Source organism: Nodosilinea sp. FACHB-131 (assembly GCF_014695395.1).
GTDB lineage: Bacteria > Cyanobacteriota > Cyanobacteriia > Phormidesmidales > Phormidesmidaceae > Nodosilinea.
In genome coordinates this window covers 1-112,240 of the sequence record NZ_JACJOF010000012.1, presented here as the reverse complement: position 1 = coordinate 112,240, position 112,240 = coordinate 1, and the positions used below count along the sequence as shown (strand labels likewise).

Genomic DNA, 112,240 nt, shown 5'->3' with positions numbered 1-112,240 from the left:
GCTGAATTTTTGGTTGTTGCCGCCAAAGTTGTCTTGGCGGAAGCTGACTGTGCCGAAGAGATCGCCGGTAAAGTTAAAGCCTAGACCAGCAGCTACAGAACCTGTGTTGCGCTCAGACACGTTAACGATCAGCTTAACTTTGCGCGGGTCGTCTTCTGCGGGTTCTAGCCCCGGCACCACATCCTCAAAAATTCCTAGACCAAACACCCGCTGAAAGTCTTGTTCAATGCGGGATTGGTTAAAAACTTCGCCGGGCTCGGTTTCAAACTCGCGGGTGATAATGAAAGGCCGAGTTCGTCCCCGGATTGGGTTGCCCTCATCGTCGACGGCCTGACCCAGGTCGTTGATATAACGCACCTCAATGCTTTCAATTACCCCTTCTGCTACCTCTAAGGTGACGACCCCGTCGGGTGAAACCTGGGGAGCTGCTACTACCTGAGCCAGTACGTAGCCCTGATCTTGGTACCACTGGTTGAGCTCTAAGATTCCTTCCTGAAAGTCAATCAGGTTGATGATCTCACCCTTTTGTTCGTCAAAGATGTCGTCGACGATGGTTTGGGGCAGTACCTCATTACCCTCAAGCCGCACGTCGGTGAGCACCGGGTTGGGCTGCACTAGAAAGGTGACCCGCACTCCCAAATCGGTGTCTTCGGGTTGGGCATCGACGTCGGCGAAGTACCCGGTAGCAAAAATGCTGTTGATATCTTGCTGAAGCTGGGTGCGGGTAGTTGTACGCCCGGCTTGGGTTTCAATTACGCTGTAGATCAGGTTCTCAAGGGTCGGATCGAGTTCGCCCTGATTGGGCTGAACCTGAACCTCGGCAACTAGAACTCGAGGCTCTTCAACCTCGGCAGCCGGTTCTTCAGGGGTTTCTTCAGCAGGCTCATCGGCTGCCTCATCGGCGGGCGCGGCTTCAGGTGTCTCAGTCTGCTCTTGCGCAGGGTCTGGCTGAGGCTGACTACGGCGCTGTACGGCCCCGTCTAGGATGCGCTGAGCCTCTTCGGGGGTGATTTCGCGCTGGGTGCTGGGAGTTTGAGCCAACTGAGCACTCTCTAGCTGAGTACTCTGTTCAACACTAGATTCCGAGTTAGTGGTGGGCGAGAGGGCAGTAGCAGCGTCGGCAGCGGTCTCACTCTCAACCGAGCGGTAGCCGTCGATCGCACCCTGAAGGTTCTCGGCCACAGGGCTAGGACCTAGGTCGGGCTGAATCTGGTCAAAGTCGATGGTGTTGGCGGGATCGGAGGTGCCTATAACAGGCTCAGCTAGGGCAGCAGCACTTTGGCTATAGCCTGGTTCAAGGGTCTCCGAGGGTTCAGCTTCGGAGGAAGCTGCCTGCACGACCGATTCTGGGACGGTTGGATCGGCCTGGGCGGGGGTTGCAATCAGCCCTACCAGCCCAGAGGTGGCCAACACGGCCAATAAATAATTAGGAGAAACCCGCATCTAAACACACCTGCTAAACACGTCCACACACCAACCAAAGGACCCTCTCCCGGGCTGAGAGCCAGGGAAAACTGCCCTGGGCGGGCCACTGCCCCCACAATCGGACAAATTCTACCGCATTGATGGTGCTAATTCTTGGCCGATTGTGCCGCCACCTTTTCTAGCACACGCTGGTAAGCCGCTTCGACCTGGCCTAGATCTTGCCGAAAGCGATCTTTGTCGAGCACCCGTTGAGTTTCGTCATCAGTGGTTTGATCCCATAGACGGCAGGTGTCAGGGCTAATTTCGTCGCCCAGCAAAATCTGCTGTTGAGGATCGAGGCCAAATTCCAGCTTGAAGTCGACCAGGGTAATGGCGCAGCCCATGAAGAAATCCGTCAGGATTTGATTGATGCTGAGGGCAAGACGGCGCAGAGTGGCGATCTGTTCCTCACTGGCGATCGCCATGGCGCGAATGCGATCGCTAGTCAGCAGCGGGTCCCCCATGTCGTCGTTCTTATAATAGAACTCCACCAGCGGCGGCTCGAGGCGCTGACCCAGGGGCAGACCGGTCTGCTTACACAGGCTGCCCGCTGCCAGATTGCGCACCACCACCTCAATGGGGATGATTTGGAGAGCCTTGACCCGCATGGTGCGATCGCCCGTTGTTTCTAACCAGTGGGTAACAATGCCCGCTGCCTCAAGCTGCTGAAACAGGTAGGTGGAGATAGCGCAGTTGATCTGTCCCTTGCCAACAATCTGACCCTTCTTTTGGGCATTAAAGGCGGTGGCGTCGTCTTTAAAGTAGGTCAGTAGCACCGCCGGGTCGTCGGTGGCGTAGATAATTTTGGCCTTGCCTTCGTAGAGTTTTTCGCCGAAGGGGTTTTCGCCAGAGGGGTTTTCGCCAGAAGTATCACCAGAGGCCATGGTCGTAGGGCGGTATCAGGGACATCCCATAGTAGCGCCCCAAGAGGTTTGTGAATGAGTGTGAGGGTGGAGGTTAGTGAGAGTGACTATGTATGTTAGTTCCACCCCCTACCCATCCACCCTCCTACTCCCTTACCCATCCACCCCCCACCCATCCACTCCCCTACTCCTCCCGTCGCGCTGTACCCTTAGTTAAGTAACTGTCACCATCGCGCAACGCTCCATGGCCACCATCAACGACAACTATCTCAAGCTTAAAGCGGGCTATCTGTTCCCCGAAATTGCCCGCCGAGTCAGCGCCTTTGCCAAGGCCAACCCCGACGCGCCGATTATTAAGCTGGGCATTGGCGATGTGACTGAGCCCCTACCCGAAGCCTGCCGCACCGCCATGGTCAAAGCGGTGGAAGATATGGGCGATCGCACCTCCTTCCACGGCTACGGCCCCGAGCAGGGCTACCTCTGGCTGCGCGAAAAAATTGCCCAGCACGACTTTCAAAGCCGGGGCTGCGACATCGATGCCAGCGAAATTTTTATCTCCGACGGCTCCAAGTGCGACTGCGGCAACATCTTAGATATCTTCGGCAGCAACAACTCCATTGCCGTCACTGACCCGGTCTACCCCGTCTATGTCGACACCAACGTAATGGCAGGCCATACCGACCCCGCCAACGAAAACGGCGAGTACGGCGGCCTCACCTACCTACCGATCAGCGCCGCCAATGCCTTCACCGCTAGCATTCCCCACGAAAAAGTAGACCTGATCTACCTCTGCTTCCCCAACAACCCCACCGGGGCGGTAGCCACCAAAGAACACCTACAAGCCTGGGTCAACTACGCCCGCGCCCACGGCTCGATTATTCTCTTCGACGCTGCATATGAAGCGTTTATCACCGACCCCACCATTCCCCACTCCATTTATGAAATTGAGGGAGCGAGGGAGTGCGCCATTGAATTCCGCTCCTTTTCCAAGAATGCCGGCTTTACCGGTACCCGCTGCGCCCTGACGGTAGTCCCTAAAACCCTGATGGGCAAAGCTGCTGACGGCACCGAAGTGGCCCTCCACGGTCTGTGGAATCGCCGCCAGGCCACCAAGTTCAACGGCGTTTCCTACATCGTGCAGCGTGGGGCCGAGGCAGTCTATTCACCAGAAGGGCAAGCCCAGACCAAAGCCCTAATCGACTTTTATATGGAGAACGCCCGCATCATTCGCGAGCAGCTCACCGCCGCAGGCATTGCCGTCTACGGTGGCGTCAACGCCCCCTACGTGTGGGTCAAAACCCCCAACGAGCTGACCAGCTGGGACTTTTTCGATAAACTGCTGCACACCTGCCATGTGGTAGGCACCCCCGGTTCAGGCTTCGGGGCCGCAGGCGAAGGCTACTTCCGTATTTCGGCCTTCAACAGCCGCGACAACGTGAACGAAGCCATGCGCCGCGTCACCGAAAAATTCCGAGTCTAGGACAAATCAATGAGGCTTCCGTAGGGTGGGCAATGCCCACCAGATAGCCTTTTTTTACCCGATCAAACCTCCTTTAGAGCACCGCTGAGGAAAACTTCCATGCTCACCATCGCGCTACCCAAGGGCGGCATGCTCAAAGACAGCATTCGCCTACTACAAGCCGTTGGCCTCGACTTTAGTCTGTTTCTCGACGGCGCCAACCGGCAGCTGCAAATTACCGATGCCTCAGGCCAAGCTACGGGGCTACTGGTGCGCGCCCAAGATGTGCCGGTGTATGTGGAGTATGGCCAAGCCCAGCTCGGCATGGTTGGTTACGATGTGCTGCGCGAGAAAAAACCCGCCGTGGCTCACTTGGCCGACCTGAGCTTTGGCGGCTGCCGCCTGTCGGTGGCCGTCAAAACCACCAGTCCCTATCGCTCGGCTCTCGATCTGCCCGCCCACAGTCGGGTAGCCTCTAAGTACGTCAACTGCGCCCGCGACTACTTTCAGAGCCTCGATTTGCCGGTGGAAATTGTGCCTCTCTACGGCTCGGTGGAGCTGGGACCGATTACGGGGATGTCGGAAGCGATTGTCGATCTAGTTTCGACCGGCAAAACCCTCAAGGAAAACAACCTGATGGAGCTAGAGGTGCTGTACCACAGCACGGCCCGACTGATTGCTCACCCGCTGAGCTATCGGGTCAACCCCTACGGCCTGAAGGATTTAATCGATCGCGTGCGTACCCAAGCAGAGGCGGTGGCCGCGTAGGAGTCTTGCCGGATAGGTTAGTTTCAAGCACAGCAAAGCCCTCTGTCTTTATCGACAGAGGGCTTTTGTAATGACACAGGGAATGGTCAAAGACGAGGGTTGATAGGCGATCGCACACAATCCTATAGCGATCGCACCTCCTCCAATACCTTATTCCGCTGGCGCTCCGCAGTGAGCGGCTTGTGGGTCAGCCGTGACACCGCCACAAAGGCCACCAGACCCAACAGCGGGCTAATCATCGTAGGGAAGCCGTCAAAATCGGCGGCAAACAGGCCATTGGGGAAGTACAGCAGCGTGTTGTCAACCCCAAACATCGTCGGCATTAGCGAAAACATCAGCAGTCGCGACAGTGAACCCACCGCGATGCAGGCCAGCGCCCCCTGGCGGGTCGCCTTAGCCCAAAACAGCCCCCCAATCAGCGGCACCACCAGCCCGGCAAAGCTCATATCAAAGGCCAGCAGCAGCAGCACCCCGGTCTGAGGCACCTTAAGACCGAGCACCACCCCCAACACCGTGATCACCACCGCCATCAGTCGGGTAATTAGCAGCAGCTTGTCGCCCCCAGCCCCGTGAGCCGTGGCGTGGCGAATGCCCAAAACGTTGTGGGCCAACACCGACGAGGTTCCTAAGATAGCGCCGTCTGCTGTCGATAGTGAGGCCGACAAAATTGCCGCCAACACCAGCAGCCCCAGCAACGGCGGCGCGACACCCTTAAGCATGGCGTACAGTACCGGGCCATCGGGCGTAATCCCTGCCTGACTAAGAATGCTGTTGGCCCCCAGGGCAATAATCGAAAAGGGAATACCGATCGCCAGGGTGCCCACTGAGGCAACGAAGCAGGCTTTTTGAGCCGTTTCGGGGCTATCGGCAGCAAAGATGCGGGCCATAAAGTCGATCGCCACCATATTGCCAAACCCCAGAGCAATAATGCTGGCCCAGTTAACGGCTGCTCCGGCAGCGGGCGATGTCAGTTGCTCAAGCGCCCCTGGCCCCATGCCAGGATCAACGGTCAGGCCGAAATTGACTAGCACAAAAGCCAGCATGGCCCAGGCCCCAACCGCCGCAATGATAATTTGAATAAAGTCGGTGTAGGCTACCGCAAACAGCCCGCCGGAGACCGTATAGGCAAACACCAGTGCCGCTAGTAGAGTGATGCCGCCAACGTAACTGGTGCCGAGAAAATTCTCAAACATGTAGCCGCCCGCCACCAGGTTGCCTGCCAGCAAAAACGAAAAGCTCACCGACATAATGCAGGCAGCAGTTACCTCCACAGTGCGGCCATATTTAACCCGGTAGAAGTCGGGAATAGTAATCAGCCCCATGCGGTTCATGGGTTTGGCCAAAAACAAACCCGTCAGCAACAGACACAGGGCCAACCCTAAGGGCAGCGCCGCCCCCGCCCAAAAGCCAAAGGACGACGATAAATCGGTGTTGCCTAGGGTGGCATTAGAGTCAACCGATTGCGCCATCAGCGTTGCGGCGGCCAAGGGCAGGGCTAACCCTCGACCGGCTACCAAGAAGTTAACGCTATCGCCCTTAATTTGCTGCGAAGCCCACACCCCAATGCCGAGGGTACCCAGCAAAAAGGTAATGATGCCGTAGGAAAAAACGCTCTGTTCCATACCGTTTAAGCTCCTGGCCTACTGTTGATAATCGTTGAGCGGCAGATACTAAAAAGCCCGGGAGCAAACGCAAACCACCGGCGGCCTACATTTTTCTTCCCAGGCTTTTATTCCTCCGTTAACCAGGTCGTACCCGGCTGCACTTCTTAGATCAGTCACCTAGCGCTTCGGGGGAAACCTTTCCTCAGCTCAGTCAGAACCCTCAAAGAAAACAAATACCTTGCGGACTGCACGCCGCGCTTGGTACATCGACAGTCAATCTGCCGAGGGGCAAATCGGATTCCTCTATACGTATCAATTGGCTCAGGGTGGGGCCGTATCAGCTAATACGATTGGCGGACGGTAATATTAGGTCTTCCTAACTTTTGAGTGGTCTCATCCCAACGGCTATTAGCCAAGCCAACGTCAGCTCAACCCACTACTCTCGGTAGGCTGATGCCCGGTAGGATGTAAAGCGTTGCATTCTAAGTCTGCGCCATGTTTATCGACTACATCACCCTCATGCTGATCAACATGGTTGCGGGGCTGGTGTTGCTGGCCGACTTTGTCTATCGCGGGCTAGATGGAGCCAACCTCAAACGCTGGATACCGGGTTTTGGGCTAGTGGGGGCGATCGCCCTAGTTACCGGCCTGCACATGGTCTTGACCTGGCCCGTACCGGGCAGCTTCAACATTTCCTTTGGCGAAACCACAGTGCTGTTTGGGGGGCTTTATTTAGCTACTGCGATCGCGATCGCCCAGGGCTGGGACTTACTCTCGCTGGCGGTCTACGCCTTCTTCGCGGGCCTCACCTCGGTGGTGGTCGGAGCACGCATCATTAATCTGGGGCAAACTCAACAGCCATTGGTAGCCGGGCTGGGCTTTATTTTGACGGGCTTGGGTGGGGTGCTGGCCGCGCCTACTCTGGTATATCTGCGCGGCAACAAAAGCTGGCGCATTCTGGGGGCTATAGTCCTGCTGGTGGCGGCGCTGGTGTGGGCGATCGTGGGCTTCCGTGGCTACTGGGGTCATCTAGAGGGCTTTAGCGACTGGCAGCCGCCGGTGATGCGGGGCGAGCCCTAACGGACTTGCGATCGCCAGTCCCAAGCTAATCAGACCATTCTCCCGACGGGGAACGGGGCGAAACACTCGCTGAAATTCAACAAAAATCCTTCAGCCCAGAGCCACAACAACCGCAGGACAAACCGGTGTGGCCCTGAGCTTAATCTTTGTTTACACTCAAAGAAAGCCTTTAACCCCCGATTGCCATGCTGCTTCAGCCCGACCAGCGCACTAAGCTCGACGAGTCTAGCGACACCGCTTTTTACGATGCGCCCCGCTTCGTCACCCACGTAGACGATGGCTTTATTCGGCAACTCACCAACCTCTACCGTGAGCGGTTGACTCCTAACAGCCGCATTTTCGACATGATGAGCAGCTGGGTCTCACACCTGCCCGCCGATGTAGACTTTGAGTGGGTTGAGGGCCACGGCATGAATGCCGAAGAGCTGGCCAAAAACCGCCGCCTCAACCACTATTTTGTGCAAAACCTCAACGAGAATCCAAAGCTTCCCCTGGAAGACCAATCCTTTGATGCAGTGCTGAATACGGTGTCGGTGCAGTATCTACAGCAGCCTGAAGTGGTGTTTGGTGAGATGTACCGCATTCTCAAGCCGGGCGGCATCGCCATTGTCAGCTTCTCAAATCGCATGTTTTACCAGAAAGCGATCGCCGCCTGGCGCGACGGCAGCGAAACCCGTCGGGTCAATTTGGTCAAAGGCTATTTTGGCTCAGTGCCCGGCTTTAGCACCCCAGAGGTGGTGACCCACACCCCCAGCGTGCCTGCCTTTCTGCAAATGCTCGGCATGCCCGGTGGTGACCCCTTCTATGCCGTTGTCGCCGAACGGATGGAACCGCTGGTATCTAACTAGCCTTAGTCGGCACTGCAAGCTTGTGGACTAGGTACCAAACAGCACGAGGGTGCGATCGCTAATTGCTTGCAAGTTGCGGCTCAAATCATTGCGAATGTGCCGTTCGATCAGCGCTACAGGCATGGCACGGGGAGGCCGAATCACTAGGTCATAGCCTAGGCAAACCACTTCGTTAGCGGCATCCTTCACGGGTTCTAAGGTCCACTTCCCCTCGAACTGGCGAAAATCGCCCTCCACCATCGTGAAGCGCAGTTCCTTGGGGAAGGTCTCAACCATATCTAGCACGACACGGGCGCAAAACTTGATGTTGAGAAAGCACTGGGAACCAATTTGCTCCAGTCGAATGCCGCCATTGGGATGGCTCAAGCGCTGACTGTGGGAGAGGTTTGGGATAAAGCTCGACAGGTTGTTGTAGTCTGTCAGCACCTGCCAAACCTGATCGGCCGTGGCTGGAATCTGGGTAGAGGCCAAAATGCGGCGCTGTTGCCCCGGTAGCTTTTCGGTATGGATGGTGACACCGGCTACCTGAGCAGAAACCTCAGCGTCTAGAAGCGCCGCTTCAAAGTTAGTGTCGGGGGTTGTTGCAGTCATGGGTTAAAACCAGCCCTTAACGGTGCAGTTTGGCCAAGCCACCACGCCTGTGCCCAGAATACCAGCAAATTTTGCTGGAACGGTGTTGCTCCTATGAATTGTGGATAGATTTGCCATAGTGTTCAAACTCAAGGGTAAAACAGGTTTGCCAGTGTTGGGCGTCGATTGGCTGGCTTGACACCCTTATAGTGCCCCCCAGCTGCTCCACCAGCCCACGGGCCAGGGCCAGGCCGGTGCCGGTGCCAGCAATGCCATCCTTGGTGGCATTAGAGCCTCGCCGGAACTTGTCAAAAATGTGGGGTAAGTCGTCGGTCTCAATGGCCGCCCCCAGATTACTGACTTGCAGGATGACCCGGCCGTTTTCAGCCCGATTGTCGACTAGGGCCAAGTTCACAACCGTGTTGGGGGTTGAGTACTTGCGGGCGTTGCCGATCAGCTCTTCTAGTACTTTGGTTAGCCGTCCTGGATCGGTGGCTAGCAATACTGGCCTAGACGGTAGCTGGAGTGCCAGCGTTAGCTGAGTCTGGTGAAACTGTTCCTGGTACTGATTGGCCAAATCGGCGAGCAGTTGCCCTAAATCTGTGGATTGGCGCACTTCTGCGGGGGGCTTAGACTCCAGAGTTTGCAACATCAGCAGGTCGTTTACCAGGTTAATTTCGCGGGTGCACTGCTGTTCCAAAATATCCAAATACATAGCAGAGCGCTCAGGGGTGAGATCGGGGCGGCGCAGCATGCGAATGGCCAGCATCATGCTGGTGAGGGGGGTGCGTAGCTCGTGGTTGAGGGTGCTAAGAAAATCTTCTTTGAGGTAGTTGAGGTAGCGCAGCTGCTCGGTATGGCGCTGGGCCTGCCCCTGAAGATAGTGCTGGTGGAAGGCGATCGCACCTATGCTCGCCAAGTTAGCCTGGGCGGTGGGCTCCACGCTCAGCCCCCCGGCCCCTAGCAGTAGCATCGCTCCCTGAAACCCCGCTCCATCCACAGCAATAGCGGTGCAGTGCGCAATGGTGCGTAGCCAGGCAGGTGTCCCGCCTTCGTTCCGTAACAGCCCTGCTAGCCCCTTCTGCCAAGACAGCCGAGCCTTGCCTGCCGCTTGATCAACGGTTTGCTGAATAAGTTCTACGGCCACGCGGCGCTGCCGATCTAAAGCCGAGCCGCTTGCCGCGTCACCAAGCTGGTAGCTAGCCGGGGCTACCCCCTGGCGCCAGCAGGTGTAGGTCAATCCCTGGTCAGGATAGTGGCAGAGCAGCAGGCAAGCCCCTGCTCCTAAGTGGGTGCCCAGCACCTCCGCTAAAGACGGCAAGATGTCGGGCTCGTTGAGCGTAGCAGCCAGGGCGTGAACCAGAGGCCAGGTTTCACGCCCTTCACAAAGACTAGGGGAGATAGGCGCTAACCCCTCGGAAGGGCGAGCCTGGAACAAAACCGTCGGATTTTCCGAAGCCATGGGCAACCATTCAACGAAGTATTCCTGACCTCCTGAGCCGGGGGCGGGGCCTAGGCTAACCCGACCTCACCCTCGACTACCCCTAGCCTATCTACTGGCCTGCATGGCGGTATCCGTGAATACGCCAGTGTTTGGGTCGCCTTCGCTCCGTGAGATCCGCAATCTCCACCGCGATCGCCGCAGGCTGGTCCCCGACCATCGCAGAGGTCAGCTTTACATCTTCTTCACAGGCCGATGACGTTGCCTCTACCCTAATCGTCAGCAGGACATTAGTATTAATGAAGTCAGCGCTGGGGATGGCTCAGACTTGCGCTACCCTGGCAAAAATTCCTTTCCTAGCGGGTTCCTATGGCACGGTCAAAGCAACCTTCGGCTTCTCCAGTAATTGGCACTGTCAAGGGGCCCGGCGAAAACGGCAACCAGTACGTGTTCATTACCGCCGACAACCGTCAGGTCAAAATCGGCGAGTTTGTCTACTACACCGTCGATCTAGCGGATATTCCCGGCGCCCAAATCCTGGGCAAAATCTCCGATCGCCGTCTGATTGACCACCTGCCCGATCGCATCTTTGCTGACCCAGATATTAACCCTGAGGCGATCGCAGCTCTGGTCGGCTTCGCCCATCCCAATCCTGAAATCTACGAAGTCACCGTTGATGTGGTGGGTCACTTTCACCCCGCCCTAGGGTTTATGAACCCTCGCATCGCTCCCGATCCCGGCGCCAAGGTCACCCTAGCCGACGACGAAAGCCTGCGCCAGATCATCAACAAAAAGCAGCCCCAAGAAGTGGGCTCGGCTCAGATTGGCTCTCTGTTACTGCGTCCTGGCGGGCGGGTACCAGTAACGCTGGATGTGAAAGAGCTGGTGAGCACCCACATGGCCATCTTGGCGGGCACTGGCTCCGGCAAAAGCTACACGGCAGGCGTACTGATCGAAGAATTGCTCAGCCCATACAACCGGGCGGCGGTGCTGATCTTTGACCCCCACGGTGAGTATGGCACCCTGGCTGACATGCGCGGCCATCCCAGCTTTGCCAGCGACGATGGCTACAGCCCCGAGGTCAAGCTACTTACTCCCGACGACATTCGCATTCGCATGTCGTCGCTGGACTACTACGACATTCTCACCCTGCTGCCCGATATGAGCGATCGCCAGCAGGCCATTCTCAACAAAGCCTTTAGCCTGCTCGGCAAACACAAATTTGGCGAACACCGCTGGGATGTGCAAGATCTAATCTCGGCCTGCTACGAGTCAGACCGCACTACCGATGACGAAGGCAATGAGAAAACCGGCTCGTCAGCCCCGGCCCTTGAGTGGAAGCTGGGTAAATTAGAGCGATCGGACTACTTTCACCGTATGGAGCACTTGGCCCCAAAAGATCTGTTCGCCCCCGGCCAAGTCACCGTGCTGCAAATGAACGAGATCAGCCAGGAAGAGCAGCAGGTGATCTGCGCTGCCGTACTGCGCCAAAGCTACCAGGCTCGCATCAACACCGCCAAGGATAAAATTTCTGCCGATGACGAAAACTACCTGCCCTACCCGGTATTCATTTTGATCGAAGAGGCCCACCGCTTTGCCCCAGCCAATGAGCCGGCCCGCTGCAAGCAGGTGCTGCGCACCATCCTTAGCGAGGGTCGCAAGTTTGGCATGGGGGTAGGCTTAATTACTCAACGCCCCGGCAAGCTCGACTCTGATGTGCTGAGCCAGTGCATGAGTCAGTTTCTCATGCGCATCGTCAACCCAGTGGATCAGGACAGCCTCAAGTACGGGGTCGAAGCCGCTGGACGCGATTTGCTCAAAGAGTTGCCCTCTCTCACCAAGGGTCAAGTAATTGTCTCGGGTGCCTGCGTCAACACTCCAGTGCTTTGCCAAGTGCGCAAGCGGTTGACTAAGCACGGCGGCGAAACTATGAATGCCCCGGAAGCTTGGCTCAGCCACTTTCAAAGTCACCGTCAGCAGGCCCGCCAGCTAGAAAAAGCCGCGCCTGCTAACCTCGGCAGAAAGGCCGAAACCTTCAGCGGTGTGAGTATTGAGTAGCCATTAGCTAGCAACCTAAACGTTCGTTTAACGCTGAGGTGGCGAACTGAATTAGTCTCGTCCGCTGAGGGCACGGGCGGTTTCGCGGGATTCCTGCTTGCGCTTGAGGCTTTCGCGTTTATCGTGGAGTTTTTTGCCCTTGGCTAGGGCAATGGTGGCTTTCACCCAGCCCCGCTGCAGATAGAGCTTAAGCGGCACCAGGGTAAGCCCCTTTTGCTCGACCTTGCCAATCAGCTTGCGAATTTCATCGCGGTGCAGCAGCAGTTTGCGGGTGCGCTTGGCCTCGTGGTTGTAGGCCTTATTGGTCATGGTATAGGGTGAAACGTGTACGTTGTGCAGCCACAGTTCCCCATCTTTGATAAGGGCATAGCCATCGCGTATGTTGACCTTACCCTGGCGAATCGACTTTACCTCTGAACCCATCAGCTCTAGCCCAGCTTCGTAGGTTTCGAGAATTTCGTACTCATGACGGGCTTGGCGATTGTCGCTGACAATTTTGTATCCATCACTTGAATCGGCCACAGTGTGTCCTCCTATTCCACCACCACCCGCCATTCGTGCAGTTCATACTCGACACAGTGATGCTGAATCAGCGGGTCGGCAGCCACAACGGCGCGGGCTTCATCGATAGAATTGGCCCGAAATAACAGCATACCACCGCCATATTCGGCCCAGTATCCGCTTTTAGCAGCATAGCCTTGGTCAATGAGATCTTTGACATAGGCCACATGGGCCGGCACATGTTGGTCAAAGACGGCTTTGTTAACAACGCCTCTTTCGATTTTAACGAACCAGGGCATAGCAGGGCTGTGCAGAGAGTTTGTATTACAACTGGCCTAAGGTAGATCGACTTGAAGTTCGTCTTCGCTACCCAGGTGGACAGTTTTTACCCAGCGCAATCGCTTAGGCCGCACCGACAGGCGCATCGTCATAGTGGCGATCACCAGCAGCCAATGCAGCATGTACAGGTTACCCCACAGAGTTTGTAAACTACTCACCCAGATGGGCTGTTGCTGAATACGCCGCAAACCGCAAAACATACCGACCATAGACAGCGTTAGCGCCAGACTGGATACGGGCAAAAACAGCGGCAGCCGATGGCGTAGCATGGCCATAGCAAAGTCGGGCAGAGCCACTGCGGGCAAGCCGTACTGAATCATCCAAAAGGCAGCCATGTCGAAGGTTTTGGCTGGAGGCAAGCGGTGCTGGGCAATCAGCCGCCAGTAGTCAAGGTAGCGCTGGTAGCCCCCTTCAGCCCAGCGATTGCGCTGATGCCACAGGGCCAAAGGCCGCTCAACGCCCTCCTCGCCCACGGCGGGATGCAGCAAAAACTGAATTCCCCAACCACTAAAGTGCAGGCGTAGGGTGAGATCGAGGTCATCGGTAATAGTTTCTTCGTTCCACCCGCCGCACTGGGTTAGGGCGACCCGCCGCACAAACTGGCCGTTGCCTCGTAGTTCACCAACACCGCCGAGGCTGATGCGCTGCTGCTGAAAGTAGCTGTCGAGGGCCATTTCGGCCTGCTGACCACGGGTCCAAAGATTTTTAGCTCGGTTGACGACAGCTTTTTGCAGCTGCACAGCACCAACCTCAGCTTGGTCAAACAAGGGCACAATATGGCGCAGTAGATCCTTAGGCACACGGGCATCGGCATCAAATACACCAATGATCTCCCCTTTGGTATTGGGCCATACCTGGTTAAGCGCCCCTGACTTACCCCCGCTGGACCCAGCGGCACGGCGCAGGATCCGCAGTTGTGGGTAACGGGTGGTGAGTTTTTGCAAACGCTGATGGGTGCCATCAGTGCTGTTATCGTCGATGATCCAGACCTCATAGCGGCAGGCAGGATAATCCAGCTGACAGAGGGCTGCAACCAAGGGTTCTATTACGGTTTCTTCGTTCTTAGCGGCCACCAAAAGGGAAACGTAGGGCCAATCCTCCCAGGGGGAACCTACGATGGTTAAAGACCGGCCTTCAGCGATCGCACCATTAATTTGAGGCGCCTCTTGGATTAAAGAGGGCAGCGGCGGTGGCGGTAGCAAAGGCCGACCCCACAAAATTCGCAGAGCGTGGGTGGTGAGAATGGCCGTTAGCCCCAGCACCACCCAACTGCCCCAAGAAACTAGGTGCAGCACAGCGGTCAGGCCCCACAGCACACCTAAGGTTAGAGCTGCCTTGGAACGACGACCGGCAAATCCCGGAAAATCTTCAATTTCCAACTCTTTGATTGGGGTGTGGAAACGCCTAGGGGAAAAGCGTCCAGGAAAATCAACCATGAACTCAGGTAGGGAGCACAACAAAAAACGACGGCGGCCAGACTACGACACAGATCAGCACCTTATGCTAAGGATGGCTTCGGCCTAGGTCTATCATCCTCGATTTTGCGGAAAATTTTAGTGATACCCCCAATACCATCCTGGGGAATGCTAGTTCTAGGTCGCGTCCATCGTCGGCAACCTGGCGAGGTGAGTATCCAGTATCCTAAGCATCTGACCCCGATGACCGTCCGAATATTCGTTTGTTGAAATTTGACCTAAGGCCAGACCCATGAGTTTGACGTTTGAGGCAATTCAGCCCGCAGGCAAGCAGGATATCAGCGTTTACATGCCCTACTACCAGGGCAATAAGCGTAACGCGCTGCCTTACGCCATTTCTCTATACAAGCAGGGCAATCTGGAGGGGGAGCGGCAAATTGAGGGGAGTGATAGTATCGCCTTTGTAGCCACCTGGAATGTGTCTGTACTACCGGCAGACTTGACCCGCTGTCGTATGCAGTTTGAGGGTGATAGCGATCTCAGCTACGAGATTACAATGGCGACCTTTGAGTTTGTGGATTTTTTGTTTGACGTGATTGTGGCACTGCGCCAGAAGCGCCCGGCAGATTTTTCCCAAGGGTTTTATCGCAAGCTGTTGCGATTGGATGAGTAGGGCAACCGTAGGACCAGCGAGGCTCTGAGGACAGGCTGAGTGGCAGGGTAGTGAGATGCCTAACGCTGACATCCCTATAAGGTGGCAGAATGAGGGTGGTGCTGTGCCCACTGACCTATTTGACCAAAGTGCTTTGTAGCGTCGGGGTCAGGGAGCAGTGCATTACCCCATGGAGGACTTGTGGCGTGCCCAGTTCAGCGAAGCGTTTGGTGATTGGTTCAACCGAGTCCTATAGCGGCAAATCGGCAATTTTACTGGGTGTTGGGCTCCAGCTTCAGGGGTTGGGCATGGATGTTGGGTTTGGTAAACCCATAGGCAACTCGACCAACGGGGATGGGAAAGATCCGGATCTAGACTTTATTGTCGATACGTTACGGCTACCAGCGGCGCGATATTATCCGCCGGTCATCTCGTTGAGCGAAGCTACCGTGGCCGATCGCCTAGTGCTTAGCGGTCAGCCTTCAGCCAGTTACAGCTTGCTGGACTATACCGAGCAGCGGGGCGAAGACCTACTGCTGCTCGAAGGGCCTGGTAATCTAACTGAGGGGACGCTGGTGAACCTGTCGGTCGCCCACATTGCTGCCGACATTGACGCGGCGGTGCTGCTGGTAACCCGCTACGATTCGCTGCTGCTGGTCGATCGCCTGCTGGCAGCCAAGGCTCAGTTGGGGTCGCGCCTAATTGGAGTAATTATTAACGATGTGCCCACGGATGCAGCACAGGCTTGTGCTGAGCTGGCCCGGCCCTTCTTAGAAAACCAGGGCATTCCGGTGCTGGCGGTGCTGCCGCGATCGCCCATCATGCGCAGTATTACCGTGCGCGAAATTGTGGCTCGGCTCGATGCTGAGGTGCTGTGCTGCTCCAACCGCCTTGACCTGATGGTGGAAACCCTGACTATTGGGGCTATGAACGTGAATTCAGCCCTGCGGTACTTCCGCAAAGCCACCAACATGGCCGTGGTGACGGGGGGCGATCGCACTGACATTCAGTTTGCGGCGTTGGAAACCTCTACTCAATGTTTGGTGCTAACCGGCCAAATTCCTCCTTCCTCGAATATTTTAGAGCGTGCTTCGGATCTGGAGGTGCCGATTGTCTCCGTTGACTCTGATACCCTATCTACCGTAGAGCGCATTGACGAGCTATTTGGCCAGGTGCGGCTGCATGAGCCCGTCAAGGTACAGTGCATTCAAGAGTTGGTAGCTATTCACTTTGACCTAGACCGTCTGCTGCACTTGCTCGATCTCAAGCTGCCGGTTTCGGCCACTTAAAGGCTGCTGACCTAGGGACAGAGTGTAGCCGGACCCGTTTGGTCTGATACAATGAAGCGCGTTATTCTCGCATTCGGTGCAGCCTTTGAGTCAGTCCATGGAAGCGTCGCTCGAATCCGCTAAAGTCGACACGTTTTTACAGGAACTTGCGGCTATTCAACAGTCGGGTTCTAAGCGGGTGGCTATTTTGGGGTCGCGCCATGTGCCGATTACCCACCAGCAACTCATCGAGCTGATGACCTATGCGCTGGCCCTAGGGGGTAATCGCATCATCACCTCGGGGGCGACTGGCACCAACTCCGCCGCCATTAAAGGGGCGATGCAGGCCGATCCCAACCTGCTCACCGTAATTTTGCCCCAGAGCCTGGAACGCCAGCCTCGCGAGTCACGCGATCAGCTAGAGCAGGTCATGCACCTGGTCGAGAACCCGGCCAACGACGCCATGTCTTTGGCAGAGGCGAGCTCACTGTGCAACCAAGAAATTATTTCTCGCTGCCAGCAGCTGGTTTGCTTTGCCTTTCATGACAGCCATACCCTGCTGAAAACCTGCCAGGATGCAGAGGACCAGCGTAAGATTGTGACGCTGTTCTACTTCGACTAGCAGTTCTTGGGAAGTTGGAGTGGGCAGGTTTAGAGCATTCCAGCGTTCTAACTTGCCAGCCCGCTACTGTCTCATCTATATCCCCCACAGCAAAAAATTAGCGAGGATAGTAATTCATGGCATCTTTGATGGCTATGCCAGGTTTTTTGCTGGTTAGCGTTGGGCTGGCAGCGCTGCTGGTTTATCTGCCTTTTCTGGCCGTGGGCTATGGGCGGTTCGCGGTGGGCTATGACCAGGCTGCTCCTCGGTCCATGCTGGCCAAACTGCCCCCCTACGCTCAGCGGGCTACCTGGGCCCACGAGAATGCCTTTGAATCGATGATTTTATTCGCTCCGGCGGCGCTAATGGCCTATGTCACCCAACAGCAGTCGGGGCTAGCGCTGGGGGCTGCGATCGCCTATCTAATCGCGCGCACCCTGTACCCGGTGGCGTACATTTTGAATGTGCCGATTGGGCGATCGCTGATGTTTGGGGTCGCCAACCTGAGCACCTTCACCCTCTATGTCTTGAGCTGTCGGTCAGCCTTGATGTAGTCTGTTGGTGCGCAGATACTCAACGGTACCCATGGCTTCTAGCTTTTCCTTTGATATCGTCAGCGATTTCGACCGCCAAGAACTGGTCAACGCCCTTGACCAGACCCGGCGGGATGTAATTAGCCGTTACGACCTGAAAGATACCAAGACCACCATTGACCTGGCGGATAGCACCATCACCATCGAAACCGCCAGCGACATGACCCTGGATGCGGTCAAAGATTTGTTGTACCAGAAAGCAGCCAAGCGCAATCTTTCCCTCAAGATCTTTGAGTTCGGTGATGTGGAAGCGGCCAGCGGCACCCGCGTACGCCAGACCATCACCCTCAAAAAGGGCATCGAGCAGGAGATGGGTAAGCAGATTACCAAGCTGATCCGCGACAACCTCAAAAAGGTGACCGCTGCGATTCAAGGGGATGCGGTGCGGGTTACCGGCAAGTCTAAGGATGACCTGCAACAGGCTATGCAGCTAGTGAAGCAGGAAGACTGGCCCGTGGCGGTGCAGTTTACCAACTATCGGTAGAAACCATGGGTAGGGCGATCGCCCCTCACCCCCTGGGCACGATAAAGCATGCTGCCCCGATAGCGTCTCGCCATGACCGCCGAACTCAGCAATACCGAACTGGGCACCCTGGGCGAAACCCTGGTGGCCAACTGGCTATCGACCCAGGGCTGGCGACAGTGCGATCGCCAGTGGCACTGCCGCTGGGGTGAGCTGGATCTGGTGGTGGCTCAGGGAGCCGCTAACGCTAGCGGTCAGCTTACCTTTGTTGAAGTCAAAACTCGCAGCCAGGGTAACTGGGATGCCTACGGCCTGATGGCGATTACCCGTAGCAAGCAGGCCAAACTGTGGAAAGCCGCCCAACTCTATCTGCTCAAGCATCCCCAGTGGGGCGAGGCCACCTGCCGCTTTGACGTGGCCCTGGTGGCCTGCCGTAGTGGTCAGCAACCGCCAACCAACCCAGCCAAGCACCTGTTTGTGGATGATGCCCGCTATCTAACGCTGCAGGACTACATCGAAAATGCCTTCGACGTGCCCAGTTGCTAAAGACTTAAAATGGAGACCAACTGGAATTCTTAATTAAATAATAACGCCCCGTTAGCAGCATTCGGGCATTCATAGCCTAAGCTGCTATGTAGAGGTATAGTCGTTGTCCTGCCTCTATCCCTAGCGTCTGCATCCAGCCAGTGGGCTAGAGCAGGCTGTCTACCGTACTTCCCAGTTCGCTGTTTCTCTGGGAATGCCCTATGACCAAGTTTGCAATTTATGCCTGCCCGACCGGAAGCCTAGCCGAGCAGATCAAGCGGTTCTTAGCCGAGCACAGAGAGACAGCTGCACCCCTCCAGCAAGGTCCAGATGCCTGCTGCCTGCTAATTGAGGGCTTTGAGGAACAGTCTGGTGCGGCCCCGATTTACACCCGTAGCCTCGATCGCGCCTACAACCGCGGCCTAAAAGCGCGCCCGACTCCGGTCGTGACCCTAGAGGGTCTGGTGGCTAAACCCGACTGGAGTGGTCTGGCGATTACTTCTCCCTGGCTGAAGCAGGTGATGGTAAATTTTGCCTGCACCGTGAAGTCGCCCACCCGCAAAATGCCGCTCCGCATTCAGGATGAGCTGGGTCTACCCCTGGCCTATGGTCCTAACCGCAAAGACAATAAGGCCATAGTCACCCAGGCGAAAGCAGCCATTGACTGGAAAACTCCCACCCAGTGGGAAATGCGGTTTTATCAGCAGTTGACCAATCAAAGCTGGAAATGCCACAGCAGTTGGGATTTAGGTGAAGGCCAGCCTGCGGTCTTAGAGGCCTCGGTAAACTAGAGGCACGCTTCCTAGCCCTGACCCTTGGCGATCGCCCCCGACCCAACCCTCCCCCGCATCACCCTAGTGCTGGCCATGAGCCTGGACGGCAAAATTGCCGATGCCCAGCGCAGTGCCGCCCGTTTTTCCTCGGCGGCCGACCTAGCTCACCTGGAGGAAAAAGTGGCGGCAGCGGACGGGGTGCTGTTTGGGGGGGGTACCCTGCGGGCCTATGGCACTACCTTGAGCGTGCGCAACCCCGACCTGCTGGCCCAGCGACGGCAGCGGCACCAAGCCGACCAACCCGTGCAGATCGTCTGGTCGCCCTCGGGCAACCTTGACCCTAAGTTTCGGTACTTTCAGCAGCCGGTACCCAGAGGGCTAGTCACAACTGCGGCTGGGGCTCAGCGCTGGGCAGAAACGGAGCTGTTTGAGCACATTTGGACAGTGCCCGAGGCCAAAACGCAGCCCTGGGATTGGCCCTGGATTCTGACCCGGTTGAAAGCGGCGGGCATCCACCATCTGGCTCTCCTAGGTGGGGGCGGGCTGGTGGCAGAGCTACTGGGCTACCACTGCGTCCACGAGATTTTCATGACGGTGTGCCCGCTAATTTTGGGGGGCATAACAGCCCCAACCCCGGTCGATGGAGCAGGGTTTTTGGTGGCGATGGCTCCCCGGCTACAGTTGCTCTCCCATCGAGCGGTGGAAGGGGAGGTGTTTTTGCACTATCGAGTCCTGCCCCCACCCCTGCAAGGGGCTGGAAATTCCTTTACCCTGGAGAATAACCAACCCTCTCCTACTGACTAATCTTCCATGGGCTATCCCTCTGTGCCGTCGCTGACTGCCACCTGGCTGCGCTCCATTGATGAGGTGCCCGAGGCCGTGTGGGATGAACTGGCCCAGCCCCTAGTCACACCATTTATGGAGTGGAGCTGGCTGCACAACATGGAGCGATCGGGCAGCGTAGGGGCCAATGCGGGCTGGTTGCCCTGTCATCTGGCTCTTTGGCAGGGCACAACTCTGGTCGGGGCAGCCCCTATGTACCTCAAGGGTCACAGCCGGGGCGAATTTGTATTCGACCACCAGTGGGCCGATTTGGCTGAGCGTCTGGGAGTAGAGTATTATCCCAAACTGCTGGGCATGTCGCCTTTTACCCCGACGGAGGGCTATCGGTTTTTGATTGCCCCTGACGCCGACGAAGCGATTGTCACTCGGGCCATGGTAGAGGTAATTGATGGGTTTTGCGATCGCAACAACATCTCCGGCTGTCACTTTCTCTACGTCGACCCGGAGTGGCGGGCCACCATGACTGAGCTGGGCTTTGCTGAATGGCTGCACCACAGCTACGTGTGGCAAAACCATGGGTTCAAAGACTTTGACGACTACCTGGGCATGTTTAACGCCAACCAGCGGCGCAACATCAAGCGCGAGCGCAAGTCGATGGCGACGGCGGGCTTGCGGCTGGAGGCGATCGCTGGAGACGCCATCAGCAGGACCCTGTGCGACCAGATGTACGACTTTTATGTCGACACCTGCGACAAGTTTGGCTGGTGGGGCAGCAAATACCTGAGCCGTAAATTCTTTCACTTGCTGCACCACGACTACCGCCACCGCATGGTGTTTTTTGCCGCCTACGGTGAAGACGACAGCGACCCAGTGGGCATGTCGTTTTGCCTCACCAAGGGCGATCGCCTCTACGGCCGCTACTGGGGCTCAACCCTAGAGATGAATAACCTGCATTTCAATGCCTGTTACTACGCGCCGATCGAGTGGGCGATCGCCAACGACATTACCCTGTTCGACCCTGGGGCGGGGGGACGCCACAAAAAACGACGGGGCTTTCCGGCCCTAGGCAACTACAGCCTGCATCGGTTCTATTCCCCTCGCATGAAAACGCTCCTGACCCGCTACATCGCTGAGGTCAACGAGTTCGAGCAGCAGGAAATTGACGCCATCAACGCCGAGCTACCCCTCAAACTGCTTCCAGGGGATAGCGTTTGCTCTTAGGCCTAGGTCTGCATGGCTCGGGTATGGCACCAGCACCTCAGGCGGGAACCCTAGAAGAGCAGACTTGTCTGGTTGAGTAAGCAATGGATAGGGTCAGTGGCAGAACTGGAGAGCATTGAGCGTAGCCTGCGAGACTTAGCCCCTGCCGACCTATACGCGGCCCTGTGGGTTGACCCTTCTCCCCAAACTCTGGTCAAGGTGTTTGACCATCTGCGCACCCTGCAGCATATTTTGATCGACTATGTGCCTCGCGATGTAGCCCAGCAGCCACCCCTGAGCCCTCAGATACGCCATTGTTGGCATCGCGGCACCTTATTATTTACTGATTTAGCCGGTTTTACCCCGCTGTTTGCGGCCAGTGCGGCAGCAGGGCAAACTGGGGCCGAGACTCTGCTGACCTTAATCAACAACTACTTTGCCCGAATGGTAGAGCTGGTTAGCAAAGCCGGCGGCAATCTGCTGGAGTTTACCGGCGATGCCATGCTGGTGCAGTTTCGCCATGAGACCTATCAGTCTGGTGGCGACAACGCCGAGGTGATGCAGGCCGTCTATGCCGGGCTGCGGATGCAGCGAGCCATGGAAAATTTTGCTGCGATCGAAACCGCTCAAGGCTCTCTAGCCTTGCGCATGCGACTAGGCGTTCATCCAGGGCAGTTTGTAGCGGCAGACATTGGTACTCCCCTGCGCCGCGCCCACGTGCTGCTAGGACAGCCGGTGCTGGTGGCTAAGCAGACCGAAGGGGCCGGAGCCGTGGGCCGAGTCTGCCTCAGCCAGGCCGGGTACGACTGCATTCAACCCACGGCCCACCCCCTGAGCCTAGAACCTAACCCTGGGGCGAGCTGGTTAGTAGTCGACGACCTCAATGCTAAGACCCTAGGAGAGTACGACCTCACATTAAGCCGTCGCCGCACAGCCAGCTCGATGTTGTTTGATCGCAGCGTGTCCGGCCTAATCGGCGAAATTCAAACCAGCCTTGCCACCATTGAGCCCTTGGCTAGCTATTTGCCTCGCCCGGTGCTCCAGCTGCTTGTCAACACCGCTGCCGCCCGCCGCATTCCCCCGGCTTTTCCTACTGCGGCAGTGGCCTTTGTCAATTTAATGGGTCTGCCAGAGGCAGTAGATCCAGCTTACCCCGACGATACTGACGGCATTGTCACCTGCTTTTCCCAGGCCTTTGCCCTCATCAACGGCGCAGTAGAACGGCGACGCGGCATTTTGCAAAAGGTGACCTACCACTCCGTAGGCTCAGAGCTGCTGATTCATTTTGGCGTGCTAGCCCCCGATCCCGAGGCTCCCCTGCGGGCGGCCGAAACGCTGCTGGCGATTCGTTCTCTGGTTGGCCAGCTACGTCGGCCAATGCGGCAGGGCCAGCCCTTACCCATTAGCTGTCGCATGGGGTTGACCTACGGCCGAGTGTTTGCTGCAGAAATTGGTGAGCCCCGAGGCCGACGCGAGTTTAACGTGCTGGGAGATACGGTCAATACTGCCGCTCGGCTAATGGGTCAGGCCAGCCAAAATCAAATTTTGCTGGATGCTGCTACCAATCAGGTACTTGAGGCCCATCCCGACTACCGCTGTAAGTTTTTAGGGGAACTACCGCTCAAGGGCAAGGCCACTCCTCAGCCGATCTATAGCCTCGAAGGCTAACGTCTAGCCATCGCCATCTGCATACCCTCCGAAGCGATGGCGATACGCCAGTGCGCCGTCCTAGTTTTTGCCATTGGTTTAGTGACCCTGGTCCTAAACGCAGTGGCCAACGCTATATCACTAGAAGATTGAGGCGGCGGCTCGGCACGCTACCATAGAGAGTCCTAACGTTATACTACCAGGCCGCGATCGCGGTGGCCTAACCTGCGATGACTCTACCCTTTAGCACCCAGCCTATCGACAAAGCCCAGCGCCAGACCCTCGATGACCAGCTCTCGAAGCGCTACATTGAGCTAGACCCGGCGGGCTATTTTTTAATTTATTTAGACGTGGAGCAGGGGCTGATTTGCGCCAAGCACTTTGCCAACATCATCAACGACAAAGGGTTGGCCTGTGACCCCGCTACTGGCAAGCCCCTACCCGTGCGCGGCCCTGTGGAGCGTGTACCTACCTGCACCTATAGCGGTCGCACAGCTAAAGAACTCTGTATTGCTATTTTTGAAGATCCAGCTCGTCCTTGCCCTATCACCTATCTCGATCATGCGGCCTACTTAGGGCGTGAATTTATGCGGGCCGAAGCCGCTCTCAGCGCTGGCGAACCCTACGTTCAAGATTGAGCCTGTGGAGCGAAACTATCCGTGTGAAGGGCATCGGTTTCATACCTGAATTGCCCTGGCCATTCGATTGGTTTGACTAATGGACCCGGGAGGCTAATAGCTGCTCTTCTAGCGCTGCAATGCGGTTGTACGCCGCTGTAAGCTGGGCCGTTAGCCGCTGAATTTGTACGTCCTGGGAAAAATTGGTTTCGGTACTCTGGCGGTCTAAATCGAGATAGCTGCTGTCGAGCAAAATATCTTTGTGCTCGCAAACGCTGTCCAACATGCTAGGGCTATGGCGGGGGGCGTTGCCGTAGGCAAAGCGACTGATACCCGGCTCACCAGGGGTAACCGAGCAGGCTTGGGTCGCAATCAGGGCCGCAACCTGATCGTTGACCTGATCAATCATTTGGTGCAGGGCATCAATCTTATTTGTCAAAAGACTGACCTGGGTTTGCATAGAGTCCATGTAACGCCTGGTTTTTAAATTTCCCTTCTCATCCTAGACTCAAGCTAATAGATCACATTAGGTCTCCTGAATCATTTAACCTTTATTAGCAAGGGTCGCTGTGATATTTACAGCCGCTCTAAGACAGCCTTAGTAATCTAAAAAGCAGCTAAGAAAGGTCTGGTTTTGTAAACATATTCGCCAAGATTGTTACACCTTGCCCCTAAATAATCTGGGCAAGTAGACGGCTTTTCTATTTAGGGAAAAAATGGTTTTTTGAGCCGTCTCGCGATGCTTGACGGTGGTTTATTGTCGTCACTCTGTTGAGTTTGTGGCCGTGGGCTAAGCGGCCTGAGCTACCGTTAAGGCACTAGGGGACTGACCAAAATGCCTACGAAGGCGATCGCCCCTAGCCCAGCCAGAATGTAGGCCACCACCAGAGCTGGAGACCGCCGCGATCGGTAGACTAAGTCGTTGCGCTGAATGCGCTGGAGCTGATGGTTGTGGTCGAGGGCTGCGCCCAGCAGCGCCAAGGTACCTAAGGCCACAAAGGATAGGCCTAAAACCCGGGTTAACCGCAGGGGATTCACCGCATCTCCTAACGTTTGGTGAATAGCTGCCACAATGCGCTCGATCCCGAAGCCAAAGCCAATTAAGGCCAGAGCTGTGCGAATCCAGGCCATCAGGGTGCGCTCTTCAGCGGCGCGATTTCGCTCTTTGGCCAGTTCTGTTGCTGGGTTAGGTTCTGAGTTGGAGGAATTCATGGCAGTACCAGCAAGGGTAGACAGGTAAGCGGCTCAGTGAAACTAGCCTACGCTCAGGTTGGCTCAATCTTGAACCCGAATCACGTTCTGGTGCTGCGTAGTTAACCCAACCTAGGGGTAAAATCAGCGGCGAGCATGATTCTGCCACTTGTGTTGACCGTTGCCAACAATTAACCTTCCAACCCGCAAGCGATCGCTTCAATCGGCAATTTTACCCATGAGTGATGCCCCCCTTCCTTCCTTAGTGAACATCACCAACGAGCTAGCTCGGGAACGCAACCGCGCTGCTGCCGAACGTACCCTAAACGCCTGGAGCAGAATTTGCCTGGGCCTGATTGGGTTTGGAGTGGCCTATGAACAAATTACCCACAGCCTGCGGCGGCAGGCGGCACCGGCAGCCATCGTAGCGGACCCAAATTCGACCTTAGTGGGCTTGGGGTTTGTGGGTATGGGTCTATTGCTGCTGGGGTTAGCGCTAGTTCAGCACCGGCTGACGCTCAACGCCCTTGAGCAGCAAGGCGATGTGCTGCTGTCGATTAAGGCGCTGAATCGTTGGGCAGTAGTTGCCATTGTGCTGGCGGGAATCGCAGGGTTAGGGGTAACGCTGGTGCTGCCATAGCCGTTTCTTAAATCACGGCTTACCCCAGCAGATCAGCTCCTAACCAGCCCAAAGCTACGGCACCGGTCGCAAAAATTGCTAGCCCCGTAGCTTCTGCCACCGACCAGCGGGGCTGGTATTGATAGTGGGGCGATCGCAGGCGCGCCCTTTCAGCTTGATAGTCAGCGATCGCCAGCCCCAAGCTCAGCACCCCTAGACCGACATATACCAGGCTAAGACCATAGGCCCAACCATCAATATTATGGTCACCGTAGTGGGCTCCAAGCGCCGCCAAGATTTGCTCAAGCCCTAGGCCCAGACCAATCAGCGTGAGGCTGTTGCGCACAAAGGACAGCAGGGAGCGATCGGCGGCTAGGCGGTTGCGATCGCGGGCTAGCTCGTCCTGGGCCTGGGGTGGATAAAGGCTCGACATGGGTAGGCCAGAGCTGATGATGCTGGGCAAGACTTAGCCTACTGCGGCTCGGTCTCTGACATTTGGGTGGCTTGCTCAACCCAGTCTTGACCTACCCGAATAGTAATGTCGGAGTCGAGGTCACCGGTTGACTCAGACAGGGCCAGCCCTACCCCCAGCAGAGACTCGACCGTACGGGCACTCTCGACATCGCCGCGCTGAGCCACGACCTCGGTGCGGGCCATGGTGGTTGACAAGTCGTCGATAATGTAGACATTGCTGAAGCCGTTCTCACGCAGGTAGTCGGCTACCGAGGCGGCCTGATCGGGCTGGCCAGAGGCATTTTGCACCGCAATAGACAGATCGGCCACATAGTTGCCCTGGGAATTGTCGGCGTAGATGCTCACCCCTTCAGCCTGAAAAAAGTTTTGCATGACGGTCGCCGAGGCTTCCCAGTTGGGGAGCCAGTAGCTGGCGTTAAACTCGGCTGGAGTGCTAAATCGGCCGGGCAGCATCACCATTTGCAGCTGATCAGAGTCCATTTCGAGGCCAAAGTTGGCGATCGCCAGCATCTCCTCCAGGGTGAGGTTGGTGTCGACGTAGCGCTCCACCACCCGCAGCGCCTGGGGCAGCTTGGGCAGCACGGCGGGGTTGGTCAACCGCTCCCGCAATGCCTTGAGCAGCATTTGCTGACGCTGCACTCGGCCAATGTCGCCGCTGTCTTTGCGGTAGCGAGCAAACTGCTCGGCCTGGTCGCCATTGAGGGTTTGCCAGCCGGGATAGAGATCTATATAGAGGCCCTGGGTGCGATCGGTGTACTCCATACGGGTGGGCACGTTGACCTCAATGCCCCCAACCAGGTCAACCATTTCTCGAAAAGCGCTGGTGTTGATGCGCACGTAGCGATCGATCTGAATGTTGCCCAGGTTATAGCCCACGGTTTGAGCAACCAGTTCTGGGCCACCCAGCACGTTGGCCTGATTGATTTTATCCATCCCGAAGCCTGGGATTTGCACGCGGGTATCGCGGGGGATAGACATAACATTGAGGGTGCCAGCTTCGGCGTCGACCCGCACGAGCAACAGGGTGTCAGTACGACCGGCAAAGACGGCGTCTGAGTTGGGCTGGGCATCGGGAACTTCGTCAATGCCCATCACCAGAATGTTGACCGGACGCGTCACCTGGTAGCGAAAGCCCGCCTGCCACAGATCGCCAAAGCTAGCGGCGCGGTTGGTGTTGCCACCCATAAAGTCAGGCAGGGGCACTGTGAGGGAGATCGCCGCCCCAACCACAGCCGAAACCGCCGCTGTACCCACAAACAGGCCACCCCACAGTAGCGATTTAACCAGCCGTCGAGCTATCCCGGTGGGGTTGGATGATTCGTCAGCAGGGAAGGCTGGTGCAGGTGGTTGACCGTCCAAGGCTGCGACCTCACTTTGTTCAGGATCGCTAGAGCGGCTGTCTTTAGGATCAACGTTCTGCAAAGGGGTTGTCATGAATACCTGCTTGACTTGCTGCGACGCCCTAACACCATAGCCTTTGCCATGACTGGCCAATGTAGCCTCAGCATGGTTTTAGACTCAAATTTCAATGCTTAAAGGCAAGATCGGGGACACCCCCCAACACCCTATTAAAACTTCGCAGCAGGTTAATGTGTTAATCAATATTAAGCGAATTTTGCCCTGAAATCCCATCCCAAAGGATAGGATTGAGCCACTTATGCGAGTGGCCATGGGGCCGCCGTTATGACTTAAAAGTCCAGGGGAAATTTTTATGGCGGCGTTAATTCCTATTATTTTGGCGGGGGGTAAGGGCGAGCGATTTTGGCCGGTGAGCCGTTTGGCCCGTCCCAAACAATTTTTGTGTTTAGACGGCAGCGATCGCAGCCTGCTGCAAGCCACTGCCGATCGCCTGCTGCCCCTGGCCGACGGCTGGGAAAATATGTGGGTGATTACCGCTGCTCACCTGGCCGACCGGGTGCGTGAACAGCTGCCTGAACTGCCCGAAGCCAACCTGCTGGTCGAGCCAGTGGGCCGCGATACCGCCCCGGCAGTGGCCTGGGGCACCCTGGAGGTTGCCCAGCGCTACGGTGATGACGCCCTGGTGGGTTTCTTTCCCGCTGACCACTGGATTGCTGACGAAGCGGCGTTTTGTCAGACCCTAACGGCGGCGGCCGAGCTGGCTGTCAGCCAAGGGGCGATCGCCACCCTGGGCATTGCCCCCACCTACCCCGCCACTGGCTACGGCTACATCGAGCAGGGGGAGGCAACCGGCACCTACGGCAGCCTCAGCGCCTATACTGTCAGCCGCTTCACTGAGAAGCCCGATGCCCCCACCGCCCAAACCTTTATTGACAGCGGCCGCTTCAGCTGGAATAGCGGGATGTTTATCTTCCCTGCCGGGGTGATGGTCAACGAGCTAAAAACCCATGCCCCCGCCCTGATGCAGGCCCTGATTGCTGAGGGGGTTGACGCCTACCCCAGCCTAGATAAGCTCAGCATTGACTACGCCGTCATGGAGCACACCGATCGCGCCCAGGTCATGCCCGTCACCTTTGGCTGGGATGACTTAGGCGACTGGAATGCGGTAGAGCGCTTGCTGAAGCAGCCCAGCGAGAAAAACGTCGATTTAGCCACCCACGTCGCCCTTGATACCGAAGGCAGCATTGTTTACTCCGCCGACCCCGATGAGGTCATTGTCACCATTGGCCTAGAAGATATGGTGATTGTGCGTGATGGCAACGCCACGTTAATCGTGCGCAAAGACCGCACTCAAGACATTAAAGCGGCGGTGAAGCAGATCGGTGCAGAGGACCGCTTTCAGCACCTGCTATAACTCTGGGCGCTAACGGCCGCAACTTTCCCTACGCTGGATGCAGCGTAGGGAAAGTTGCCCAGGGATCCTGTGCCTTAAGAGAGAACGTTCCAGGTTGGACAGCGGTTGATATAATTTCGGGATCAGCCGTTTATACCTGCGCTATGCTGCGGAACTCTGTGGCATGCGGCAGCTTGGAACCATGCATCCAACCATTGACGACATCGACTTTCAGGCCCGCCAGGGGAGCGTAGCCGCCATCATTCAAATTTTGAATGATCACTTTGCTGACGAGGGTATTCGCACCCGCGCCATTCAAGACAGCGGCATTTTGCAGCTGCTGGTTGAGGCCCCCAGCGCCGATGCCCTGCCTCGGGAGACGGTGGTTGACCAGGTGCGCAACGTGCTGGAGTCAATCAGCCCACGGGGCATTAACAAGGTCAATATCAACAGCCGCATTGTGCAAGAGCAGCAGCTGCTGTGGCTAGATGAAATTAAGCGTGATCCCAAAAACAGCCTGCTCTGGTCAGAGCCGATTGTGCTCAAACAGCCCAACCCGGTAGCCAGGCTGTGGCGCGACCTGCGCGCTCCTCGCCAGCGCAACCCGTTCTTGGACGATGTGTATAAGAAAAAGCCGGCCTCAAGCCGCAATGCCTTCTGGCGCGGGTTAGTTGGTGGTGCCAGTCTAGCGCTACTGCTGCTGCTGGTGGGATGGGCGACTAAAGACTGGCTGGGCGTTGAGCTGCCGGTGGGGTCGCAGGTTGCCCCTACTACCGAACCGCCTCCCACCCCCGCTCCAGAGACGCCTACGGGGCAGGATCCCTTCGTGCTGGCGGTGCGCATTGCTCAGCAGTCGGTGGAAGACGGTAAGTCGGCTGCTACCGCGGCCGCCTGGCTAGATCTGGCGGTGCGCTGGCAGCGAGCGGCCGATCTAATGTCTGAAGTGCCGCCTGAGGACGAGCGCTACCCCGTTGCTCAAGATCGAGTGCAGACCTACACCGCCAACAAGGCCAAGGCCTTGGCCGAAGCCGAGAAATTTTAGGAAATCAACACAAACCTAGGGAATTTCCAAGCGCTATGCAGGTCTCAGCCAGGCCAATGCAAGGGGCGCATAATGGCACGGCTAGCACCCTAGTAGATTTGCTATATCAGAAATATTAGCAACTCTGTACAGCGCCATGACCACCTTAAAAACATCGCAATCGGCCTCTGCCTCTTCTTCAGCTCGCAACGCTTTAGAAAACCGAGAAGACTTTAGCGTCTGGGCTGAAGCCGTCAAGCAGCAGATGCTAGAGGCCCTGCAAAAGCGCCAGCGCAGCTAGTGCTTCGTAAAACGTCAAGCAAGAAGATTGATGGCGTTGCTGAATTGAACCATGAACTTGGGTAGGGCACAGGTGCAGCCAAGCCAAAGGCTATACGGTAGTTTGCCCTCGCAAGCAGCGTTTAATTTTTGCTTCCTACCTGAGATCAGCAACTCTAGATTAATCGTTCCCAGAGTTATAAGGGCTGCCAACCTTGGCCTCGGTAGCCGTAGGCAGCCTGCTCTGGGTGAAAAATTTCCGCCAAAATCTCCAGGGAGTCAACTAGGCGAGGGCCAGGACGGTTGAAATACTGGTTGCCATCGCTTAGGTAGACTCGACCCGTTTGTACCGCTTTGAGCTGTGACCATTGGGGGTGAGCCGTTAGCGCTGCGCTCTCGCGTCGGGTGATAGCTAGGTCGTAACCGCAGGGCATGATTACTATCACCTCTGGGTCAGCGGCAATTAGGTCGTCCCAGGTGAGCCAGGGGGAGTGCTGGCCGACCTGGCCAAAGAGCGATTTGCCCCCGGCCAGGGCCACCAGCTCGGGCACCCAGTTACCAGCGGCCATCAGCGGTTCGGTCCACTCAATACAGACGACGGTAGGAGCGGGGAGATCGGCGGTGCGATCGCAACAAATCTGCACCCGCTGCTTTAGCTCCGCTAAAACAGTCTCTACCTGCGCCTGCCCCGCTTCTCCGAGCAGCGCAATCCCAGTCCTATAGATGTCGTCCCAAACATCAGCTAGGCGGTTGGGGGAAAGGGAAATAAGCTGCGGCTGACCCTGGGTGAGTTCGGCCACGGCAGCTTCTACATCCCCTAGGCTAACGGCGCAAACTTCGCACTGGGCCTGAGTAATGATGTGGGTAGGCTGTAGAGCTTCTAGCCGGTTGACATCGACCCGGTAAACGCTGAGGGCCGAGGTGAGCAGGTCGCTCACCCGCTGGTGGATTTCGCCGCTGCTGCCCTCGGGGTTGAACTTAGGCGCGGTGCAAACGGGCAGCTCTTTGACGGCGGGCGGAAAGTCGCACTCGTGGCTGCGGCCCACCAGACATTTTTCTAATCCCAGGCTACAGACAATTTCAGTGGCGCTAGGAATGAGGGAGATGATGCGGAGGGGCGGTGGAGTCATGGAAGATGCCGGTTAAGGTTAAGACTCAGCAGAGCTAAGCTGCGAGGTGCGATCGCCATACTGCTGTGCCAGTTTAGCGATCGCAGAGCTGCAATTGGCGATCTGAGCCTTCAGATCGTTAAGCTGCTGTGCCAGTTTGGCGATCGCAGGGTGCAGATCGTTAAACTAAGGCGTTAGATCGCTAACGGGTCTTCTACATTGGCGATCTCAAGGCGCAGATCACGTATGGGGGCGATAAGGTACCGAGTTCCTTTACCAGGTTCCTAGTGTTGGGCAGCAGCACTAGGAAGCCGGTACGGATGGCAATGAGACTTACTCAATGAGAACCGTTCTGGTGAGAATGACCATCCACGGCATCCCCTCCGGGGAGGCTGCGCCAACGACTCCGCTCAACAACCGGGCGGTTGTTGCTCCATCGACGCTGGGCGGTGCGGGGATGGGGTCGCTCCAGTTGTTAGGGTCGGCGTAGCCCAGGGCGTGGAGGATTTTGATGGTGCGGTCTATGCCTGCCAAACTGCCAAAGAGCAGGTGGCGAACCTTTTCGGGGTTGATGCCTTTGTTAACGGCTCCGGACCTGGGCGGCAGCGGCAGGGAATTGGTCTCTTGGTTGTCGTTGGCTTCTGGTTCGAGATATTCAAACATCGGTTCTGTTTCCTTTGTTGTTGGGGAAGAAACAGAACGCGAAAACCCTAGCCACCCGCAGCGCAAGTGCAAACTGAGGGGGCTAGGGTACCATGAGCCTAGCCTCGCAATCTGCGGTGTAGATTTGCGGGGTTAGCTGTCTGTTGGTGTCGCAAGCACCTTCAGGCAGCGCTAAGATTTTCGAGTTCTGCAAGACAACCGCTCTGCTCGAACGGCTTAACGTAAGAGAGTAATGGTACAAAAGCTCCCCGTCAACCGTGGAAGAGCGATTGGGGGCGCAGATGCTCTTGTAGATTGCAAACCCAAAAGCTGCTGGATAAGACCTCTCGCTGGGTGCTTATCCAGCATAATTGATGGATAAGACTCCTAAACTCAGGAGTTAACCCTCAAAAGTGACCGATAATGCTCTAAAACTAGGGGCTTATCCAGCAGTTTTGACGCTTAATACATAGTTCGGCGGCTTTGTGTATCGAGTACACTCTGCTAGCTAAAGTATGAGCGACCGAAGCCTCTCCTCCATGTAATTATCTATTCCCTCTAAATTATTTTTGCCCTTCATGTCGAGCAGTGCAATTATGTCATCATCCGTCAGCACAACAATATAGCCGTTGTTTGAATGAACGACGTCTCTACATCGCGCTAATATGTTAATTGGATCATCCACAGTACGACAAACAAGCACACCGAATCTACCTCTTCTATCATTTAGTCTACCAACCAACTGATCGATCTCTGGGTTTTTGGGATCATTGGAGTAATTTTTGCACTCGAAAAACACATATGGACTCTTGATGCTATGGATAAAGACTAATCGGCGAAAGAAGCCTCTATCAGCTTCATTGGTAAAAGTTATATCAATTTTCTTTCTGCCATCGTTGATAGGCTGCTCTTTTTTCGCATGGTGAAGAGTTGGATGAAATATCTTTTGGAGAGCATGAAAAATAAAGTCGTGAAATCGGCCAGCATTATCATTGCCTGGTGGAATAGACGATAAGGTATTCTGATTAGAAAGATAGGGTTTGTTTACTTTAATCCATTCATCTTTTAAGAGTACAAACTCACTCTCCGTTGCCTCTGCATTAAATAAGGCCGCAAACTCTCTTTTCAAGGCGTATCGAGGTTGTGGCGAATTTAGCGGGAGATCACTTCGTACGACCACCGCATTAATTCTTATGAGTTCTGGCAATAGGAGGCGACGAATTGTCTCGCGCGCGTTTGGCGAGTACCAAGCTTGCTCACCTAAATTGCAACTTTGATACGGTGAATCGTGATACGACCGACGCTGAAGCGGCGTCTGTAAGCTAGCTTGACTATCACTCATTGCAGTAACATGCTGTATGCTTGCCCAAACATTTTCCCCTTCCACGGCACCAACGTAGAGCATGACAAAAATGAAGCGCCCTGCCCTTTCTTGACTGACGAGATGCCGGTTCGCATTTGTATCAGTAAATATCGATAAGAGCCGTTCCTGTAATTTCTGTAAAGGCAAAAGTTTTGGTAACGTCATAATGCTATCTCCTCGTATTTGTAGTGTTGCGAATTGTTGTTGCTAGAATACGGCTAATCCTGCAAGTAGATCAACTCTACTGACAATGACAACATGCCGCCGAACAAGGCGTTGCATCGGACGCTCTCTACGTGGCAAAAATTCGTGTAGGTCCGTTACGATTCGCGCTTGGCGAGGCATATTAATAATTCGTGGAGCGCCGGTGAACTTAGCCGTTAGCTGGCTAGTTATGAGTTTGGTAAACATCTTCATACAATTCACATTATGCTGCTGCACAAAGGCACTCTTAGCAGTTCATTAGAGTAGGATTTAGGATGAACACAACCGCTCTGTTTGTTGAACTCATTGTTATCGGTGTAGGCACAGCAGCTTGGATCACTCTTCTGATATTGAGCATCTTTGGCTACTTCTGGATTCCTGGGCAACAGATTACAGCTTTAATCGCACTCTTACCCTTCCTATCTCTAATTTATGTTTTAGGCATAGTCACAGACTATTTAGTATTCAACATCTACAGAAAAGTTTTTCGTAGATTGGAGGATTTCTTCTGTAGACGATATCTTGGCGAGGATATAGATGTTGAAACAGTTAGAACATATGTGTACACATATGCTGCTGAAAATGTCATTAATCGATTTGAGTACGATCGCAGTAGGTTGCGAATTTGCCGTGCTTGGAGCGTGAACTTTGTGTGCCTAGCAATCAGTACGCTTGTTTTTCTCTGGACTGATCTTGCACAGATAGATTCCAGCATTAAGATAAAGATTTCAATTTTTAGCACGATGGTGTGTGCATTTGGAGTTGTCGCAACTTTTTACACCTGGAGAAACCTAAGTGAAGGTGACTACAAGCGACTGAAACGAACCAGCACTTTTCTGAAGATCGAGAGAGGTGAAAAGCCTGATTAGATAAGATAAAGCCAGCTAACAATTGAGATGGAGCGGACAAGACAAAGCAATGGTTCTAAATTCAAGGCTACTATTGCCGCTCATCTCAGTCGTTAGCTAATACATTGAGAAATCTTCTTAAAACCGTTAATAACGGTGACGTGTCAGTGCACCGGATGTCAGCGAATGACCGCCAGCGCCTTTAGTTTGAGCAAGCTTTATCCCAGCAGCGGGTTCAAAGTAACGCAGGGTGAACCTATCATTGGTGGGCTGCACGGCGCAACGCGTCGCTATTTTTGTGCCCACTGCATGAGCTGGCTATTCACACGGCTCGAGGGTATGGATGACTTCGTCAACGTGCGATCGACAATGCTAGATGACGCCCAAGCTTACAGCCCATTCGTTGAGACCTACACAGACGAAAAGCTGCCGTGGGCAATAACCCCTGCCGTCCACAGCTTTGAAAATTTTCCAAAGTCAGCAGATTTTCCGGCGTTGCTTGCCGAGTTTGCTAAACGCTCTGAGTAGCTAATAGTTAGACCCCAGAGTTTTTTCAAGAACTCTGGGGTCTATTAAGAGAGACGCTATTTAGCGGGTGTGGCTAGCGATCGCCCCCCGTACTCGCTAGAATCCGCTCGGTGAGTTTCTCTGGAACCGGGTCGAGGTGGTCGTAGGTCCACTTGAAGAAGCCTACGCCCATGGTCAGTGACCTCAGCTCCAAAATCATAGTCTGCATTTCGGCCTGGGGCAGGTGCCCGGTGACCACATCCCAGCCGGGCCAGTCGGCTTTGGCCTCGTAGCCGAGGATTTGCCCTCGCCTGCCGGTGATCAGCTTCAGCACGTTGGAGGTATAGCTGCTGGGCACCGAAATTTCTACCAGGTCAATGGGCTCGAGCAGGGTGGGGGTGCAGGCCACCAAGCCCTCTTGCATAGCAATGCGGGCTGCCTGTTTAAAGGCATTGTCGGAACTGTCAACGTTGTGGTAGGAGCCATTCGTTAACGTCACCGCCACATCTACTACCGGAAAGCCTAAGGGGCCATGGTCGAGGTATTCGCGCACGCCGGTTTCGACACTGGGGATGTACTGCTTGGGGACCACGCCGCCCACGATGGTATCGCTAAAGGCAAAGCCGTCGCCGCGCGGCAGCGGCTGAATGGACAGGTACACGTCGCCAAACTGACCGTGACCGCCGCTTTGGTGTTTATAGCGTCCGTGGACGGCCTCCTTGGCCTGGCGGATAGTTTCTTTGTAGGGCACCTGGGGCAGGTGGGTGGCCATGGGCAGGTTGTATTTGCGGCTGAGGCGATCGATCGCCAAATTTAAGTGCACATCCCCCTGGCCCCAGAGAATCACCTCGTGGGTATCGCCATGCTGCTCCCAAAAGAGGGAGGGGTCTTCTTCGAGCAGTTTGGTGAGGGCAGCGCTGAGCTTAACCTCATCGCTGCGCTTGACGGAAGTGATGGCCAGGGCGTAGACCGGCTCAATAACAGGAGCCTTGGGCAGCAGGGCATCGAGATTGCCGCTGTGGGTTAGCGTGTCACCAGTTTGAGCTCCCTCCAGGCGAGCTACGGCAACAATGCGACCGGCCTCCGCTCGGGTGAGGCTGGTTTGTTGGGTGCCCATCAAGTCATAGAGACCGCCCATGCGATCGCCGTTCAAGCTATCCCCATCCTTGAGTTCGCCACACCAGACCCGGACCAGGGAAAGTTTGCCGCCCTGAGGGGTGTAATAGGTCTTGAGCACCTGGGCTAGGGTATCGGTCTCGCAGGTGATGCCCCGCTTCTCGCAGGTGACCTCTGGGGCTGGGGCTTCCTTCACTAGGGCGTCGAGCAGGGGGCGCACGCCGTAGTCATTCAGGGCCACACCGATAAATACCGGCACAATGAGATCGGCCCCCAGCTCCATTTTCAGGTCGTGGACAATTTCCTCTTCGGGAGGTGCGATGTCCTCCAGCAGTTCTTCTAATAGATGATCGTCATAGTCAGCTAGGGCTTCCAGCATTTCAGCGCGGGCGGCCTGTTCCTCGGCCTGCAGCGCGGCGGGCAGCGGCACGGGGTCAGCGGGAGCGCCGGGATGGTAGTGGAAGGCTTGTTCCGTAACGAGATCAATAAAGCCTACTAATTCGTGGTTTTGGCGAATCGGGTACTGCTGAGGAATCACTGGTCGGGAGGAAATCTGACGCAAGGCCGTTAACACCTCAGCGAAAGTGCCGTTGGCGCGATCGAGCTTGTTAATCCAGATCAGATGGGGGATTTCCCAAGCGTCTAAAAATTGCAGTAGGGGCGAGAGGGTGAGCACTTTGTTGGGGTCGGCTTCGCAGACCACGATCGCCGCATCGACCCCCATCAGGGCATGGTTGGTCTCCTGCTGCAACTCCACCGAGCCAGGGCAATCGACAAACGTAAAACAAATGCCGCCGTACTGAGTACTGGCGGCATTGAGTTCTACGGTCATATGGCGGGTGCGGGCCTCCGGGCAGCTATCACCGAGGGTGTTGCCCTCATCGACGCTGCCCTTGCGAGTTGTGACTCCAGTGACAGACAGAATGCTCTCTAAAAGCGTTGTTTTGCCGCTGGAATAGGTGCCGACCAGCGCTACATTACGTCGGTCTGAAAGGACGTTTTGAGCCATAATAAACTCCTTGCCATGGTGCGATGGCATGTAGAGAAAAGCCTATAGCTTGAAGGCGTGACGAGCTTGATATGAAGTGACTCAGCTGTGTCTAACCCCAGATTAACGCGACCTTAACCCCCTGCTTGATCAGGTTCTAGAAAGTTCACCTGTTGAAGTTTTGTGCCTGGTTTTGTCGATCTGTAACAGGAGATTTTGAGGGTTTAAGGCCAAGGGTTTAAGGTCAAGGGTTTAAGGCTGTTCTCTAAACCTTAAACCCTGCACCAGTCTCCCCATCCAACACCTGCCGCACTTTTTGGGCTAGCGCCGATGGGGTAAAGGGCTTTTGTAGAAAGGCTACGTCGGCCTTTGAAACGCCGTGGTGAATCACGGCATCGTCGGTGTAGCCAGAGAGAAACAGCACTTTGCAGTGGGGATGGGTGTGGGTCACCTGGGCAGCCAGTTCGCGTCCCCCTAGGTGGGGCATCACCACATCGGACATCAGCAGGTGAATGGGGCCGGGCGCATGCTCGACCAGGTGTAGAGCCGCTTGGCCATTGGCGGCCTCTAACACCCGGTAGCCACAGCGCTGCAAAACGTGAATTTCTAGAGCACGCACGGCATCTTCGTCTTCGACGACTAAGATAGTCTCGGTGCCCTGGGGCAGGGTGCGCGATCGCGCCTGCGATCGCCCCTCAGGCAGCGGCTCAGCCACCAGCGGCAGGTAGATCTGAAACCTCGTCCCTTGGCCCACCGCACTCTCTACCGCGATGTGGCCGCCCGACTGCTTGACCATGCCATGCACTGTGGCCAAGCCCAGTCCGGTACCCTTGCCCATAGGTTTAGTGGTAAAAAAGGGCTCAAACATTTTGGCCTGGGTCGCAGCATCGATGCCGCAGCCGGTGTCGCTCACCGTTAGCAGCACGTATTTTCCGGGGCTCAAATCAGATACCTGGCGGCAGTAGGCTTCGTCTAGCTGCACGGTCTGGGTAGCCAGGGTAAGGGTGCCGCCCTGGGGCATAGCGTCGCGAGCATTGACCGCCAGGTTCATCAACACCTGCTCGATCTGACCGGGGTCAGCTTTAATCGGGCCGAGGGTAGGGCTCAGGTCAGTAGTTAAAATAATGTCTTCGCCGATCAGGCGGCGCAGCATCGTTTCGGTATTGCTGACCACAGTGTTGAGGTTGAGCGTCTGAGGAGCCAGCACCTGCTGACGGCTAAAGGCCAGCAGCTGGCTGGTTAGCGTACCAGCGCGTTCGCCCGCCTGATAAATTTCGCCCAGCAGCTGGGCGGCGGAGTCACTGGCGGGAATACGGCTCTGCAAAAGCTCGCTATAGCCCTTGATTACGGTAATCAGGTTGTTAAAGTCGTGGGCAATGCCTCCCGCCAGCCGACCGATGGCCTCCATTTTTTGGGCCTGGCGAAACTGTTCTTCGAGTTGCTGCTGTTCGGTGACGTTGCGGGCCTGCACCAGGTAAGCGGAGCGATCGGCGAAGGTTAGGCCGTAGGTGGAGATCTCGACGCTGATAATCTCCCCAGTTTTCTTGTGGTGTCGCCAGACGCCGCGACGTTCGAGGGATGAGCCTGCCTGAGCCAGCCGCTCCATTAAAGCGGGCACATCCTCGCGCGGATAAATATCTTGCAGGGTCATAGTCAAAAACTCGTCGCGGCTGTAGCCATACTCAGCTACAGCGGCATCGTTGACGGCTAGGCAGGCCAGGGTGGTGCGATCGCAGACCAACACTGGGTCAGTGATGGCTTGAAATAGCTGGCGGTAGCGAGCTTCGCTGGCGCGCAGGGCGGCCTCAATGCGTTTGCGTTCGACAATTTCGGCCCCTAGTCGCCGGTTGGTCTGCTGTAGGCTCTCAACCTTTTTCTCCAGCTTGCGAAACAGGGCCTCGCTGTAGTCTTTGAGCAGAGCCTTTTCTTCAAGCTGGGGCTGGCGCACTGAGGACTGGGCCGAGTCGGGGTTGCCCAGTAGAGCCGTGATGCTGGCCATCAACGCCTCGGGTTCAGCCGGCTTGACTAAAAAGGCGTCGGCTCCCAGATCAAAGGCCAGGCGCTCATCCTTAACGTCGGTATAGGTAGCGGTGTAAACCATAAAAGGAATGGCCTTGAGCTGGTCGTCAGCCTTCCACTGGCGCAGCAGGGTGTAGCCATCCATCACCGGCATCAGCAGGTCAGAGATAACCAAGCTGAGGGGCTGCTGGCGAGCTTTAGCTAAAGCTTCGGCCCCGTGGTGGGCTTCTACTACGGTGTAGCCATGCCCCTGAAGCAGCATGCGCAGCAGGTAGAGATTTTCAGCGTTATCGTCAACAACCAGCACCTGACTCATGGGACAACATCTCCTGGAGTGGCGAGGAAGAACCGCTCCACCTCATTGCCGAACGATTCGGGGTCGATGGGTTTTTCAATGTAGCCTTCGGCTCCGGCGGCCAGGCATTTTTCGCGATCGCCCACCATGGCGTAGGAGGTCACCGCCACAATAGGGATTAATTTGAGCTGCGGGTCGCTCTTCAGGGCGTAGGCCACGGCATGACCATCCATGCCGGGCAGCTGAATGTCGAGCAAAATCAGGTCGGGGCGGGCGATCGCCGCTAGCTCCAGCCCTTGAAGGCCGGTTTCTGCCTGAAGAACGTTGTGGCCCCGCTGCTCCAGCAAAAACTGCACCAGGTAGCGATTTTGGGGATTGTCTTCGATCAATAAAATGGTCTTCATGGTGTCTCCGGTGCTTGCAGCGGCAGCGTCACGGTAAAGGTGCTGCCCTTCCCCCAGTCACTCTCGGCCTGAATGGTACCTCCCATCAGGTCAATCAGGCGACGGCAGATCGCCAGACCAAGTCCCGTGCCCTCGTGGTTGCGGGTTAGCCCCGAGTCGATCTGCTGAAAGGGTTGAAACAGGGTAGGCAGATCCTCGGCTTTAACCCCTATGCCCGTATCTGACACCCGCAACCGCAGCGTCGCTGGGGCAGTGCCAGTCCCAGGGGGTTCATGCATCAATTCTGCCGTTAGGGCGACTTCGCCGCGATCGGTGAATTTAATGGCATTGCTCAGCAAATTGAGCAAAATCTGCTCAAACCGACGCTGGTCGGTAACGGCTTTGCCCAGGGCTGGGGCCACCTCAACGCGCAGACTTAACTCTTTAGCCTCGGCCTGGGGCTGCACGATCGCCAGCACCTTGGCAATCGACTGGTGCAGGTCAAAGGGCTCACGGGCCACCTCTAGCTGCCCGGCTTCGATTTTAGAAATATCGAGCACGTCGTTAACCAGAGCCAGCAGGTGGCGGGCGCTAGTGCGCACCATGCCCAGCTGCTTGCTCTGCTCTGCGTTGAGCGGCCCGGCCAGCCCCTGCAAAACAATGCCAGTAAAGCCAATAATCGAGTTCAGCGGGGTGCGCAGCTCGTGGCTCATGGTGGCTAAGAAGGCCGATTTGATGCGATCGGCCGCCTCAGCCCGATGTCGCTTTTCGCGCTCGGCCTCGGCCTGCTTGCGGGCAGTCATGTCGGTGCCAATGCTGAGAATTTCGACCACTCGCCCCTCGGCATCGAACTCAACGCGGTTAGTCCAGGCCACCCAGACGCGCTGGCCATTGCGACGCACATTTTCGTTGATGTTCTGCTCAAAGGCGCTGGGGTTGGCGCAGATGCTGGCGATGAGCTGCTCTAGGTTGCGGCCGCTGCTTTCGGTGGGGGGCACGATGGTTGTCATCACGTGGCAACCGAGAATTTCGGCTTCGCTGTAGCCAAAGAAGCGCTGGCCGTACTCGTTGAGAAAGGTGATGTACCCATCGGAGTTCCAGCGCAGGATAATGCTGTTGGCATGCTCAACCAGTTCACGGTATTTGCGCTCGCTTTCGGCCAAACGAGTTTCTGCTTGCCGCCGCTCCGAAATATCAATGCCGACCCCCACCAAGCACCAGGTGTTGTCAAACTGCACGCCCTGCCCGGTGAAAAAGTAAGGGGTGGCGGTGCCGTCCTTGGCAACGAAGTTGGCCTCAATGGACGATGCGCCATCCCTAAAGACCTGCTCAATGCGCTGTTTTAACTGCTCTTTGTCGTCCTCTGCAAAGAAGTCGAGGGGATGCATCTGGGCAATTTCGGCGGCGGAGTAGCCCGAGACTTGCTCAAAGGTTTGGTTCCAGCGCAAAAAGCGCCCCTCGGTGTCGTAGAAGTAGAGCATGCCGGGCATGCTCTCGAGCATGATGTCGGCAAACCGCTTTTCGTCGCGAAGGGCCTGCTCAGCCTGACGGCGGGCAGCATCACGGGCAAAGGTTTTGAGCGCAAAGGAGAGATCGCTAGCGGCTTCTTTGAGCAGGGCGATCTCTTTGTTGTGAAAGACGTTGGGCTGGGCGGCGTAGACGTTAAGCACCCCCGCTACGGCATCATCCGCCCAAATCGGAAAGTGGGCTGAGGCCCGAAACTTGCCGTGGGCGATCGCGCCGCGCCAGGCGCTGGTGGCCGGGTCACTGAGGGCATCGTTGCAGATGTAGGGCTGGTGCGATCGCAGCGCTATAGCAGCCAGGCCAACCGACCGATCAGAAGCTGGTGCCTGGCCCTGATCGATGGCCAGCAGGCTGGGCACCAGGCTGCCGTCGTCGCCGTAGGCTGCTATCGGCTCTAGCCTGTCTAGGTCTGTGCAGTGCCACCCAATCCAAGCCATGCAGAAGCCGCCATCATCGACCAGCACCTGACACACCTTTTGAAAAAGCTGGTCGCGATCGGTGGCCCAGACAATTGCTTGGTTAATCTGACTCAGGGCCGCGTAGAGTCTCGACATCCGGGCCAGTTCTCGTTCTCGCGCTTTCAGCGCAGTAATATCACGAGCAATTTTTGCAGCACCAATAATCGCCCCGCTGGCGCTGAAAATGGGCCATACAGTCACTGAAACATCAATTAGGCATCCGTCCTTAGCGAGTCGCTGAGTCTCTAGCTGTTCTACCCGTTCACCCCGACGGAGACGTTCCAAAATAAAAACTTCCTCCTGTCGTCGGGACTCGGGAATAATCCGGGTGATTGAGGTGCCGATCATTTCGGCGGCAGCATAGCCGAACAGGTTTTCTGCCCCCCCGTTCCAGCCGGTGACGATACCGTTTAAGTCTTTGCCAACAATTGCGTCGGGAGAGGTCGCAATCATGGTAGTTAAATATTCGCGGTCGGTCTGGGCCTGGTTGCGATCGCTCAAATCACGAATTAGCGCCAGCAGCGTGCCGTCGGGCATCAGGGTAGCAATTACCTCCGCCGCAAACAGGGTGCCATCCTGGCGGCGAAATTGCCATTCTTGCTGATAGTCAACTCCACTGTGGATGGCCTCTAGGGCGGCTGCGATGGTTTGCCCCTCGGTTTGCACTGCCAGATCAGCAGCGTGCAACCTCAAAAATTCCTCGCGGCTGTAGCCAAACATCTTGCAGGCGGCGGGGTTGGCGTCGAGGTAATAGCTCTCGGCGCTGGCCAGCACGATGCCGAGCTGAGCGTAGTCAAATAGGGTGCGGTAACGGGCTTCGCAGGCCTGCAACTGCTGGGCCATAGCCACCATAGACTGCAAAGAAAGGGGGTGCGTCATAGAGAAAACGCCCTTGAAGATAAGTTGTGCAAGACCTTGATCAGCCTGCCAACAACTCCGATCTTAACCGCTGTATTACGGTGAAAACGAGGGTAACTGTGGGTACTCCGTGACCTTATATCCTTAGGGGTATGCTCATAGGGGCACCTCGGCAATATCTGCGATCGCAGGCAGGGTCATCACCCGCTCCTGGCCAAAGCGCTCTGACCACCGCTGGCAGCGCACCGCAAAGGGGCATTGAGCACAGTAGCCCAAAGCCGGGTCGACCTTGGGCAGATCGTTCTCAGCGGCCAGCAATGCAGTTAGGGTATCGGTCAACCGTTGCAGGTCGGCTTCGGTGCGGCGGTGCTGAGCGGCAGTGTAGGCAATGGTGGTACTGCTGGGCGGTTTAGACACCGCCTGAGCCATCGGAGGGGCGACAAACCAGTAGGTCATCGTCACCTGCTCTGGAGCCAGATGACTGGTTTCGACTAACAGATAGAGGTAGAGGCGAGTCTGCCAATCCTGGGTTAGCTGGGCTAGCTGGGGCGGATTTTGGTAGGTCTTCCAGTCAACAATTTGGCCGCTGGTCGGCCCCATCACCAGCAGGTCATAGATGGCGGTTAACCCATAGCCGTTGAAGGCCAGGGTGCGGCGGTGCTCGCTTTGGCGAAAGCCATTGGCCTGGGGCAAAAATAGCTCTGGCGCAGCGGCCAGTAAACTATGTACCGCCGCCTCTAGGGCAGCATCTTCTTTTAACAAGTCATCGACGGGCAGGCCCAGATCTCGCTGCTGCATCACCCGGTGAAACTCAGTACCCCACCGCTGCCGCTCTGCTACAGCAGGATCCATGGGTGCCGTGTGGTGCTCCAGGTAGGTGTATTGGTAGCGCCGGGGGCAAATTTCCAGCAGGCGTAGATGGCCCTGGGTGAGGGAGAGCATAGGGAAAGGGGTGCAGGGTTTAGGGTTCAAGGCTTTTTCAAACCTTGTACCTTAAACCTTAAACCCTGCACCCCTCCTCCGGCAGTCCTCTATAGCGTTGCTCTAAACAGTCGCCAACAGCTTGTCGATGTTTTTGGCGGTTTCAAAGAAGTAGGCGGCGTTCTCTTCGGGAGTGCCGGGCAGAATGCCGTGGCCCAGGTTGAGAATGTGGCCGCGATTGCCTGCTTTTTTGATGGTGTCAAGGATGCGATCGCGAATCAGATCCTGGGAACCAAACAAAATCGCCGGGTCGATATTGCCCTGCACCCCAATGTTGGGGCCTAAGCGGCGGCGGGCCTCAGCCATGTCCATCGTCCAGTCCACGCTGACGATGTCAACGCCAGACTCACCCATCAGGTCAAACACACCGGCGCTACCGCTGATGTAGAGGATTAGAGGGGTATCGGGATGGGTCTGCTTCACCTGCTGCACCACCCGCTGCTGGTAGGGCAGGGCAAAGGTGCGGTAGTCCATGGGGCTGAGCTGCCCAGCCCAGGAGTCAAACAGCTGCACCACCTGAGCGCCACAGTCGATTTGGTAGCGCACGTAGGTGGCGATATTGTCGGCCAGCTTGCCCAGCAGGGTGTGCAGCATGGCGGGCTCGCTAAAGGCCATGCCCTTGATGTTGGTGTAGCTCTTGGAGGTCTTGCCCTCCACCGCGTAGGCCGCCAGCGTCCAGGGAGACCCCACAAAGCCCAGCACGGCAGCGTCGTTGCCGACTTCCTGCCGCAGGGTTTGCAGAATGGTGCGAATGTAGGGCAGCGCCGTTTCGGGATCCAGATCATGCACTGCATCGATCTGAGCCTGGGTACGAATGGGCGGTTCGATGATTGGCCCCTTGCTCTCGATGATGTCGAAGGGAATGCCCATGCCCGGCAGCGGCGTCAAAATGTCGGAGAACATAATCACCCCGTCGGGGCGAAAGGCGCGCCAGGGTTGGAGCGAGATCTCAATGGCCAAGTCGGCGTTTTCAGAGCGATCGCGAAAGGACGGATACTTGTCGCGCAAATCGCGGTACACCTGCATGTAGCGACCCGCCTGACGCATCATCCACACCGGCGGGCGCTCTAGCGCTTCGTGGCGAGCAGCGCGGAGCAACAAAGGTACCTGGTTCACTGCGGTCATGGAAGGCGTCACCAATTTACAAGAACAGCGTTACAAAACAGTTTTCGGCGTAACCGTTAGCTTATCACTCTGTGATGCTTCTAAATTCTTACGGGAAAAGGGGTTCAGCACTTTTTGTATTGCAACATTTGTACACAATTCCAGGGTTCTCGGCAGAGTCAAGCCTAAGGGAGCAGGCCCCTGCGAGGCGAACCCTAAACCCCTACGGATTTGAGAGCATCACCATCTCTGTTGATGGTCTAACAGAGTTATAGGGAAAATGCTTGTCTGACTTTGAACTCGCATGGTTTCGAATGCTGTGGTAGGGGGAAAAGATGCCAAACAATTCTGTGGGCGATCGCATAGCAAATTACTTTGAGCTAAGCGCAAAAATTGCCCAGTTCGACAGCCAAAAGTTGCGCGCCCTGCTGAGCAATAGTGAATCAAAGCTCGGGTGGGGGCTGACCCAGACGATTGCCGTTGGACAGTCTCAGGTTTTTGTCAAACGTATTCCCATCACCCAACTGGAATATGACAATCTATTCTCTACCAAAAATCTCTATGACCTACCCACTTATTTTAATTACGGTCTTGGCTCTGCGGGGCTAGGTGTTGCCGGTTTAGGGGTGTTTCGTGAGCTTATTACTCATATCAAAACTACCCATTGGGTATTGGAGGGGGCGATCGCTGCTTTCCCCCTGATGTACCACTATCGAATCTTGCCCTATGCAGGTTTACCCACAGAGATTGACAAAGATAGCCTCAAGGAATTTGTAGCGTATTGGGGCAACCATGAAAACACCGGTACTTACATGTTAGAACGAGCAAACGCCCGACATGAGCTGATTTTATTTTTAGAACACCTGCCGCAGACGTTAGAGACCTGGCTTCAGCACCATCCCCAGACACTGCCAAAAGTCTTAAACGATCTGCGCGAGATCATCGCTTTTTTGAGCACCAAGAAAATCATTCATTTCGATGCCCACTTTCGCAATATTCTTGCCGATGGCAAACAACTCTATCTAACCGACTTTGGCCTGGTCCTCGATCAGAGCTTTGCATTAACAGAGCATGAACGTGCTTTTTTTGAGACCCACAGGCTCTACGACTATGGTGAAATTTTCCGCAATGTTGGCCATATGGTTCAGTGGCACTACGATTCATGCTCATGGCAGGCCAAACGCAGCATTAGGGCCATGTGCGGCATAACAGACAACACTGAGCGTTATGAGATAGTTACTCTACTGCTCAAAAATCTAGAGCAGATTCATGCCGATGGCATGACGGATTTTGACGCATCTTGGGTGGCTGTGATCATCAAATACCGCAGCGTAGTTTTGCTAACCCGAAATTTCTTTTTTGATATTTGGGGAAACGCCAAAAAAGATACTAAATTTCCCCATAAAGCCCTAGAGCAGCTGCTTACAGAGGCAGAATTCCTACCTTCAATGGCGGGTTCGGCTCGCTAGCCCTTGGCAACAATTCTCCACAAATAGACGAAACTACCCGCCGCCCAGCACCCTCCCCAGCCTGCGCTTTCGGCACCATTAGTCTCTGGATGGCTTTCCCCAAGTTATTACGGCTCCGGCATTGAACCCTTAAACAGAGTCAACACCACAGTTACCCACTGCCTAAACGGGAAATAGGGAGCGCTTCGCTTTAGAATTGAAAACTGTGACTAGTTGGCGAAACGCAGATTATCCCCATGGAAATTGTGAACTTTTTTGAAACCCTGGCCGGCAAGTGGTTTTCTCAGCGCACCATTCACAACCTGGCTGGTCAGAGTTCCCAAGCGGGGCAGTCTAATCTGCTGGTTGAGTTTTTGCCTGCCACCGATACCGATCTGGCCCAGGTCTGCACCACCCTTGGCCACGACCCTAGCCAAATTGCCTGCGGTCTTCGGGTTCACCAGGACAGCCAGCTTGAAGGGGAAAGCCAAAAAATCCAGAGCAGCGCCCTGATGGTGATTATGACTCCCACCGATGGGGGGGATGGGGTGCTGGTACAAGCGCCCACGTCGTCATCGGCGGTTCAGGGTAACTACCGGGTTGAGGATGAAGTGTTAACCATTGTCACCCCCACCGACGCGGGGCAGGTAGAGGAGCGCCTGTGGTTTGTAAACCCTAACCTGCGCATGCGCACTAGCGTGCTCAAAACTGGAGATGATGTGCAAATGGCATCGTTCTGCTCAGAAATTCGGATGGGCGGAGCCAAACCGGCCGACTGAGCACGTTTCCCAAGAAATCAGATATCCCCCGACTACAGCCGAGGGATATAGAGTCACTGATGTTGAACGCTGTGAAACAATCGGGCGCGTCTACTGTGGATAGCGCAGGGTTGGCAAAAAAACTCTGTCCCTTAAAGACCCTCTTCTCGTCGCCCTCTCTAGACAGAGATAGTCACGCTCAATCGCGGTGACTTAACTAAGTTTCCGTCAGGACAAGCGCGCTGGGGATGACTCAAATCAGGGGGTCTGGCAGAGGCGCTTGACCCTCGGAGCCGACGGCAACATTAGGCGGCTGAAGATCGGGTTGCTCCTCGGGCAGCTTTTGCACGATGAGTTCGTTGCCGTCGCGGCCCAGAACAGCCACGGTGTCACCGGGCACCAGTTGCACTCCAGCAGCGGCGCTGATCGCAGTCCAGTAGACCCCTTCAAACTTAACCTGGTACTTGCGGCCCTCTAGAAGGTCTTGAACTAGAGCTGTTTTATCCGTCCAGGCTCCCTCTGGAAATGTAGGTTCATCAGCCGAGTCAGCGGCCCACTGAATATCTTGGGGTGAATCAGCTTCGGGAAAGACATCTTCTATTAGGTCGTCTGACATGGCTCAAACCTTTTGTAGGATAAGGACTAGTTTCGATGGGTTCTAGGGTTTAGAACTCATCCTGGAGATAGATAGCAGCCTGAAAGAGATAGCAGCGTGAGATAGATAGAATGTCACCATTAGAGCATTGGTGAGGCGGGGTGGTTGGCAGGGGCACCGCTAAGTCGCTATGCTGCCCTGGAATGTGAGGACAAGTAACGGCTATGGCAGGGTCTCAGATCGAACAGTGGCACGAGCCAGAACTAAAAACCGACCCAGGGGTGGAGAGCGCAGCGACGGCGGCAGCTATCACCCTAGCGCCGTTACCCGCACCACGGCCTCGCCCTCGGTGGCAGAGAAGGCTGGCGATCGCCGCTGGGGTAGGAGCCTTGGGCGGTCTCGGCGGTCTGCTGTGGTGGGTTTTGCGCACACCGCCCCATCCCTACGTGATAGATATTTCGCCCTCCCAGAGTGAGTATGCGATCGCTCGGGGAGAAAGCCCGAGCCTGAGCTGGCAGGTGAGCAACCCTCGCCAAGTGCAGACCATGCTGCTGCGCGGCTATGCCCCGGACGGCACCCTGGTGTTTGGTCCTGAGACCTACGACCTATCGGAGGGGCTGCCGGTTGGCCTGCTGCCCTACTGTGACCAGACCAGACGGCTGCTCACCTGTCGCGAAGTGCCCCTCGAACTGCGTGAGCCTGGCCAATACCGCTTTGAGCTCACCCTGATGCCCGATATGGATCTGAACTTGGCCCCTATCCAGGCCGAGAGCAGTCTAGTCACCGTGGCCGACCTGCCCCAGCCCACCGTGGTCGAACTTGTCCCCGACCAGGTGATTTACTCCGAAGCTGGTACCCAAGTTTCGGCCAACACGCCAACCTTAGCCCCGCCGGTCACCGATGCTGGCATTCGCGTCAGCTGGATTGTCACTAACCCCGCAAGCCTGCAAGACCTACTGCTGGTGGTCAAGCGGCCCGATGGCACGACCATAGGAGGGCGGCGGTTTGCCCTGCGCAAACCAGATGGCCCGGCCCAGGTGTCTCTGCCCGAAGAGCTTCAGCCCTTTTGCAAACTGGAAGACCGGCTGATTTGCCAAGGAGTACCCAGCGGCATGCTGGAGGTGGGGCAGTACCAGTTTGAGCTCACCCCGGTACCGGCTAACCTGGGCGATCGCGAGCTGCCGGCAGCCAAACAGAGCGAAGTGGTAAATATTCAGCCCCGCCCAGTGCGCATCGCCTCGTTCACCATTAACGGACGTGAGGCTCAGCCCAAATATCTAGTGCCGGTAGAACCGGGCCAGCAAATCCCTGGGTTCCAAGTGGCTTGGCGGGTAGAGGGCGGCTCAACGGCCAAAGTTGAACTGCTGCCTTCGCCAGGGACGGTGGGCCTTCAGGGAGCGCTGTCGATGCCCCTTAGCCCGGCAGGCACTACCACTGTGACCCTGCGCGTCACCGATGGCCAAAACCCGCCCCTAGTGCGCGCGGTTACCTTTGAGACCTTTAACCCTCGCCCCAACCAGCCCGTCATTATCAATCAAGGCGGCGGTACCGCCAGCAGCAGTGGTCAAACAGCCCCAGCACCTCGGCCTACGCCCTCACCAACCGCCCGCCCCCGCGACCCCCTAGGCGAAAGCCTCCGCACCCGAGGGTCAACCCCTGGCAGCAATCTCCCCGACCTGCAAAACCGCCCGCCGGAAGAGTTAGACCTCAACTTTTAGGGCAGCATCAATTGTTAGCGGGGGTAGCGGGGGGCTATGGCGAGTTCTAGTTCTGACCAAGTAGACCACAGCCCAGCGCTGCGATCGCTGATGGCCCAGGCAAATATTGCCAGCTACCGTGCCCTCAGCCAAGTCTGTGGCGTGCCCCGCTCGGCGATCGACAGCCTGCGCCAGGGGCAAGTCGGGCGACTACGGGTGGACGTGCTGCAACGCCTTGGCCAAGCCCTGGGACTGTCGCTAGAGGCTTTGGTGGATAGATTTAGCTCGCTCAACCTGTCCCAGCCGATAGGAGGCTCTGGGGCTGAGGCTCTGGGTCAAATTAAAGCCCTGCGGCAGGAGTGCGATCGCCTCCAAACCCAGCTCGCTACCCAGGCCGTCACCGTGCGCCAGCAGGTGCAGCAGGAGGCGATCGCCCAGCTAGAGCCTTGGCTGGTGCAGTGGCCCACCGCCGCCCACGCTGCCCAGCAAAAGCCTGATCTCTCCGCCCAAAAACTGCTTCCCCTGGTGCGCCCCGTAGAAACCCTCGTACAGAGCTGGGGCGTCACCCCCATAGAAACGGTCGGGGCCGAAGTGTCCTACAATCCGCAGATTCACCAGCCTAAGGCAGGCGCTTTGTCACCAGGACAGCCAGTGAGAGTCAGCCATGTGGGATATCGTCAGGGCGATCGCCTGCTGTATCGGGCCAAAGTTACGCCGATCCAAACTTAGACGCCATTGCCCTTAACTAGGTGCCAGCTCAGAAAAAACTTTTACCCTGGCTATAAATACCCAATAAAGTTTCAGATTTTTTTGCAATTCCCTACGGAATTTGGGCCTCAGTATGGGAATCTTATGCGTGGGTAGGTCATAACCGGGCAAGCCCACTGCACCCTTACTATACAGAACCCCACTTCCTAGCTGAACTCCCTATATTTGAAAAGCTCCCCGCCTAGGCGGGGAGCTTTTCGTTAGACCAAGCAATTTTGAATTGCCCTCCTCACCCCCTCACCGTCCTCATCCCCTCCCCTCACCCATCCACCCATCCACTCTCCTACCCGCCTACCCACCTACTCCTCCCGCTCCGGCTTCAGCAATGGAAAAGCGATCACATCGCGAATGCTGGGGCTATCGGTGAGCAGCATCACCAGGCGATCGATGCCAATGCCCTCGCCACAGGTAGGGGGCATACCGTGCTCTAGGGCCGTGAGAAAGTCTTCGTCTACGCCCGTAGCCTCCAGGTCGCCCGCCGCCTTACGCGCCGCCTGCAATTCAAAGCGCTGCCGCTGATCGATGGGGTCGGTCAACTCCGAAAATCCGTTGGCGGTCTCTCGGCCCACCACAAATAGCTCAAATCGTTCCACCACCCCAGGTCGGCTGCGGTGGGGCTTCGACAGAGGCGAAATCTCGATCGGGTGGTCGATCAGAAACGTCGGCTGAATTAGGGTTTCTTCGATTTTTTGCTCAAAGACTTCGTTCAACAGTTTGCCGATTGAGTCGCAGTCTTCAACACCGTGCAGCTTGAGATCCTTCACCGCCGCCTGGGCTTCTTCAAGAGTGGTGAACTGGCGAAAATCTAGCCCGATGTGCTCCTGCACTAGGTCGTGCATCGTCACCCGCTTCCAGGGCGGAGTCAGATCGATGTCTACGCCTTGATAGGTAATCTTGAGCGTGCCTAGAATGTCTTTAGCTAGAGTAGCGATCAAGTCTTCGGTGAGATTCATCAGATCGTGGTAGTCGGCATAGGCCTGGTAAAACTCCACGCTGGTGAACTCGGGGTTATGGCGGGTCGACACGCCCTCGTTGCGAAAGATGCGGCCAATTTCAAACACTCGCTCAAAGCCGCCCACCACCAGCCGCTTCAGGTGCAGCTCGGTAGCGATACGCAGGTAGAGATCCATCTCCAAAGTGTTGTGGTAGGTGACGAAGGGGCGCGCCTCGGCCCCCCCGGCCTCGCTTTGCAGCACTGGGGTTTCAATCTCTAAAAATCCCCGATCTTCTAAATAACGACGAATACCGGAGGTGATCAGCGCCCGCTTGCGAAAGGTGTCGCGCACGGTGGGGTTGACAATTAAATCGACGTAGCGCTGGCGGTAGCGCTTGGCCACATCCGTCAGGCCGTGCCACTTGTCAGGCAGAGGCAGCAACGATTTGGTGAGCATGGCGTACTCCTGCACCTTGACCGAGAGTTCGCCCTTTTCGGTGCGCTTAATGGTGCCGCACACACCGAGAATATCGCCCACATCGGTGAGCTGCTTCAGGTGCTCAAAGGCCTGGAGGTTAGGCTCCCTCATATAGGCGTCAATGGTAGCCTTTTCCAGGTACAGCTGAATGATGCCGCTCTCATCCTGCAGGGTAAAGAAGGCCAGCTTGCCAAACACTCGCCGCGCCAAAATTCTCCCGGCGAGGGAAACCAGAGCATCCACCTCGGCTCCGGCTTCTATGTCAGCGTATTTGGCCTGCAAGTCGGCGGTGTGGTGAGTGACATCCCACCTATAGGCAAAGGGGTTTTGGCCTAGCTGCTTGAGGTCTTCTACCTTTTGCAGGCGGGCGGCGCGGATTTCGTCAAGGCTAGAGGCGCTTTGGCCTGGGCGGTTAGAGTCAGACGACATAGCTAGGGAGTGAATGGCAAAACGTCACAAGCCCTCATTATAGGGAACCCTGGCCCCCGCACCGCGAAGAGCGGCAATCCTTTAACGCAGATAAGCCCGACCGCCAGCCCCTATCTAAACGGTAGGGAGCCAGCGGTCAGGCTTACGATTAAATCTGGAAATAGAAGCCTAGAAGTAGGCGTAGGAAGATGCCGTAGCGGCGGCGATCGCAACCAGCCCCTGCCGCACGAACGACAGCAGCAAGAAGGCAAGGATGGGCGAGATATCAATGCCGCCCAGGGGAGGAATGATCGAGCGGAATAGGTTCAGGTAGGGGTCGGTCAGCTGGCTCAGCACCGAGAAAGGCGGGCTAAACCAATCCACATTGGGAAACCAGCTCAGAAGAATGCGTACGATCAGCAAGATCGTATAGATCGATAAAAACGTGGTGAGGGTTTGTACCAATATGTCCATTTGAGAACCTCGGCAGTAGTCGTTATCAACAATACACGGAGCGTCTAAGTCTGTCAGTTAGTGTAACGGTTTGCTTCGTCCAGCACGGAGCGAACCCGGTAGATTTGCTTAAGAGTCTATGCGGGAGGGGCTTTCCCAAGGGCGCTCAGAGTGACCGTTGATGCCGCCGAGCTGCTGCCGCACGTCGTCGATCGCATCGTTGAGCTGGGCAATTTTGTCTTCTAGGCCGAGACGGGCGGCTTCAATGCTCGCTTCGTCGGGGTCATCAAATTCGCCAAAGGCCAAGCTGCCGCTGGTTTTGGGTAGCGCAGACTTAACTTTGCCCCCCGACTGCTGAATGCGCGTGGCCGCCAGCGCACCCACCACGCCACCCAGAGCGCCACCCACCAGGGTGCCGAGCAAAAATCCACCGACGAAATTGTCTTGTTGACTCATAGGTCGTTAATCCATCTAACCCAAAGAACCGAAGCCTACAATACTCTAATTGTGGCAAAGCAACGGCCAACTGCACAGTACAAGTCCGGCAATCGCACCCGATCCCGCTTTCATTCTGACGGATTTTAGGCAGCGATCAAGCTAGGTGCCAAAGGTGCGATCGCCCGCATCCCCTAGCCCCGGCACAATAAAGCCGCGATCGTTCACCTCTTCGTCAATCATGGCGGTGTAGATAGTCACTGCAGGGTAGGCCGCCGCCAGCTTTTGCAGGGCCGGAGGTGCCGCCACAATCGAAATAATTCGCACCACCGCTGGGTCAATGCCCCGCTGGGTCAGCTGCTCCATCATTGCCATGATGGTGCCGCCCGTGGCCAGCATTGGTTCGCTGATAATTACCCGCGTGGCGGGGTCGAGCTGTGCCGGCAGCTTGTTGAGGTAGCAGCTTGCCTCCAGGGTTTCTTCGTTGCGCACAAAGCCCACGTGGTACACCGAGGCCAGAGGCAAGAGCGCTTGAATGCCGGGCATCAGCGCCAGCCCCGCCCGCAAAATCGGCACGATCATCGTCGGCACCTCAGGGTTAACAAAGGTGGCTGGAGCCGGGCCAAGGGGCGTATTCACCGTCGTATCCATCGTCGGCACCCACTCGCGAATGGCCTCGTAGGTGAGCCAACGGCCCAGTTCTTCCATCGCCGAGCGAAATAGCGGCCCCGGCGTATCGGCGTCGCGGGCTACCCCCAACCAGTGCTTAATCAAAGGATGCGGCGGAACATAAATACGCAGTTGAAAAGATGACATAGCCCAGTTGCCCGCGAAAAATCTGCCACATCATACCCCGGAGGCCCGCAGAGAAGCGATTTCTCTCTCACCTCCCGCGACTTCCTCACTCTCAATTCAAAATTCAAAGTTCAAAACTCTTCCCCAACTCCCCCACACCCCTACTCCCGCACTCCCTACGGCTCTCCTCCTACGGTCTATTCGGTGTGAAAACCCTGTTTTCACAGGGGTAAGCCACACCTGTGCTCACCCCTTGTTTTTGTCAAGATAGTTATGTCAGCGCAAGGAGATAGCAATGGCAAAGCGATTTTTTAGTAAGCCCTTTATGAACTGGTACCGTCAGTTGTTACGCAACTCTAAATATCGTTGGGTTGTGCTGTTTGGCACCCTGGTTTATCTAGTCAGCCCCATTGATATTGCTCCCGATGTTTTCCCAGTTTTGGGGTGGCTTGATGACGGCCTAATCGCCACGATCGCCGTTACCGAAATCACCCAAATCTTGCTCGATCGCAGACGCAATCTGCGCCAGGTCGATGAGACCATCGCGACGACAAAGTCCGTTGATACCAGTGGAAACGTGATTGATATCGATGCTGTCGCCGTCCGCTAAATCTAATTCAGGTGTGCTGTTAGAGCGCTGCTGGTGAGAGAACACCACTGCCAACCTGACTCAAAAACATCCTTGTTAACCCCATTTCTAATCAGGAGAAACTCCATGGCCAATACTGTACAAGACCGCGTTAAGACCGAGTGGGAAAAGGCTCAAAAAGAAGGTGGCCAGCGCGCCAGCCGCATTCGCGAAATCGTCAAAGCTGCTGCTGTCGAAGCCCTGGCTGAACTTAGAGAAGGTTCCAGCGAAATCGAAACCCAGGGCCGTAAAACCCTGGCAGAAATGATTGAGCAACTGCGGGCCAACGAAGCAGCTGATGCCGCTGCCGCTGAAGCAGTGGCCGATGCAGTGACGGAGGCTGTTCAAGCCGAAGCGAATGCTGAAACCAGTGCCCCTGCCCCTACCTGGTCGCAAATCTTTGCCGACCTGCGCTATCTAGCCGACGATCGCAAAGTTGGCTGGGCCCAGCAGCTTCTGTCTGGCCTCCAGACCCAGATCGATCGCTTCGACACCAAAATGGCCACAGAACAGGGCGATCGCTACGACGTTGTCCGGCCCCTAGTGCGCGGCTTTCGTTCCCTAGTAGCGTTGGCCTACAACAAACTGGGCCAGCCCGCTGCGCCCCCTGCGCCTACTCCCGTCCGCATCGTTGTGCTGGATGATGTCGAAACCTCAACGGATGACTCGACGAACGTCTAGTTTTGGTTGGTTGTGTGTTGATCCTTAGGTAAAGCAAGAGTGCCCCCGCGTGACATCGTGGGGGCTTTTTTATCGAAAGCGCGGTTCTGATACTGAGGGCACCAAAAACGGTAACAAAGTACGGGGTTACGTTGCGCAGTGCAAACCTGTGCAACGTTTCCTGGCGTGGCGCTCCCCAGCGGTCGATCAGCTTGATAGAACAGTGAAACCACGGGTTTGGTGGCTAGATCTGGCCAACCCAATGGCGATACTCCTCTTTGGCGAGTGTTTACCTATGGTTAGCTCTCCTCTCGCCCAGCCTTTTCAACGAGCCCAGTCGGGGAGTAGCCTGTCTGCCGCCGACCCGCAGCTAGCTCTGGCCGTGGCCGATGATGGGTTTTTGCGATCGCTGCTCACCGAGAGTTTGCCGGCGATCGCCCACCCCCACGAAATTGGCGCTGTCACCGTTGAAGTCGGCGTTCCTCTGACCAACAGCCAGGGCCGCATCGATGCTGTGCTCACCTTCGAGCACATCAACTGCGTGCTGGCTGGCTCCTACCCCGATGCGCCGCTGCCGCCCGATGTTCACAACCATCGTGAATACCAGGCCATCACCCCCTGCCACTCTGACCTCGCTACCCTGGCGCAAAACGTTTCCCTGACCGAAGCGGAGGCACTGCTGGCGCGATCGGGCTTTGACCCTGACGAGGTGCAGCACATTCTCAACTTGCCCTCCCAGGGATGGCACAAGTCGTGGTGGTACAGCCTTGCCCCAGATGGGTTTCTCACCGTGCCCTTTCAGCGCCACATTCGCAGCCGCTGCTATGCCGACGGCACCGTCACCCTGCAATTTAAAGACCACTACGCCCAGCAGCGCCCGGAGGGTTTTCGCAGCCAGCCCCAAAAGCTGCCGGTGGTGGTGCACTCGCCCCAGGCCAGCTTTTGCGACAACCTAGCCACCATCAATCTCAGCCGCCAGGCATTCGCAACTCCCCAGGCGATTCTGATTGCCGACGACTTATCAGAGCTCGAAGTTGAGGGCTACATTCGCCAAAACGTCAGCCTCTACCGCCAGCGCAGTTTGGAGTATCTGCTCAACGCCAACTGCCGCTCCTGCGGTCAGACCAAGTGCCCGCTTCAGGGGGTAGATTCGTCGCCCGTGTTGGCCTGTAGGTCGTTTCGACCCATAGATGTAGGAACGTAAACCTGCCCCGGTGGGTTGAGCAGCACCGGCATTTTGCTAGAGGTAGCATGGCGCTGAATTTGACCCCAGCTCAGGGTTACGGCCCCGCCTGCTAGCAGCAGGCCAAACAACGCCAAAGAGACTTTATCTTCTGTCGCCCCCATGAGGCCATCGACAGCGCCTACGGTGAGCGCTGTAGCCAGCCACGGTTGTTTTCTAAAAAGCGCCTTAATGGGTCGGTCTCCTAGATGTAACAGATTTAATGACGGTGAAGTGGCCTCTAAAGATCCCTTTGTCTCCCTTCAAAAGGGAACTGCTGAGTGAAACTTTTGCGACAAAAACTTAGAGAGATCTGGCTTAGTTATGAAGTATCGTTCCCAATACCGCGAAGAGCCTACCTAACGCAACCCCAGCCAGGTGACGATCGCCTGTCCGGTGGCCATCTCAAACAGCACCAGCGCCACAAACCCAAGCATGGCGGCGCGCCCGTTTAGCCGCTCGGCGTAGTCATTAAAGCCCGCCTTAGAACGCTCAATGGTGGGGGTGACGGTAGGTTCGAGGTTGGCCATGGGTTTAGGATGTGTCGTTTGCTTTCCTAGCCTACCCCATGGGCTGATCGTTGTGGTAATGGGCGTGGACAGACGAGGCGATCGCCCCTCAACTCCATCTCCGGCCACCACACCGTGATCTGCCGCAGGGGGAGGTGGGCTTCGTGGGAAGAGAATGTGGCCAAGGAGAGGTCAGCAAATGGCGTTACCAGGTATTGCTACTCTGCATTTTGGGAAACTGGCCGGTCTAGATACAGCGCCACCCGTTCCATCAGTTGTGGAATGTATCCATAGAAGCGTTCGTTGCGTAGCTGCATGGCATCGACCGTACAGCTGCCACAATGTACCTCGGCTGGTGGCACCGCGATCGCCTGCACCACCTCATCCGACACGCCAGCCCAAGGCAAATGTCCCTCCGGAGCCTGCAATGAGTAGGTCAATTCCGACTCGTTTAACCAGTCGCTGCTGATGAAGTCAACCTCAGCGCGAGGAGCCGCCAGTTTCCAGCCGACGCGATCGCGAAAGGCATTCACCGCCGCTTCGCCATTGTTGGGATGAGCGGCCAACGCCTCCTGCCAAAGACGCCACTGCACACTGAGACCAAATCGCCCGTCACTGGCCGTCAGCCAGAGCTGGTCAATGGCATTGATCAGCTCTGGCCGCAACAATACCGGATCAGAGGGTAAAGGATCAGACGGTGGTAGTGAGGTTGACCCTGGGGCCAGCAACCGCCGGGTTATGCGATCGGCAGCAGCCCAGTCCTCAGCTTGCAGTCGTTCTTGCAGCAGCGTCAACTGCTCGTCAATCGCTCCATCGAGGTTGGCATTCGCAGTCTGGCAGGTGCCCGCCATTGAGCGCACGTACTCACTAGAGCTCAAGTAGTGGACGGTCTGTATCTGCTGTGGCAGTTCGCGGGTAGGGCGCAGACTGACGTAGAGGCCATGCACCGAATCTGGTGTTCCATAGAGACGGTCGGCATCGTTGGGCTGACCGCGAAAAGGGTCTTCAAAGGGCAGTTGAGCATAGTCTGCATCGGGAGCCAGTTGCCCATAGTCATTTAAGGCAGCGGCATTGAGCAGGGTTTGCACCCGACCCGTCCGATCTTGCCACTGCACCGTTAGGGTCAAGGCTGTTGCGATCGGGTTTGGCGGATTGTCTGTCGCAGTGGTCTCCGGTAGGCTGCCCGCTAGTCGGTAGGTTAAACTCCCTCCCTGGCTCAGAGAAACCGTCGTTTCGCAGGCGATCTGGTAGGGGTTGCTCTGGGCATCGACGGGGAGTGGTGTAGTGGTTGCCAGAGCGACCGTCAAAACATAGCCTAACGGCTTCAGGACTAGCATCTTAGCCATGGGCGTTAACTTCCAACAGAATAGGGGCTGCGGCCAGTATCAGCCATTTCGGATGAGCCACTGTCCTGGTTGCGCAAATTGATACGCGATCGTGTGGTTTAACATCCGTTTGAAAAGTGGGTTTCTGATACGACTATTCCAAACTACCGGTTTAGCCAGGGGCGGTGCAGACCCCAACCCCTCCCCTTACAATAGAAACTCAAATCCTCGACCCCAAGAAACCGTGGCAGCAACCTCCTCTCAGGCCAAGAAGCCCACCCTGATGCTGGTAGACGGCCACTCCCTGGCCTTTCGCTCCTACTTCGCCTTTGCGAAAAATGCCGACGGTGGTTTGCGCACCTCCACCGGCATTCCCACCAGCGTGTGCTACGGCTTTCTAAAGTCGCTGCTCGACATGATGGAGGTGGAAAAGCCCGAGTACGCCGCCGTCGCCTTTGACCTCGACCAGCCCACCTTTCGCCACACGGCAGACAGCACCTACAAAGACGGTCGCCCCGAAGCCCCCGAAGGCTTTGGCGAAGACGTGCGAAATCTCAAAGAGCTGCTGACTGACTTTGGCCTCAATATTTACGTTGCCCCCGGCTTTGAAGCCGACGACGTGATTGGCACCCTGGCAACGAAGGCCTTAGCGGAGGGATTTTGCGTCAAAATTCTCAGCGGCGATCAGGATCTGTTTCAGCTGATTGACCCTGACGAGTGCATTACTGTGCTGCACCTGGGTAACGCCTTTGCCAAGGGGCCAAAGACGGGGATGGCGCAGGAGTTCAAAATTGAGGATGTCAAAGCCAAGCTCGATATTTTTCCTCACCAGGTGGTGGATTACAAGGCGCTGTGCGGTGACTCGTCAGACAATATCCCTGGCGTGAAGGGGATTGGGGCCAAGACTGCCGCTAAGTTGCTGGCTGAGTATGGCGACTTAGATTCCATCTACGCTGACATTGACAACATCAAGGGCGCGACCCAGAAGAAGCTGATCGAGGGCAAAGAGTCGGCCTACCACTCGCGCTACATGGCCAAAATCATTACCGATATTCCCAATGGAGATTTGTCTATCGATCTGGCTACCTGTAAGCTGGACGGGTTTGACCCCGATGTGGTGATTCCAGCGCTCAAAAAGCTGGAGTTTCAGAATTTTGTCAACCGGCTGGGCAAGCTGCAAATTGCCTTTGGGGGCCAAGCGGCTGAGGAAACAGCGACGAAGGCTAGCCAAGCGCTGAGTGGGGATGCCAGCACCAGCAAAGAACCCAGTCGCTCTAGCCGCTTTCAGGATACGGGCGGCGCGGATGTAGCCTTCTTTACGGCGGAGGAAACCGACAGTGCCCAGGGGGTGGATGAGGTGGCGATCGCCCCTCAGATCATCACCACCGAGGCCCAGCTCTACGAACTGCTGGACATTCTTTCCACCCAAAAAGATCCCCAAACCCCCGTTTCCTGGGACACCGAGACGACATCGCTGGAGCCAAGGGACGCCGCACTGGTGGGGATCGGCTGCTGCTGGGGCACGGGCCGCGACGAGATGGCCTACATTCCTGTGGGCCACAGCGACGGAGAAATGTTGCCGCTAGAGACGGTGCTAGACGCGCTGCGTCACGTTCTCGAAAGCGATGAGTTTCCTAAAGCGCTGCAAAATGCTAAGTACGATCGCCTCGTGCTGCGCCACCAGGGCATTCAGCTGGCGGGGGTGGTGTTTGACACCATGCTGGCCAGCTACGTGCTCAACCCCGAGACCAGCCACAACCTGACCGATCTGAGCCTGCGCTACCTCAACCTCTCTGCCCAAAGCTATGAGGATTTGGTGCCCAAGGGCAAGACTATCGCCGATATGGCGATCGCCGACGTGGCCAACTACTGCGGCGCCGACGTGCACACCACCTACCTGCTGGTGCCCAAACTTCAGGCTGAGCTGGACGAAGTCCCCGACCTCAAAACCCTGTTTGCCCAGGTCGAGCTGCCCCTAGAGCCGGTGCTGGCGGAGATGGAATGTACGGGCATTCGCGTTGACCCCGATTATTTGGCTACCTTCTCAAAGCAGCTCGAAACTGACCTGGCCCGTTTGGAAAAATCCGCCTATGAAGCTGCTGGGGAGACCTTTAACATGGGGTCTCCCAAACAGCTGAGCACGCTGTTTTTTGAAAAGCTAAAGCTCGACAAACGCAAGTCGCGCAAAAACAAGTCGGGTGGCTACTCCACCGATGCGCCAACTCTGGAAAAACTCCAGGGTGACCATGCCGTGGTGGATTTGGTGGTAGAGCACCGTACCCTCTCTAAGCTGAAATCCACCTACGTGGATGCCCTGCCCACCTTGATTCGGCCCGAGACCCACCGAGTGCACACTGACTTTAACCAGGCGGTGACGGCTACCGGGCGGCTGTCGTCGTCGAATCCCAACCTGCAAAACATCCCCATTCGCACCGCCTTTAGCCGCAAGATTCGGGCGGCGTTCATTCCCGAAAACGGCTGGCAGCTCGTGGCGGCAGACTACTCGCAGATTGAGCTGCGCATTCTGGCTCACCTCAGCGGCGAGCCCGTGCTGGTAGAGGCCTACAAAAATAACGACGACGTGCACGGCCTCACGGCCAGGCTGCTATTCGAGAAAGACGACATCACGGCGGAAGAGCGGCGGGCGGGCAAGGTGATCAACTTTGGCGTTATTTATGGCATGGGGGCCTCTCGCTTCGCCCGTGAGGCTGGGGTCCACCGCGCCGATGCCAAGACCTTTATCGATCGCTACTACGAGCGCTACCCCAAGGTATTTGAGTACCTGCTGCAAATGCAGCGCGAGGCGATCGCCCACGGCTATGTGCAGACCATCTGCGGGCGGCGGCGCTACTTCAACTTTACCGATGGGAAATTGCGATCGCTGCGCGGCACTGACCCCGCCTCCATCGATCTAGATTCTCTGCGCTCCAATGGCTTCGATGCCGGTTCGCTGCGGGCAGCGGCCAACGCCCCCATTCAGGGCAGCAGCGCCGACATCATCAAAATTGCCATGATCCATTTGCACGAGCTGCTGAGGGATTATCAGGCCAACCTGCTCCTCCAGGTTCACGACGAACTAGTGTTTGAGGTGCCCCCCGACGAGTGGGAAGAGCTCCAGCCAAAAATTACCGCTGTGATGGAATCTGCTGTGGAGCTGAAGGTGCCCCTGAAGGTTGAAGCCCACACTGGGCCAAACTGGATGGAAGCCAAGTGACAACCCGGCAAAATCACTTTTGAGCAAGGACCCCCGATGGATTCGACTCGGTATACGCGTGGGCAAGAGGCGCTGTCTAGAATTCATGGCCACATTGGCCAGGGCGTAATGGATGCCCTAGGCGATATTGCCCCAGATTTTGCACAGTTTATTATTGAGTTTCCCTACGGCGATATTTATTCCCGCGAGGGTTTGTCGCCTAAAGAACGGCAGATTGCCACGATCGCAGCCCTAGTCACCCTTGGCAATGCGCCCACAGAATTAAAAGCTCATATCCAAGGTGCGTTGAATGTAGGCTGTAGTCAAGCAGAAGTTGTCGAGGTCATCATGCAAATGGCCGTGTATGCAGGCTTTCCTGCTGCGGTCAACGCGCTATTGGTCGCCAAAGATGTATTTACAGAGTTGAACGCTCAAACTTAGAGCTACCCAGTGCAGTAAGCCTCGGTCAATTTAAGTAAGCCTGAATTGACCGAATTCTTCTCTTTGAGGAGAGCTAAGTTTGCCTTTTGGCCCTTTTCAATAGATAGCCAAAAATAGTTTTTTGCGGTCAAAACCTGACACGAAACTTCTGCGGCCAAGTATAAAAATTAAGTTTTTACAACGGCTGCATGGGCGTTCTACGTTTGGCGATATAGTGCGGCCAATTGTGCATTTGGTGCATCGCCCTCTATGGCAAAGTTTTCCTCCACAGCTGCCTTTTGGGGACTGTTGATCGGCTCTAGTTTAATAACCTTTGGAGTAAAGGCCCAAGACGCAACCTTAGCGCAGGCATCGAGCCGTCAGGCGGAAACTGAGGTCGCCAACTGGTTTGAGGCTAACCGCGATCGCCCCACCTTACTACGGGCCTTTGTGCAGCGCATGCCCAAGGGCGGCGACATTCACACCCATCTGAGCGGGGCTGTCTATGCCGAGCACTACATACAGTGGGCGGCGGCAGATGGCTACTGCATTGACCCGGCGATACCGGCCCTGGTTGAGCCTAGCGCCTGCAATCAAGACAGCAGCTACTTTCCAGCAGCTCAGCTCTACGGTCGCCCGGCCACCTACGACGCGTTGATTAACCTATGGTCGACGCGCAACTTACCCTTTGCCGGCCAGTCGGGCCATGACCAGTTTTTTGAGGCATTCGGCGGCTTCGACGCGATCTCCTCTTCCCTAACCCGCCAGGATGACATGGTGGCTGAGGTAGCCAACCGCGCCGCCGCCCAGCATATTTTTTACCTGGAGCTGTTGATGACGGTCAAAGGCAGCGAGGCAAGGCAGCTGGGGCGAACCGTAGGCTGGAGCAGCGACTTTGCCCAAATGCGCCAGCGGCTGCTCGACGCGGGTTTAATGGATCTCGTTGCTCAGGGCAGTCAGGATATGGCCGCCCTCGAACGCGAGGTGGGCAAAACCTTGGGCTGTGAAACACCGCGCCCCCAACCCGGTTGTGCCGTGACAGTGCGATATTTACAGCAGACCACCCGCACCCGCCTACCCGAGGAAGTGTTTGCCCAGTTTGTCTATGCCTTTGAGCTAGCCAAAGCCGACTCCCGCGTAGTTGGCATCAACCTGGTAGCGCCAGAAGATAACCCCGTGGCTCTGCGTGACTACAGCCTGCACATGGAGATGCTTGGGTTCCTCAAAGCCCAGTTCCCTGAGGTCAACGTTTCGCTTCACGCGGGGGAGCTAACCTTGGGATTGGTGCCGCCCGACGATTTGCGCTTTCACATTCGCCAGGCGGTGGAGGTGGCGCAGGCCAGCCGCATTGGTCACGGAGTCGCCATTCTCTACGAGGACGAGCCCTTTCAACTGTTGGAGGAGATGCGCCGCCGAGACGTACTGGTAGAAATCTGTCTCACCAGCAATGAGGTAATTCTCAATGTCGAGGGCGACGAGCACCCCTTTCTCGACTACCGGGCTGTTGGGGTACCGATGACTCTGGCCTCCGACGACGAGGGCATTGCCCGCATCGACTTGAGTAATGAGTATGGGCTGGCGACGCAGCGCTACGACCTGAGCTACCGCGACCTCAAGCAGCTAGCCCGCAATAGCTTGGAATATAGCTTTCTTGAGGGGGACAGCCTCTGGGCATCGCCCGAGTTTGGCCAGCTCTCAGCGTCCTGTGCCGGCGATACCCCTGGGTTGGGAACGACCTCAGAGGGCTGCGCCAGCTTTTTGGAAGGGAGCGATCGCGCCCGCATCCAGTGGCAGCTCGAAGCGGAATTTGCCGAATTTGAGTCGCTATCGTCGTTCCGGTCTCGCTGATGGCACAGGTTTTAGTTGTTACCGGCGGCAGTCGAGGAATTGGCGCTGCGACGGCCCGTTTAGCCGCTGAACGAGGGTATGCGGTCTGCGTCAACTATCTACACAATCCAGCGGCGGCTGGGAAGGTTGTTGACGCAATTGTCCAAGAGGGCGGATGGGCGATCGCCGTCGCCGCCGATATTTCCCTAGAAGACGATGTGCTGCGCCTCTTTCAAACGGTGGATGAGCAGCTGGGCACGCTGACGGCCTTGATCAACAACGCTGGAATTTTGGAACAGCAGCGGCGCGTGGATGAACTCGATGCTGTCCGGCTCAATCGCGTCTTTGCTGCCAACGTCACCGGCAGTTTTCTCTGCGCGCGCGAAGCCGTGAAGCGCATGTCAACGAAGTACGGCGGGGCGGGCGGGGCGATCGTCAATGTGTCGTCAGTGGCGGCGCGGCTGGGGTCACCGGGGGAATATGTGGACTACGCCGCGTCTAAGGGTGCGATCGACAGCCTGACCATTGGCCTCGCTAAGGAAGTGGCTGCCGAGAGCATTCGCGTCAATGCGGTGCGCCCCGGCTTTATCTATACCGATATTCACGCCAGCGGCGGCGAGCCCAATCGCGTTGAACGGGTAAAGTCCGCTGTGCCTATGCAGCGGGGCGGGCAGGCGGTGGAAGTAGCTCAGGCGATTCTGTGGCTACTGTCGGCGGAGGCATCCTATACTACTGGATCATTTATCGATATAGCGGGCGGCAAGTGAACGGAACTCTCCCCGATTTTCCGCCCCAAGATCCTGAGTTCGGAACAGACAATCGGACGCACAGATTTACTGATTGGATGAGCTAGCCCAGATGTTCATACCTGCCAACCTTTCCACCTGCGCCCCAGCCATCCAACTGGCAAACTTGCCCTATCCTCCGTTCAAAAGTTGGATGTATGAGGTAAGTTTAGGCCTGTGGTTTGGCCTTCCTCGGTTATGGGTTTTAAACGTTTTTTCACAGGCCTCTGCCTGGGCGTAGTGCTCAGCGTATGCCTTTCTTGTTCTCAACGGGCGCTACTCTCTGAGAACAATGCTCCAGTTGCCCCGGCCCCTGAGGCTGAGGCAATCTCCCCCACTGAGGCCCGCGAGGGTGCGGTAACAAATGGGACTCCAGCTCCGCCAGAGCTATCTGCCGAAGCCCAGGCGATCGTGGCCAGTGTCGCCGGTGGGCTGGCCAATCCGCCTCGCAAAGATGTGCGACTGGTGGCGATTAGTGACCTCAACAGCGCCTACGGCTCGACCGACTACGACCCCGAGGTGGACAAGGCGATCGCCCTATTACCCTTCTGGCAGCCCGACCTGGTGGTGTGCGGTGGCGATATGGTGGCGGGGCAAAGTCCATCTCTGACGGCACCTCAAATTCAGGCCATGTGGCAGGCGTTTGACGACCACGTAGCGGCCCCCCTGCGCCAACAATCCGTGCCTTTTGGCTTTACCATCGGCAACCACGATGCTTCGGGTGCCAGAGGCCCCAACAACCAATTTCTCTTTCAGCAGGAGCGCGACCTGGCTACGGCCTACTGGACGGCCGCCGAGCATAGCCCTGGGGTTAACTTTATCGATCGCACCGATTTTCCCTTTTACTACACCTTCGAGCAGCAGGGGATTTTCTTTATGGCCTGGGATGGCTCGTCGAGCCGATTGCCTGAGGAAAAGTTGGCCTGGGTGGAGCAAGCCCTGGCCAGCGACGCCGCCCAGCAGGCCAAGGCCCGTATTTTGCTCAGCCACCTGCCCCTCTATGGCATATCGGTGGGGCGCGACAAACCCGGCGAAGTGCTCGACAATGCCGATCAGCTGCGGGCCATGCTAGAGCGCTACAACGTGCACACCTACATCAGCGGTCACCAGCACGCCTACTACCCCGGCCACCGGGGCGATCTTCAGCTGTTGCACACCGGCCTATTGGGGTCTGGGCCCCGCGCCCTGATCGACAGCAGTTTGCCGCCGGGGAAAGTGTTAACGGTGATCGACGTTGACTTTGCCGACCCAGAGCTGACCACCTACACCAGCTACGATATGGCTACCCTGCGCACCATCGAGTACGCAGAACTCCCCCGGTTTTTGGCGGGCCACAACGGCATTGTGCTGCGGCGAGATGTCAGCTACGACGAGCTCACCCCCGACGAAAAATCTTTTTGTGAACAGCGGTTAGGCCCAGCCTTCTGCACGGGGCATTTGCCCTTTCCCGAACCCAAAACCTACAGCGCCTAGCCACCCTTTTCCCCCCCATGGGCAGGGCTGGGCAACAGCGTATTCTGTGCTAGTCTAATAAGGATTCCGGGCAACTATGCCCGAACTTTCTTGTCTGTATTACTTCGTACTGACAGCTAATCATGACGACTCTGCCTGGAGCAATGGGAGGTGGCTCGACCGCTCCGGGGCAATCTAGAACAGTCTGTAAATCTAACAACCTGTTGTTTGATTCGTTATTGCATGCCCAAGGAGTATAGAAGCGATTTCGTATGACTCAAGTCGTTGTAGGTGAAAACGAAGGCATTGAATCGGCCCTGCGCCGCTTTAAGCGGCAGGTCTCCAAGGCCGGGGTTTTTTCAGAAGTTAAGCGTCGTCGCCACTTCGAGACGCCCCAAGAAAAGCAAAAGCGCAAAGCTGTCGCACGCCGCAAAAAGCGCTTCCGTTAAGCCCCAGCTTGTGTAAACCACTTGTAAGGCAACTGCTACAAAAGAGGGATGCTGCTAGCCAGTGTCCCTCTTTTGATGTGGGCTGTTCGGGTCGGGCTAGTCGTCGGTGTTGGAGGTGACCAGGGTGAGCAGGGGGCCAACTTGCTCTTGGCCACTCACCGCCAAGTCGCTGTGGCAGAGCACAACGCGATCGCTGACTCGCCCCAACAGATCGCGCAAAATGCGCTCGGGGCGATCGCGGTGCAGCGTTTCAATATCCTCGGTAGTCCAGGGGCGACCCCGGTACGACCCTAAAAATATTGGGTAGCCAAACAGCAGATTGTCAGTGCCGGCTAGCCAGCGGGGCGACCCGGCATCGATCCAAAAGTGCCAGCGGTGGCGTAGGCGTTGCAGGCGGTACTGGTACACCGTGGCAATGGTGATTACCTGGGCCGACTCCACCGGGTAGGGGTTGGCGGTCACGGTACCCTGGCGCAGCAGCAGAATGAACCGCTCTAGGGAATTGCGGATCGGTTCAGCGGGTTTTTTGACCAGCATGGGTGTGACCTGGCGCAGGCGATCGTCCACCGCCCAGTAGTGCTGGGCGGTTTCCATTAGCTCTCGCAGAGCGGCAAGCTGGTCGGCGGGCAGATGACTACCGCCCCAGTAAAAGGCTTGAATAGCGCGATCGAGCACGCTCAGCACCCCTGGGGTCAAGCGCTGCTGGCGCTGTTGGCGCTGCTGCTCGATCCACTGGCGCAGGCGGCTGTAGGCTTCGGTGGCCTTGTAACCCAGCCGATCCCAGCGTTCAAAGCGCTCTACCGGCAACAGTTCGGGCTGCTCTAGGCTGGGTTCAAAGCAGTGGTCAACCAGCAGCTCGGCCCGCACCGGGTCAATCTGGACGGCCTCAAACCAGGGGCCCACCTCAGGGGCCTGGGGAATCTGGCTCAATACCACCAGCATTTCGGCTACCTCCTCGGCGGTGGCCAGCCGCCCCAAACCGGGATATACAAAGGTCAGCAGGGTGAGCAGCGATCGCACCAGGGGCGAATGAATCACCGGGCGCTGGTCGCTGAGGGAGGCCACGGGCAGCCCGCGATCGCTGAGAATTTCAGCCAGGGTGTAGCGGGCGATCGCATCCAAACCCGGACCAATAATCGCAATGTCCTGGGGAGCTACTCCCCCGTTCACCACCTCGACCACTCGCTCCGCCGTCTGGCGCAGCAGCTCTCCCCGCGGCACCGTTTGCAGGGTTTGGAAGCAGGGCAAAGGTTCCGGTAGAGCCAGAGGATCCATTACCCACTCCACCACCTGATCGCCCCACTCGTAAGCCAAGGAATCGGTTGCTGGGTTGGTCTGATCGATCACCTGGCACTGATCTCGCAGCTGTTCAAGGGCATCAGGATCCGCCCCCAGCCCCATTCGCACCTTGCCGTGACGGTTCCAGGTAACGGCCACGGGCCGCTCAGCGTCGATAAACACCTGTAACCATTGAGCGGCGATCGCCGGATACTCATCCAAGTCATCGGCAAATATGCCGCCATAGCGGGCCAGCAGTTTCTCTTGGTAGAGAGGGTGGGGCAACAAATGCCGCCAGTAAAGCTCGGTCATTACCCCATAGGTAAGCAGACCCCGCGCCAGACACCAATCGCGCCAATCTACCAGTGCATTGCCAATGGCCTGCCACACCGCTTCGGGGGCGAACCCTGGGGGAATACCCTCGGGCAGCAGCACAGGCAGGTCTTCTGCCGGAATGCCGCCAGCGGCCGCCAGCTGCAAAAAATCGAGCGATCGCCGCACGATTTGAGCCTCTAGCCAGCCCTCCACCGCCAAGGTGCCATCTAAGATTTGCTGACGCCAATGCTCGGCGGCCAATTCCTGCTCATTCTCAGGCCGCAGCCGCAGCGGAAACTGAGGCGACAGGTTCAGCTCAGCTACCAGCAGCGGCCAAAACAGGGTCACCTCATCCTGAATGAACCCATTGGGTGTGGTCGTGACCGCCGCCACACCAGGGGCAATATCTCCTAGCCGCGCAGCCAGCCGCAGGCGGTTGTCACCGTTAGCCGCAAAGATTAAGTGGCTCTGGCCTAGATCCAGTTGCGTCGCAGCATTAGGGCGCAACTGCTCTAGCAGCCAGGTGGTCTTGCCGCTGCCCGTCACACCCTCAAGCCATTGGGGCGAGTTTGCCATGCCAACCCGAGGTAAACGCTATGTCTACTCTATCCCGACTCCAGATACAAGACAGCCGAGGCAATAGACTGCCCCGGCTGCCGCTGAGATTCATTTGCTGAACCGCAAAAATTACTTAAGAGACAGAGATCGCCACCACCAGCAGCCCACCCACTAGAGCGAAAGCTAGACCACCCAAAATCAAATAGTTGCGCTTTTGGGTCGCACTTGGCGGCTCAGCCTCATACATCTTAGGCTCTGTGGCGAAGTTGTTGAGACGACCGCCCTCTTCGGTGGTGTAAGGCATAGCTATAATCCTTCTTAAAACTTGACTAACCTTAAAAGAAGGTTACCTGAATACCGCCCTTCTGGATACCCTCCGACTGATGGGGATCGCACTATACCCCTAAGCTTCCGTTGCTAGAGGCTGGCGCGGCACAAGATTTAAAGGCAGCGGTTGACCCACAGTCGGGGCCAGCACTCGGGTCGAAAGCCCTTGAGCCGCGATCGCCGCCTGTAGCGCTTGGGGATCACCCACCGTCTTGAGCCAATTAATCAACACTCCGCTATAGGTGACCTCGCCCGCGTCAGCGGTGGGCAACACTACCTGGGGGCGCAGCCAATCCACCAGTTCTAAAGCCCCTTTCTGCCCGCGGATGATTGGCCCGACCACGGGCAGCGCCAGATCGACCACCGGGGTGATCACCACATCCACGGGTCCTTCCGACTTCAGCTCAGGCCGGTGAAAGCCATGGGGTTCGTAGAACAGAGAGGCCCCTACCTCACCGCGCGAAATATCCCGCAGAACATAGCCATTTTCAACCACCAGTGGCCCTACAGGGGCACCGGGGATCGCTTTAACGGTCACCTGCTGGTTAAGGGTGAAGGTTTCGCCATGGCCGAGGGCAGTGACCTGGCTGTATCCGAGGCTCTCCGCCACCTTCGCCGCACTGGGCGAACCCACAACCGGAATGGCGCGATCGAGGGCATCGAGGGTGGGGGGATGGGCGTGGTCTTCCAGCCCCTGGCTGAGCAAGATCAGGTCAATCGCCTCAGGCAGGGGCTGAGGTTGGGGATGCTCTCCTCTAAACAGCCAGGTTTGCTGACCAAACACCAGCTCTCCCACCAGCCAGGGGTCGACCAAGATGCGCTGTCCGCCCATGCCAATCAACCAAGAGTTGCTGTCGAGCCAGGTGACTTCCATCGCACAATTCTCTGTAGAGCGCTATATCACTCAGTGTAACGGATTCTTTACAAAGTCATAGTTATATAGCGGAGGCGCGGCAAGCGGCAGGAGAAAACGAAGCCAAAACCAGTCTTCAGGTCAAAATTGTGCTTTGGGGTCACTGGGCGCTGGCCTGCAAATTCTCCTCGAAATTGTGCAAATGCGCTGATCCCCGTATAATCCATCTTGGTTTAAGAGTTAACGTTTGCTATCATTGCTCCCCGCCAATTTTGCCATGCCCCGTCTCCAGCTCAAGCCCTACACCGTGCTGATTACGGCAACCGGCAAGTCGCCTATCACCCTCCGGTTGTGCCCAGTGCCGCTACTAGTAGGGCTAGCGGTGTTGATAGGGTTACCCCTCACCTGGATTAGCGTGCTGCTCTACCAAAACGTGCAGTTGGTTCAACGCAACCAGCATTTGTCTGAAACCGCCAGCGAAGTGCTCACCGAGCTAGACGCCATTGGCAACGAGATCGAGGTGCTCAAACATCGAGCTGGCTTACCCGAGCAAAGCCTTGAAAACACCCGCGTCCCTAACTCCAAAGCGGAGATTCCCCCCCGAGGCGGCGTGGCGGGGGAGGCTCCGGCTGAAGTCATGTTCGACGAGGCTCGCCGTCAACTGCCGAGTTTGGAGGTGATGTTGTCTCGGGCCGTGAAGCCAGCCCTGGAGCAAACCCTGGAGTCCGAGGCCGAGCAGGCGGCAGCCTTCCCTAGCGGCAAACCGATCGCGGGCAAGCCCTCAATTTCCTCAGAGTTTGGTCTGCGCCCCAACCCCTTCGGTCGGCGGGGCTACGAAATGCACGAGGGCATCGACTTCGCAGGGCCAGTGGGCAAGCCCATTTTGGCCACCGCCGAGGGTGTGGTGGTACGGGCCGACTACAACGGCGGCTACGGCAACCACGTCAGAATCGACCACGGCTATGACTACGAAACCCTCTATGGCCACCTGTCAAAGCTGGAGGTCGAGATTGGCGATCGCGTCCAGCGGGGCGATGTAGTGGGCTATCTGGGCAGCACCGGGCGTTCCTCTGGTCCTCACCTGCACTACAGCGTCTACCGCAACGGTCAGGCGGTGAATCCTCGCTATTATTTGAAGCTGGCGGAAACGAATCAGGAAACTAAATAGTAGGATCGGTAAAACTACCTGGGCCGACGCCGGCATTACCGATCTATGGGCAACTCCTTTGGGGATTTATTTCGTATCACCACCTTTGGCGAATCCCACGGTGGTGGGGTAGGGGTGGTCATCGATGGCTGCCCGCCCCGTCTAGAGATTTCCGCTGAGGAAATTCAGGCCGAACTCGATCGCCGTCGCCCTGGTCAGAGCAAAATTACCACCCCTCGCAAAGAGAGCGATCGCTGCGAAATTCTCTCCGGCGTCTTTGAGGGCAAAACCTTGGGTACGCCCATCTCTATTCTGGTGCGCAACGAAAATACCCGCCCCCAGGACTACAGCGAAATGGTCACCGCCTATCGCCCCTCCCACGCCGATGCCACCTACGACGCTAAATACGGCCTGCGCAACCATCAGGGGGGTGGGCGATCGTCGGCGCGGGAAACCATTGGCCGGGTGGCAGCTGGGGCGATCGCTAAAAAGATCCTTCACCAGGTCACCGGCACTGAAATCATTGGCTACGTCAAGCGCATCCAAGACCTGGAGGGCAGCGTAGACCCCAGCGCCGTCACCCTAGAGCAGGTCGAGAGCAACATTGTCCGCTGCCCCGACCCGATCGCCGCCGAGCAGATGATCGACCGGATCGAAGCCATCCGCGACCAGGGCGACTCCATTGGCGGCGTGGTGGAGTGCGTGGCTCGCGGGGTCAAGGTTGGGCTGGGTTCTCCCGTATTCGACAAGCTTGAAGCTGACCTAGCTAAGGGCGTGATGTCGCTCCCCGCCAGCAAAGGCTTTGAAATTGGCTCTGGGTTCGCCGGTACCCTGCTCACCGGCAGCGAACACAACGACGAGTTCTACACCGATGCGGCGGGTACCTTGCGCACTCGCACCAATCGCTCCGGCGGCACCCAGGGAGGCATCTCTAACGGCGAAAATATCATCATTCGCGTTGCCTTTAAACCCACCGCCACCATCCGCAAAGCCCAAAACACCGTCACCAACACTGGCGAAGCCACCGTGCTAGCCGCGCGGGGTCGCCACGACCCCTGCGTGCTGCCCCGCGCCGTGCCCATGGTCGAGGCTATGGTGGCCCTAGTGCTGTGTGATCACCTGCTGCGCCACCACGGCCAGTGTGAGCTGTTCTAGTTAATAGCGGTTTCTAAAGGCTGACGCCAGACCATGAAAATTACCGGCCTTAACCAGGTATCTGAGGAGTCGGTCTCCCACAACCCGGCAATCAAAAAGCGGGTGCTGCTGCGTAGGGATGATTTACCCCACCTGACCAACTTTTCCCAAGCCCGCTTTGCTCCGGGCCAGGTTGCTCCGGGCCACAGCCACGCCGACATGGTTGAAGTGTTCTTTGTCGAAGCGGGCACTGGCACCATTACCGTTGACGGTCAGGCCTACCCACTGACTCCCGGCACCTGTATTGCGATCGAGCCCGGCGAACACCACGAAGTCGCCAACACTGGCACCCAGGAACTCGTCCTCACCTACTTCGGCCTCCGCAATTAGCGATTGCTCCATAGCCAGTGAAGTCTGGGGTTAGGACAGCCGAAAATGCGAGGATTCAAGCCTGACAGACGTTCTTCGCTCTTTTATTTCCGTTCTTTTGCTACAGCCACCAATCTCACCCCTTCACCTCTTACCTCTCTGCGGATCCTGCCGCAAATACTCGCCCAATCACCTCCTCTACCGGCGGATCACTGACGGTCAAATCCTGCACGTCCAAATCTCCCAGCAGCTGAGCGACAGTTTGAGTCAGGGTGTCGCGGTGCACAATCAGGCGAGCGGTGCAGCCCTCCAGGCTTTCTAATTCGCCGTAGCGGCTCAGGGTGGCAGCATCGCAGCCAGTGGCCAAATCGACAGTGACTTCTCGGTAGGGGGCGAAGCGATCGAGCAGCCCTTCTAGGCTGCCATCGTAGATTAAGCGTCCCTGGTAGATCAGCAGCACGCGACGACACAGGGCCGTAATATCAGCCATGTAGTGGCTGGTGAGCAAAATGGTGGCTTCGTAGCGCCGGTTGTAGTCACGCAAGAATTCTCGCACTGCCACCTGAGCGTTGACATCCAGTCCCAGAGTAGGCTCATCTAAAAACAAGACGCGGGGACGGTGCAACAGAGCCGCCATCATTTCCGCCTTCATGCGCTCACCGAGGGACAGCTTGCGCACAGGCTGGGTCAGCTTTCCCTGAAGGGCCAGCATCTCGGTGAGTTCGTCAATTCGATAGCGGAATTCCTTGTCAGAAAGACCATATATAGCGCCATTGATGCGCAACGAATCCAGGGCAGGCAAGTCCCATAGCAGCTGCTGTTTCTGGCCCATGACCAGGGTAATATCCTGCAAAAACTCAGTTCGTCGCTGAAAGGGCACCTGGTTGCCCACCCGCACAGTGCCGCTGGAGGGGTGAATCAGCCCGGTGAGCATCTTGAGGGTAGTGGTTTTGCCAGCACCATTGGGGCCCAAAAAACCTACCACCTCGCCAGGCTCAATGTGGAAGGAAATGGACTGCACTGCGTCTACCAGGCGATACTGACGACGCCAGAAATGCCTCAGCGTGCCCCTTAACCCAGACTCTTTAATGGCGATGGGATAGCGCTTGCTGAGCTGATTGACATCAATGGTGGGCATGGCGAAACAGTGAATAGAGCAGCTAGACCCGAGGTGAGGGCCATGGCTTTCACTTTACCGCTAACCACCTGCTGCGGCAGCTGGGCTGGCGATCGCCAGCCCAGCTGCAGGTAGTGAGTCCACGCAGCCTGCCTAATCTCTAGACTAAGTTCGCGTCCACCCGATCGCTACGGCTCACCAAAAAACAGTTGAACCTAGGCTTAGCCCACAACCCGGCGCAAAAAGTGGAGGCGCTCGTTAAGCCCCATGGTGTTGATGCGGGTGAGCAACGCCTTAGTTGTGGCCGAACCATCTTGGCAGGCCGTTATAGGCAAGCGGTTTGCAGGCGTGAGGCTGAACAGGCGGTGCCAGAAGGCCAGCTTCATATTCACGTTGAGGGTTTGGTAAGCCTGGGTGAACCGGGTATCAGCCCCAGCCAGAATATCGCGCAAGATTGCCGCTTGATCGTCACGGTCAACTTGCTGAATTTGGCCCAGCAGTTGCTGTACCGCTTGGGAGAAGAGCGCCACCGGGGCGATCGCCGCAAATGCCTGACCTAGGGTTTCATAAATCTGCCAAAGCACGGCAATCTTGCAGTCTACATCGACTGATTCGAACGATTGAACGGCTTGCTCAAACTGAAGGCGAACATCTATAGCGGTCATGGTAGGTTTCCTGTAAGAGCTTGTTATGGGGTTAGATAACAATGCGGCAGAACAGGTGAAGGCTCTGTCGCACAGTTTGCGATCGCTGGAGGATGGAATTTAGCTTTGGCTAGCCAAAGCTAAAGCAGTAGATTTAAGGGGTCGAAGCAGAAAAAGGAAGAAGAAGTCGTTTCAATTTAAAGGGGTTTATCGTCTATTCATATTGATCCCCGATGTTTTTGAATACGGGATATTTCTTCCAAGTTTCTTTTGATTTAAAGCATAGCCAGGGTTGATGGCTACGCTCACCCTCCGAAAGAGAGGGAAATCGCGTCTATTTAGTAGATTGTTGCCGAGCCGGGGCCATTGTCTTTTAATATTTAGTTACATAGTTAGGATGCCCGCTTCAGCAGCGGTAGCGTCCTTAGGGCTAATCTGGCTCAGGCCATTGCTTGGAGTACTGTTCTCTAGAGGTATGAGGGCAATTTTGATGTTTAAACGCAAAGCGGCTCCGCCATTGACCTATTTGAGTCAAAAAACTGAGTTTGAAGGGGTGCTCCACGCCGAGGGTATGCTGCGGGTCGATGGCGTGATTCACGGCACCGTAGATGTCAACGGTGATCTAGAGATTTCCTCTACAGGGTTAATCGAAGGCCCCGAAGTGAAGGCCCAAAACATTATGGTGCAGGGAGTACTGAAGGCCCGAGTCTTTGCTGAAGGCAAGCTCACCCTCAGCCGCACCGCTCGTTTAGAAGGCGATGTAGTGGCCGGAGCCCTAGAAATAGAACCGGGTGCCTACTACACCGGATATATAGAGACTCGAGACGCCAAGTCACTGCCGCCAGCGCGCGAGGTGCCCGAGCTTTACGGCACCACTGAGCTTTAGCTCAACTAGCGCGCGACTAACCATTGAGGCGCTGCTAGTCGCGCATAATCCAGGTGGTCAATACCAGGGCTATGCCCCCCAGCAGCCAGGGCGAAGGCGCTAAGAGCTGACCTAGGTGGGTGAGGCCATTGACGACATGGGCAATCGCCCACGTCGTCAACACGCAGATTATCAGCATCACAAGTTCCATCGCTGGTGCCTCCTGCGGTCGTCACTAGATACACTACTTATATTGGGCTGGTGTCAATGGAGACAGTTCAACTTCTGTCTATTATGGCTACTAAGCGCGGCGGCTACCGAGCACCATAGAATTGAACCGTAGGAGGCTGGGGCCATGACCATTAAGCATCAACGTCGTGGGGCAATGGTGCTCGCCGCAGGCCTCTCCGTGGGTCTCATATCAGCGCTGCCCACCCTGGCCCAGCAGGCCAACTTTGAGTCGTTCACGCTGTCTGGTGCCACCCCAGCCGCCAGCGTTAGCGGCTTTACCAACGGAATTTCTGCGCTGTCTAATATTGCTGGGCGCGATCGCAACGGCAATATCTGCGCTGGGTTTGCCGACGTCGCCCCCGATCACGTCATGGTATTGCAGCAAGACTTTGCCACCCTCACTCTCCAGGTCAACAGCGGCGGCAACGACACTAGCCTCCTTATTCAAGGGCCCGATGGCACCGTGCGCTGTGGCGACGACACCGATCGCCGCAATCCCGACGCCCTGGTTCAAGACCAAAGCTGGTCAACGGGCACCTATAGCATTTGGGTGGGTTCCCACCAGCAGGGGCAGCGCTACAACTATTCCCTCAGTGCTAATCCCTAGGGCTGTCCTGCTGTCTTCGTTGGCGTCGAGCCGTAGCGCAGACCTAGAGTAATCCACACCAGCGAAGGGTGTTAGTCGAGGACATGGCCACGTTAGGATAGTGAAGCTGCAGTTAACTCCATTGCCTGTGTTCACCACCCTGATTGCCGATTTCCGCATCGTCTTCGAGCGTGACCCAGCGGCTCGCAACTGGTTAGAAGTACTCACCTGCTATCCTGGCCTGCATGCCCTAGGACTGCACCGCTTCAGTCACTGGCTTTGGAACTTAGGCCTACCTGTGGTACCTCGCCTCATCTCTCACCTGGCGCGGTTTCTCACCGGTATTGAAATTCACCCAGGGGCCACCATTGGCAAAGGCGTTTTCATCGACCACGGCATGGGGGTGGTGATTGGGGAAACTGCCATCGTTGGTGACTACGCCCTAATCTACCAAGGCGTCACCTTGGGGGGTACTGGTAAGGAAGTTGGCAAGCGCCATCCTACCCTAGGCAACAACGTGGTCGTTGGCGCTGGTGCCAAGGTACTGGGCAATATCTACCTCGGACACAACGTACGCATTGGGGCAGGTTCAGTGGTACTGCGAGAAGTGCCCTCCGACTGCACAGTAGTCGGTGTACCCGGGCGCATCGTGTATCGGGCTGGGGAGCGTGTAGAACCCCTAGAGCATGGCCGCCTGCCTGACTCCGAAGCCCAGGTAATTCGCGCTCTGCTCGATCGCATTGAAGCGTTAGAAAAAGAAGTTCAAGCGTTGGGGCAAGTGCGCCGCGAACCCGTTTTAGTGGGCGCTGTCCGCTCTCAAGACGGCGTTTACTGCCGCTTGCAAGACCGCGTTATTGAAGAATTTCTAGACGGCAGCGGCATTTAATCGAGAGCTCTTGAGATTTCCACTACAAAGTGTCCCTAAAAGTAAGGAGGCCTAGCGTTGTGACACCAGGCCTCCTTACTTTTTATTTTGGATCCAATTTTATTGTCAAAAAGTGCACCGTAAAAGTGCTTAGAAGACATCCAATTACTAGCGCTGAATGTAAGGAATTGCTTACAAAATCTGGCGAACAAGGCAGTAGATTTGCCTGGGCAGCATCTAGACAAACTGGGACGATCACATTCAGGGAATTCTTGAAGAGTTGCGTCACTACTCTTCACAAAGGAAAAAATGAGAAGAAAATGAAGCAGTTCATTTGTTCTATAAAGTCGTTTTTTGGGCGATCGCTCTTAGTTCTGAGGAGGGTATTTTGGTTGCAGCTTAAGCATTTCAGCCGATTCGATCGTTTCTGCCAAAGTTGGGGTGGTACATCACCTAACATTGCAGTTAAAATTGAAAGGCCATGGCGGCGCTGATGTATTTCTCTAGATAGAGGCGGCGACGACCTGGGCTAACAGCACCAAGCCAGTGTCGTAAACGTCTAGGTGGCTAGACACTTATCACTGGATTCCTAAAAAATAGATCCGCACTTTTTCGGAACTGTAGGCATCTATCCAACGGAGCTGTTAATCTGATCACAGTCTTTGTCTTTCAATTTTAAGGAGCACGAGGATCGCGGCATGACCCAAGCAAATCATCTGCTCGGCACCATCAACCCTGAAACTGAACTCGATCTTCTGATCGACGGTAATGATAGTGACGAGAATTTTGTTGCCCAAGATGACGAGGCCGGCGCCGATGACAAAGCGCCGAAGGGGAAGGTAACCCGCCGCCGAGCTCAAACCAAAAAGCGCCACTACACCGAAGACTCTATTCGTCTCTATCTGCAAGAGATTGGCCGTATTCGCCTGCTACGGGCCGAAGAAGAAATTGAGCTGGCCCGCAAGATCGCTGACCTGCTCAAGCTAGAGCGCATCCACGATGAGCTGTTTGATTCCCTTGAGCGCGATCCCTCTGATATTGAGTGGGCTGCTGCTGTTAGCCAAGACGAAGGCAAAGACTACACCTTAGCCAGCTTCCGCCACCGTTTGCACATTGGTCGCCGCGCCAAAGACAAAATGGTGCAATCAAACCTGCGCTTGGTGGTATCGATCGCCAAGAAGTACATGAACCGTGGCCTCTCCTTCCAAGACTTGATTCAGGAAGGCAGTCTGGGCTTGATTCGCGCCGCTGAGAAGTTTGACCACGAAAAGGGCTACAAGTTCTCGACCTACGCCACCTGGTGGATTCGTCAGGCCATCACCCGGGCGATCGCCGATCAGTCGCGCACTATTCGGCTACCGGTGCACCTTTACGAGACCATCTCTCGCATCAAAAAGACCACCAAACTGCTCTCCCAAGAGCTTGGCCGCAAGCCCACTGAAGAAGAGATCGCCACTCGCATGGAAATGACCATCGAGAAGCTGCGATTTATTGCAAAATCGGCCCAGCTGCCCATCTCCCTTGAGACTCCCATCGGTAAAGAAGAAGATTCTCGTCTGGGCGATTTCATTGAATCAGACGGCGAAACCCCCGAAGATCAAGTCTCTAAAAGCCTCCTTCGGGAAGACCTGGAAAGCGTTTTGGGCACCCTCAGCCCTCGCGAGCGGGATGTCCTGCGCCTACGCTACGGCCTCGACGATGGCCGGATGAAAACTCTGGAAGAAATTGGCCAGATTTTCAACGTTACCCGCGAGCGCATTCGCCAAATTGAAGCTAAGGCCCTGCGTAAACTGCGCCATCCTAACCGCAACAGCATTTTGAAAGAGTACATTCGCTAGGGTTGACCTCGACTTCAGCCCTATGGCTAAAGTATTAGAGTGATGCTTAACGAAACCCACTGAAAAAAGGCTGCCTAAAGGCAGCCTTTTTTATTGGTACGGCGACTGCTGTTCTGAACGTGCCAACTCTAAGTTAAATACTGGCAGGTCGATGAAAACAAATATTCATCCTCTTACGGAGCAGCTGAATTGAGCTGATTAGCGTTGGGGTTATTGTTAGTACTGGTTTACCGGAAGGTTTATTGATAGAGTAGACAGATGGCCACCCAGTTGGTACACTTGTTCCATAACATGATTCGACGCCGTGGCTAAATCCCTATGGAATCCTTAACAACTGCCCAACAGGAGCTCTACGACTGGCTAGTTGAGTATATCCGGGCTAATCAGCACTCCCCCTCCATTCGCCAAATGATGCGGGCTATGAACCTACGTTCCCCTGCACCTATTCAAAGTCGCTTAGAACACCTCAAGAACAAGGGCTACATTGAATGGAGCGAAGGGAAAGCGCGCACCATTCGCGTTCGGGATAATGTCCGTGGTGTGCCAATTCTGGGCACCATTGCCGCTGGTTTTGTCAACGAAGCGTTTACCGATACTGTCGAGCGTCTCGATCTCAACGGGCTGCCTATTCAGTCTGGTGACTATGCCCTCAAAGTTACTGGAGACAGCATGATCGAGGCCATGATTCAGGATGGGGACGTGGTGATCATGCGTCCGGTGAAAGATCCCCAGGGCATTCGTGAGGGGACTATTGTTGCAGCTCGGGTTGAGAGCGGTACTACCCTCAAATCATTTCACCGCGAGGGTAACCAGGTGCAGCTCAAACCCGCCAACCCTAAGTATCCGGTTATGGAGTTTCCAGCAGATCACGTAGACGTACAAGGTCGGCTAGTGGCCGTGTGGCGCGGTATCGATCCCGACTTTACCGTCTGACATTTTTCAAATGACTAATGCTCCTGGCCGCTGTTGTTATCCACAACAGCGGTTTTTTAATGATTAGCCGTAAGTTTATTCGAGCAGCTGTCTGCGGCAAGGCAGCTTCGGAGTCTGGTTCCAGTTCTGCCACGGGCGGGTGGTTGAGGCAGTACAGGCATTGCTCTAACGTCTCTCGTACCGACTCGTGGGTGTATTGATCATCGGGGTGGGGGGGCTGTCCGGGCTGCTGAAAGTGGGGGCGGCTATCGTAAATCTGGCCCCAGGTGACGTCGGTTTGGCGCACCAGTTCGTAGAGGGTTACGGGCGATCGCAGCACCGTTATCAGCAAATCCTTTACCGCCTCGGCCGGGTGCTCCAGGTACTGGCTGAGGCGGCGCTCATCATCCACTAGCCACTGCTCTAGCACCCGGTGCAGGGCGCCGGGGCCATCCACTAGGGATTCTTTCAGCGCTTGCTGGGCACCGTGCCTCGCCTGCACCAGCCGCGGAATGGGCGATTCTCCTTTCATGAAGTTGCCCGCCTCCTGGCCAATGGCGTCAGCTAGGGTAAACGGACGGCTGAAGCGCAGTTCCTGCTGAATGTTGGGGATGTCGTCTTGGGAGGCTGGGGTCATGGGCAGAGTGAGAAGGGGCTAGAGCAGGTGCTTTTGCAGACGCTGAACGATCTTGTACATTTCGGGCAGGCGACGGTACACCGCTGAGGCCTTGAGAGAGACTTTGTGGGGTAGAGCCGGCGAGCCGGTAACAATTTCGCCTGGAGCGACATCGCCGTGGACGCCGGCTTTGGCAGTGGCGATCGCGCCCTCACCAATAACGGCCTGGTTAGCAATGCCTACCTGACCCGCCAAAATCACCCGGTTGCCGATAGTAACGCCACCGGCCATGCCAACTTGACCGGCCATCACTACCCCTTCGCCCACCTGGCAGCCGTGGGCAATATGCACCAGGTTGTCGAGTTTGGTGCCGCGCCCCACGCGAGTCGTGCCTACAGCAGGGCGATCGATGGTGGAGTTGCTGCCCACCCGCACGCCGTCATCGATAACGACAATGCCCGACTGCTCCATTTTCTCCCACCCGTGGGGGGTGGGTACAAAGCCAAAGCCCTCAGCGCCAACTACCGCGCCGCTGTGGATAGCGCAATCTGCCCCAATCTGAGTGCGCTCATGGATGGTGCAGTTGGCGTGAAGCACGGTGCGATCGCCCACCCGCACTTGGGGATAGACCACCACGTTGGGGTGAATGCAGACCCCCGCTCCTAAGTAGACTCCGGCTTGAATCACCGCGTTGGCCCCTATGGAGACGTTGTCGCCATAGGTGGCTGTAGGATCAATCACGGCGGTGGGATGAATGCCAGGCGCAGGCTGGTAGGGCGTATAGAACAGCGCAATGGCCCGCGCAAAGGCCAGGCGCGGGTCAGGGGTGCTAAGCCAAGCGATGCCGCGTTCGGTAGCCTTGGCTTGCAACAGGGGATTCTGAGGCAAAATCAGGGCGCCGGCCTGGGTAGTACCGACAAAGCTGGCGAACTTATCTCCCTCGATGTAGCTCAGCGTGCCGACCGAGGCCTGGTCGACGGCTGCCACCCCAGCAATCTCAGGATCGTGGCCGGGGTTAGCAGTCAGACTAGAGGCGGCGGTAATCTGAATTTTGTCGGCAATGGTGCTGAACTTCATAGGAGCTGAGAGAAACGCAGTAAAACCAATCTGGCTTTTACGCTACCAGAAATGCGACGCATTCTACGTGGGGGGTCTGGGGAAAGAAGTCGGCCGGTTGAGCTTTGGTCAGACTATAGCCGCCCTCATCCCGCAGAATTTTGAGGTCTCGGGCCAGGGTAGCAGGGTCACAGCTCATGTAGACGATGCGGGGTGGACGAAGTTCGATCAAAGCATCAAGCACGGAGCGATCGCAGCCTTTGCGGGGCGGATCAAGCACGACTATATCCAGTGGATCGCTCAGACTAGCGGCCGCCTCAGCCAGCAGTGCCCCAACATCTCCGGCGCGAAATTCGACATTGTCAATGCCGTTGAGCCCTGCGTTGGCTAAGCCCTGAGCCACAGCTTCTGCTTGCACCTCTAAGCCCATCACCCGCTTGGCCTGTTGAGCCAGAGGCAGGGTCAAGGTACCGACACCGCAGTAGGCGTCAATGATGGTTTCGCTGCCGGTGAGCTGTAGCTCGTCCAAAATAACCTGTAACACCTGCTCAGCCTGCTCGGTGTTGACCTGAAAGAACGTAGTGGCATGAATGCGAAACCGCAGCCCGGCAAACATCTCTTCGATGTAGGGCACGCCGTCAATTACTAGGGTTTCGGCCCCAAAAATGGCGTTGGTCTTGTCGGGGTTGAGGTTAACGCACACGCCGACGAGGTCGGGGTAACGCTCTCGCCACTCCTGGGCCTGCAATTCCACATCCTTGAGATTAGGCGCTGTGGATACCAGGGTCAGCAGCATTTGCCCAGTGCGGCGGCCTACCCGCAGCGACAGGTGGCGCAGCCTACCCTGGTGCTTGCTCTCGCTATAGATCGACCAGCCCCGCTCCTGAATGTCGCGCTTGACCTCGGCCAGTAGCGGGTTCAGGCGCTCATCCTGCACGGGGCACTGGTTGAGGTTAACCAGCTTGTGGCTGCCCTGGCGAAAGTAGCCGGCCTTGACCTGGCCTTCGGGCGATCGCCCCAGAGGGTAAGTTGCCTTGTTGCGGTAGCCCAAAGGGGCTTCAGACGCCAAAATCGGCATCACCTTGGGATTTTCAAAGCCACCTAGGCGCGTAAAGGCATCGAGCACCTGCTGCTGTTTAGCCGCCAGCTGGGATGGATAGCTGATGGACTGCCACTGACAACCGCCGCACTTGTCAGCCACGATGCAGGCCGCTCGAATGCGATCGGGCGACGGGGTCAGCAACTGCCGCACCTTGGCCCGACCAAAAGTTGGCTTAGCCTGCACCAACCGCGCCCGCACCAAGTCGCCGGGTACGGTGTCGGGCACAAATACCACCCGCTCCTGCCAGCGGCCGATGCCGTCACCGCTGCTACTCAGGTCAGTAATTTCCAGATCAAGGGTTTCCCCTTGTTGCCACTGGTCCATGGCCGTGCTCCTGCTGTGCTTGTGCTCATCTGCCTATCGACTGTAGCAAGGGAAACGACCGATGGGGCGACCCGTGACCTAACGAAACCCAACTCGTTAGCCAGAAAAGAGAGGGAGAACTCGACGGCGAACGATCTCAGCCTTAGGAAGTAGGGGTTACGGCAGCACCCTGAGCCCAGGACTTTAACTAACCCTGTGGCCACAAGCGAGTTTATACCTAATCTTCGTCGCGCAAAGCCTCTATGGTCTCAGCACTGAGTAGAGGTTTAAGCTGCGCCTGCACGGTTTCTGGTTGATTACCCCAGAGCATTTTGCAAAAGGCACTCTTGCCCTGCTGGCTAGCCTGGTTGAAGACGCTGGCCAATTTTTCACAGTTGGTGGTATCGCCCATGGTGAAACCTGTCAAATGGTGATGTCAGCATACCGGCTCTGGGCCGCTGCCGCATGCCCCTTAACCGTAAACAATAAAATGCCGCCCTCCCAGGAGAACGGCATTTCCAACAACAGATGATTTAGACCAGCGTCTAGCTCTTGCGCCTAGCTCTCGGCAGAGATCAGCTCTCGACGCTGTTCGGCTTGGATGGTGACCTTGCCGGTGTCGTCCACATCGACAGTGGCTGTATCGCCGTCGCCCAAACGACCAGAGAGAATCTCTTCGGCCAGCGTGTCTTCGAGCAGTCGCATAATCGCCCGACGTAGCGGCCGTGCCCCATAGCTGGGGTTGTAGCCTTCTTCTACCAGGCGCTCCTTGAAGCGCTCGGTGACCTGGAGGTGGATGTTCTTCTCGGTAAGTCGACCGAACACCTCCTTGAGCAAGATGTCGGAGATCTCCTTGACCTCGTCCTTGGTGAGCTGACGGAAGACGATGATCTCGTCAAGGCGGTTGAGGAACTCAGGCCGGAAGTACTGCTTGAGTTCTTCGTTCACCAGGGAGCGGATGCGGTTGTACTGCGATTCGGCTTGATCTTGCTCAAACTCGAAGCCAAGGCCACCGCCACCCTTCTCAATGACTTTAGAACCAATGTTGGAAGTCATGATCAGCAGAGTGTTCTTGAAGTCGACCGTGCGGCCTTTAGCATCGGTCAGGCGGCCGTCTTCTAAGATTTGCAGCAGCATGTTGAAGACATCGGGGTGAGCCTTCTCAATTTCGTCAAACAGCACCACGGTGTAGGGCCGGCGACGCACGGCTTCGGTCAGCTGACCGCCCTCGTTGTAGCCCACATAGCCCGGAGGCGAGCCGATCAGTTTGGAAACCGTGTGGCGCTCCATAAACTCCGACATATCCAGACGAATCATGGAGTCTTCGGAGCCGAAGAAGTAGGCGGCTAGAGACTTAGCAAGCTCGGTTTTACCAACCCCAGTGGGGCCAGAGAACACGAAGCTGGCGATCGGTCGGTTGGGGTTTTTAAGGCCAACTCGGGCACGGCGAATGGCCCGGGAAATAGCCCTTACCGCTTCGTCTTGGCCGATCAACCGCTGGTGCAGGGTGTCTTCCATGTGCAGCAGCTTCTCGGACTCGGATTCGGTGAGTTTGCTCACCGGCACCCCAGTCCAGGAGGCAACGATGTGGGCAATGTCTTCTTCGCCCACCACGGGCATGTCTTCACCGCCAGCGTCTTCATTGACCTTATTCTGGGCGATCGCCCGGATCTCGGCCTTGATTTCCATCTCGCGATCGCGCAGTTCCCCAGCTTTGTCAAAATCTTGGGAACGCACAGCGTTGTCCTTGTCCTTGAGCACTTGGCGCAGTTCGCGATCGAGCTCCTTCGCCGCTGGAGGCAGCTGGGAATTGAGTAGACGAACGCGGGAGCCCGCCTCGTCGATTAGGTCGATGGCCTTGTCGGGCAGGAAGCGATCGGCGATATAGCGATCCGACAGCTTGGCGGCCGCCTCTAGGGCATCGTCGGAGATCTTCAGCTTGTGGTGCTGCTCGTAGCGATCGCGCAGGCCGTGCAGGATCTCGATGGTCTCATCCACGCTGGGTTCGCCCACCATCACCGGCTGGAAGCGGCGCTCAAGGGCGGCGTCGCGCTCAATGTGCTTGCGGTATTCATCCAGGGTGGTGGCCCCGATGCACTGCAACTCACCCCGCGCTAGGGCAGGCTTGAGGATGTTGGCGGCGTCGATCGCCCCTTCAGCAGCCCCCGCCCCAATTAGAGTGTGAACCTCGTCAATCACCAAGATGACATTGCCCGCAGTGCGGATCTCATCCATGATTTTTTTCAGACGCTCTTCAAACTCGCCTCGGTACTTGGTACCGGCCACTAGCAGACCGATATCGAGGGTCACCACGCGGCGGTCTTCGAGAATATCGGGCACGTCACCGTTGCCAATGCGCTGGGCCAAACCCTCGGCGATCGCGGTCTTACCCACACCAGGCTCACCAATTAGCACCGGGTTGTTTTTTGTACGACGGCCCAGAATTTGGATGACGCGCTCAATTTCTTTCTGACGACCGACCACGGGATCGAGCTTGCCATCGGCGGCCATTTGGGTCAGATTAGAGCCAAATTCATCCAAAGTGGGAGTCTTAGTGCGCCCACCACTGCTTCCGGCAGACACCTCTGCCGTTTCACCCAGCATGCGAATCACCTGGGTGCGCACCTTAGACAGGTCAACGCCCAGATTCTCGAGAACGCGGGCCGCGACCCCCTCGCCTTCGCGGATCAACCCCAGAAGCAGGTGCTCAGTGCCAATGTAATTGTGGCCGAGCTGACGGGCTTCTTCCAGGGAGAGTTCAAGCACACGCTTGGCTCGGGGGGTAAAAGGAATTTCAACGGCCACAAAGCCGGAGCCACGACCAATGATCTTTTCAACTTCAATGCGCGCATCCTTAAGATTGACGCCCATTGACTTTAAGACCTTGGCGGCTACGCCCGTGCCTTCTCCAATTAACCCCAGGAGAATCTGCTCAGTACCCACAAAGTTGTGGCCGAGCCGACGAGCTTCCTCCTGAGCCAGCATGATGACCTTGATTGCTTTTTCTGTGAAGCGTTCAAACATGATGGTATTAATCACCTGGTGCGTGCCGGATAGGCAAATTCTAGCACAGCGATTTTTGTCAGTTGTGCCCTACTAAACAGGCGGTTTACCGCGCTTCCTTTTGGTACTCCTTTGGACTTAGAAATTAATTGGGATCGCCAACTGTCAATGGATTGAGTTTGTAAAAAATGTAAATTTTCTCAACTTTAAAGGTTCGGTTTTATGTTCGGTTGAGAGGCAATTTTTTATTCGTGATCTGCCATCCTTGCCGCTCGAGACGATGACTCGCCGCACTGCGTTGCTGCTGGAGTTGATCACGAAATTCAGCGGTTTTGAGGGATTTTCGCCACAGAATCAGGGCATCTTCGCCATCGGCGTAGTAGCGACGCCGACGGCCTAAAGTCTCGAACCCAAAGCTCTCGTAGAGAGCTAGGGCGCGGCTGTTAGAGGGGCGCACTTCTAAGGTGGCGCGGGTGAGCGCGCGCTCACTCGCATCTGTCAGCAAATTCACTAGCAGCCATTTCCCCAATCCCCGCCGCTGGTAGCGGGGATCGACCGCCAGCACCGTGATGTGGGCCTCATCCAAAATTGCCCAGTAACAGCCCAGGCCGAGGAGCGCGGATCCATCACTGTGGTCTAGTTCTGATGCAGGGCCGGGTTGGAGTTCTGCATCTTCTGAATCTGAAGCCGTTTTCAGGTCAGCCATCGACGCTGTCGATAGATCGGCCTGATTCTCCTGGATACTATGAGGTTGATGCACCAGCACCAGCAGACAGCTGTTGGGGCTATCCAACTCGCGCCTGTAGCCCTCTGCCGACCACAGCCCTCCCAGGGTGCGCTGGTCAAGGGCCACTAGAGCAGCAATGTCGTCGTGGCATGGAGCTTGGCAAGAAAGGTAGCCCACCAACGTTACGGCTTTTAATTTCTGGGGCAAGAAAACTGGCACAGCCCTTAATTGTACACTGGGGGTTGGGGTCAGGGGCGCAACGGACAAAGAACTGGTTGGCCAGTTCAAGGTCACAGCTGTCTCAAATCAATCCTCGAACAACGTTTTTCTGTGAGCGCAACGTCTATGGTTTCGACTTCTCCCCTGCCGGCCTCGATCGCCGATAGCCGCCAGTACCTCCCCCCGGCCAACCCCGAAGGAACGCTGTCCCCTAACCAGCAGCTATTGCCCCTGACCGCCACCACTACCCTAGACGATCATCTCAGCGTCGGCGGCTGCGATGTGGTGGACTTGGTCGAGCGCTTTGGCACTCCTCTATATATTCTTGACGACTACACCCTGCGTACGGCCTGTCGCCAGTATCGCCAAGGGTTTGAGCGCTACTACCCCGGCGAGGCGCTCGTGATCTATGCGTCAAAAGCCTGGAATTGCCTAGCGGTGTGCGCCATTGTCACCGATGAGGGGCTGGGTATTGACGTGGTGTCAGCGGGCGAACTGGTCACGGCCACTGGCGCTGGAGCCCACCCCGAGCGCATCTATTTTCACGGCAACAACAAGTCGTTTGAAGAGTTGACCCTGGCGATCGAAGTGGGCTGCCGGGTGGTGGTCGACAACTGGCTCGAACTCAAGACCCTAGGCGAGATCGCCACCAGCGAAGGCAAGACCGTGCCAATTTTGCTGCGGGTTACCCCCGGCATTGAGTGCCACACCCACGAATATATCCGCACTGGCCACCTCGACAGCAAGTTTGGGTTCGACCCCGACCAGATCGAAACGGTATTTGAGTTCCTCGCGGGTCAGCCCCAGCTTCAGTGTTTGGGAGTCCATGCCCACATTGGCTCACAGATTTTTGAGCTGAATCCCCACACCGACTTAGGGGGCGTCATGGCCCAGTGGGTGGTGACGGCCCAGCGCTATGGGCTCACCCTGACGGAACTGGATGTGGGCGGTGGGTTAGGCATTCGCTACACCGAGGGCGATGACCCACCGAGCATTGACACCTGGGTGAAGACCGTATGCGAGAGCGTGATCGCAGCCTGTGCAGCTCACGATATTCCTCTGCCCAAGCTGCTGTGCGAACCGGGGCGATCGCTGATTGGCCCCGCCTGTGTCACCGCCTACCGAGTCGGCAGCCAGAAGGTGATCCCAGGCCTGCGCACCTACGCGGCCATTAACGGTGGCATGTCCGACAACCCTCGCCCAATCACCTACCAGTCGGTGTATCGGGCGCTGGTGGCCAACCGCATGGCCGCCCCCCTAGACGAAACCGTGACCCTAGCCGGTAAGCACTGCGAGTCAGGAGATATTCTAATCAAGGATGCGGCCCTGCCTGAGTTGAAGAGCGATGATGTGGTTACTATTGCGGGCACGGGTGCCTACAATTACAGCATGGCTTCGAACTACAACCGGGTGCCTCGGCCTGCGGCGGTGCTGGTGGCCGACGGCGATGCTGCCCTGATTATTCGCCGAGAAACCGTGGCGGATCTGCTTCGGCAAGACTGTCTGCCCGAAACTCTCAGGCCGCAAGCAAAGTCTACCTAGTCAGCTAACCGTTGCTAGTCTTGGGCAGGGTTTTGCCAGGGGCTGTCCGGGCCAACCATTAGACAGCTGCTCAGACACCATCCTTTAACGCTGCATGAACTATCTCTGGGAGCAATGGCTAACAAACCTTGACCAGGTTAGGTTCGTGCTCCAGACGCTCGACATTGCGCTGGTGCTGCTGCTGAGCTACGTGGTGCTTGTCATCATTGGCGAGAAGCGCACCCTGTGGATGGTGCGAGGGCTGATTTTTTTAATGCTGGCAGCGGCCCTGAGCAAGTTTTTGGGCTTAGCCCTGCTCGGCTTTGTGCTAGACAAACTGGTGATTGGCTCGGCGGTGGCCATGGCCTTTATGCTGCAGGGGGAGTTTCGGCGACTGCTGGAGTTGCTAGGCCAGGGGCGGGTATGGGAATTGCTCAGCCCGTCGCGGGAGGCTATGCCTCAGCCCGACAACGTGATCGATGAAATTGTTGACGCCGTCAAGGAGCTGTCCCAAAACCGCACCGGGGCGCTGCTCATTCTCGAAATCGACAAGCTAATTGACGAGCGAGATTTTACGGTGCCGGGGGTGCGCATCAATGCGGAAGTGTCAAAGGAGCTGATTCAAACCATTTTTCAAACCAGCACTCTGCTTCACGATGGGGCCATGCTGGTGCGAGGTTCGCGCATTGCGGCGGCGGGGGTAATCTTGCCAATTTCAGAGCGGGTGGCCTCGCGCCAGCTCGGCACTCGCCACCGGGCGGCGATGGGAATTACCGAACGAGTAGAGCATTGCATCTGTGTTGTGGTATCAGAAGAAACGGGCTCTATTTCGCTGGCGGAAGGCGGTATTCTAGATCGGCCTCTAACCAGCAGCCGCCTGCGCAGTATTCTGCGGTCTAAGTTTTCTAAATCGGTAGATCGCGAGGCGGTAGCACCCCAGCTCAGAAGCCTTGGTCGGCGGCTGGGCAGCCTTGGAGTTAACTTCGTACTGCGCTTGTTTCGTCTCCCCTCATCGTCTCCCCGAGAGAAAAAATGACCACCAAGCCTGTTGTTCGCTACGCCCTGCCCGCCGACCTCAAGCCCGATCGCCTACCCCAGCATGTGGCGGTGATTATGGATGGCAATGGGCGCTGGGCCAAACGCCGGGGGCTGCCACGCATCATGGGCCATCGCCGGGGAGTCGACACCCTCAAAACCCTGCTGCGCTGCTGCCGCGACTGGGGAATTGGGGCGCTGACGGCCTACGCCTTTTCGACTGAAAACTGGGGTCGCCCAATTGAAGAAGTAGATTTTTTGATGGCGCTGTTTGAGCGGGTGCTGCGCCAGGAACTGCTGGAAATGATGGAGGAAAACGTCCGCATTCGCTTTGTGGGCAACCTAGCAGCCCTGCCCCGATCGCTCCAGGGCGAGATTCATCAGGCGGTGACTCAAACCCAGGGCAATCACGGCATTGAGTTTACGGTGGCCACCAACTACGGCGGTCGACAGGAGATTGTGCAGGCCTGCCGCTCGATCGCCGAGCAGGTGCAGCGGGGCGAGCTGAACCCCAGCGATATCAGCGAGGAGTTGTTTAGCCGCCACCTCTACACCGCCGAGATTAACGACCCCGACCTGCTGATTCGCACCAGCGGCGAGATGCGCATTAGTAACTTTCTGCTGTGGCAGCTGGCCTACGCCGAGATCTATGTGACCGACACCCTGTGGCCTGACTTCGACACCTCAGAATTTCACCGGGCGATCTATGCCTACCAGCAGCGCGATCGCCGCTTTGGCAAGGTCAAGGGCTAGTGTTGTCTAGTCCGTCTCAGCGCTCCCTCGGAGTACCTCTCTTTAGGGGGAGAGAAACTGTGACCTAAAAAGCACTTTGATGTAGAGACGCTAGGCGCTGCCCCATTCACCCCAAATCGGAGCATTCAAAAATTTATGAACCTTCCTACCTGGATCACCGTTTCCCGGCTGCTTGGCGTGCCCCTACTGCTGCTCCTCCTGCAGTCGCCAACGGCCGCCCAGCGGTGGTGGGCGGCAGGCATTTTTGTGGTGGCGGCGAGCACCGACTGGCTCGATGGCTACCTGGCTCGTAGGCTCAACCAAGTGACCGATCTGGGCAAATTTTTAGACCCCCTGGTGGATAAGCTGCTTGTGCTGGCTCCCTTGCTCATGCTGGTGGGGCTGAGTCAGGTGCCCGGCTGGGGCGTGTTTTTAATCGTGGCGCGGGAGATTACTATTTCTGGCTGGCGGGTCAACCCGGCCATGCAGGGGGGCGCGGTGCCGGGGGCAAACCTGTGGGGCAAGGCCAAAACCGTGGTGCAGATTGTGGCGATCGCCCTGCTCCTGGCCCCGCTACCGGCGGTGTGGGATGGGCCAGCGCAGATTTGCTTTTGGGCAGCGGTGGCGTTGACCCTGGCATCGGGCTTGGTATATCTGTGGCCCCAAATGCAGCCCAGCCGCAGCGCTTAAGCAGGACGATAGGGCACAATGTCATAAAAAGTCTTGGGGTTACTTCAAGTCTCTGCCGAGTGTCTGCTAAACTAACGAAGAACTACTTCTTGGAAGCGTGGCTGAGTGGTCGAAAGCGCCTCCCTGCTAAGGAGGTAGGGGAGTAAACCTTCCCTCGTGGGTTCAAATCCCACCGCTTCCGTATTTTGAGTCTACAAAAGCAGCTGGTATGAGCACTCATACCAGCTGCTTTTGTCTGTAAACTAGGGGCTTTTCAAGATACGGGTGTACTCAAGGTTCTCCTGTACTGTAGGCTGAGAATGATGGTGCTAATGTACCCATGATTCCCAAGCACATTGCCCTCAAAAATTTTCTCAGCTATCGCAATGCCAGCCTAGACTTCAACGGGCTGCACGTAGTTTGCGTGGCGGGGCCCAACGGCGCGGGCAAGTCGTCGCTGCTAGAGGCGATCGCCTGGGCCCTCTGGGGCCAGAGCCGCGTAGCGGCCGATGACGACATTATTCACCAGGGCGAAATGGAGGCCCAGGTAACGTTTCAGTTTCACCAGGGTGACCACACCTACCGGGTGATGCGCAGCCGCCACCGCAGCCAGGGCACCAGTCTAGAGTTTCAGGTGCACACCGAGGAGGGCTGGCGGGTGCTGACCCAGCGCGGGGTGCGGGCCACTCAACTGCTGATCTGTCGCCACCTGCGGCTCGACTACGACACTTTTATCAACTCGGCCTACCTGCGCCAGGGCGGGGCCGACGACTTTATGCTGAAGCGGCCCGGCGAGCGCAAACAAATTCTGGCCGATCTGCTCAAGTTGCACCAGTACGACCACCTGGCTGAGGGTGCGAAAGAGCAGGCTCGTCAGGCCAAGGCCGAGGCTGCCCTGCGTCAAACTCAGCTCGACGAACTCACCGCTGCCCTAGCCGACTACGAACCGACGCTACAGCGCCAGGCTCAGCTTCAGCAGACGCTGCACGATATCGATCAGGCTCAGGAGCGCGATCGCCAGCAGCAGCAACAGCTTCGCACCCTTGAGCAAGCCCACTACGCCTACGATCAGCAGCTTCAGATGCAGCGGCAGCAGCGGCAGCACCTGACGGCTCTTTTGCACCAAACTGAAACGTCTCTGGCGGCGCTGACCCGCGAGCAGCACCAGCAGGAGCAGCGTTTGGCCCAGGCCGCCGAGATTGAGACCGGTCTAGCTAAACTGGCCGGTTTAGAGGCGGAAGATGCCCAGCTCAACCAGCACTTCCAACGCTACCAGGCGCTAGAGGCGCAGCGTCAGAGCTTAGAAGCCGAGTGGCAAGCCCAGTCGGCCGAGACCCGCACACGTCTGGGGCAAACCCAGCTACAGCTGGCAGCATTGCAGGCCCAGATCGCCGATTTAGACGCGGCTCTACTGCAAAGCGAAGCCGTTGATGCGGCCCGCCAGCAGTTTCTTACCGCCAAAGCCCGCCTGAAACACCTAGATGCGCTTCAGCTTCAGTCCGAACCCTTGCAGCAGCGACGACGACAGCTAGAGAGCGGGCTACAGCAGGCCCAAACCCGGCTTCAAACCCGGCTAGAAGAACTCGCCGCCGCCGCCCAGCAGCTCCAGCAGGATCAGGGGAATCCGCCCCAGCTAGTAGCTACCGCCCAGGAGGTGTCAAAAACCCTGAGCTATTTGGAGCAGCGCCGAGCCTACCAGGAGCAAGTGCGCGAGAAGGGGTTAGAGCGCCGCAGCTTTATGGAGGTGCTTCAGTCTAATCAGCGCGCCTGCGAAACCCAAATTGCTCAAATTGGCCAAAAGCTTGGCATGCTGGCTCAACCGGAGGCCGTCTGCCCGCTGTGCGATCGCGCCCTCAAGCCCCGTCACCGCGCTCTGGTTGAAGGTCGTCATCGCCAGCAGCAGCAAGAACTGCAAGAAGAGATTTGGGTCATTCGCGAGCAGCTAGCTGTTTCAGAGCGCGAAATTCAGGTGCTGCGACAGGAGTATCGAGCGGTCGAAGCCGAACTGGAGGCCTACGCTCCAGTGCTCCAGAAGCAGGGCCAGCTCACAGCGGAGATGGCCTCCCAGGCCACCGTCCACGAGCGGCTTCAGGCCCTAGAGGCCGAGCAGCAGCGCCTAGAGCAGTCCCTCACCGAGAACCAGTACGCCCTCGACCTGCGCACGGAGCTGCACCAGATCAACAACACCCTGGCCCAGCTGGCCTACGACGATCGCGACCATGCCCTAACTCGGGGCCAAGTCAATCGGCTGCGCTGGGCTGAGATTAAGCACCACGAGCTGGCCCAGGCGCGACGCCGACGGCAGCAGCTCGAGCGACGGCAGCAGCAGCTTGAGGCCGACCAAACTGCCCTTGAGACTGAGTTGACCCAGCTCCAGGTTGGCACTCAAGGCCAGGCCTTAGTGGCCGCCCAAGCCGCCCTTGAGCAGCTCAGTTACCGCATTGACCATCACCAGCAGGTGCGCCAGGCCCTGCTAGCAGCCCAAGTCTGGCGCCAGCGCCACCGGGAGCTAGAAGCAGCCCGCCAGCAGCAGCCCCAGCGACAGATTCAGATCGAGGGACTTCAGGCTCAGGAGCGGCAGCAGCGCCAGGAGCTAGAGCAGTTGAGCGCGGCGATTGCCACCCTAGAGGAGCAGCACCAGGCCCTAGCCTACGATGCGGATGCTCTAGAACAGTTAGAGCGGGCGATCGCCGCTCGTCAGCAACAGCGCGATGCTCTCCTAGCCCAGCTAGGTGCCCTCGGTCAGGCCCGCCAGCACCTCGACGATCTGCACCAGGGGCTAGCCCAAAAGCAGCAAGAGCTGGCTGCCGTTCGCCAGCGCCAGCGGGTCTACCAAGAACTGGCCCAGGCCTTTGGCCACAACGGCATCCAGGCGCTGATGATCGAAAACCTGCTGCCCCAGCTAGAGGCCGAAACCAACAACCTGCTGGGTCGCCTCAGTGCTCACCAGCTCCACGTGCAGTTCGCCACCCAGCGGGCCACCAAGCGGGGCCAAGGGGTAATCGACACGCTAGATATTTTAATTGCCGACTCCCGGGGCACCCGCCCGTATGAAACCTACTCGGGTGGGGAGGCCTTTCGGGTTAACTTTGCCCTCCGGCTAGCCCTGGCCCGGCTACTGGCCCAGCGATCGGGGCTGGCGCTACAGCTGCTGATTATCGATGAGGGCTTTGGCACCCAGGATCAGCAGGGGTGCGATCGCCTCATTGCCGCCATCAACGCGATCGCCGCCGACTTTGCCTGCATTCTTACCGTCACCCATATTCCCCATTTTCGAGCGGCCTTTCAAACTCGCATCGATGTAGCGAAAACTCCCCAGGGATCGCAACTTTCCCTCTCAGCCTAGAACAGCCCCAAACCCTGTAAACCTTTGAGTAGCTTCTCAGAGTTTTATTAACATTCTTTTTAGATTTTAAGAATTTCCCTTCTGGCTACCCCAGAAATATGTCTTCTGGAATGCAATACAGCCTAGCCAATCGCTTTAATCTAAAGGGTAAGAGCCTGCGGAATCAAGGCGGGCTGAGTATTAATGACCATTCACGACTGCCTTCATAAATGTTACAGTTGTTTACATATTCCATTAATAACCTTTTACCTATGAGCGTTGTTGGCCCCCTTTTAGAAATTGGTATCGCCGCCGTTGCTGCCGGTCTCATTCTCAAGCGTCAGGCTGAGGAAGCGGCTCTAGAGTCTGAGCCCATCCCGGTGCCAGTGCGCGATCGCCGTTAGGTTACGGGCTTACCGTCATCTCTGCGCCAGACAACTATTGCTTTCCTGGGCTTTGAGCCCTGCCGTTCCCCGTCGCTCTCTCCTCACTGTGCCGCTATGAGAACTGTGCAAAATTCCACCGACCTAGTTCGCACTTACCTAAAAGAAATCGGTAAGGTACCTTTGCTGACCCACGAGGAAGAAATCGTGTTGGGTAAGCAGGTGCAAAAGCTGTCGGCTCTAGAGGCCAAGCGGCATGCTTTAGAAGAGACAGCCGGCCATGGGTTGACCCTGGAACAGTGGGCCAATGCCGTTGACATGCCTCTACCTGATCTCAAGGCGATCGTGCGCGACGGCAACTTGGCCAAGCGCAAGATGGTAGAAGCCAACCTGCGTCTCGTGGTCTCAGTAGCTAAGAAATATATCAAGCGCAATGTTGATCTGCTCGACCTGATTCAGGAAGGCACCATCGGTATGCAGCGCGGGGTAGAAAAATTTGACCCCACCAAGGGCTACCGGTTCTCTACCTACGCCTACTGGTGGATTCGCCAGGCGATTACTCGCGCTATCGCCGAGAAAAGCCGCACCATTCGCCTGCCCATTCACATTACCGAAAAGCTCAACAAGCTGAAGAAAGCCCAGCGCACTCTGTCTCAGCGCTACGGCCGAGCAGCCACGGTGGCTGAGCTGGCCATCGAGTGCGACCTGACCGCCAAGCAGGTGCGTGACTACCTAGAGAAGTCTCGTCAGCCCCTCTCCCTAGATCTCAAGGTGGGCGATAACCAGGACACTGAACTGGGCGAACTGCTCGAAGACGACGGCCCCTCGCCAGAAGATTTCGCCACCCAGGTCTCACTACGCCAGGATTTGGAGCGGCTGATGGGTGATCTCACTCCCCAGCAGCGAGAGGTGCTTTCCCTCCGCTTCGGTTTGTCCGACGGCAAAACCATGACCCTGGCCAAGATCGGTGACCTGCTCTCCATTAGCCGTGAGCGAGTGCGCCAGATTGAGCGGGAGGCTCTGACCAAATTGCGCAAGCGCCAGTCTGACATTCGCGAGTATTTGGCCAGCTAGAGCAACTGCGCCTTCTGCAGGGTCGTAACGCGATCGCACTGAACCCATAGCCCGAGGAAGTTTTCCTTCGGGCTATCTTTTTGACGTTGGGCAGAGCGCTGCTTCAAAAGCGGGGGCTCCTGCGGACCAAGGCTAACAACTGTAGCCCAATTGACCAAACTGGGGAGATCCCGCATTCTAGAGTGGTTCTAGCTAGATTTGCCCCAACTGAGGAGTCCCCATGAGCTATCGCATGGACCGCCGTGCCTACGCCGAAACCTTTGGCCCGACGGTAGGCGATCGCGTTCGCTTAGCGGACACAGAGCTGATCATTGAGGTCGAGCAAGACTTCACCACCTACGGGGACGAGGTGAAATTTGGCGGCGGCAAGGTGATCCGTGACGGCATGGGGCAGTCGCCGATCGGGCGCGACGCGGGCGCGGTGGATATGGTCATCACCAACGCTCTAATTTTGGACTGGTGGGGCATTGTCAAAGCCGACATTGGCATTAGAGACGGCAAAATCGACAAAATTGGTAAGGCAGGCAACCCCTACATTCAAGACAATGTCGACATCATCATTGGCCCCGGCACCGAGGTAGTGGCCGGAGAAGGCATGATTGTCACCGCTGGCGGCATTGACAGCCACATTCATTTCATTTGCCCTCAGCAGATCGACACTGCGATCGCCTCTGGCATCACCACCATGATCGGCGGCGGCACTGGCCCGGCCACCGGTACCAACGCCACCACCTGCACCCCCGGCGCTTGGAACATTTGGCGCATGCTGCAAGCCGCCGATGCTTTCCCCATGAACCTGGGCTTTTTGGGCAAGGGCAACAGCGCTCAGCCAGAGGGGTTGGTGGAGCAGGTGAAAGCGGGTGCCATGGGCCTCAAGCTTCACGAAGACTGGGGCACAACCCCGGCCACCATCGACACCTGTCTGGGAGTAGCTGACGAGTACGATGTCCAGGTGGCGATCCATTCCGACACCCTCAACGAAGCGGGCTTTGTCGAAGACACCATCGCCGCCTTCAAAAACCGGGTGATTCACACCTACCACACCGAAGGGGCTGGCGGCGGCCACGCGCCGGACATCATTAAGGTGTGCGGTGAGGCCAACGTGCTGCCCTCATCGACCAACCCCACCCGGCCCTACACCCGCAACACCCTCGACGAACACCTTGACATGCTGATGGTGTGCCACCACCTCAGCCCCAGCATTCCCGAAGATATCGCCTTTGCCGAGTCGCGCATTCGCCGCGAAACCATCGCCGCCGAAGACATCCTCCATGACCTAGGTGCCTTCAGCATGATCGCCTCCGACTCCCAGGCTATGGGTCGGGTGGGTGAAGTGGTGATTCGCACCTGGCAGACCGCCCACAAAATGAAGGTGCAGCGCGGGCCGCTGGCAGAGGACAGCGATCGCAACGACAACCACCGAGCCAAGCGCTACGTGGCCAAATACACCATCAACCCCGCCATTACCCACGGCATCGCTAACCATGTAGGTTCTATCGAAGCGGGTAAGCTGGCTGATATTTGCCTGTGGCGGCCCGCCTTTTTTGGGGTAAAACCTGAGATTGTGATCAAGGGCGGTTTGATTGCCTGGGCGCAGATGGGCGATGCCAACGCCAGCATCCCGACGCCGCAGCCGGTACACATGCGGCCGATGTTTGGCAGTTTCGGGGGGGCGATCGCCGCTACCTCCCTCAGCTTTATTTCCCAGGCTGCGATGGATCTGGGCATTCCTGAACACATTGGTCTCGCCAAATCTACCGCCGCTGTAGCTAACTGCCGCAGCCTTAGCAAGGCCGATATGAAGCTCAACGCCTACCAGCCTCACATGGAGGTCAACGTCGAAACTTACGAAGTGCGAGCCGATGGCGAGTTGCTGACCTGTGAACCGGCCGATGTCTTGCCCATGGCCCAGCGATACTTTCTGTTTTAACCCTAGGCAAATTAAGCGCATCCCCAACGATGGGGCCAGGGTGGATGTATCAACCTCGTTGGATGATTGGGCAGCTGTCGACCAGCAAGGCCAGTCAATAGCTCAATTGGGAAACACCAGTGATTAACTGAAGACTTGTCGGAAGACGTTTACAATGGCCTAACTAACCCAAGCTAAAATAGCGGCAAAATCGAAGCCCGCACGCTGGTTGTTGAGGCAGAGCAAACGCTAGCTAGCAGTGAGTTACTGAAGCCATCAGTTAGCCGGGCAGGGTGGGCCGAAACATTAAGTGACAAAGTGTTGTCTAAAACCGGTATTGACGGTTGGTGCTAAAGCTAGAACACAGCCCTAAACGATAACGAGATTGTCTGTTGCGCCCCAAAATGCCCTAGCAGTTGGCCTTGAACTAACCACGCAAGTTCCTAAAAGCAGAAATAATTGGCAGTTACCATAATTTTGTTGCGAATGTCATTGACCGGTGGCAGATTTTCAATTGTCCACAGTACAATAAAATGGTACTGAAACCTTTGTTTCAGTTCACTCCTCACACCACACTCCGCCCGGGCCATTGGTCTGGGCGGTTCCTTATTTGAAGGGGCTTCGGCTTGAAAACGCTGAAATACGGCTAGTTTAGCTGAGTTAGCATCCATCCCCTCGATAGATATTGACCACTCGCCTAAGAAGCCGGGGATTGGCTATGATAAGATTGCGTGTGGTTAATAACGGCAAGGAACACAAGGCATGGCAGCCGCTCAGGTAACAGACTCTACGTTTAAGCAAGAAGTTCTTGAAAGCACCGTTCCCGTACTGGTTGACTTCTGGGCTCCCTGGTGTGGCCCTTGCCGTATGGTGGCTCCGGTAGTCGAAGAAATTTCTGAGCAATACGACGGCCAAATCAAGGTCGTTAAGGTCAATACCGACGAGAATCCAAGCGTGGCTAGCCAGTACGGTATTCGCAGTATCCCCACCCTGATGATCTTCAAAGAGGGGCAGCGGGTTGATATGGTAGTGGGCGCTGTACCCAAAACCACCCTGGCAAACACCCTTGAAAAGTATCTCTAGGTCCACCCTTCTCTGATTAGATCTACTCAAGATTAGCCACACGGTGTGACGAAGGCGATCGCTTTAACCTTTGCACCAAGCGTCCGCAAAGACACATCGTCGCAGGTTTAGTCACTAGCTGATTAACATTTACACAGCCCTCTAGCGTTGGATAGTCCCCGCTAGAGGGTTTTTGCACGGCAGGGGGCAAAATTGTCGCTAGAATGGGGTGCTACCTCTATGGACCCAACAGCGTATGGTTGCGCTTCCCTCAAATTTACCCTCTAGCGTTCAGGCCGATTTGGCCGCGGTGTTTGAGCAATTGCCTCACCTAGAGCATGGCAAGATCATTCGCCAGGTGCTAGAGACCATTCTGCGCATGATGGGACGGGAGGCAGACCGACTCGATTGGAAGATTTTGAATTCCGCTCTGCTGGACATGGAGCAGGGATTTCAGGTTTTTTACCCCTACCGGCACACCCGCAAAATTACTATCTTTGGCTCAGCTCGTACGGGGGCGATCAGCCCCGATTATCAGCTAGCCGAGAAGTTTGCCAAGCAGATAACCGAGCTGGGCTTTATGGTTATGACCGGCGCCGGGGGCGGCATCATGGAGGCGGGTAACGCTGGGGCTGGCGCAGAGCAATCTTTTGGGTTAAATATTCAGCTACCTTTTGAGCAGGGCGCCAACCCGGTGATGGAGGGCGACCCTAAGCTGATCAATTTCAAGTATTTCTTTACCCGCAAGCTGTTTTTCCTGCGCGAAAGTGATGCCCTGGTGCTGTTTCCGGGAGGGTTTGGCACCCAAGACGAAGCCTTTGAGTCGCTGACGCTGATTCAGACTGGTAAGGCTGACCCAATGCCTATCGTCATGGTCGATCATCCCGGCGGCAACTACTGGCAAGGGTGGAATAACTACATCTGCGAGCACCTGCTGAGCCGAGGGTTAATCAGTCCTGACGACCCCAGCTTGTACACCATTACTGACAACGTCGATGACGCCTGCCATGCGATCAGCAGTTTTTATCGGGTATATCATTCCTGTCGCTATACCAGCGATCGCCTGATCATTCGCCTCAAGAGCGATTTGCCCAAGGGCGCTATCGACCTGCTCAATCAGGAATTTGGCGACATTTTAGCTAAGGGAACAATTGAAAAGTCTGCCGCCCTGCCCGAGGAGCAGAAAGACGAAACCATCGCGTTGCCTCGGTTGGTGATGCATTTTAACAACCGCGACTTTGGCAGGCTGCACCAGTTGATCTGGCGGCTCAACGATCTGGGCGACCATCGCCCTGAAGCCCAGCACCCCGAGCAGAAGTAGGCGATGTAGGTGGATGGGTGGTGGGTGGACGGGTAGGTGGGTGGTCATCCCTCCCTCAACCCAACGTGTTTTCACGTCTGTAATCTTTTACTCCTGCACCCGCCTACTCACTTACCCACTACCCACCAACTCCCCAATGACCCAGGTTCAAGCGTTTTTAGAGCAGCTTTACCACGAGTTTAAGGGAGTTTCTGAAGGTCGAGTGGCGTCTTATATTCCTGAGCTGGCGCGGGCCAACCCCGACTGGTTCGGCATTAGCATTGTCACCCTCGACGGCCGCGCCTACGAGGTGGGGGATGTAACGCAAAAATTTACCATTCAATCAATTTCAAAGGTGTTTGTCTACGCCATGGCCCTAGAGGACTATGGTCGTGAAAAACTGCTCAAAAAAGTGGGAGTAGAGCCCACTGGGGATCCGTTTAATTCCCTAATCCGGCTAGATGAGGACTCTAAGCGTCCAGATAACCCGATGGTGAATGCGGGGGCGATCGCCACCACCGGCCTGATTCCCGGCAAAGACCCCGCAGAACGACTCAACCGACTGCTGGCCATGTTTCAGCGCTATGTTGGCAACGAGGTATTTGTCGATGTATCTACCTTCATGTCGGAGCGCTCTACTGGGCACCGCAATCGGGCCATGGCTCACCTGATGCTCAACTTTGGCATGATCGACCAGCCGATCGATGAAGCGCTCGACCTGTACTTTCAACAGTGTGCGGTGCTGGTTACAGCCCATGACCTGGCAGTGATGGCCGCAACCCTAGCTAACCAGGGCATCAACCCCGTCACCGGGCAGCGAGCCGTGGGAGCGGAGCATGTGCGCGATATTCTCAGCGTTATGTACACCTGCGGCATGTATAACTTTGCTGGAGAATGGGCCTTTCGAGTCGGTATTCCGGCCAAGAGTGGAGTCTCAGGCGGTATTCTCGCCGTCGTGCCAAATCAGGCCGGCATCGCCGTGTTTTCGCCGCCCCTCGACAGTCGCGGCAACAGCGTGCGCGGGCTCAAAGTATTTGAGGCCCTATCGCAAGAATACGGGTTTCATTTGTTTGATCTATCCCTTGGCCACTGCCGCTTTTCCCAGGCTGTTCAACCCCTAGATATCATGGCCGTAGATGCTTAGCCCCCCGCTTGCTCACACTAGGGACAGCTCTGGCTTTTGGCCAGGCTGAACTAGACTGGGCCGTTCTGCAGCGGGCTTAGTGACAAATTCCACCACTTTGCCTAGATCCTTGAACATCTTGCCTTCGATGTCGCGGCGGTAGGCCTCAACCACTGAGGTGGCGCGGAAGTAGCGCAGGGCATCGGTGAGATAGCGCACGTGACGCTCTTCGTCGTGCAGCACTGACTCAAGCGCGGCCCGAGTGGCGGTGAGATGGTCAGGTAGAGCCTTGAGAATGCAGCGAAAGCCCCTTACCCCCAGCTCTTCGGCTAGCAGCACGCTGGCCAGTAGGTGAGGTAAGGGGGCCGCTGCTAAATCATCGACCTGGTGATAGCGCCGCATGGAGGACTCGCCCACGCTAGAGAGCGACTGCTGAGCAGCCTCGCTGTCTAAGTCGATAAAGTAGCCCTCGCGTTCAACGGCTTTAGTAAAGATCTGAGCGTGACGCACCTCGTCGCTGACGTGGCGCTGCATCTGCTCATCAAGCCAGGAAGGAATCTCGGCTGCTTTAGCAGAGCGAATATGGGCGACGGTGCGACTGCCTTCAGCCTCTTGCAGCGCTAGGGAGGCAAACAGGTGGGGTCGCCGCTGGGGGTTGGCGGTGCTCTGGCTATAGTAAATGGCGCTAAAACCAATGAATAGATAGTGCTGGAGCATGGCTAAGAGAAGTTGAGGGCACGGATCCTGTTGGCTATTGTAGAAATTTCTAACTGTTTGTGCCGCCTGGCCTACCCGTTCAACGTATAAAGCCGCAGTAACCCAGGTCACTGCGGCTTTATACGTTGTTGAGAACAAATTTCAGAGGACAATAACCACGATTGACTTCACCAGGCCAGTGGAGGCTAACGGCCTAACGAATCTATTCTCTAAGCCAAATCATCGTCCTCTTCAAGGCCGGCGCTCACGGTCGCCACTGGAGACAGGGGTTCATCAGGAATTGTGGGCTCAGCTGGGGCCGGCGGACCACTGGGAGTCGGAGGCTCAACGGGGGTGGGAAATGGAGGTGTTACTGGTGGGGCAGGAATCGGCGAAATGGAGGGCTGCGGCTCCGGTTCTGGAATGCCTAGCTGCTGACGGGCCTGAGCTAGCAGATAAGCCGTGCTTGACTGCACGGTGTCGAGCAGCGCCTGACCAGTAGAGGTCATCGATTGGGCATCGGTGGGGTCTTTTTCACTGAGACCGATGTACCAGGCGCGGGTGCTGCGCCCTAGGCCAACCGCAGTGCGGTAAAACCATTCGGCCCCCACAAAGGCTAGGCAAACAACTAGCCACAGCAGCAGGCCCACTTCGCGCAAAATATCCCAGGTGCGGGCAAGGGCTTTCTTGTAGATGTCGCCCGTGTCGGCGGAAAATAATAGCTGGCTAACAGTATTGGCCTGCTCTTTGATCGTATCCATAGGTATAACTCTCCAATAGCTGGGCACGGTTGGGGTAATGACGGCCCTCTGCTGACAGGGTAGGTGTGGAGTCTATGGGGTAGCTATGGCAGGGTTAACCCCAGACCAAGCTTGGCCATCAAGCCCCCTCGCTCCAAATTTTTTTAAGCACCTGGTCGGGGGTAATGTCGGCCAGGGTACCGGTGGAGGAGGTTAAGGCAACCAAGCGATCTTCGCCTGCGGTGATGGCCTGGACTCTGCTATTGCCAGAGAACAGCCCCAGGGTGTAGACGTTGAGGGCGATCGCCAGCGCTAGGGGATATCCCTCTACCGCTACTAACAGGTTAGCGGCCGCAATTAATGCTGCCGTCTGTCCTGGGGTTTCAGGTCGCAAAACCTTAAGATTGGGCAGGGCGCTGGCGATCGCCCCTGTCTGGGGAGCCGCATCGTCGGTTTGTAGTAGGGCCAGGGGCAGGTCGGGCTGGCGCTGCTGAAAATCTTTGAGAATGGCGATCCAGCTTTCGGTGGGGTAGGTGGTGTCGCTGGCGGTGGCACCGGGGTACACCAGCACATAGCCATTCGTCAGCCCGTTGCTCTGACGCAGATTGTCTACGGCAGTCAAATCTTTGCGGGGCACATTCACAGAGAGGGCAGGCGGAGTACCGGTGACGTTGATCAGCTTGAGCAGATCGCCGTAGTGGGCGGCCTCAGCAGAGCGGGGCACCGTTGCCGTCATCAGCAGATCGTTGGCAGACCCGCCGTAACCCAGGCGGGTGGGCACACCACTCAGCCACAACAGCAGGGCAATGGACCAGGAGTCGGTTAGGGTCAGGGCCACATCGAACTCGCGATCGCGCACAATCCCCAACAGGTTGGCCCAGTCGGCAGGGCTGTTGCTGGCCTCAAAGTTGTAGGGCACAACTTCGTCAACCCCCTTAGAGAGCTGATAAATAGCCGTAGCGCTAGGGGCCGCAACTACTGATACCTCAGCATTTTCGAAGCTATCCTTGATCTGATTGATGACCGGAAAGAAGCTCAGCTGCGTCTCCGTTTCTCCTGGAACAAGAGCCAGTACCCGCATATGTTACGTCCATGCCTGTTCGCAAGTATTGTAGTGGAACCTGGCCAAGGTTTAGGGGATATGTGGCCTACAAAATGAATTAAATTTCACCCTAGGGGATAAAAACTCCCCGATTTGCCCAGCCCGTTATGGTTTTGCCCTGTGTCTATATCCCCCGTTCACGTGCTCATCCCCGCCGCCGGCAGCGGTCGTCGCATGGGGGCCGATCGCAACAAAGTGCTCCTTGATCTGCTCGGTCAGCCGATTATCGCCTGGACGCTAAAGGCCGCCGCTCAGGCCAAGGCTGTGGTTTGGATCGGGGTAATTTGCCAGGCGGGCGATCGCCCTACCCTAGAAACCATTGCCAAGTCGCTCCACCTGTCTAAACCCGTGGCCTTCATCGATGGCGGCACGACTCGCCAGGAGTCGGTCTACAACGGGCTGCAATCGCTGCCCGCCCAAGCCACCCACGTGCTAATTCACGACGGAGCCCGCTGCCTAGCTACTCCAGACCTGTTTGATCGCTGCGCTGCCGCCCTAGACACTTGTCCCGGACTCGTGGCGGCGGTGCCCGTCAAAGACACGATCAAAGTTGTAGATGCCAACCAGCGAGTTGAGACCACTCCCGATCGCCAGCAGCTATGGGCCGCTCAAACCCCCCAGGGCTTTGATGTGGCTTTGCTGAAGCAGTGCCATCAGCAGGGCATTGAGCAAGGCTGGAGTGTCACCGACGATGCCGCTCTGTTCGAAAAGTGTAATCTGTCGGTGCAGGTGGTGCCCGGCGAAGAGACCAACCTCAAGGTGACGACGCCAATGGATTTGGCAATCGCAGAATTCATACTAAAACAGCGCCTGAGTTAGCCAAGAGGCCTCCCCAAGCGCTGCTTCTAGATCCCAGGTTTTTGGTTCTAGAGGTCGCCGCCGCGCAAAAACAGCAGAAACACAATCACTGGGCCAGCGATGACAATCATGGCAAGCATGGTCAGCTGGGCAATGAGCTCGAAATTAATATTGCTCAAAAAACCACTCAGAAAGCTCATGAGACCTCCCAACACAAGGCGACTGGACTGATATAAACTTCATTACAATCCCAGAAGTGGAGTTTTGCCCGTAGAAAAGCTACAGACCCCGCTCTGGGCTTGGCGTAAAGCTTGCTTATCGGAGCTTATTTTACCTGCTAACGCCGCCCCTATTTTAGATAACTTAACAAAATTCTAAGGCAGCACCGCTTGCCTCTCTAACGCTAGGCCTGAGACGGCCAAAGGACAGTCAATGGCCACCTGGCAATGTGTAAAATCCTGTGGGGCCTGCTGCTTCTTGGCCCCCGACGAACGCCCCGACCTCGACTCCTATCTCAAACCTGACCAGCTGGCGCTGTACTTGAGCATGGTGGGCGAAGACGGCTGGTGCATTCACTATGATGCGGGCGATCGCCTCTGCACCATCTACTCCGACCGACCGAGCTTCTGCCGCGTTACCTTTAGCACCTTCGAAAACATGTTTGGCATTGAGGCCCACGAGCTCGACGACTTTGCCATTGACTGCTGCCAGGAGCATATTGCCGACATCTACGGCGAAGCTAGCCCAGAAATGGAGCGGTTCACTCAAGCGGTGGGGATAGAGGAGTGATTGGGTAGGGGTTGAGGAAGGTGAGGAAGATAGGGGAGTGAGAAAGATGACGGAGGAGGGCAAGGTAAGGGGGCTGGGGTTGCGGTTTCGCTGACTCTTGCAGATAATGAAAGCATTATGAAATCTCAGGCAGTACTCAACGGTCTCGGCGTTGCTCTGTGCCCAACCTTGTGACCGCTCAGTTAACCTGCCTTTTACCCTATTGTGTCTATTTCTAGCTCTCTCCCCCCCTCTGCTACCGCCGTCGAAGCCAAGCCTTCCACCTTGAGTCGAGCGGCCTTTTGGCGGGTTTTTGGCTCTACATTTATCACTATTTTTTTGGCTGAACTAGGTGACAAAACCCAGGTGACTACGCTGCTCATGAGTGCCCAGTCTCAGGCACCTTGGATCGTTTTTTTAGGTGCTGGCACCGCCTTGATCAGCACTAGCCTCATCGGCGTACTGCTGGGGCAGTGGCTAGCTCGCCGCGTTTCCCCTGCTACCCTCGACACCGCCGCTGGCACCATGCTCATCGGCATCACCGTCTGTCTCCTCTGGGACATCGTCCACCTCTAGCCCACCTCCAACTCAAAGCGGCCCCATAAGCACATCCCATCTCCCCTACCCTCCTCATCTCCCTCACCCCCTTAACCCATCCACCCCTACCCCATCACTCCCCTCCCCATGGATTGGAACCTTCTTGCCGTCAGTTTTACTGCTGTGTTCATCTCAGAGCTGGGGGATAAAAGCCAGCTGGCGGCGATCGCCCTCGGAGGCAGCTCAAAGTCTCCTCGCGCCGTGTTCCTGGGCACCGCCGCCGCCCTGCTGCTGGCCAGCTTGCTGGGGGTAATTGTGGGAGAAGGCACCGCCCAAATTTTGCCAGAGCGATTGGTCAAAGCCGTTGCTGCTGTTGGGTTTGCCCTGCTGGCTGTCAAGCTGCTGTGGCCCGCCGCCAGCGACGATTAAGCGGGTTAAAACTCAATCTGGTCAATCACACCTCGCAGGGTCTGGGCTGAGTGCAGCAGCAGCTCCTCCTCATGGGGACTGAGCAGCATATTCAACCGCCGGCTCACCCCAGTGCGCCCCACCACCGCAGGCATGCTTAGACACAGGTCCTGAACGCCAAAGATTTCATCGACCACGCAGCTTACCGTCAGCACCCGGTTTTGGTCGCGCACAATCGACTGCACAATCTGCGTCACCGCCAGACCAACTGCGTAGTTGGTGTATCCTTTGCGACGGATGATTTCGTAGGCGGCGTTTTTGGTCTGCTGAAAGATCTCGTCCATGGCCTGGCGATCGCCATCGGCCATACCGTCGTAGTAGAGGGGGGTGCCGCAGACATTGGCATGGCTCCAAAACGGCACCTCGCTGTCGCCGTGTTCGCCAATGATGTAGGCATGCAGGCTGCGCGGGTCAATGCCCAAGCGACGCGATAGCAAATAGCGAAACCGCCCCGTGTCCAGCACTGTGCCGGAGCCAAATACCCGAGACTTGGGCAGTCCCGACAGCTTCCAGGCGGCGTAGGTGAGCACGTCTACAGGGTTAGACACCACCAGCAAAATGGCCTCAGGGCAGTGGGCAACAATATCGGGGATCAGCTTTTTGAGAATTTCGACGTTTTTTTGCACCAGATCTAGGCGAGTTTCGCCGTCTTTTTGGGCTGCCCCAGCGGTAAGCACTACCACGTCGGCCCCAGCGGCATCGGCCATGGTGCCCGCCTTAATTAGCGTTGGCTCGACAAAGGACATGCCCTGCTCTAGATCCATCACCTCGCCGATCAGCTTGTCCTGGTTGAGGTCCACCAGCACCATTTCATCCAGCACGTTTTGGATCATCATGGCGTAGGCGCAGGCCAACCCCACCTGGCCGGCTCCCACAATCACCCCCTTCAGGGGTCGCAGCGGATCGGTTTGCAGGTCGGTCAGCGGATTAGAGGTAAAAAGGCTATCAAACATAGGAAAGACTTCCTGGTTTACGGGCCAATGCCTTAATAAACCACGGTCTAGTCAGATTGTCCTATCCTCAGCCCTTTACCTCGATGGCATTTAATGGCTGTTAAGACGGTATAGAGGGTTGCGATGCGGCGTTGCTTTGCCGAGCACTGACCAGGCTCTCTAAGCGAGCCTTGAGATCTTTGGTGAGCTGCGCTGCCCCGGCCTTTAGTGCCTCAGGAGAATCCTCACCCTGGAGGTAAGCCTGTACCGACAGTGGAGCGCCAATGTGAATTTGAGCCGAACTACGCCAGCCTGGATAAGCCGCGCCATAGTAAATGTCTACCGGCAGCACCTGTACACCCAATCCAGTTCTGGCGGCCTCGGCCTGCACTGCCAATCTAGCCAAACCGGGCTTGAGGCCGTGGATTTTGTCCTCTCGACGAATGCCCCCTTCGGGATAGATCACCAGCATCTCGCCCTCTAGCAGCAGCTCGATGCCGTGGCGCAGGCTGGCTACCGTAGGCCGCCGCACATTGACCGCGAACCCTCCTAAGCGACGAATAAACCATCCCTGGAGACCCTTGACCTCGTCAGCGGTGACCATGAAGCGCAGGTCGCGGCCGGTAATGGCTCGGCCGGCGGCGTAGGGCAGCAAAATCGAGTCCCAGCGGGCTCGGTGGGTAGGTGCCAAAATGACTGGCCCAGTTGTAGGCACATAGTGCTGCCCCGTAATAGTGATGGGGCCAAAGTAGGCGGGCACCACTAGGTGGCGGCCCAGAAAATAGGCTAGGGGAGTCAGCACTGGTGAGCAGCGCGATTGGGCAGGGGCGATCGCCCCACCCCTAACCAACCCAGCCGACGATTCAGGAAGCTCAGAGGATTTCATAGGAAGGCGTAATACAGGAGCCATGATCAGCTAAATCCCAATAGTGCCGATGTTAGGCCTTCCCAGTATGCCCGTCGCTAGCTACCACAGAGCTGCGATCGGAAACAAAACGGGTCTGACCCTGGTCTACATGCTTTACACTACAGCCCTCACCAGAGGACGCAAACCCGGCTCAGGACAGTTCAGTTGGTGTCATGGTGAGCGGGGGGCGGCGCTGCTCTTGACGACGCTGCTGAAACCACTGCTGAAGCTGTTGACGGCAAGGTTCGGCCAAAACGCCGGTCACCACCCTGAGCCGATGGTTAGAGGCCGGGCCATCGGGCAGATTTAGCACCGATCGCACCGCTCCCGATTTGGGGTCGTGGGTACCGTATACCAGCAGCCCTAGGCGGCTCAGAACAATTGCTCCAGCACACATCGGGCAGGGCTCAAGGGTGACGTAGAGCGTGCAGTCGTTGAGATGCCAGTTGCCCAACTGGCGCGCAGCCTGCCGTAACGCCAGCACCTCAGCATGGGCAGTGGGGTCTTGATCTTGCTCTCGCCGATTGCCCACCTCCGCCAGCACCTTATCCTCAGGGCCAACCACTACTGCTCCCACCGGCACATCCCCCGCAGCTCCGGCGGTCTCAGCCAGTTCTAGGGCCCGCAGCATCCAGCGGTGATGGCGCAGAGCGGCCTCATCAGTCAGCTCCTGGAAGGGCAGATTTTGGGAGGACAGGTCGTAGGGCATAGGAGGTCACTCAAGCAACCACAACAGGATTTAGCCTACCCATAGTAGATCAGAGCATTCTTCAAGCATTGCTTTCCCAAAGTAAACCCCCTTTGTCGGCCCTAGGTCGACAAAGGGGGGGAGATGTTTTGACGCAATACTGTCTGTAGCTTTGGAGCTCAGGCTAGATGGCAAGCCAGATGACGTGACCTCAACAATTCCAAGGTTTAGATATAAGCCGAGATATCTTCGCCGCATTCGTCGGCTAGGTAACAAAGGGCCCGAAATCGCAGCTCGACCAATTCGTTGTAGAGGGGGTTGAGCTTGCACAGGGGCGGAATGTGAGCCACCGAGCGACCCAGCAGCACAATATCGCGCTCAAAGGGGCACTGGGCGGGGATCAACTCTGCCACCTTACGGGCGCGGCGAGGGGTCTCAACCCGCAGGCGGCTGACCCACTGGCGTAGCGGACGAAATAGGTCTAGAGGGGCTTGGCCTGCAGTGTGCAGCCCGTGACGGAGGGAAGATAGAAAGCAATTCATGGTTAAACCTCTCGCAAGTCCAACAATTGAGACTGTCTGAGAAACGGTCGAGCACTGAGTCTGGACTTGGTATGGAAACTCAATACTGGATGGAGCGAACATAGAACCCACTTAGACGTTGGTGAGCCTTTTGCTTAAGCTAAAGAATTCCCTTAGCCATCAGGTAAAGTATCAACAAAGCTCATTGGATTTCCACTAAAGCTCCGATAAAGAGTTACTTCAACAGGGTCGGCAGCAATTCCGGAAAGGCTTGTGGCATATGAGATACAGATTGTTTTTGGAGCAAAAATGGCGCATTAATATCGAGTAGTTCTACTGAAGTGTCCTGTGTCTAATTATTTCGGGTAAAGGTGATTTTTGCGTGAATGCCATGACACTTTTGCAACTGGGTATACCGTCTGTTCCTTCTCTCTATGCAGCTCATTTTTCTGTATAGAACACTACCTAATCTGATACCATCGGCGATGAACTTTTGAGGCACTGAGTCATGGCCAAATATGTGATGTGGGGCAGCTATTGTGAGGATGTGCTTGAAAAGCGGGCTCCCTTTCGAGCGGCGCATCTCCAGGGATTGCAGCAGCAAAAAGACGACGGCTTGTTGGTAGCCCTAGGCCCAACCACTGACAACAGCAAAGTGTTCGGCATTTACGAGGCTGAAAGCGAGGCTGCTGTGCGGCAGTTGGTGGAGGACGACCCCTACTGGAAAAACGGCGTTTGGACAGAGTATGAGGTCTATGCCTGGAACCAGGTGTTTTAGGCGTGCCAGGGTTTTCAATAGTCTTGGCTACACTGGCGGTCATTTCCCATTAAAATGACCTCGTTCGGGTTCATCGACCAGGGCATAGTTCCCCATAATGTCTTCAGTGAGGTGCCGTGGCTAAGTTAGCTCCTACCCAAATCGAGCAGCTCCAAAGTATCGGGGCGTACCTACGCCAGGTGCGTCAGGAGCAAGGGCTGGCCATCGACATGCTAGCCAACCAAATTTTTATCCGCCCAGCTCTATTGAAGGCATTGGAATCGGGGCATGATGCTGAGCTACCCGAGCCAGTGTTTATTCAAGGATTCATTCGTCGCTATGCCGAAGCCTTGGGCCTTGATGGTCAAACCATTGCCCAAGAGTTTCGAGTCACGCCGGTGAATGTGCTACCGACCCCAGAGCTGATCCAACAGGCCGACACGAACGGCACTGCCGCACCGAAACCCCACACGAACGGCACTGCGGCACCGAAGCCTCCTAGCCCTAGCCCTCAGACGAGCGATCGCATCCCCTCGACAGCGCCTGACCCGGCGGGCCGGTCGTCGCTGCCGCTAGTGCTGAGCCTAGCTGCTCTGGCGGCAGTTTTGGGGTTGGGAGCCTGGGGGCTGTTTGGGCGCAGCAACGCGCCATCTCAAGCCAATAACGACAATTCAGGGGCGGAAACAACCTCTGAGACCGCCAGTACTGGCGCCGCAACTCCGGCACCAGCGGAGACTACGACCCCAACAGAGGAACCGCTAGAGGCCGAAGCTGAATCCAATGCTCCCCTGGAAGCACCGGTGGTAGTCAGCGCGAACCTGAGCGATCGCTCCTGGCTCAGCGTGGTAGCCGACGGTGAGAACGTTTACGAAGGCGTTGCCGAGAAGGGCTTTGAAGAGACCTGGACGGCCGAAACCAGCCTGACCTTGAGGACGGGTAACGCGGGGGGGGTAGAGCTGTCAGTCAATGGCGATCGCGCTGTCGTCATGGGTGCTTCTGGAGTAGTTAGAACTCTCACCGTAACCCCTGATTCGGGAGTAGAGAGCGTTGAGTCGCCTTAGGCTGGGCCATTATCCCAAGCTAGCGAAATCATGGGCTTACAATAGAAGCGATCGTCCTACTGCTCACCTGCCCAACCTATGACACCGCCCACCGAGCTTGAGAGCGCCACCACCGAGACGGCTATTCTTAATGGTGACACCGCTGACCTCGACGAAGTGCCCTACGATGTCGAGATGTCGCTGTTTGATCACCTGGAAGAACTGCGGCAGCGCATTTTTTACAGCCTAATTGCCGTGGTGCTAGCCATTGTGGTCTGCTTCTGGCAGGTGAGGCCCATTGTCAGCCTACTGGAGGTGCCAGCCCAGGGGGTAAAGTTTTTGCAGCTGTCGCCAGGGGAGTACTTTTTTGTCTCCTTTAAGGTGGCGGGTTACAGCGGGTTGGTAGCCGCCAGCCCATTTATTCTCTATCAGGTAGTGTTGTTTGTGCTGCCGGGGTTAACTCGACGGGAGCGGCGACTGGTAGGGCCGCTGGTGTTGGGGTCGAGCGTGCTGTTTTTTGCCGGGCTGCTGTTTGCCTACGTGGCGCTGATTCCGGCGGCGCTGAACTTTTTTATCAGCTACGGAGCCGATGTGGTTGAGCAGTTGTGGTCGATCGATCGCTACTTTGAGTTTGTGCTGCTGCTGCTGTTTAGCACTGGGTTAGCTTTTCAGATTCCGATTCTACAAATGCTGCTGGGGCTGCTAGGCATCGTTAACTCTGACCAAATGCTCAAGGGCTGGCGCTACGTCCTGCTGGGGGCGGCGGTGCTGGGGGCAGTGCTCACCCCTTCTACTGACCCAGTCACCCAAAGCCTGCTGGCGGGAGCAGTGCTGTTTCTCTACTTTGGCGGCATTGGTCTGGTGAAGGCGATCGGGCGATAGCGTTGGGATTGCAGGGGTAAAAGGTTTAGGGTTTAGGGGCGGTGGCCAGCCCTCAGGGGCCAACAGTTTTGGTCCTCAAGCCGTTTTAGTCAACCAAAGTCTAAGCTCTAGCTTTTAACCGATACCTTTTCCGCAGGCTTTCAGGTTAGGATCAAGCCGTCGCTACGGACTGACTCAATGTTTTTAGACGAGCTTACTCCCTTTGTGCAAGAGCTGACCGCTCACCCTGTGGCGTTTTTGGGTGGGCTAACCTCGGGGCTGCTGCGGCTTAGTCTATCGGACGACCCTGTCAAAAGCTGGCTGCAGAACCAAGGGATCACACCTACAGGCGGAGATAGTGGTGGATGGGGAGGCAGCGATCGCAATGGCGGTCCCCAAAGCATTTCAATTGATTAATTAGATGCACGCTGAATTGGCGCTGAACTCGTCTCCGGGACAAGATTGGGTGCAAGGCGCTGTGACTATGCCCAGTTCTGCTGGGGCAAGAGCTCTTCTACCCAGCGCTTGACCCGCTGCGTTAGGGCCTGAAGCTGATCGCTCGACTGCCGGGCTGCCGCTGCTGTCAAGGTACGGCGGTAGTCGGCGATCGCACAGTTCCAGTCGCCGCGCAGGTGGTAGGTACGGCCCCGCTCAGCATAGATAAACTCGGGCAGCTGATGAAACATCAGCGCTTCGTCAAAGCAGTCTAGAGCGCGATCGAGGGCACCCATCTGCCGCAGGGTAGCGCCCATATTGATGCGGGCGCGACCGTTGAAAGGGTTGAGATCAACGGCCTGTTCGTAATCGTCGAGAGCGGCGGGCAGGTCACCCAGGGCCGCATGGCACATGGCCCGGTTGTTGTAGGCCTGATCGAGGTCGGGGTTGAGCCGAATGGCGCGATCGCAGTCAGCTAGAGCGGCGTAAGGTTGACCTAGCCACAATTGCACCAGACCCCGGTTGCTGTAGTACATCGCCCGCTGGGGATGGCGCTCAACTAGCTGATCTAGCAGGTGCAGCGCCTGGGAATACTGTTGCCGCTTGACCGCTGCCGCCGCCAGTCGGCTGAGGGTATCGTCGTCGGTGGTGTAAGACCCAGTCACCGAGTCGTGGGCCGGGGGCTGGGCCGCCGAGTCAACCGGAGGCAGACCCGGCGGTTGAAGGGGCAGCATGCAAACCAGAGGCTGTTGTGATCGGTAGATGTGCATAGTTTTAGTCCTGTCGTGTGCTCATAAACCGTTAAATCAATTCAGCGGGAGAGCAGAGGTTAAAACCCCTAAGCTCGTGCCCCCGAAGCAGGAACTGTTTATAGAGTCCCATCTTGGCTGATGGGGTCTGGACGAACCTGTGGCAGTTGTCGAGCTGGCTAGGTCTAGCGGCGAAGGCCCACTGATCGTTCAAACGAGATCTCCGCTGGCGCTATGTCTGTAATCCTGCCTGATGTTGCTATAGTCGCATCTCCCCCCTGGGGTCTAAACCGGAAAAAAACGGAGGTTAAACCCGCCTTTTGGCGGCTTAACCTCCGTTTAAGGTCATAACCTAAGGGAATATACCGAAAATCTACATGTAGTTTCTTGTGGTTAGGTAATGACTTTGTAACCGCCTGAGTATTTATAGCTGTGGTCATCTAGGTTAGGACGCGGCTTGCTTGAGCACGACTTCAATAGCGGCACGTAAGCCGTCGGCATGGGGGAGGTGTTTGCGAATCCGGCTCTTTAACCACC

Annotated in this window: 111 protein-coding genes and 1 tRNA gene (1 of these 112 cut by a window edge); 63 read left to right on the top strand and 49 right to left on the bottom strand. The window is 56.6% G+C overall.

Going from position 1 to position 112,240, the window contains the following annotated elements:
• Both H6F75_RS07705 and purC read right to left on the bottom strand, forming a co-directional pair.
• On the bottom strand, positions 1-1,443 hold the 5' portion of the coding sequence (locus H6F75_RS07705) for a BamA/TamA family outer membrane protein (protein WP_190750831.1). 933 nt of this gene lie to the left of the window's left edge; the window shows 1,443 of its 2,376 coding nt (coding positions 1-1,443); its start codon is at positions 1,441-1,443; its stop codon lies beyond the left edge, outside the window.
• A 128-nt stretch (positions 1,444-1,571) separates the two neighbouring features.
• Positions 1,572-2,348, bottom strand: a complete 777-nt coding sequence (gene purC, locus H6F75_RS07700; RefSeq protein ID WP_190750829.1) for a phosphoribosylaminoimidazolesuccinocarboxamide synthase — start codon at positions 2,346-2,348, stop codon at positions 1,572-1,574.
• 223 nt (positions 2,349-2,571) lie between these two features.
• Between purC and H6F75_RS07695 the strand changes: the two genes are divergently transcribed.
• Both H6F75_RS07695 and hisG read left to right on the top strand, forming a co-directional pair.
• Positions 2,572-3,807, top strand: a complete 1,236-nt coding sequence (locus tag H6F75_RS07695; RefSeq protein ID WP_190750827.1) for an LL-diaminopimelate aminotransferase — start codon at positions 2,572-2,574, stop codon at positions 3,805-3,807.
• 99 nt (positions 3,808-3,906) lie between these two features.
• Positions 3,907-4,554 carry an ATP phosphoribosyltransferase gene (gene hisG / locus H6F75_RS07690; protein WP_190750825.1) on the top strand — a complete coding sequence of 216 codons (648 nt, stop codon included), beginning with the start codon at positions 3,907-3,909 and terminating at the stop codon, positions 4,552-4,554.
• A 122-nt stretch (positions 4,555-4,676) separates the two neighbouring features.
• Here hisG and H6F75_RS07685 read toward each other — a convergent pair whose 3' ends face one another.
• Positions 4,677-6,176, bottom strand: a complete 1,500-nt coding sequence (locus H6F75_RS07685) for a sodium:solute symporter family protein (protein ID WP_190750823.1) — start codon at positions 6,174-6,176, stop codon at positions 4,677-4,679.
• A gap of 477 nt (positions 6,177-6,653) precedes the next feature.
• Between H6F75_RS07685 and H6F75_RS07680 the strand changes: the two genes are divergently transcribed.
• Positions 6,654-7,238 carry a DUF981 domain-containing protein gene (locus tag H6F75_RS07680; RefSeq protein WP_190750821.1) on the top strand — a complete coding sequence of 195 codons (585 nt, stop codon included), beginning with the start codon at positions 6,654-6,656 and terminating at the stop codon, positions 7,236-7,238.
• 185 nt (positions 7,239-7,423) lie between these two features.
• Entirely contained in the window at positions 7,424-8,086 is a 663-nt protein-coding gene (locus tag H6F75_RS07675) for a class I SAM-dependent methyltransferase (protein ID WP_190750819.1), read from the top strand.
• A gap of 27 nt (positions 8,087-8,113) precedes the next feature.
• Here H6F75_RS07675 and H6F75_RS07670 read toward each other — a convergent pair whose 3' ends face one another.
• Together H6F75_RS07670 and H6F75_RS07665 are read right to left on the bottom strand one after the other, a co-directional pair.
• Entirely contained in the window at positions 8,114-8,677 is a 564-nt protein-coding gene (locus H6F75_RS07670) for an SRPBCC family protein (RefSeq protein WP_190750817.1), read from the bottom strand.
• Between the two features lie 91 nt (positions 8,678-8,768).
• The gene (locus H6F75_RS07665) at positions 8,769-10,118 is read right to left on the bottom strand and encodes a HAMP domain-containing sensor histidine kinase (RefSeq protein WP_190750815.1); all 1,350 of its coding nucleotides are present in this window, start codon (positions 10,116-10,118) and stop codon (positions 8,769-8,771) included.
• Between the two features lie 348 nt (positions 10,119-10,466).
• Here H6F75_RS07665 and H6F75_RS07660 point away from each other — a divergent pair, with 348 nt between their 5' ends.
• The gene (locus H6F75_RS07660; RefSeq protein ID WP_190750813.1) at positions 10,467-12,155 is read left to right on the top strand and encodes a DUF87 domain-containing protein; all 1,689 of its coding nucleotides are present in this window, start codon (positions 10,467-10,469) and stop codon (positions 12,153-12,155) included.
• 51 nt (positions 12,156-12,206) lie between these two features.
• Here the strand turns inward: H6F75_RS07660 and smpB are convergent, their stop codons facing one another.
• Genes smpB through H6F75_RS07645 form a run of 3 tightly spaced genes read right to left on the bottom strand, consistent with a single transcriptional unit; the run spans position 12,207 to position 14,431 of the window.
• Positions 12,207-12,677: an SsrA-binding protein SmpB gene (gene smpB / locus H6F75_RS07655; protein ID WP_190750805.1), complete on the bottom strand. Its 471-nt coding sequence runs from the start codon at positions 12,675-12,677 to the stop codon at positions 12,207-12,209.
• Positions 12,678-12,688: 11 nt separating this feature from the next.
• The gene (locus H6F75_RS07650; protein ID WP_190750797.1) at positions 12,689-12,955 is read right to left on the bottom strand and encodes a YciI family protein; all 267 of its coding nucleotides are present in this window, start codon (positions 12,953-12,955) and stop codon (positions 12,689-12,691) included.
• Between the two features lie 36 nt (positions 12,956-12,991).
• A complete protein-coding gene (locus H6F75_RS07645) occupies positions 12,992-14,431 on the bottom strand; it encodes a glycosyltransferase family 2 protein (RefSeq protein WP_190750795.1) in 1,440 nt (479 codons plus the stop codon).
• Positions 14,432-14,708: 277 nt separating this feature from the next.
• On the opposite strand from H6F75_RS07645, the gene ebsA reads away from it, so the two are divergent.
• The 11 genes from ebsA to H6F75_RS07590 all read left to right on the top strand — a co-directional run bounded on the left by ebsA (position 14,709) and on the right by H6F75_RS07590 (position 23,553).
• The gene (ebsA, locus tag H6F75_RS07640) at positions 14,709-15,083 is read left to right on the top strand and encodes a type IV pilus biogenesis protein EbsA (protein ID WP_190514903.1); all 375 of its coding nucleotides are present in this window, start codon (positions 14,709-14,711) and stop codon (positions 15,081-15,083) included.
• 185 nt (positions 15,084-15,268) lie between these two features.
• A complete protein-coding gene (locus H6F75_RS07635; RefSeq protein ID WP_190750793.1) occupies positions 15,269-16,351 on the top strand; it encodes a DRTGG domain-containing protein in 1,083 nt (360 codons plus the stop codon).
• Between the two features lie 97 nt (positions 16,352-16,448).
• On the top strand, positions 16,449-16,952 hold the full coding sequence (locus tag H6F75_RS07630; protein ID WP_190514589.1) for a DNA-processing protein DprA: 504 nt from the start codon (positions 16,449-16,451) through the stop codon (positions 16,950-16,952).
• A 116-nt stretch (positions 16,953-17,068) separates the two neighbouring features.
• Entirely contained in the window at positions 17,069-17,485 is a 417-nt protein-coding gene (locus tag H6F75_RS07625; RefSeq protein WP_242019791.1) for an MAPEG family protein, read from the top strand.
• Between the two features lie 31 nt (positions 17,486-17,516).
• Entirely contained in the window at positions 17,517-18,008 is a 492-nt protein-coding gene (locus H6F75_RS07620; protein WP_190626531.1) for a YajQ family cyclic di-GMP-binding protein, read from the top strand.
• A gap of 72 nt (positions 18,009-18,080) precedes the next feature.
• The gene (locus tag H6F75_RS07615; RefSeq protein WP_190750791.1) at positions 18,081-18,533 is read left to right on the top strand and encodes a YraN family protein; all 453 of its coding nucleotides are present in this window, start codon (positions 18,081-18,083) and stop codon (positions 18,531-18,533) included.
• 200 nt (positions 18,534-18,733) lie between these two features.
• On the top strand, positions 18,734-19,303 hold the full coding sequence (locus H6F75_RS07610; protein ID WP_190750789.1) for a hypothetical protein: 570 nt from the start codon (positions 18,734-18,736) through the stop codon (positions 19,301-19,303).
• 24 nt (positions 19,304-19,327) lie between these two features.
• Positions 19,328-20,089 carry a RibD family protein gene (locus tag H6F75_RS07605; RefSeq protein WP_242019790.1) on the top strand — a complete coding sequence of 254 codons (762 nt, stop codon included), beginning with the start codon at positions 19,328-19,330 and terminating at the stop codon, positions 20,087-20,089.
• Positions 20,090-20,095: 6 nt separating this feature from the next.
• Positions 20,096-21,289: a GNAT family N-acetyltransferase gene (locus H6F75_RS07600; RefSeq protein WP_190750787.1), complete on the top strand. Its 1,194-nt coding sequence runs from the start codon at positions 20,096-20,098 to the stop codon at positions 21,287-21,289.
• Between the two features lie 72 nt (positions 21,290-21,361).
• Complete coding sequence (locus tag H6F75_RS07595; protein WP_199303817.1) at positions 21,362-22,936, top strand: adenylate/guanylate cyclase domain-containing protein; 1,575 nt, start codon at positions 21,362-21,364, stop codon at positions 22,934-22,936.
• 209 nt (positions 22,937-23,145) lie between these two features.
• Positions 23,146-23,553, top strand: coding sequence for a DUF4346 domain-containing protein (locus H6F75_RS07590; protein ID WP_190750785.1), 408 nt, complete (start codon positions 23,146-23,148; stop codon positions 23,551-23,553).
• A 76-nt stretch (positions 23,554-23,629) separates the two neighbouring features.
• On the opposite strand, the gene H6F75_RS07585 is transcribed toward H6F75_RS07590, so the two are convergent.
• Entirely contained in the window at positions 23,630-23,971 is a 342-nt protein-coding gene (locus H6F75_RS07585) for a hypothetical protein (RefSeq protein ID WP_199303816.1), read from the bottom strand.
• A 371-nt stretch (positions 23,972-24,342) separates the two neighbouring features.
• Positions 24,343-24,744 carry a DUF202 domain-containing protein gene (locus tag H6F75_RS07580; RefSeq protein WP_190750781.1) on the bottom strand — a complete coding sequence of 134 codons (402 nt, stop codon included), beginning with the start codon at positions 24,742-24,744 and terminating at the stop codon, positions 24,343-24,345.
• Positions 24,745-24,961: 217 nt separating this feature from the next.
• On the opposite strand from H6F75_RS07580, the gene H6F75_RS07575 reads away from it, so the two are divergent.
• Complete coding sequence (locus tag H6F75_RS07575) at positions 24,962-25,363, top strand: DUF202 domain-containing protein (RefSeq protein WP_190750779.1); 402 nt, start codon at positions 24,962-24,964, stop codon at positions 25,361-25,363.
• Positions 25,364-25,382: 19 nt separating this feature from the next.
• Here the strand turns inward: H6F75_RS07575 and H6F75_RS07570 are convergent, their stop codons facing one another.
• The gene (locus H6F75_RS07570) at positions 25,383-25,775 is read right to left on the bottom strand and encodes a DUF202 domain-containing protein (RefSeq protein ID WP_190750777.1); all 393 of its coding nucleotides are present in this window, start codon (positions 25,773-25,775) and stop codon (positions 25,383-25,385) included.
• 38 nt (positions 25,776-25,813) lie between these two features.
• A complete protein-coding gene (locus tag H6F75_RS07565) occupies positions 25,814-27,250 on the bottom strand; it encodes an LCP family protein (RefSeq protein ID WP_190750775.1) in 1,437 nt (478 codons plus the stop codon).
• A gap of 277 nt (positions 27,251-27,527) precedes the next feature.
• On the opposite strand from H6F75_RS07565, the gene H6F75_RS07560 reads away from it, so the two are divergent.
• The 3 genes from H6F75_RS07560 (at position 27,528) to H6F75_RS07550 (ending at position 29,890) form a co-directional block, all read left to right on the top strand.
• Complete coding sequence (locus tag H6F75_RS07560) at positions 27,528-28,589, top strand: mannose-1-phosphate guanylyltransferase (protein ID WP_190750773.1); 1,062 nt, start codon at positions 27,528-27,530, stop codon at positions 28,587-28,589.
• Positions 28,590-28,770: 181 nt separating this feature from the next.
• Positions 28,771-29,610, top strand: a complete 840-nt coding sequence (locus H6F75_RS07555) for a hypothetical protein (protein ID WP_190750771.1) — start codon at positions 28,771-28,773, stop codon at positions 29,608-29,610.
• 136 nt (positions 29,611-29,746) lie between these two features.
• Positions 29,747-29,890, top strand: coding sequence for a hypothetical protein (locus H6F75_RS07550; RefSeq protein WP_190750769.1), 144 nt, complete (start codon positions 29,747-29,749; stop codon positions 29,888-29,890).
• A 175-nt stretch (positions 29,891-30,065) separates the two neighbouring features.
• On the opposite strand, the gene H6F75_RS07545 is transcribed toward H6F75_RS07550, so the two are convergent.
• The 3 genes from H6F75_RS07545 to H6F75_RS07535 form a co-directional block, all read right to left on the bottom strand.
• Positions 30,066-30,998 carry a cobalamin-binding protein gene (locus H6F75_RS07545; protein WP_190750767.1) on the bottom strand — a complete coding sequence of 311 codons (933 nt, stop codon included), beginning with the start codon at positions 30,996-30,998 and terminating at the stop codon, positions 30,066-30,068.
• Positions 30,999-31,310: 312 nt separating this feature from the next.
• Positions 31,311-31,640: a hypothetical protein gene (locus H6F75_RS07540; protein ID WP_190750765.1), complete on the bottom strand. Its 330-nt coding sequence runs from the start codon at positions 31,638-31,640 to the stop codon at positions 31,311-31,313.
• 487 nt (positions 31,641-32,127) lie between these two features.
• Positions 32,128-33,147 (bottom strand): hypothetical protein, encoded by a 1,020-nt coding sequence (locus tag H6F75_RS07535; protein WP_190750763.1) that lies wholly within the window; start codon positions 33,145-33,147, stop codon positions 32,128-32,130.
• A 314-nt stretch (positions 33,148-33,461) separates the two neighbouring features.
• Here H6F75_RS07535 and H6F75_RS07530 point away from each other — a divergent pair, with 314 nt between their 5' ends.
• Both H6F75_RS07530 and H6F75_RS07525 read left to right on the top strand, forming a co-directional pair.
• Positions 33,462-34,055 carry a hypothetical protein gene (locus tag H6F75_RS07530; protein WP_190750761.1) on the top strand — a complete coding sequence of 198 codons (594 nt, stop codon included), beginning with the start codon at positions 33,462-33,464 and terminating at the stop codon, positions 34,053-34,055.
• Between the two features lie 111 nt (positions 34,056-34,166).
• Complete coding sequence (locus H6F75_RS07525; RefSeq protein WP_347710624.1) at positions 34,167-34,562, top strand: GFA family protein; 396 nt, start codon at positions 34,167-34,169, stop codon at positions 34,560-34,562.
• A gap of 73 nt (positions 34,563-34,635) precedes the next feature.
• On the opposite strand, the gene H6F75_RS07520 is transcribed toward H6F75_RS07525, so the two are convergent.
• The 6 genes from H6F75_RS07520 to hemE form a co-directional block, all read right to left on the bottom strand.
• Positions 34,636-36,666 (bottom strand): elongation factor G, encoded by a 2,031-nt coding sequence (locus tag H6F75_RS07520; RefSeq protein ID WP_190750758.1) that lies wholly within the window; start codon positions 36,664-36,666, stop codon positions 34,636-34,638.
• A 244-nt stretch (positions 36,667-36,910) separates the two neighbouring features.
• On the bottom strand, positions 36,911-38,980 hold the full coding sequence (locus tag H6F75_RS07515) for a response regulator (RefSeq protein WP_190750756.1): 2,070 nt from the start codon (positions 38,978-38,980) through the stop codon (positions 36,911-36,913).
• Positions 38,977-39,363, bottom strand: coding sequence for a response regulator (locus H6F75_RS07510; protein ID WP_190750754.1), 387 nt, complete (start codon positions 39,361-39,363; stop codon positions 38,977-38,979). Before H6F75_RS07510 ends, H6F75_RS07515 begins: the two co-directional genes overlap by 4 nt.
• Positions 39,360-42,203, bottom strand: a complete 2,844-nt coding sequence (locus H6F75_RS07505) for a PAS domain S-box protein (RefSeq protein ID WP_242019788.1) — start codon at positions 42,201-42,203, stop codon at positions 39,360-39,362. The genes H6F75_RS07510 and H6F75_RS07505 overlap by 4 nt, the downstream gene beginning before the upstream one ends.
• Positions 42,204-42,338: 135 nt before the next feature.
• Positions 42,339-43,124 carry a PD-(D/E)XK nuclease family protein gene (locus tag H6F75_RS07500; RefSeq protein WP_190750752.1) on the bottom strand — a complete coding sequence of 262 codons (786 nt, stop codon included), beginning with the start codon at positions 43,122-43,124 and terminating at the stop codon, positions 42,339-42,341.
• Positions 43,125-43,226: 102 nt separating this feature from the next.
• Positions 43,227-44,288, bottom strand: a complete 1,062-nt coding sequence (gene hemE / locus H6F75_RS07495; protein ID WP_190750750.1) for a uroporphyrinogen decarboxylase — start codon at positions 44,286-44,288, stop codon at positions 43,227-43,229.
• Between the two features lie 314 nt (positions 44,289-44,602).
• Between hemE and H6F75_RS07490 the strand changes: the two genes are divergently transcribed.
• Positions 44,603-45,736 carry a hypothetical protein gene (locus H6F75_RS07490; protein ID WP_190750748.1) on the top strand — a complete coding sequence of 378 codons (1,134 nt, stop codon included), beginning with the start codon at positions 44,603-44,605 and terminating at the stop codon, positions 45,734-45,736.
• Between the two features lie 236 nt (positions 45,737-45,972).
• Positions 45,973-46,494 (top strand): phycobiliprotein lyase, encoded by a 522-nt coding sequence (locus H6F75_RS07485; RefSeq protein WP_190750746.1) that lies wholly within the window; start codon positions 45,973-45,975, stop codon positions 46,492-46,494.
• Positions 46,495-46,726: 232 nt separating this feature from the next.
• Here the strand turns inward: H6F75_RS07485 and H6F75_RS07480 are convergent, their stop codons facing one another.
• A complete protein-coding gene (locus H6F75_RS07480; protein ID WP_190750744.1) occupies positions 46,727-47,089 on the bottom strand; it encodes an NfeD family protein in 363 nt (120 codons plus the stop codon).
• Positions 47,090-47,292: 203 nt separating this feature from the next.
• Here H6F75_RS07480 and H6F75_RS07475 point away from each other — a divergent pair, with 203 nt between their 5' ends.
• Together H6F75_RS07475 and H6F75_RS07470 are read left to right on the top strand one after the other, a co-directional pair.
• The gene (locus H6F75_RS07475) at positions 47,293-48,786 is read left to right on the top strand and encodes a hypothetical protein (protein WP_190750742.1); all 1,494 of its coding nucleotides are present in this window, start codon (positions 47,293-47,295) and stop codon (positions 48,784-48,786) included.
• Positions 48,787-48,822: 36 nt separating this feature from the next.
• On the top strand, positions 48,823-49,494 hold the full coding sequence (locus tag H6F75_RS07470) for a helix-turn-helix domain-containing protein (RefSeq protein WP_190750740.1): 672 nt from the start codon (positions 48,823-48,825) through the stop codon (positions 49,492-49,494).
• Positions 49,495-49,832: 338 nt separating this feature from the next.
• Here H6F75_RS07470 and lysS read toward each other — a convergent pair whose 3' ends face one another.
• The 4 genes from lysS to upp all read right to left on the bottom strand — a co-directional run bounded on the left by lysS (position 49,833) and on the right by upp (position 53,057).
• Positions 49,833-51,374: a lysine--tRNA ligase gene (gene lysS / locus H6F75_RS07465; RefSeq protein WP_190750738.1), complete on the bottom strand. Its 1,542-nt coding sequence runs from the start codon at positions 51,372-51,374 to the stop codon at positions 49,833-49,835.
• A gap of 168 nt (positions 51,375-51,542) precedes the next feature.
• Positions 51,543-51,827 (bottom strand): YggT family protein, encoded by a 285-nt coding sequence (locus H6F75_RS07460; RefSeq protein WP_190514563.1) that lies wholly within the window; start codon positions 51,825-51,827, stop codon positions 51,543-51,545.
• A 108-nt stretch (positions 51,828-51,935) separates the two neighbouring features.
• Positions 51,936-52,262: a hypothetical protein gene (locus H6F75_RS07455; RefSeq protein ID WP_190750736.1), complete on the bottom strand. Its 327-nt coding sequence runs from the start codon at positions 52,260-52,262 to the stop codon at positions 51,936-51,938.
• 141 nt (positions 52,263-52,403) lie between these two features.
• The gene (upp, locus tag H6F75_RS07450) at positions 52,404-53,057 is read right to left on the bottom strand and encodes a uracil phosphoribosyltransferase (RefSeq protein ID WP_190750734.1); all 654 of its coding nucleotides are present in this window, start codon (positions 53,055-53,057) and stop codon (positions 52,404-52,406) included.
• 274 nt (positions 53,058-53,331) lie between these two features.
• Here upp and H6F75_RS07445 point away from each other — a divergent pair, with 274 nt between their 5' ends.
• From H6F75_RS07445 to H6F75_RS07435, 3 genes are all read left to right on the top strand, one after another.
• Complete coding sequence (locus tag H6F75_RS07445; RefSeq protein WP_190750731.1) at positions 53,332-53,646, top strand: YkvA family protein; 315 nt, start codon at positions 53,332-53,334, stop codon at positions 53,644-53,646.
• 105 nt (positions 53,647-53,751) lie between these two features.
• The gene (locus tag H6F75_RS07440) at positions 53,752-54,345 is read left to right on the top strand and encodes a hypothetical protein (RefSeq protein ID WP_190750729.1); all 594 of its coding nucleotides are present in this window, start codon (positions 53,752-53,754) and stop codon (positions 54,343-54,345) included.
• 274 nt (positions 54,346-54,619) lie between these two features.
• Positions 54,620-55,528, top strand: a complete 909-nt coding sequence (locus H6F75_RS07435; protein ID WP_190750727.1) for a hypothetical protein — start codon at positions 54,620-54,622, stop codon at positions 55,526-55,528.
• Positions 55,529-55,905: 377 nt separating this feature from the next.
• Here the strand turns inward: H6F75_RS07435 and H6F75_RS07430 are convergent, their stop codons facing one another.
• The gene (locus H6F75_RS07430) at positions 55,906-56,076 is read right to left on the bottom strand and encodes a chlorophyll a/b-binding protein (protein WP_190702182.1); all 171 of its coding nucleotides are present in this window, start codon (positions 56,074-56,076) and stop codon (positions 55,906-55,908) included.
• Between the two features lie 197 nt (positions 56,077-56,273).
• Positions 56,274-57,401 (bottom strand): GUN4 domain-containing protein, encoded by a 1,128-nt coding sequence (locus H6F75_RS07425; RefSeq protein WP_190750725.1) that lies wholly within the window; start codon positions 57,399-57,401, stop codon positions 56,274-56,276.
• A 262-nt stretch (positions 57,402-57,663) separates the two neighbouring features.
• Between H6F75_RS07425 and polA the strand changes: the two genes are divergently transcribed.
• From polA to rpsU, 6 genes are all read left to right on the top strand, one after another.
• Positions 57,664-60,594 carry a DNA polymerase I gene (polA, locus tag H6F75_RS07420; protein ID WP_199303829.1) on the top strand — a complete coding sequence of 977 codons (2,931 nt, stop codon included), beginning with the start codon at positions 57,664-57,666 and terminating at the stop codon, positions 60,592-60,594.
• Between the two features lie 36 nt (positions 60,595-60,630).
• Complete coding sequence (locus H6F75_RS07415; RefSeq protein ID WP_190750721.1) at positions 60,631-61,014, top strand: carboxymuconolactone decarboxylase family protein; 384 nt, start codon at positions 60,631-60,633, stop codon at positions 61,012-61,014.
• Between the two features lie 249 nt (positions 61,015-61,263).
• A complete protein-coding gene (locus H6F75_RS07410) occupies positions 61,264-62,841 on the top strand; it encodes an adenosine deaminase (RefSeq protein ID WP_190750719.1) in 1,578 nt (525 codons plus the stop codon).
• Positions 62,841-63,587: an SDR family oxidoreductase gene (locus tag H6F75_RS07405; protein WP_190750717.1), complete on the top strand. Its 747-nt coding sequence runs from the start codon at positions 62,841-62,843 to the stop codon at positions 63,585-63,587. Before H6F75_RS07410 ends, H6F75_RS07405 begins: the two co-directional genes overlap by 1 nt.
• A 216-nt stretch (positions 63,588-63,803) precedes the next feature.
• Positions 63,804-65,078, top strand: a complete 1,275-nt coding sequence (locus H6F75_RS07400) for a metallophosphoesterase (RefSeq protein WP_190750715.1) — start codon at positions 63,804-63,806, stop codon at positions 65,076-65,078.
• 251 nt (positions 65,079-65,329) lie between these two features.
• A complete protein-coding gene (gene rpsU, locus H6F75_RS07395; RefSeq protein WP_073606751.1) occupies positions 65,330-65,506 on the top strand; it encodes a 30S ribosomal protein S21 in 177 nt (58 codons plus the stop codon).
• Between the two features lie 96 nt (positions 65,507-65,602).
• Here rpsU and H6F75_RS07390 read toward each other — a convergent pair whose 3' ends face one another.
• The 3 genes from H6F75_RS07390 to H6F75_RS07380 form a co-directional block, all read right to left on the bottom strand.
• On the bottom strand, positions 65,603-67,675 hold the full coding sequence (locus H6F75_RS07390; protein WP_190750713.1) for a hypothetical protein: 2,073 nt from the start codon (positions 67,673-67,675) through the stop codon (positions 65,603-65,605).
• 115 nt (positions 67,676-67,790) lie between these two features.
• On the bottom strand, positions 67,791-67,961 hold the full coding sequence (locus H6F75_RS07385; protein ID WP_190750711.1) for a ssl1498 family light-harvesting-like protein: 171 nt from the start codon (positions 67,959-67,961) through the stop codon (positions 67,791-67,793).
• A 99-nt stretch (positions 67,962-68,060) separates the two neighbouring features.
• Positions 68,061-68,858 carry an MBL fold metallo-hydrolase gene (locus tag H6F75_RS07380; RefSeq protein WP_190750710.1) on the bottom strand — a complete coding sequence of 266 codons (798 nt, stop codon included), beginning with the start codon at positions 68,856-68,858 and terminating at the stop codon, positions 68,061-68,063.
• A gap of 256 nt (positions 68,859-69,114) precedes the next feature.
• Here H6F75_RS07380 and H6F75_RS07375 point away from each other — a divergent pair, with 256 nt between their 5' ends.
• The 3 genes from H6F75_RS07375 to H6F75_RS07365 are packed head-to-tail and all read left to right on the top strand — an operon-like array spanning position 69,115 to position 71,508.
• Positions 69,115-70,005 (top strand): M23 family metallopeptidase, encoded by an 891-nt coding sequence (locus tag H6F75_RS07375; RefSeq protein ID WP_190750708.1) that lies wholly within the window; start codon positions 69,115-69,117, stop codon positions 70,003-70,005.
• A 45-nt stretch (positions 70,006-70,050) separates the two neighbouring features.
• The gene (gene aroC / locus H6F75_RS07370) at positions 70,051-71,139 is read left to right on the top strand and encodes a chorismate synthase (RefSeq protein ID WP_190750706.1); all 1,089 of its coding nucleotides are present in this window, start codon (positions 70,051-70,053) and stop codon (positions 71,137-71,139) included.
• Between the two features lie 33 nt (positions 71,140-71,172).
• Entirely contained in the window at positions 71,173-71,508 is a 336-nt protein-coding gene (locus H6F75_RS07365; RefSeq protein WP_190750704.1) for a cupin domain-containing protein, read from the top strand.
• A 130-nt stretch (positions 71,509-71,638) separates the two neighbouring features.
• Here H6F75_RS07365 and H6F75_RS07360 read toward each other — a convergent pair whose 3' ends face one another.
• Both H6F75_RS07360 and H6F75_RS07355 read right to left on the bottom strand, forming a co-directional pair.
• Positions 71,639-72,625 (bottom strand): ATP-binding cassette domain-containing protein, encoded by a 987-nt coding sequence (locus H6F75_RS07360; protein WP_190750702.1) that lies wholly within the window; start codon positions 72,623-72,625, stop codon positions 71,639-71,641.
• Positions 72,626-72,825: 200 nt separating this feature from the next.
• Entirely contained in the window at positions 72,826-73,269 is a 444-nt protein-coding gene (locus H6F75_RS07355) for an orange carotenoid protein N-terminal domain-containing protein (protein ID WP_190750700.1), read from the bottom strand.
• A gap of 469 nt (positions 73,270-73,738) precedes the next feature.
• On the opposite strand from H6F75_RS07355, the gene H6F75_RS07350 reads away from it, so the two are divergent.
• Positions 73,739-74,134, top strand: a complete 396-nt coding sequence (locus H6F75_RS07350) for a polymer-forming cytoskeletal protein (RefSeq protein WP_190750698.1) — start codon at positions 73,739-73,741, stop codon at positions 74,132-74,134.
• A gap of 34 nt (positions 74,135-74,168) precedes the next feature.
• Here H6F75_RS07350 and H6F75_RS07345 read toward each other — a convergent pair whose 3' ends face one another.
• Complete coding sequence (locus H6F75_RS07345) at positions 74,169-74,324, bottom strand: hypothetical protein (protein WP_190750696.1); 156 nt, start codon at positions 74,322-74,324, stop codon at positions 74,169-74,171.
• 144 nt (positions 74,325-74,468) lie between these two features.
• Here H6F75_RS07345 and H6F75_RS07340 point away from each other — a divergent pair, with 144 nt between their 5' ends.
• The 4 genes from H6F75_RS07340 to lexA all read left to right on the top strand — a co-directional run bounded on the left by H6F75_RS07340 (position 74,469) and on the right by lexA (position 78,566).
• Positions 74,469-74,951 carry a hypothetical protein gene (locus H6F75_RS07340; RefSeq protein WP_190750694.1) on the top strand — a complete coding sequence of 161 codons (483 nt, stop codon included), beginning with the start codon at positions 74,469-74,471 and terminating at the stop codon, positions 74,949-74,951.
• Positions 74,952-75,078: 127 nt separating this feature from the next.
• Complete coding sequence (gene cysE / locus H6F75_RS07335) at positions 75,079-75,816, top strand: serine O-acetyltransferase (protein ID WP_190750692.1); 738 nt, start codon at positions 75,079-75,081, stop codon at positions 75,814-75,816.
• 677 nt (positions 75,817-76,493) lie between these two features.
• Positions 76,494-77,633: an RNA polymerase sigma factor RpoD gene (rpoD, locus tag H6F75_RS07330; protein ID WP_190514541.1), complete on the top strand. Its 1,140-nt coding sequence runs from the start codon at positions 76,494-76,496 to the stop codon at positions 77,631-77,633.
• A gap of 318 nt (positions 77,634-77,951) precedes the next feature.
• A complete protein-coding gene (lexA, locus tag H6F75_RS07325) occupies positions 77,952-78,566 on the top strand; it encodes a transcriptional repressor LexA (RefSeq protein WP_190750690.1) in 615 nt (204 codons plus the stop codon).
• Here the strand turns inward: lexA and H6F75_RS07320 are convergent.
• The 6 genes from H6F75_RS07320 to rimI all read right to left on the bottom strand — a co-directional run bounded on the left by H6F75_RS07320 (position 78,556) and on the right by rimI (position 85,529).
• Positions 78,556-79,182 (bottom strand): hypothetical protein, encoded by a 627-nt coding sequence (locus tag H6F75_RS07320; RefSeq protein WP_199303814.1) that lies wholly within the window; start codon positions 79,180-79,182, stop codon positions 78,556-78,558. The two genes, lexA and H6F75_RS07320, sit on opposite strands and share 11 nt — an antisense overlap.
• Positions 79,183-79,200: 18 nt before the next feature.
• Positions 79,201-80,238 (bottom strand): UDP-3-O-(3-hydroxymyristoyl)glucosamine N-acyltransferase, encoded by a 1,038-nt coding sequence (gene lpxD / locus H6F75_RS07315; RefSeq protein ID WP_190750688.1) that lies wholly within the window; start codon positions 80,236-80,238, stop codon positions 79,201-79,203.
• Between the two features lie 37 nt (positions 80,239-80,275).
• Positions 80,276-81,643, bottom strand: a complete 1,368-nt coding sequence (rlmD, locus tag H6F75_RS07310; protein WP_190750686.1) for a 23S rRNA (uracil(1939)-C(5))-methyltransferase RlmD — start codon at positions 81,641-81,643, stop codon at positions 80,276-80,278.
• 217 nt (positions 81,644-81,860) lie between these two features.
• Positions 81,861-82,034: a hypothetical protein gene (locus H6F75_RS07305; protein ID WP_171972935.1), complete on the bottom strand. Its 174-nt coding sequence runs from the start codon at positions 82,032-82,034 to the stop codon at positions 81,861-81,863.
• 146 nt (positions 82,035-82,180) lie between these two features.
• Positions 82,181-84,646 carry an ATP-dependent Clp protease ATP-binding subunit gene (locus tag H6F75_RS07300; RefSeq protein ID WP_190750684.1) on the bottom strand — a complete coding sequence of 822 codons (2,466 nt, stop codon included), beginning with the start codon at positions 84,644-84,646 and terminating at the stop codon, positions 82,181-82,183.
• 199 nt (positions 84,647-84,845) lie between these two features.
• A complete protein-coding gene (gene rimI, locus H6F75_RS07295; RefSeq protein ID WP_347710621.1) occupies positions 84,846-85,529 on the bottom strand; it encodes a ribosomal protein S18-alanine N-acetyltransferase in 684 nt (227 codons plus the stop codon).
• Between the two features lie 168 nt (positions 85,530-85,697).
• Here rimI and lysA point away from each other — a divergent pair, with 168 nt between their 5' ends.
• The 12 genes from lysA to glsA all read left to right on the top strand — a co-directional run bounded on the left by lysA (position 85,698) and on the right by glsA (position 99,725).
• The gene (lysA, locus tag H6F75_RS07290) at positions 85,698-87,113 is read left to right on the top strand and encodes a diaminopimelate decarboxylase (protein ID WP_190750682.1); all 1,416 of its coding nucleotides are present in this window, start codon (positions 85,698-85,700) and stop codon (positions 87,111-87,113) included.
• 94 nt (positions 87,114-87,207) lie between these two features.
• Entirely contained in the window at positions 87,208-88,128 is a 921-nt protein-coding gene (gene cdaA, locus H6F75_RS07285) for a diadenylate cyclase CdaA (RefSeq protein ID WP_190750680.1), read from the top strand.
• Entirely contained in the window at positions 88,125-88,880 is a 756-nt protein-coding gene (locus H6F75_RS07280; protein ID WP_190750679.1) for an isoprenyl transferase, read from the top strand. Before cdaA ends, H6F75_RS07280 begins: the two co-directional genes overlap by 4 nt.
• A 135-nt stretch (positions 88,881-89,015) precedes the next feature.
• Entirely contained in the window at positions 89,016-89,549 is a 534-nt protein-coding gene (pgsA, locus tag H6F75_RS07275; protein WP_190750677.1) for a CDP-diacylglycerol--glycerol-3-phosphate 3-phosphatidyltransferase, read from the top strand.
• 91 nt (positions 89,550-89,640) lie between these two features.
• Positions 89,641-89,730: transfer RNA gene (locus H6F75_RS07270), tRNA-Ser, on the top strand.
• A gap of 138 nt (positions 89,731-89,868) precedes the next feature.
• The gene (locus H6F75_RS07265) at positions 89,869-92,874 is read left to right on the top strand and encodes an SMC family ATPase (protein WP_190750675.1); all 3,006 of its coding nucleotides are present in this window, start codon (positions 89,869-89,871) and stop codon (positions 92,872-92,874) included.
• Between the two features lie 251 nt (positions 92,875-93,125).
• Positions 93,126-93,257, top strand: a complete 132-nt coding sequence (locus H6F75_RS28440; protein WP_277874242.1) for a hypothetical protein — start codon at positions 93,126-93,128, stop codon at positions 93,255-93,257.
• A gap of 96 nt (positions 93,258-93,353) precedes the next feature.
• On the top strand, positions 93,354-94,310 hold the full coding sequence (locus H6F75_RS07260) for an RNA polymerase sigma factor, RpoD/SigA family (protein ID WP_073606734.1): 957 nt from the start codon (positions 93,354-93,356) through the stop codon (positions 94,308-94,310).
• A gap of 220 nt (positions 94,311-94,530) precedes the next feature.
• Positions 94,531-96,240, top strand: a complete 1,710-nt coding sequence (ureC, locus tag H6F75_RS07255) for an urease subunit alpha (RefSeq protein WP_190750673.1) — start codon at positions 94,531-94,533, stop codon at positions 96,238-96,240.
• 741 nt (positions 96,241-96,981) lie between these two features.
• A complete protein-coding gene (gene trxA, locus H6F75_RS07250) occupies positions 96,982-97,302 on the top strand; it encodes a thioredoxin (protein WP_190514528.1) in 321 nt (106 codons plus the stop codon).
• A gap of 235 nt (positions 97,303-97,537) precedes the next feature.
• Complete coding sequence (locus H6F75_RS07245; RefSeq protein ID WP_190750671.1) at positions 97,538-98,602, top strand: LOG family protein; 1,065 nt, start codon at positions 97,538-97,540, stop codon at positions 98,600-98,602.
• 136 nt (positions 98,603-98,738) lie between these two features.
• Positions 98,739-99,725: a glutaminase A gene (gene glsA, locus H6F75_RS07240; RefSeq protein ID WP_190750669.1), complete on the top strand. Its 987-nt coding sequence runs from the start codon at positions 98,739-98,741 to the stop codon at positions 99,723-99,725.
• Between the two features lie 12 nt (positions 99,726-99,737).
• On the opposite strand, the gene H6F75_RS07235 is transcribed toward glsA, so the two are convergent.
• From H6F75_RS07235 to H6F75_RS07225, 3 genes are all read right to left on the bottom strand, one after another.
• Complete coding sequence (locus H6F75_RS07235; protein WP_190750667.1) at positions 99,738-100,421, bottom strand: ferritin-like domain-containing protein; 684 nt, start codon at positions 100,419-100,421, stop codon at positions 99,738-99,740.
• 209 nt (positions 100,422-100,630) lie between these two features.
• Entirely contained in the window at positions 100,631-101,161 is a 531-nt protein-coding gene (locus tag H6F75_RS07230; RefSeq protein WP_190750665.1) for a hypothetical protein, read from the bottom strand.
• A 118-nt stretch (positions 101,162-101,279) separates the two neighbouring features.
• Positions 101,280-102,221, bottom strand: a complete 942-nt coding sequence (locus tag H6F75_RS07225; RefSeq protein WP_190750663.1) for a glycosyltransferase family 9 protein — start codon at positions 102,219-102,221, stop codon at positions 101,280-101,282.
• A gap of 147 nt (positions 102,222-102,368) precedes the next feature.
• On the opposite strand from H6F75_RS07225, the gene ispD reads away from it, so the two are divergent.
• Positions 102,369-103,061 (top strand): 2-C-methyl-D-erythritol 4-phosphate cytidylyltransferase, encoded by a 693-nt coding sequence (gene ispD / locus H6F75_RS07220; protein WP_190751062.1) that lies wholly within the window; start codon positions 102,369-102,371, stop codon positions 103,059-103,061.
• A gap of 47 nt (positions 103,062-103,108) precedes the next feature.
• Here the strand turns inward: ispD and H6F75_RS07215 are convergent, their stop codons facing one another.
• Positions 103,109-103,240 (bottom strand): photosystem II reaction center protein Ycf12, encoded by a 132-nt coding sequence (locus H6F75_RS07215; protein WP_073606726.1) that lies wholly within the window; start codon positions 103,238-103,240, stop codon positions 103,109-103,111.
• A gap of 232 nt (positions 103,241-103,472) precedes the next feature.
• On the opposite strand from H6F75_RS07215, the gene H6F75_RS07210 reads away from it, so the two are divergent.
• From H6F75_RS07210 to H6F75_RS07200, 3 genes are all read left to right on the top strand, one after another.
• On the top strand, positions 103,473-103,829 hold the full coding sequence (locus tag H6F75_RS07210) for a YkgJ family cysteine cluster protein (protein ID WP_190750661.1): 357 nt from the start codon (positions 103,473-103,475) through the stop codon (positions 103,827-103,829).
• A 204-nt stretch (positions 103,830-104,033) separates the two neighbouring features.
• The gene (locus H6F75_RS07205; protein WP_347710620.1) at positions 104,034-104,384 is read left to right on the top strand and encodes a TMEM165/GDT1 family protein; all 351 of its coding nucleotides are present in this window, start codon (positions 104,034-104,036) and stop codon (positions 104,382-104,384) included.
• Positions 104,385-104,492: 108 nt separating this feature from the next.
• Positions 104,493-104,774, top strand: a complete 282-nt coding sequence (locus tag H6F75_RS07200; RefSeq protein ID WP_073606723.1) for a TMEM165/GDT1 family protein — start codon at positions 104,493-104,495, stop codon at positions 104,772-104,774.
• 5 nt (positions 104,775-104,779) lie between these two features.
• Here the strand turns inward: H6F75_RS07200 and H6F75_RS07195 are convergent, their stop codons facing one another.
• From H6F75_RS07195 to H6F75_RS07180, 4 genes are all read right to left on the bottom strand, one after another.
• Positions 104,780-105,703: an L-lactate dehydrogenase gene (locus H6F75_RS07195; RefSeq protein ID WP_190751058.1), complete on the bottom strand. Its 924-nt coding sequence runs from the start codon at positions 105,701-105,703 to the stop codon at positions 104,780-104,782.
• 163 nt (positions 105,704-105,866) lie between these two features.
• Positions 105,867-106,631: a 1-acyl-sn-glycerol-3-phosphate acyltransferase gene (locus tag H6F75_RS07190; protein WP_190750658.1), complete on the bottom strand. Its 765-nt coding sequence runs from the start codon at positions 106,629-106,631 to the stop codon at positions 105,867-105,869.
• Between the two features lie 172 nt (positions 106,632-106,803).
• The gene (gene tadA, locus H6F75_RS07185) at positions 106,804-107,361 is read right to left on the bottom strand and encodes a tRNA adenosine(34) deaminase TadA (protein WP_190750656.1); all 558 of its coding nucleotides are present in this window, start codon (positions 107,359-107,361) and stop codon (positions 106,804-106,806) included.
• Positions 107,362-107,567: 206 nt separating this feature from the next.
• Positions 107,568-107,882 (bottom strand): Mo-dependent nitrogenase C-terminal domain-containing protein, encoded by a 315-nt coding sequence (locus H6F75_RS07180; RefSeq protein WP_190750654.1) that lies wholly within the window; start codon positions 107,880-107,882, stop codon positions 107,568-107,570.
• 487 nt (positions 107,883-108,369) lie between these two features.
• Here H6F75_RS07180 and H6F75_RS07175 point away from each other — a divergent pair, with 487 nt between their 5' ends.
• The 4 genes from H6F75_RS07175 (at position 108,370) to H6F75_RS07160 (ending at position 110,936) form a co-directional block, all read left to right on the top strand.
• Positions 108,370-108,639 carry a YciI family protein gene (locus H6F75_RS07175; RefSeq protein ID WP_190750652.1) on the top strand — a complete coding sequence of 90 codons (270 nt, stop codon included), beginning with the start codon at positions 108,370-108,372 and terminating at the stop codon, positions 108,637-108,639.
• 116 nt (positions 108,640-108,755) lie between these two features.
• Complete coding sequence (locus H6F75_RS07170; RefSeq protein WP_190750650.1) at positions 108,756-109,679, top strand: helix-turn-helix domain-containing protein; 924 nt, start codon at positions 108,756-108,758, stop codon at positions 109,677-109,679.
• A 78-nt stretch (positions 109,680-109,757) separates the two neighbouring features.
• Entirely contained in the window at positions 109,758-110,540 is a 783-nt protein-coding gene (gene tatC / locus H6F75_RS07165) for a twin-arginine translocase subunit TatC (RefSeq protein WP_190750649.1), read from the top strand.
• 177 nt (positions 110,541-110,717) lie between these two features.
• Complete coding sequence (locus H6F75_RS07160) at positions 110,718-110,936, top strand: hypothetical protein (protein ID WP_190750647.1); 219 nt, start codon at positions 110,718-110,720, stop codon at positions 110,934-110,936.
• Between the two features lie 65 nt (positions 110,937-111,001).
• On the opposite strand, the gene H6F75_RS07155 is transcribed toward H6F75_RS07160, so the two are convergent.
• Positions 111,002-111,724: a tetratricopeptide repeat protein gene (locus H6F75_RS07155; protein ID WP_190750645.1), complete on the bottom strand. Its 723-nt coding sequence runs from the start codon at positions 111,722-111,724 to the stop codon at positions 111,002-111,004.
• Positions 111,725-112,240 lie beyond the last annotated feature (516 nt).

What these genes read in the sequence shown, in the direction of transcription:
- H6F75_RS07650 (WP_190750797.1), bottom strand. Translation starts at nt 12,955, where the DNA reads ATGCCCTGGTTCGTTAAAATCGAAAGAGGCGTTGTTAACAAAGCCGTC.
- H6F75_RS07535 (WP_190750763.1), bottom strand. Translation starts at nt 33,147, where the DNA reads ATGACGTTACCAAAACTTTTGCCTTTACAGAAATTACAGGAACGGCTC.
- rpoD (WP_190514541.1), top strand. Translation starts at nt 76,494, where the DNA reads ATGACCCAAGCAAATCATCTGCTCGGCACCATCAACCCTGAAACTGAA.
- H6F75_RS07280 (WP_190750679.1), top strand. Translation starts at nt 88,125, where the DNA reads ATGACCACCAAGCCTGTTGTTCGCTACGCCCTGCCCGCCGACCTCAAG.
- H6F75_RS07405 (WP_190750717.1), top strand. Translation starts at nt 62,841, where the DNA reads ATGGCACAGGTTTTAGTTGTTACCGGCGGCAGTCGAGGAATTGGCGCT.
- H6F75_RS28440 (WP_277874242.1), top strand. Translation starts at nt 93,126, where the DNA reads ATGAGCGTTGTTGGCCCCCTTTTAGAAATTGGTATCGCCGCCGTTGCT.
- H6F75_RS07490 (WP_190750748.1), top strand. Translation starts at nt 44,603, where the DNA reads ATGCCAAACAATTCTGTGGGCGATCGCATAGCAAATTACTTTGAGCTA.
- H6F75_RS07575 (WP_190750779.1), top strand. Translation starts at nt 24,962, where the DNA reads ATGAGTGATGCCCCCCTTCCTTCCTTAGTGAACATCACCAACGAGCTA.
- H6F75_RS07410 (WP_190750719.1), top strand. Translation starts at nt 61,264, where the DNA reads ATGGCAAAGTTTTCCTCCACAGCTGCCTTTTGGGGACTGTTGATCGGC.
- H6F75_RS07190 (WP_190750658.1), bottom strand. Translation starts at nt 106,631, where the DNA reads ATGAAATCCTCTGAGCTTCCTGAATCGTCGGCTGGGTTGGTTAGGGGT.
- H6F75_RS07485 (WP_190750746.1), top strand. Translation starts at nt 45,973, where the DNA reads ATGGAAATTGTGAACTTTTTTGAAACCCTGGCCGGCAAGTGGTTTTCT.
- H6F75_RS07570 (WP_190750777.1), bottom strand. Translation starts at nt 25,775, where the DNA reads ATGTCGAGCCTTTATCCACCCCAGGCCCAGGACGAGCTAGCCCGCGAT.
- ureC (WP_190750673.1), top strand. Translation starts at nt 94,531, where the DNA reads ATGAGCTATCGCATGGACCGCCGTGCCTACGCCGAAACCTTTGGCCCG.
- H6F75_RS07500 (WP_190750752.1), bottom strand. Translation starts at nt 43,124, where the DNA reads ATGCTCTCCCTCACCCAGGGCCATCTACGCCTGCTGGAAATTTGCCCC.
- H6F75_RS07455 (WP_190750736.1), bottom strand. Translation starts at nt 52,262, where the DNA reads ATGAGTCAACAAGACAATTTCGTCGGTGGATTTTTGCTCGGCACCCTG.
- H6F75_RS07390 (WP_190750713.1), bottom strand. Translation starts at nt 67,675, where the DNA reads ATGGCAAACTCGCCCCAATGGCTTGAGGGTGTGACGGGCAGCGGCAAG.
- H6F75_RS07560 (WP_190750773.1), top strand. Translation starts at nt 27,528, where the DNA reads ATGGCGGCGTTAATTCCTATTATTTTGGCGGGGGGTAAGGGCGAGCGA.
- H6F75_RS07470 (WP_190750740.1), top strand. Translation starts at nt 48,823, where the DNA reads ATGGCGAGTTCTAGTTCTGACCAAGTAGACCACAGCCCAGCGCTGCGA.
- H6F75_RS07320 (WP_199303814.1), bottom strand. Translation starts at nt 79,182, where the DNA reads ATGACCCCAGCCTCCCAAGACGACATCCCCAACATTCAGCAGGAACTG.
- H6F75_RS07620 (WP_190626531.1), top strand. Translation starts at nt 17,517, where the DNA reads ATGGCTTCTAGCTTTTCCTTTGATATCGTCAGCGATTTCGACCGCCAA.
- H6F75_RS07630 (WP_190514589.1), top strand. Translation starts at nt 16,449, where the DNA reads ATGGAAGCGTCGCTCGAATCCGCTAAAGTCGACACGTTTTTACAGGAA.
- H6F75_RS07600 (WP_190750787.1), top strand. Translation starts at nt 20,096, where the DNA reads ATGGGCTATCCCTCTGTGCCGTCGCTGACTGCCACCTGGCTGCGCTCC.
- H6F75_RS07355 (WP_190750700.1), bottom strand. Translation starts at nt 73,269, where the DNA reads ATGACCGCTATAGATGTTCGCCTTCAGTTTGAGCAAGCCGTTCAATCG.
- H6F75_RS07230 (WP_190750665.1), bottom strand. Translation starts at nt 101,161, where the DNA reads ATGGATACGATCAAAGAGCAGGCCAATACTGTTAGCCAGCTATTATTT.
- H6F75_RS07580 (WP_190750781.1), bottom strand. Translation starts at nt 24,744, where the DNA reads ATGAATTCCTCCAACTCAGAACCTAACCCAGCAACAGAACTGGCCAAA.
- rlmD (WP_190750686.1), bottom strand. Translation starts at nt 81,643, where the DNA reads ATGGACCAGTGGCAACAAGGGGAAACCCTTGATCTGGAAATTACTGAC.
- H6F75_RS07625 (WP_242019791.1), top strand. Translation starts at nt 17,069, where the DNA reads ATGGCATCTTTGATGGCTATGCCAGGTTTTTTGCTGGTTAGCGTTGGG.
- H6F75_RS07685 (WP_190750823.1), bottom strand. Translation starts at nt 6,176, where the DNA reads ATGGAACAGAGCGTTTTTTCCTACGGCATCATTACCTTTTTGCTGGGT.
- H6F75_RS07545 (WP_190750767.1), bottom strand. Translation starts at nt 30,998, where the DNA reads ATGACTCCACCGCCCCTCCGCATCATCTCCCTCATTCCTAGCGCCACT.
- H6F75_RS07155 (WP_190750645.1), bottom strand. Translation starts at nt 111,724, where the DNA reads ATGCACATCTACCGATCACAACAGCCTCTGGTTTGCATGCTGCCCCTT.
- tatC (WP_190750649.1), top strand. Translation starts at nt 109,758, where the DNA reads ATGACACCGCCCACCGAGCTTGAGAGCGCCACCACCGAGACGGCTATT.
- H6F75_RS07610 (WP_190750789.1), top strand. Translation starts at nt 18,734, where the DNA reads ATGACCAAGTTTGCAATTTATGCCTGCCCGACCGGAAGCCTAGCCGAG.
- pgsA (WP_190750677.1), top strand. Translation starts at nt 89,016, where the DNA reads ATGAACCTTCCTACCTGGATCACCGTTTCCCGGCTGCTTGGCGTGCCC.
- H6F75_RS07215 (WP_073606726.1), bottom strand. Translation starts at nt 103,240, where the DNA reads ATGAGCTTTCTGAGTGGTTTTTTGAGCAATATTAATTTCGAGCTCATT.
- H6F75_RS07435 (WP_190750727.1), top strand. Translation starts at nt 54,620, where the DNA reads ATGGTTAGCTCTCCTCTCGCCCAGCCTTTTCAACGAGCCCAGTCGGGG.
- lexA (WP_190750690.1), top strand. Translation starts at nt 77,952, where the DNA reads ATGGAATCCTTAACAACTGCCCAACAGGAGCTCTACGACTGGCTAGTT.
- H6F75_RS07350 (WP_190750698.1), top strand. Translation starts at nt 73,739, where the DNA reads ATGTTTAAACGCAAAGCGGCTCCGCCATTGACCTATTTGAGTCAAAAA.
- purC (WP_190750829.1), bottom strand. Translation starts at nt 2,348, where the DNA reads ATGGCCTCTGGTGATACTTCTGGCGAAAACCCCTCTGGCGAAAACCCC.
- trxA (WP_190514528.1), top strand. Translation starts at nt 96,982, where the DNA reads ATGGCAGCCGCTCAGGTAACAGACTCTACGTTTAAGCAAGAAGTTCTT.
- glsA (WP_190750669.1), top strand. Translation starts at nt 98,739, where the DNA reads ATGACCCAGGTTCAAGCGTTTTTAGAGCAGCTTTACCACGAGTTTAAG.
- lysA (WP_190750682.1), top strand. Translation starts at nt 85,698, where the DNA reads ATGGTTTCGACTTCTCCCCTGCCGGCCTCGATCGCCGATAGCCGCCAG.
- H6F75_RS07660 (WP_190750813.1), top strand. Translation starts at nt 10,467, where the DNA reads ATGGCACGGTCAAAGCAACCTTCGGCTTCTCCAGTAATTGGCACTGTC.
- hisG (WP_190750825.1), top strand. Translation starts at nt 3,907, where the DNA reads ATGCTCACCATCGCGCTACCCAAGGGCGGCATGCTCAAAGACAGCATT.
- H6F75_RS07340 (WP_190750694.1), top strand. Translation starts at nt 74,469, where the DNA reads ATGACCATTAAGCATCAACGTCGTGGGGCAATGGTGCTCGCCGCAGGC.
- H6F75_RS07300 (WP_190750684.1), bottom strand. Translation starts at nt 84,646, where the DNA reads ATGTTTGAACGCTTCACAGAAAAAGCAATCAAGGTCATCATGCTGGCT.
- H6F75_RS07550 (WP_190750769.1), top strand. Translation starts at nt 29,747, where the DNA reads ATGACCACCTTAAAAACATCGCAATCGGCCTCTGCCTCTTCTTCAGCT.
- H6F75_RS07555 (WP_190750771.1), top strand. Translation starts at nt 28,771, where the DNA reads ATGCATCCAACCATTGACGACATCGACTTTCAGGCCCGCCAGGGGAGC.
- H6F75_RS07225 (WP_190750663.1), bottom strand. Translation starts at nt 102,221, where the DNA reads ATGCGGGTACTGGCTCTTGTTCCAGGAGAAACGGAGACGCAGCTGAGC.
- H6F75_RS07445 (WP_190750731.1), top strand. Translation starts at nt 53,332, where the DNA reads ATGGCAAAGCGATTTTTTAGTAAGCCCTTTATGAACTGGTACCGTCAG.
- H6F75_RS07520 (WP_190750758.1), bottom strand. Translation starts at nt 36,666, where the DNA reads ATGGCTCAAAACGTCCTTTCAGACCGACGTAATGTAGCGCTGGTCGGC.
- H6F75_RS07375 (WP_190750708.1), top strand. Translation starts at nt 69,115, where the DNA reads ATGCCCCGTCTCCAGCTCAAGCCCTACACCGTGCTGATTACGGCAACC.
- H6F75_RS07540 (WP_190750765.1), bottom strand. Translation starts at nt 31,640, where the DNA reads ATGTTTGAATATCTCGAACCAGAAGCCAACGACAACCAAGAGACCAAT.
- H6F75_RS07440 (WP_190750729.1), top strand. Translation starts at nt 53,752, where the DNA reads ATGGCCAATACTGTACAAGACCGCGTTAAGACCGAGTGGGAAAAGGCT.
- H6F75_RS07360 (WP_190750702.1), bottom strand. Translation starts at nt 72,625, where the DNA reads ATGCCCACCATTGATGTCAATCAGCTCAGCAAGCGCTATCCCATCGCC.
- H6F75_RS07505 (WP_242019788.1), bottom strand. Translation starts at nt 42,203, where the DNA reads ATGACGCACCCCCTTTCTTTGCAGTCTATGGTGGCTATGGCCCAGCAG.
- hemE (WP_190750750.1), bottom strand. Translation starts at nt 44,288, where the DNA reads ATGACCGCAGTGAACCAGGTACCTTTGTTGCTCCGCGCTGCTCGCCAC.
- polA (WP_199303829.1), top strand. Translation starts at nt 57,664, where the DNA reads ATGCTGGTAGACGGCCACTCCCTGGCCTTTCGCTCCTACTTCGCCTTT.
- H6F75_RS07675 (WP_190750819.1), top strand. Translation starts at nt 7,424, where the DNA reads ATGCTGCTTCAGCCCGACCAGCGCACTAAGCTCGACGAGTCTAGCGAC.
- H6F75_RS07415 (WP_190750721.1), top strand. Translation starts at nt 60,631, where the DNA reads ATGGATTCGACTCGGTATACGCGTGGGCAAGAGGCGCTGTCTAGAATT.
- H6F75_RS07265 (WP_190750675.1), top strand. Translation starts at nt 89,869, where the DNA reads ATGATTCCCAAGCACATTGCCCTCAAAAATTTTCTCAGCTATCGCAAT.
- rpsU (WP_073606751.1), top strand. Translation starts at nt 65,330, where the DNA reads ATGACTCAAGTCGTTGTAGGTGAAAACGAAGGCATTGAATCGGCCCTG.
- H6F75_RS07670 (WP_190750817.1), bottom strand. Translation starts at nt 8,677, where the DNA reads ATGACTGCAACAACCCCCGACACTAACTTTGAAGCGGCGCTTCTAGAC.
- H6F75_RS07645 (WP_190750795.1), bottom strand. Translation starts at nt 14,431, where the DNA reads ATGGTTGATTTTCCTGGACGCTTTTCCCCTAGGCGTTTCCACACCCCA.
- H6F75_RS07430 (WP_190702182.1), bottom strand. Translation starts at nt 56,076, where the DNA reads ATGGCCAACCTCGAACCTACCGTCACCCCCACCATTGAGCGTTCTAAG.
- cdaA (WP_190750680.1), top strand. Translation starts at nt 87,208, where the DNA reads ATGAACTATCTCTGGGAGCAATGGCTAACAAACCTTGACCAGGTTAGG.
- H6F75_RS07180 (WP_190750654.1), bottom strand. Translation starts at nt 107,882, where the DNA reads ATGAATTGCTTTCTATCTTCCCTCCGTCACGGGCTGCACACTGCAGGC.
- H6F75_RS07200 (WP_073606723.1), top strand. Translation starts at nt 104,493, where the DNA reads ATGGATTGGAACCTTCTTGCCGTCAGTTTTACTGCTGTGTTCATCTCA.
- H6F75_RS07365 (WP_190750704.1), top strand. Translation starts at nt 71,173, where the DNA reads ATGAAAATTACCGGCCTTAACCAGGTATCTGAGGAGTCGGTCTCCCAC.
- H6F75_RS07160 (WP_190750647.1), top strand. Translation starts at nt 110,718, where the DNA reads ATGTTTTTAGACGAGCTTACTCCCTTTGTGCAAGAGCTGACCGCTCAC.
- H6F75_RS07565 (WP_190750775.1), bottom strand. Translation starts at nt 27,250, where the DNA reads ATGACAACCCCTTTGCAGAACGTTGATCCTAAAGACAGCCGCTCTAGC.
- aroC (WP_190750706.1), top strand. Translation starts at nt 70,051, where the DNA reads ATGGGCAACTCCTTTGGGGATTTATTTCGTATCACCACCTTTGGCGAA.
- H6F75_RS07590 (WP_190750785.1), top strand. Translation starts at nt 23,146, where the DNA reads ATGACTCTACCCTTTAGCACCCAGCCTATCGACAAAGCCCAGCGCCAG.
- H6F75_RS07245 (WP_190750671.1), top strand. Translation starts at nt 97,538, where the DNA reads ATGGTTGCGCTTCCCTCAAATTTACCCTCTAGCGTTCAGGCCGATTTG.
- H6F75_RS07680 (WP_190750821.1), top strand. Translation starts at nt 6,654, where the DNA reads ATGTTTATCGACTACATCACCCTCATGCTGATCAACATGGTTGCGGGG.
- lpxD (WP_190750688.1), bottom strand. Translation starts at nt 80,238, where the DNA reads ATGAAGTTCAGCACCATTGCCGACAAAATTCAGATTACCGCCGCCTCT.
- H6F75_RS07615 (WP_190750791.1), top strand. Translation starts at nt 18,081, where the DNA reads ATGACCGCCGAACTCAGCAATACCGAACTGGGCACCCTGGGCGAAACC.
- upp (WP_190750734.1), bottom strand. Translation starts at nt 53,057, where the DNA reads ATGTCATCTTTTCAACTGCGTATTTATGTTCCGCCGCATCCTTTGATT.
- H6F75_RS07400 (WP_190750715.1), top strand. Translation starts at nt 63,804, where the DNA reads ATGGGTTTTAAACGTTTTTTCACAGGCCTCTGCCTGGGCGTAGTGCTC.
- H6F75_RS07305 (WP_171972935.1), bottom strand. Translation starts at nt 82,034, where the DNA reads ATGGGCGATACCACCAACTGTGAAAAATTGGCCAGCGTCTTCAACCAG.
- H6F75_RS07425 (WP_190750725.1), bottom strand. Translation starts at nt 57,401, where the DNA reads ATGGCTAAGATGCTAGTCCTGAAGCCGTTAGGCTATGTTTTGACGGTC.
- H6F75_RS07695 (WP_190750827.1), top strand. Translation starts at nt 2,572, where the DNA reads ATGGCCACCATCAACGACAACTATCTCAAGCTTAAAGCGGGCTATCTG.
- H6F75_RS07380 (WP_190750710.1), bottom strand. Translation starts at nt 68,858, where the DNA reads ATGGAAGTCACCTGGCTCGACAGCAACTCTTGGTTGATTGGCATGGGC.
- H6F75_RS07460 (WP_190514563.1), bottom strand. Translation starts at nt 51,827, where the DNA reads ATGGACATATTGGTACAAACCCTCACCACGTTTTTATCGATCTATACG.
- H6F75_RS07260 (WP_073606734.1), top strand. Translation starts at nt 93,354, where the DNA reads ATGAGAACTGTGCAAAATTCCACCGACCTAGTTCGCACTTACCTAAAA.
- H6F75_RS07530 (WP_190750761.1), top strand. Translation starts at nt 33,462, where the DNA reads ATGAACACAACCGCTCTGTTTGTTGAACTCATTGTTATCGGTGTAGGC.
- H6F75_RS07345 (WP_190750696.1), bottom strand. Translation starts at nt 74,324, where the DNA reads ATGGAACTTGTGATGCTGATAATCTGCGTGTTGACGACGTGGGCGATT.
- H6F75_RS07210 (WP_190750661.1), top strand. Translation starts at nt 103,473, where the DNA reads ATGGCCACCTGGCAATGTGTAAAATCCTGTGGGGCCTGCTGCTTCTTG.
- H6F75_RS07175 (WP_190750652.1), top strand. Translation starts at nt 108,370, where the DNA reads ATGGCCAAATATGTGATGTGGGGCAGCTATTGTGAGGATGTGCTTGAA.
- H6F75_RS07475 (WP_190750742.1), top strand. Translation starts at nt 47,293, where the DNA reads ATGGCAGGGTCTCAGATCGAACAGTGGCACGAGCCAGAACTAAAAACC.
- H6F75_RS07235 (WP_190750667.1), bottom strand. Translation starts at nt 100,421, where the DNA reads ATGCTCCAGCACTATCTATTCATTGGTTTTAGCGCCATTTACTATAGC.
- H6F75_RS07665 (WP_190750815.1), bottom strand. Translation starts at nt 10,118, where the DNA reads ATGGCTTCGGAAAATCCGACGGTTTTGTTCCAGGCTCGCCCTTCCGAG.
- H6F75_RS07385 (WP_190750711.1), bottom strand. Translation starts at nt 67,961, where the DNA reads ATGCCTTACACCACCGAAGAGGGCGGTCGTCTCAACAACTTCGCCACA.
- H6F75_RS07480 (WP_190750744.1), bottom strand. Translation starts at nt 47,089, where the DNA reads ATGTCAGACGACCTAATAGAAGATGTCTTTCCCGAAGCTGATTCACCC.
- lysS (WP_190750738.1), bottom strand. Translation starts at nt 51,374, where the DNA reads ATGTCGTCTGACTCTAACCGCCCAGGCCAAAGCGCCTCTAGCCTTGAC.
- tadA (WP_190750656.1), bottom strand. Translation starts at nt 107,361, where the DNA reads ATGCCCTACGACCTGTCCTCCCAAAATCTGCCCTTCCAGGAGCTGACT.
- H6F75_RS07510 (WP_190750754.1), bottom strand. Translation starts at nt 39,363, where the DNA reads ATGAAGACCATTTTATTGATCGAAGACAATCCCCAAAATCGCTACCTG.
- H6F75_RS07515 (WP_190750756.1), bottom strand. Translation starts at nt 38,980, where the DNA reads ATGAGTCAGGTGCTGGTTGTTGACGATAACGCTGAAAATCTCTACCTG.